Genomic DNA, 115,343 nt, shown 5'->3' with positions numbered 1-115,343 from the left:
CGAATGTAAAGGCGCCGAATTTAATCCCGGTTGGTATGATGTATCATTTAAACTTGAAGATAAATTACCTTCCACAAAATCAGTTAAACGTTGTGCTGGCGCTACCTGACTTCTTCCGCCAGCCGTAAAGGCCAAACGTTCTAAATTCTTCTGATATTCCAAACCTTTTAACGCTCCAAATTGCTCGTATTTAGGTAAATCTTTATTAACATCTATTTCTACTACAATACCAGAATTGGCATATAGATTATTCCGCTTAGACGGCGACATACCATTTACAACAACTTCTCCATTTGCAGTAGCAGCCGGCACAATAAATCCGCCAGGACACATACAAAATGAGTAAACACCACGTTCGTTAACTTGCTGTACTAACCCGTAAGATGCAGCTGGTAAAAGTTCATGACGAGGACCAGAACAGTGGTATTGGATAGAATCTATAATATGTTGCGGATGTTCTACACGAACGCCCATAGCAAAGGATTTGGCCTCTAAAGCGATGTCCTTTTTATCTAATAAATAAAAAATATCTCTAGCCGAATGCCCTGTTGCTAGAATAACCTTATCAACAGGCATTTCTTCTTTATTTAAAAGCTGAATGGCCTTTATGCTATTATCTTTAATAACAAAATCGGTAACTCGGGTTTCAAAATGAACTTCTCCACCATAATTCAATATGGTTTCTCGAATATTTTGAACCACTTTCGGGAGTTTATTTGTTCCTATATGCGGATGTGCATCGACCAAAATTTGATCGGTTGCGCCATGAAAAACTAAATTCTCAAAAATACGGCGTACATCACCACGCTTTAAACTTCGGGTGTAAAGTTTACCATCGCTGTAAGTTCCTGCTCCACCTTCACCAAAGCAATAGTTAGAATCTTCGTTTACAAAATGATCTTGATTTATTGCTTTTAAATCGCGACGACGATCTTTCACATTTTTTCCGCGCTCTAAAACAATAGGCTTAAAGCCAAGTTCAATACAACGCAATGCCGCATACATTCCTGCTGGTCCGAAACCAATAATATGAACTGGTTTCGCCTTAGATACATCTTTATAGTTAAAAGTATAATCGGATGTTTTTGGCAGAGCTTCGCGAATATAAACAGCTACTTTATAGTTCAGCATAATTTTAGCCTTTCGCGCATCGATAGACTTTCTTAAAACTTTTACTCCTGTAATATCTTTTCGATCTATCTCTAACTTTAAAGCAGCCTTTAAAACTAGAATATCACTACGTTCTTCTTCTTTTAATGTAATACGAAGTTGAATTTCTTTCACCATAAATATTGAAGTTCTCTAAAGCAACAAACCTTTTGCTTTTCTATTTTCTTTCGTAAGTTAAAAACGTAAATTCATAATCGTGCTTATCATCTTTATTATGAAATTTATTCGCTGTTTCTTTCCAAATTGAAGTATCTACTTCCGGAAAAAAAGTATCGGCATCAAAGCTTTCATGTACACGTGTTAATTCAATTTTATCAGCAACTGCCATGGCTTGCTTATAGATTTCACCACCACCAATAATGTAGGGTTGCACATCGCTTTTAGAAGCCTCAATAGCTTCTTCTAAACTATTAACTAATATTACACCTTCTGGCGCTTTGTAATCTGTTTGTCTTGTAATTACAACATGTGTACGGTTTGGTAATGGCTTTGGGAAACTCTCAAATGTTTTGCGCCCCATAATGATATGATGGCCATTTGTTAAACTTTTAAATCGTTTTAAATCGTCACTTAAATGCCAAATAAGTTTATTATCTTTTCCTATAGCATCGTTTTCCGCTGCAGCGACAATAACAGTAAGCTCTTGATTACCTGTACTTATAGCTTCTTTTACCTTCTGTTCACTTTTAAAAACCTCACTTTTCACAATAAGTTTCTCTTCTTTATCTAAAGTGCTTTTTAAAGCTTCAATACGTACTTGCTGTTTTGCTACAAGTTTTTCTAATTGTTCTTTTTCCCAAGCTTTACCCATAAATTTATGAGTAACAAACACAGTAATTAAATGATATACAAAGAAAAACGACCACGCTAGAATAGCGTATAAAAACCATTCTTTACCAAAAAAAGTAACCTCTTTACCAATACCTAAAACGGTATTAGCAATTATTAAAAAAACAGCACCAAGAAGAAATATAACAAAATGAATGTACAATCCTTTCTTTTGCCTAATGCGTTTTTGAGCATTTTCTATAAGCTCTAATTGGTCTTTATCTATTTGTGGAGTGGGTCTTTTTTTTCCGAACATGATGTAAAAATAATAGATGTAAAGTTATAACATTTTAATGATATGCCGAAGTTTATTTAATTAGTCATATTTTAGAGAAACACTATAGCTTAATAAGCTCTAAAACTAATTGAAAATCAAGCAAAAAGCCGATTTAACGATTGCTAATAATATAAAATTCAGCCTAATTTTATTATTTACCATGAAATAATTAGAACCCATATTATTAAATTGATAATTTTTTGATGTTAAGGCGTTTAAATGATTATGAGTTAATAAACTTTTATAAATTTGTAGAATAAAACAACATATTTTACTATGGCTATTAAAAAACAATATTTAAAAAGCAAACCAGTTTGTAAAGTAACTTTTACTATTGAAGCTGAGGAGGCAAAAAAAGTTTCTATTGTTGGGAGCTTTAATGAATGGAACGAAAAAGCAACACCGTTAAAAAAATTAAAGAACGGAACATTTAAAGGCACTGTTGATTTAGATGCTGAGAATTCTTATGAATTCAAATATATAGTTGACGGAGATTACGTTAACGACTCTGCTGCAGACTCTTATGTTTGGAGCGATTACGCTTCTGCTGAGAATAGCGTTGTTAGTGTTTAATTACCATATCAATACGGTATAAAAAAAGGGCTTCTAAAAAATTTTAGAAGCCCTTTTTTTATGTTTTATCTCTCACGAATCTTAAATCGCTACTTTTCCTTTTATATGTGGATGTGGATCGTAATCTTCTAAAGTGAAATCATCAAAATCGAAATCAAAAATGTCTTTAATTTCAGGATTCATCTTCATTGTTGGCAACGGACGAATATCTCTAGATAATTGCAGCTCTAATTGCTCGTAATGATTACTATAAATATGCGCATCTCCAAAGGTATGAATAAACTCACCAGCCTCGTAACCGCAAACCTGAGCCATCATCATGGTGAATAAGGCATAAGAAGCAATATTGAATGGTACACCTAAAAAGATATCTGCACTACGCTGATAAAGCTGACAAGACAATTTACCATTAGCCACATAAAATTGAAAAAACGCGTGACATGGAGGCAACGCAGCTTTTCCGTTCGCCACATTTTCACTAAAAGATTTTGAATTATCTGGTAAAACAGAAGGATTCCAAGCAGAAACCAACATTCTACGACTGTTTGGGTTGGTTTTTAAACTATGGATTACTTGTTTAATTTGATCAATTTCATCACTATTCCAGTTACGCCATTGATGCCCGTAAACAGGCCCCAGATCTCCATTTTCATCGGCCCATTCATTCCAAATGCGCACACCGTTTTCGGTTAAATATTTGGTATTGGTATCACCTTTTAAGAACCAAAGCAGCTCATAAATGATAGATTTTAAATGCAGTTTTTTGGTGGTTACCATCGGAAAACCTTCACTTAAATCGAAGCGCATTTGGTATCCAAAAACACTTTTTGTGCCTGTACCCGTGCGGTCTCCCTTTTCGTTTCCGTTTTCTAAAACGTGTTTTACTAAGTCGTGATATTGTTTCATAATTATCGCTCCTGCAGAAACAGGGTTCTATTATTTAGTGATTGTTTATTACCTTGAAATAACTACAAATAGTTAGCAACAAAATTAGTAAAAACAATTGTTTATTTAATCTTCTGTAAAAATTAAGCTGTATACTTTTGTAAAGTTACTGTCTTCGCAGGAATTGTTTACCCAATAATCATTCCAGCAATAGTCGCCGAAATTAAAGAAGCAATAGTACCACCAACAAGTGCTTTCATACCAAATTTAGATAAGGTTTTACGTTGCCCTGGAGCAAGAGAACCAATACCACCAATTTGGATACCTATAGAAGCAAAGTTAGCAAAACCACAAAGCATGTAAGTTGCCATGATTATCGATTTCTCGTAACTTAAATGCGTAGCATTTGCCGCATTTTTTAAATCGCGCAATTGTATGTATCCAATAAATTCGCTGGCTGCCAATTTAATACCTAAAAGCTGCCCCATTAAAGCCATATCTTCTTTAGCTACACCGATAAGCCACATAAGCGGTGCAAAAGCATAACCTAAAATAAGTTCGATAGATAATTTAGCGTATGATGTGTTACTGGCAATCCAACTGTTTACAGATGTTACATCTCCAACCCAGCCAAGAATACCGTTAAACATAGCTATAAAAGCCACAAACACTAATAACATAGCACCAACATTAACCGCTAATTTTAAGCCTTCGGTAGTTCCGTTTGCAATAGCATCTAAAAAGTTAGATCCTATTTTTTCTTGAGAAACAGAAACATCGGTATTTACATCTTCGGTTTGAGGGAATAATATTTTTGAAATTACAATAGCTCCTGGTGCCGCCATCACTGAGGCCGCCAACAAGTGTTTTGCATAGAATAATCTTAAATCAGCATCATCTCCACCTAAAAAGCCAATGTATGCTGCTAATACAGCTCCCGCAACGGTTGCCATACCACCAATCATTACCAATAACATTTCAGATTTATTCATTTTCTCCAAATACGCCTTAATTAAAAGTGGCGCCTCGGTTTGACCTAAAAAGATGTTTCCGGCAACACTTAAACTTTCGGCTCCCGAAATTTTTAATGTTTTAGAAAGCAACCAAGCCATAGCCTTTACGACGCGTTGGATAATGCCTAAATAAAATAAAACAGATGTTAATGCAGAAAAGAATATAATAGTTGGTAGCACTTGGAACGCGAAAATAAATCCGAATGTATCCATATCTACCACTAAACCTTCGAAAAGAAACTTACTTCCAGCTCTTGTAAAATCGAGTACGTTTACAAATAAGCCTCCAATAAATTCAAAAATAGTTTTTATAAATTCTACTTTTAAAACACCAATAGCAATTAAAAGTTGAAAAGCTAAACCGACAACAACAATTTTCCAGTCGATTGCCTTTCTATTACTACTAAAAAGAAACGCTACAAAAATAAGCGTAACCATACCTAAAACACCACGCCATAAACTGTTTAAAGTAAACCCTTGGCTAGGTATGATAGTTGCCGTTGCTACTTGCGGTTCTGGTTGCACAGACTCGGCAACTTGAGCGACATTTAATTCTGCTTTAGTAACCACTAACGAATCTTGCAGAGCATTACTAACAGAATCTGTAGTTTGGGTAATTTTGGCAGTTATTGTTTCGTTTACATCCTGCGCCGTTAGTGTTGTAGTTAGAACTAAAAAAAAAGCAACAGTAATCAAAAACAACTTATTCATATTATAGACTTAGGTATTATTCTCTTTTAGAAATTTCATCACGAATATGTGCTGCCTTTTCATAATCTTCATTCGAAACGGCTTCTTCTAGTAAGTTGTGAAGCTCTTCGATAGATTTTGCTTTGTAGTTTTCACCTGGCTCTTGAGGCTCAAGCTCATTTGCAACCAACTCATCCATCAAAATATTATCTTCCGTATCATCATCCTCTTTTTTAGGATTCACTTTTAAGTAAATACCGGCTTTGTCAAGAATGTTTTTAAACGTAAAAATAGGAGCTTGAAAGCGAAGTGCTAAAGCTATAGCATCACTAGTTCTGGCATCAATTATTTCTTCAATTTTATCGCGTTCGCAAATTAAACTTGAATAAAAAACGCCATCTACAAGCTTGTGGATAATAACTTGTTTTACAACAATATCGAAGCGGTCTGCAAAATTTTTAAATAAATCATGTGTTAAGGGTCTTGGAGGACTAATTTCTTTCTCTAAAGCAATAGCAATAGATTGCGCCTCGAAAGCCCCAATAACTATAGGGAGTTTGCGGTCGCCATCTACTTCATTTAAAATTAATGCATACGCACCATTTTGGGTTTGACTATAGGAAATCCCCTTTATGTTTAATCTTACTAAACTCATAATTAATAAAAACGCAAAGAACTGTTTAAATTAGGACTTTACCAACTGCATGATGGATAAATTCTAATTTAATCAGTTCTGAATATTATTACAATTTAAAAAAAAATATGTTATTGCTGCGCTTTAAAAGCTTTTAATTTCTCGATGAGTTCTGGAATAACCTGAAAAGCATCTCCAACTACTCCGTAATCGGCCGCTTTAAAAAATGGTGCTTCTGGATCTGTATTAACTACAACTTTCACTTTAGAGGCATTAATACCTGCTAAATGTTGAATAGCACCAGAGATTCCGATAGCGATATACAAATTAGACGCTACAGGTTTTCCTGTTTGCCCAACGTGTTCACTATGTGGTCTCCACCCTAAATCTGACACTGGTTTAGAGCAAGCTGTTGCTGCACCTAAAACTTCGGCCAATTCTTCAATCATACCCCAATTTTCAGGACCTTTTAATCCACGACCACCAGAGACTACAATTTCTGCATCTGCAATAGTTACTTTATCTGTAGCTTTATCTACAGACTCAACGTTTACAGCAAATTCTGGAATGGCAGGTGAAAAATCTTCCGCGGAAGCGCTACCACTATTTTCTACTAAACCAAATGCATTATTAGAAACTCCAATAATTTTAACTTCGGTGTTTATTTGCGTGTTTTCGAAAGCTTTATTTGTAAAAGCGGGACGTTTAACAGTAAACGGACTTGTGCTAGATGGTGCTGCTACAACATTAGAAGCGTAACCTGCATTTAACCCTACCGCTAAAAGTGGTGCTAAATATTTACTATCGGCACTAGAGCTGATAATAATAACTTTAGCACTTTCGTTTTCGGCCGCTTGCTTAATAACATTTGCATAAGCATTGGCATTAAAACTATTTAATTTATCATTATTAACATGTAACACTTTATCTACTCCGTAATTCCCTAAAACAGATGTATCTGCGGCATTTACGCTAATAGCTGTAACAGTTGTGCCTAATTGGTCTGCAACGGCTTTTGCATAAGAAGCAACTTCTAACGCTGCTTTTTTAAAGTGACCTTGTTCTGATTCTGTATATACTAAAACTGACATAATATATTCTTTATTTTTTTAATTTCCACGGAAGTGAAAATCTCATTAATGATTTTGTAAACTTGAAAAGACTCTGAAATTAAACTCAGACTAACTCCTTTTCTCTAAATAACCTTAGCTTCATTATGAAGTAAGCTTACCAACTCGTCTAAATTATCTGGAGAAACCAAAGTAACTGCACCTTTTGGAGCTGGTTTTTCAAAAGAAACAGATTGTGTTTCCGGAGAAGCTTCTACAGGTTCTGATACTGTTAATGGTTTTTTACGAGCCATCATAATACCACGCATATTTGGAATACGTAAATCACTTTCTTCTACCAATCCTTTTTGTCCACCAACTACTAATGGTAAACTTGTAGAAACGGTTTCTTTACCACCATCGATTTCTCTAACCGCTTTAGCGCTTGTACCGTCTATTTCTAAACCAATACAGCTATTTACAAAATTTGCATTAGTTAAAGCAGCAAGCATACCAGGCACCATTCCGCCATTGTAATCAATAGATTCACGACCAGCAATAACTAAATCGTAACCACCATTACTAACAACATGGGCTAATTGCTTAGCTACAGAAAAAGCATCGGTAGCTACTGTATTTATGCGTATTGCAGCATCTGCACCAATAGCCAAAGCTTTACGTAATGTAGGCTCGGTTTCTGGACCACCAACATTTACAACATCTACACTGGCACCTTGTTTTTCCTTAAACCACATGGCACGTGTTAATCCAAATTCATCATAAGGGTTTATCACAAATTGTACGCCATTGGCATCAAACTTAGTATTGTCTTCTGTAAAATTAATCTTAGAAGTGGTATCGGGAACGTGGCTAATGCACACTAATATTTTCATAATAATCGCTATTTAGTAAGAATATGTTTGTTTGAGTTTACGAAGTTAATTATTTTATTTCGAAAAATACTATGCACGCATAATAAATTTTTGTTTTTATTTTTTAGAAATCAACAAGTATTTATCTCGAAACAAACCTTAAACTATTTATAAACACCTTTAAACAAAGGTATAAACAATTATTTAGACCGCTGGTTTTAGTTCACACAATATTAACACCCTATCAGGTTTTATTAAAATTTCACATCATGAAAAGTAATAAAAAACCTACTTAAAGAAAAGATTTAAATCGAAAACTGAAGCAATCATGATTTAAAACACCATATTAAAGGGAGGATTACCCCATCCTTCTTAGTGCAATCCGCAATAATCTCCTTTTCTCATTCTTGAGTTTCATCTAAAAACGTTTTTCTTCTGTTAATTTGATAAAAAAACACAGCACTTACTTCCGACTTGAAAATTTCCATAAATCAAAGTGAAAAAAACAATATTTTTCTCGTAGAAAATTTTTAATTTAGCAACTTGATTTAAAATAGATAGAATGAAGACAATTCAATTTAGAGAAGCCATTTGTGAAGCCATGAGTGAAGAAATGCGTCGTGACGAAAGCATTTACTTAATGGGCGAGGAAGTAGCTGAATATAATGGTGCTTACAAAGCATCGAAAGGAATGCTAGATGAGTTTGGAGCAAAACGTGTTATTGATACACCAATTGCAGAGCTTGGTTTTGCAGGTATAGCAATTGGTTCTACCATGACAGGTAACCGCCCGATTGTAGAATACATGACATTTAACTTCTCTTTAGTAGGAATTGATCAAATTATAAACAACGCAGCAAAAATTAGACAAATGTCTGGTGGGCAATTTAACTGCCCTATTGTTTTTCGTGGACCAACAGGTTCTGCAGGACAATTAGGAGCAACACACTCACAAGCTTTTGAGAACTGGTTTGCTAATACACCTGGTTTAAAAGTTGTTGTACCATCTAATCCTTATGATGCAAAAGGACTTTTAAAAGCATCTATTCGCGACGACGATCCGGTTATTTTTATGGAAAGTGAGCAAATGTATGGTGATAAAGGTGAAGTGCCAGAAGGCGAATACATTATTCCATTAGGTGTTGCCGACATCAAGCGTGAAGGTACCGATGTTACTATTGTATCTTTTGGTAAAATTATTAAAGAAGCTTATAAAGCTGCAGACGAATTAGAGAAAGAAGGTATTTCTTGTGAAATTATCGATTTACGTACCGTTCGTCCAATGGATAGAAAAGCAATTGTAGAATCTGTTAAGAAAACAAACAGATTAGTTATTTTAGAAGAAGCATGGCCTTTTGGAAGTGTTGCTACTGAAATTACTTACTTAGTACAAAGTGAAGCTTTCGATTATTTAGATGCACCAATTATCAAAATAAACACCGCAGACACACCTGCACCTTATTCTCCTGTTCTTTTAGAAGAATGGTTACCGAATAAAGACGAGGTTATAAAGGCTGTGAAAAAAGTTTTATACAAATAAAACAACATATTTTACGTTATTAAAACTTCATTAGCACAACTGTTAGTGAAGTTTTTTCGTATAATAAAATAACATATTCGTTTTTTTGAAAGGAACGCTGTTACAGACAGACTATTAGCTTCTTTTAAATGAAACATACTAAATGCCCCTAATGAAAACGAAATTAGTTTTAATATTTTTCTTTTTTGGATTGCTTTCCATAGCAGCGCAAACCAAAGTGAGCGGTTATATTTTTGATGAATATAAAGAGCCCGTATCTTTTGCTAACGTTTTATTTAAAGGATCGACCCAAGGAACCATAACCGATGAAAACGGCAAATTCTATTTAGAATCTGACGAAACTTGGAGTAACCTTATTGTATCCTTTATAGGTTACGAAACTCTAGATGTACCTTTAGCTAAAAGAGTAAATTACGACTTAAATTTCACGTTAAAAGAAGAAGCCTCTGCTCTAGACCAAGTATTGATTGTTACAGGCAAGCAATCTAAAAAAAACAACCCCGCCATAGATTTACTTCGTAAAATTTGGGAAAACAAACGTAGCAATGGCTTAAAACAGTTTAAACAATACCAATACGATAAATACGAAAAAGTAGAATTCGATATTAACACCATAGACAGCGCCTTAATTAAAAGTAAGCTATTTAGAGGTATGGAATTTGTTTTCGACCAAGTCGACACTTCTAATGTTACAGGTAAAACCTATTTACCTATGTTTATAAACGAAGCTGTATCTACCGTTTATGGCGACAATATTATAAACAAAGAAAAAAACGATTTAAAAGGAAACAAAAACTCTGGGTTTAGTGATAACCAAATAATAATCGATTTTGTAGACGACCTTTATAACGACTTTAATGTTTACGATAACTACCTTAAGTTTTTCGATAAAAGTTTTGTAAGTCCTTTATCTAAAACAGGGATTAACACTTACAACTATGTGTTATCCGATAGCTCCTTTATTGATAATAAATGGTGTTACAACATTATTTACTATCCGCGTAGAAAAAACGAACTGACTTTTAAAGGAGATTTTTGGGTTGCCGATACTACCTATGCTATTAAAGAAATTAATTTACAAGCTTCAAAAAGCGCAAATATAAACTGGGTAAAAGACATTTACATTGAACAAGAATTTGAAGTACTAAACGATTCTTTATTTTTAGTAAAACGTGACTACATGATGAGTGATTTTGCTTTTAGTAAAAAAGAGAAATCGCGTGGTGTTTACGGAAAGCGTACTACTTTGTACAACAATTACGTATTTGATAAAGAGAAAGATAAAAAATTCTACGATGTTGAAGTTTACAATTTCGATAAAGATGTTTACGATCGTGATGATACCTTTTGGTCAGAAAATCGTTTAGAAAGTTTAAATAAAGATGAGCAAGGTGTTTACAAAATGCTCGATACTTTAAAAACAGTTAAAAAATTTAAACGCCTATATAACTTAGGAAGTATTTTAACCTCAGGTTATATCGAGTTTAACTCATTACCTTTAGATTACGGACCAATATTTTCAACTTTTGGATTTAATGAAGTTGAAGGTTTACGCTTGCGTGCAGGTGGTAGAACATATTTTGGAAAAAACGATTTATGGCGTTTAGAAGGTTTTATGGCTTATGGTTTTAGAGATGACAAAGTAAAGTATGGCATTTCTGGAAAATGGCTAGTTGATAAAAAGAGTCGTTTAATTATTTCCGGAGGAAACAGACGCGATGTAGAACAAATTGGGGCGAGCTTAACCACAAGTTCTGATGTTTTAGGACGAAGCTTAGCATCATCTTCTGTAGTAGGCACTAGCACTAACGATAAGTTAACCTCTATAAACTTAACCAGTTTAGCTGTTGAAGCAGAACCATGGCGCAATGTTATTTTTAGGTTAGGCGGTAACTACCGTACTTTAGAGTCGGCATCGCCAACTTTTAGTTTAGATTACAATACGCCTGATGGATTGGAATCGGAAATTAAACAGTTCGAATCGTCTCTATCAATGTCTTATTTCCCGAAGCGAAAAATGACAGGTTTTGGTGTAGAGCGTTTAAATGCTAACGATGATTACGCACGTCTTTTTGCGCAAATAACACGTGGAGATAAAGCCATATTCGATGGTGATTTTAACTACACTAAACTTCAGTTTTCATATATTCAACCTTGGCAAATTGGTGGCTTTGGCCGCTTAACCACAACGGTAGAAGCTGGTAAAACCTTTGGTGAAGTACCATTAGGTTTATTAAGCGTTATTCCAGGAAACCAATCGTATTTTTCAATATACAATACCTTTTCTCAATTGGACTTTTACGAGTTTGTTTCAGACACTTATGGATCTGTACATTTAGAACATAATTTTAACGGACGTTTATTTTCTAGAATCCCGTTTTTACGTAAACTAAATTTAAGAGAAATAGTGAGTTTCCGTGGTGTTATAGGCGAGCTATCTGATGAGAACTTTGCATTAAGCAACACAGGCTTACCAAACAGCATTCCGTTAGCAGCGCCATCTAAAAAGCCATACTACGAATATGGTTTTGGTATTGGAAACATTTTTAAAGTATTTAGAATAGACTTTAATTTTAGAGGTAATTATTTAAATGAAGTTGAATATCCAGACGCTAGAAAGTTTGGAGTTACAGGAAGCTTCGGTTTTAACTTCTAGAACCTTATTATATATACAAAAAACGCACAAAGGCAGTAGTTGTCTTTGTGCGTTTTTTTGCTATTAAGTAAGCTTGCGCTTAAATATGCAACCTATAAATTGAAGTAGAATTTCCTGATGTACCTTCCTAATAAAAAACGATAAAAGAAGCCTTTTAATAGATTTTACGTTTCTGAAACCAAATACCTTCTAAACTTAAGTTTATAGAAAATAAATGGTAATTTTCCTTAATTAAACCGCTTGAAATAGTGCCTTTATTTCCATAAGAATAACTAAAATTAATCATAGAACTTGTATCACGTTTTAATGGCACACCAATACCAAAGTTTATCGCAGAATTACTAATTCGGGTATTATCTATTTCAATATTTCCGTTATCGTAATTAAACCCTGCGCGATACTCCAAGCGATTAAAAAACTTTAATTGATTTCCTGTACTCTTAAATTGTAAACCAGCTCCGAAGAAATCCTGATCTACAAAAGTTCCTATTTGATCTGATTGATTAGTATCATCCCAAAAACTTTTCTTATAATCTAAACTCACCGTAAAAGCCTCTTGAAGTGTAGTTTGCAAACCAAAACCAAATTCTAAAGGCAACTTAAAGTCATCTAAATCAGAATCGGTTTCAAAAATCTCGGTAGTAACGTCGGTGGAAATGGTGGTTGTCCCAATTGTATCACCGCTAAGTATTGCTGGTAAATTGACCACCCCACCAACGGAGAGATTTTTGGCTATATCATATTGAAATCCTGCACCTAAACGTAGTCCAGAATAGCGATTATCTTCATCTATTAAAATAGAACTGTAACTGTCTGCAAAAATATAGTTGGTTTCTGTTTCTGTAATTTTTCCAAAAAGTGCAGATGCAGTTATTCCTAATCTAAAATTATCGGTTAACGAGTAACCGTAATTCATCTTTAAATCGTTTATTCCTCCCTCACCTTCAACCGTTGTGTTAAACAAATTTGTACTACCCTCAATATAACTTTCTATTCCAGAAATGGTATATCCCACACTTGTAAACGGAATTAAGGTTATACCGAATCCTGATTTCTCGTTAATAGGAAAAGCAATACCAATGTTGGAAAAATTGGCTGTAATACTAGAATTAGAACTTGCCCCTTCTGCCGAGATATTTGTTTCTCCTTTAAAACCAAAGTCGTAGAAAAACGCATTTTTAGGAATTGCCCCAAATGATGCTGGATTCGAGTTATTTATAAACGTGCTTGATGGTATGGCAATGCCCGATTTTCCTAAACCATTTATTTTACCTGTACCAATATCGTTGGTTAAGCCTAAGCCATAAAGTGAATAAGGCGAACTCGATAAGGCATTAGATTGAGCAAAAACCTGACCAGAAAAAACAAGTAAAACGGTGTAAAGTGCTATATATTTAGTCTTCATAAATGGCATAAGTTAATTCTAGTTTCAGTTTTAAATCGTCGCTGGAAGTTTCTTCTCCATTAAAAATATAGCGATCTACAGATTGATTGAAATCTTGTCCGTAAATAGCTAAATATAAATTATCATTATACGTGGCATCTAACTTTAAGTTTAGAAAATACGTAACAGGAATAGAATAGGTTAAGGTTTTAAATTCTTCATCATAAGCCTCTAAAAGACCATAAGTAGTTTCACCTGCAGCATTGGTAAGCGTGCTGTAAATATCGCCTTTTCTATCAATTAAAAATACACTTAACGAATCGCGAATAGATAAGTTATCGGTAGATGAATTTTGCTTAATAGAAATCTTTAAACTGGCATTTAAAATGCTTCCATTTCCTTCAATATCATTAATTCGTTCCACATAAGGAATATCAATTCGAGTTGCTAAACCTGTCCCCGATTGTGAAAAACTATTATCATCGGTATCTGTACTAAAAAGTTGTGTTTCTTCACTTTCTAGATCTGAAAAATAAGTTCCGGTATAATCGCTAGAAACATTATGAAAGCTGTTGGTAGAGTTTAAGTAAAACTCCATAGTCTGGCTATCCTCAACTTCAACCTCATCATCTTCCGAGTAGTATAAGCGTAAAAAACTACTAGTCGCAAATCCTAAAACACTCGTGTTGTTATCGTCTGGACTTACTAAAAGTCCTTTATATTGATTTAAAAACTCATCGCTCGTAGTGATTTCATTATCTCTTATTTTTTCATATAACTCCTTTCCAAAAACGTCGCTAATAGTAATATGAAGCGAATCTTCTTTTATTGGGTAAGGCTGAAATGTTTTTGTTCCGATAGCCGTTTCACTAGCCTCAAAATTGGTTGTGTTATAAAAATAATCATCATCACTTTTAATATCATCTAAAATATTAAAAACGTTAATGGTTTGCGTTTGTGTAGTGTCGTTATAAAAGTAGTTGTCGTACTTTAAAATTAACGCGATAGAATCGTAAATTGCTTCATTATCAATACTTTCAAAAGGGTATGCCAATTGCAAATAACTTTTTGCTTTAGTTTTCCCGAAAACGTCATCGGTATAAGCACCAACTAAAAGTCTACTCGTATTAGAAACCGCAATAGAATCGAACTTAAAAGTAGAAGCATTTACCGTCATAGAATCGATAAAATAGACTTTAGTATCTACTTTTATCCAATCTTCTCCCACGGGAACTGCGGTATCATCTCCTTCACAAGCCATAAAAAATGCTAGGCCCATAAAAATTAATGACACAGAAAAGAACTGTTTCATTTTCATATAAAATCTTTTTTTATGCGAACCTAAATAAACACTTCATTTAAATAAAACATGTTATACAAAGACCTTGTTTTAGTATGCCAATAGCCTGATTTAACCGACCAACACGGTAGAAGCCCGTTGGTCTAGAAAATAGCCGTGTTGGTATAGACTAATCCCGAGAATATCAATTATGTTTTTATATGGCGCTAGTAACAGATAGTTTTGCTGAAAAGATTAACAAAAAGAAGAGATAACGAATTATGAAAAATAAATTAAAAGTCCTTTTAGGTTTAGGTGTTTTTATAGGTCTATTTGTAAGTTGCAGTAGCGATGATGATGACGAAGAACGAGGGAACTGGATAGAACGCTCAATTTTTGATGGTGTTCCAAGAAGTAATGCAGCTAGTTTTGTGATAGACAATTTAGGCTACATGGGTACTGGATATGATGGAGACGATTACTTAAACGATTTTTGGCAATATAATATTGAAGGAAACTATTGGTCTCAAAAAGCAAGTTTTCCTGGTAGCACACGTAGTTCTGCTTCTGGAATGGAAATTGACGGCGATGGTTACATTGGTGTTGGTTATGATGGTTTAGATGAATTAAGTGATTTTTATAAATATGATGTTGCCTCTAACTCATGGTCGCAAATAGCAGACTTTGGTGGTGGTGTTAGACGTGCTGCTGTAAGTTTTGGCGTTAACGGTAATGGCTATGTTGGTACAGGTTATGATGGCGATAACGATTTAAAAGATTTTTGGAAATACACTCCAGGAACCGATACATGGAGCGAACTTGTAGGTTTTGGCGGAGATAAAAGAAGAGATGCAACAACCTTTACTATAGATGATAAAGTTTACTTAGGTACAGGAGTTAGCAATGGTGCTTACAAAACTGATTTCTGGGTTTTCGATCCTACAACTGAAGTTTGGTCTAGCTTAACCGATTTAGACGATGACGATGATTACAATGTAGTACGCTCTAACGCTGTAGGTTTTAGCATGGGTGGATTAGGATATATTGCTACTGGTTATTACGGTGGCGCCATGACCTCTATTTGGGAGTACGACCCAATTAATGACGATTGGGAAGAAATTACAAACCTAGAAGCTACTGCAAGACAAGACGCTGTTGCCTTTTCTACAGGAAGCCGTGCTTTTGTAAGCTTAGGAAAAACAGGTACTTTGTACTTAGATGATACATTCGAAGTGTTCCCTCAGGATGATTATGATGATGAAGATTAATAGCAAATTTTATATCATCCATTAGTTAAATTCCAAAGTAACTTGCTCATTATTTTATAGCAATTACTTTGGTTTTTCTTGTTTAAAAAAAATATAAATAATGTTTAGAAGAAAAATAATATTAGTTTTAGTGGTAGCTTTGGTGCTAACTAGTGGATTGTATATGGCTAATTCCGATATATTTGAAACATCTAACCCTTATAAGACTGAAGTTTTTAAAGTTGAAAATGGTTTTGGATATCAAATAAATTATAATTCCAAATTACTCATTAAACAAGAATACATTCCGGCCGTTCAATTAAACAAAACGTTTTGCACAGAGCAAGATGCAAATAGTGTGGCTCAATTGGTTAGTAAAAAACTATATAATAAAGAAAATCCACAGATAACGCTAGAAAACTTAAACCAGTTAAACATAGCACTTAACTGTAACAATTAAATGGAAACAACAATACAATCTTCTTTTTTTGGCGTAAAGAGCCGGAAACAAATTATGCTTCATATCTCTATATGGACCATTTTTGTTTTTATGCATTTAATTCAGTCCAGACCGGGAGAAGATTTAATAAACTTCAGCAATAGCTCTCTTTTTGTAATAAATATTATTTTATTCTACCTCAACTATTTAATATTAGTCCCAAGGTTATTACTTCATAAAAAAACAGGTCTATATATTTTTTGTGCTATTGTTTTTATTGCTTTTTTCACCTTCTTGTTTAGAGAACTAAACTATGAGTTTAATAAAAATTATAATGTTTTCAACAGAGGCCCTATGCCTTATAGAGGTGCCAGGTCCAGACATTTTTTCTGGGGACTAAAAGGCGCCATGATTGCTATTAACAGCTTTTTAATATTAGCGATTGGCACTATAATAAGGATGTATACCGAATGGAGCAGCAATGAAATAGCGACAAAACAAATAGAGGCGCAAAAATCGTCATCAGAATTACATTTTCTGAAAAATCAAATTAGCCCTCACTTTCTATTTAACTCTTTAAACAGCATCTATTCGCTCACTACAAAAAAATCTAACGACGCACCAGAAGCCGTTATCACACTTTCTGAATTGTTGAGATATATGTTGTACCAAACCAATCAAGATTTTGTATTACTAAGTAACGAACTCGACTATGTTCAAAATTATTTAAAACTTCAGCGTTTACGTATTGCCAACAACGAACATGTTACCATAAACATTCATGGCGGAATTAACAGCCAAAAAATAAGACCACTTTTACTTATTTCTTTTATCGAAAACGCCTTTAAATATGGCACCGATTTTAAAGGACACACTAAAATTAAAATTGAAATTTATGTTAAAGATGATGAACTTCAATTTACATGTATTAACTTGATAGGCAGTAGAAAGAACGATAAAACTAGTTCTGGAATTGGATTACAAAACACAAAAGACCGCTTGAGTTTACTATACCCAGACAGTCATTGGTTAACTATTAAAGAAATCGATAATGAGTTTGTTGTAAATTTGACGTTAAAACTCTAGTAAAACTATTTAAGATGAAATGTGTAATTATAGACGACGAACCTCTAGCTATTGATGTAGTAGAATCTTATGTGCAGCAAGTTGGCGGTATAGAAATTGTCGCAAAGTGCACAAACCCACTAGAAGCCATTATTCTTTTAAACAAACACCAAGTAGATTTAGTGTTTTTAGATATTGAAATGCCAAACTTAACCGGTATCGATCTTGTAAAAACAATTGACAATATGCCACAATTTATATTTACAACGGCATATCCAGAATACGCACTAGATGGTTTTAACTTAAATGCTACAGATTATTTAGTAAAACCTATTCCGTTTCATAGATTTTTAAAAGCCATTTCTCGTGCAAAAGAAAAGTATGAGCTGGAGAATAAAGTAGTTGTAAGTCCGCAAGTAACAGAAACAGCAGCACCTGTTGCGGTTAATAATTTTATTTTCGTTAAATCGGAATATGAAAACATTAAAATAAACATAGACACGATTATTTATTTACAAGGCTTAAAAGATTATATTAAAATTTACACCTCAGATACTCAAAAACCTATATTAACCTTATCTAGTTTTAAGGACATATTAGACAAACTTCCTCCTTCAAAATTTATAAGAGTTCATAAATCTTACGTTGTGAGTATAGAACACATAAAAGCTATTCAAAAATCTAAAATTTTGGTGGCAGACATGCGTATTCCTGTTGGAGAAACCTATAAGGATACCGTTATGAAACGATTAGGTGTCTAATTAGCGATTCACACTTCTTATTAAACAACTTTTAAAACCTAAACACACATATTTAGAGCCTAACTGCGCTACCTATATTCTGTAGCGCGACAATGGCCTTACTATCGGAAGTAAAACCCGCTTACACAACCTCTTTTACAATACGTTTAAAAAACATGTTATTTTAAATATGGCGCATAAAAAAAGCCTTATCTAATAAAAGATAAGGCTTTTGTACTGAAGACGGGACTTGAACCCGTACGTCCTAATGGACATTGGATTTTAAGTCCAACGTGTCTACCAATTCCACCACTTCAGCATTGGAATATTTTAAGGCAAAAATTCTCAGAGCGAAAGACGGGATTTGAACCCGCGACCCCCACCTTGGCAAGGTGATGCTCTACCCCTGAGCTACTTTCGCAGTCTTTTAATGAACGAGCAATATTACTATTGCGGTTGCAAATTTAAGACTTTTATTGGATTACCAAAGCCTTTTTCAAAAAAAAATTAAAAAACTTTTTAAACCTGCTTTTTCTTCACCAGCATTCGCTTAATTTCATTCAGTTTCATAAGCGCTTCTACCGGTGTAAGTGTATCAATATCAATATCTAATATTTCGTCTTTTATATTTTCCAGTAATGGGTCGTCTAAATTAAAAAAACTGAGCTGCATATCGTCTTGCATCGATTTTACTTTATTTGTGAGTTCTTCACTAGAATGCGACTTCTCTAATTTCTCTAAAATTTTATTCGCACGGTGTAAAACTTGCTGAGGCATACCCGCCATTTTTGCCACATGTATACCAAAACTATGTGCACTTCCGCCTTCAACTAGCTTTCTCAAGAAAAGTACATTGTCTTTTAATTCTTTTACAGAAACATTAAAGTTTTTAATGCGTCCAAAAGTTTCTGTCATTTCATTCAACTCATGGTAATGTGTTGCAAATAACGTTTTAGGTTTTGCCGGATGCTCGTGCAAGTATTCACTAATAGCCCAAGCAATAGAAATACCATCGTATGTACTTGTACCACGTCCAATTTCATCTAAAAGCACCAAACTACGTTCAGATATGTTATTTAGAATAGACGCCGTTTCGTTCATCTCTACCATAAAAGTAGATTCGCCCATCGAAATATTATCACTAGCACCTACTCTAGTAAATATTTTATCTACCAAACCTATTCTAGCTTCTTTTGCAGGCACAAAACTTCCCATTTGAGCCAAGAGCACAATAAGTGCTGTTTGACGTAAAATAGCCGACTTACCAGACATGTTAGGCCCAGTAATCATGATAAGTTGTTGTGTGGTTCTATCTAAAAACACATCGTTGGCAATATAAGCTTCACCAATAGGCAATTGTTTCTCAATTACAGGGTGACGACCTTCCTTAATTTCTAAATCGTGAGACTCATCTATTAAAGGATAGATGTAACTATTATCTTTTGCTAACTGTGCAAAACCGCATAAACAATCTATTTGCCCTATTAAATAAGCGTTTTGTTGAACAGCCTTTATATATTGATTCATCCAACTCACCAATTCAGCAAATAGTTTTTGCTCAATGGCTTGTATTTTATCTTCGGCACCTAAAATTTTGGCTTCGTACTCTTTTAACTCCTCAGTAATATAACGTTCGGCATTTACCAAAGTTTGTTTTCTAATCCATTCTTCTGGCACTTTATCTTTATGCGTATTTCGCACCTCTATATAGTAACCAAACACATTGTTTGATGCTATTTTAAGCGATGTAATACCGGTACGTTCACTTTCGCGGGCCAACATACCGTTTAAGTAATCTTTTCCAGAAGTAGAAAGCGCTCGTAACTCATCTAATTCTTTAGAAAAACCTTCGGCAATACTATTTCCTTTTAAAACATTTACAGGAGCCTCTTCATTTAGAGTTTCTATAATTTTAGCACGAAGCACTTCGCAACTCTGCAACGTATCTCCAATAATTTTCAACGATTCGTTATCGCAATTGGTAGCCAACGTTTTTATTGGCACAATAGCTTCTAATGAATTTTTAAGTTGAATAACCTCTCGCGGATTCACTTTAGTTGTAGCCACTTTAGAAATTAAGCGCTCCAAATCTCCAATACTCTTTATGTGGTTTTGAATGGTTTGCAACGTAATATCTTCTGTTTTTAAAAACTTAACCACCTCATGGCGCTGTTTTATTTTTGCCACGTTTTTTAAAGGCAAAGCCAACCAACGTTTTAAAAGCCTACCACCCATTGGCGAAATAGTTTTATCTATAACATTTAAAAGGGTTACGGCATTATTATTTGTAGAATTATAAAGTTCTAGATTACGAATGGTAAAACGATCCATCCACACATAATCATCTTCCGCAATACGCGAAATAGATGTAATATGCTGTAGTTTATGGTGCTGCGTTTCTCCTAAATAATGCAAAATAGAACCCGAAGCAATAATCCCTTCGTACAAATCTTCTATACCAAAACCTTTTAATGTTTTAGTATCAAAGTGTTTTATTAAGGTTTCGTAGGCGTAATCGGTTTGGTATACCCAATCTTCTAAATAAAAGGTATGAAAATCTTCTCCAAAGGTTTCATTAAACTTAGCGCGCTTTTGTTTAGAAACTAAAACTTCACTTGGGTTAAAATTTTGAAGTAATTTATCGATATACTCCGCATTACCTTGCGATGTTAAAAACTCACCGGTAGAAATATCTAAAAACGAAATTCCTATATATTTTTTATCAAAATAAACCGAACATAAAAAATTGTTCGATTTAGACACTAAAACCTCATCGTTTAAAGCCACACCAGGTGTTACCAACTCGGTTACACCACGCTTTACAATGTTTTTGGTTTGCTTTGGGTCTTCTAGTTGGTCGCAAATAGCAACACGCTCGCCGGCCTTTACCAGTTTAGGTAAATAAGTATTTAATGAATGGTGCGGAAAACCAGCCAATTCAATCTCGCTTTCGCTACCTGCACCACGCTTGGTTAAAATAATACCTAAAATTCCTGCTGTTTTTACAGCATCGGAGCCAAAGGTTTCGTAAAAATCGCCCACTCTAAACAGCAACAAAGCATCTGGATATTTAGCCTTGATGGCGTTGTACTGTTTCATTAACGGTGTTACTTTTTTACTTTTTGTTGCCAATGGTTTTCTGTTTTAGTAAGTTTGCTAAAGTAACTATTATTCTATTTTTTTTGAAGTTGAAACCATAGAAGTTATTGCTATTTGTTCACAAATTCACGATTGTTATTTATTAAACCGAATATTAGAACGGAGTAAGCACACAACAATGGCGCGTTAGGGATTAAACGGCCTGTTTGAGCTCTTTTTGTGTGGTTGCACCTATGCAACACAAAAAAGCGAGTAGTGCAAGCCCGACCCTTGGGGAACGCCAAAAGAAATAAACACGTTAAAATTTAGATAGGTTTTCGCTTTCGCGGAAATAAAAAACATACAATGTACCATGCGTAAATTAAAAAACAACGAACTAGACAGACTGAGTGTTGATGCTTTTAAAGAGGCTAAAAAAACACCTATTATTATTGTTCTAGATAATATTAGAAGCTTAAATAATATTGGTTCGGTGTTTAGAACCAGTGATGCCTTTTTAGTTGAGAAAATTTACCTCTGTGGTATTACCGCAACGCCACCACATAAAGACATACATAAAACGGCACTTGGAAGCACGGACACCGTAGCTTGGGAACACGTTGAAAACACCATGGATTTGGTTGAAAAACTTAAAGCCGATAAAGTAAAAATCTGTTCCATTGAGCAAGCTAAAAATGCAACCATGCTTAACAATTTTACTCCAGAGGAGAATACGAAATACGCACTTGTTTTTGGTAACGAAGTTAAGGGTGTAGCACAAAATGTGGTTAGCGCTAGTGATGTGGTTATTGAGATTCCGCAGTACGGCACAAAACATTCTTTAAACATTTCTGTGAGTTGTGGTGTTGTTGTTTGGGATATATTTAGTAAATTGGTAAACCAATTTAACTAACAATGAAAATTAATTTAAAATTATCCATTTTAGCAGCGCTTCTTTTCGCTGCCGCTGCAGTTTACGCGCAAGAAATCCCTATCAAGCATCTTGATATGGACATGCAAAAAGACCAGCAAGAACAAAGTAAAAACATTTTAACCGATGAGATTGACGGTGTCACTACCGAACACATTACCATTAATAGCGATATTACCCAAAAGGTAGATATTAATGACACGCACAAAACCATTTATTTATTTATAACTGGTAATGCAACATTAACTTCTGGTGGTAAAACTTACGAGATTGTACCGGAAACTATTATGTTACCGAACAATGTTGATGATATTGAATTTAAAGCTAATGAGAACGAAACACTACATTATCTTAAAATATCGGTTTTACAAACGGAATTAGATATTGTAGATATTAAAACGTTCCCGAAAGAAAACGTAGACACTATTTACTTTAAACAGTTTACCGATTGCGAATCGTATACGGAACCTATTAAAAGTCCGCAAACAACAAGTAGAACTATATTACCTAACAAGTACATACCAAGAGTGGCTATGGGGACAGTTAGAACTATTGGCCCGGACAAAGTTGGTGCGCACGTACACGGCATGCTAGAGCAATTATTTTTAGGTCTTACGGATAATAACAGTGTTGTTTATGCCGATGAAGCTCAGGTTGATTTTCCTGAATACTCTTTATTACACATTCCGAGAGGTTCGAGCCACTCGGTGAGTGTAGAAGCGGATAATGAAATGTATTATGTTTGGATGGATTTCTTTGTTGATAAAGACGGAGAAGCTTGGCTAGAAACACATAACAAGGAAGAAAAATAAAAACTTCTTTTTTTAAATTAAACGCATAGTGCAAACTAAGTTTTTGAAAACCTGATTTATTAAGGGTTACAAAAATTTAGTTTGCATTTTTGTTACAATGAAACCTGAAAAACTTTAAAGAGGTGACAAAAAAAGCTAAAAAACCATGGCCAACTAAAGATGCCATGAATCAGATTTACGAATTGAACCTTTGGGGCGGCAGTGAATTCGATTTCTATTCTGGATCTGGCTCTCACAACCCTGATATAGTAAATCCGTATTTAGATGTTTTAACTGCTTTTTTAGAATCGCACAACAAAAATTTAACAGTCTGCGATTTAGGTTGTGGTGATTTCAATATTGGCAAACAACTTACGCAATTCACCAAAAAATATATTGCTATAGATATTGTAGAAAACCTTATTGAAAGAAATAAACAAATACATCAAGCTAACAATTTAGAATTCCATTGTCTAGATATTGCTAAAGATGAACTTCCAATGAGCGACTGTATTATTGTTCGCCAAGTATTACAGCATTTATCTAATGCAGAAATAAAAAATGTAGTAGAAAAATTAACGAATTACAAATACATTATACTCACAGAACACTTACCTCTAGGCGACTTTAAACCCAATAAAGATATTATTTCTGGACAAGGTATCAGGCTGAAACAGAATAGTGGCGTTAACTTATTAGAAGCACCTTTTAATTTAAAGATTAAAACAGAAACTATACTCGGAGAATATAATTTAGAGCAACACAAAGGACGTATTGTAACGAAGTTGCTTGAGATGTTTTAATTTGAAAAAATTCTAAATACTCTACTCACAAATTTCACCTAAAACCCAAAGGTAATCACTTCTATTTGCAACAAAATCTCGATTAGAAATATCGATAATTTTTACATTAAAATTTTTCTGGCTTTTTAAGAACTCTAAATAACCCGAGTTAATTTTTTCAAGATAATCGTCTGCTATATTTTGTTCGTAATCGCGTCCGCGTTTTTTAATATTTTGCTGTAAACGCTCAGTATTTTGATATAAATAAATGTACAGTTCCGGCTTTGGGATATCTTTATACATTAAATAAAACAACTTCCGGTACAAGCCATACTCGTCGTTATTTAAGGTGATTTTAGAAAAAATAAGCGATTTAAAAACATCGTAATCGCTCACTACAAATTGCTTAAATAGATCGAGTTGCGCCAAATCTTCTGAGATTTGTTGATATCTATCAGCTAGAAAAGACATCTCTAAAGTAAAAGCATAACGCTGCGCATCGTTATAAAACTTAGGTAAAAACGGATTATCTGCAAAACGCTCCATAAGCAGTCTCGCGTTAAAATCCTGCGCTATTTTATTAGCCAAACTGGTTTTACCTGCACCGATATTTCCTTCAATAGCGATGTAATTGTATTTAGAAAAATCGAGCGATTTAGTTGGGTTTTTTAACCAAATATTTATGGGCTCCAAAACCGAATCATCTTTACAAGCTGCCAATAACTCAGCTACTGTTTTTCCAAGTTTAGCATGTTTCACTTTTGCAGCAACATCGTTAAGCGGCAATAAAACAAACTTTCGTTTTTGCATTTCTGGGTGTGGTACCTGCAACGTTTCAGTGTTTATTATTTCATCTTCAAATAAAACAATATCTAAATCTATTATTCGAGCTTCGTAAGCATCTTTTAATTTTCGTGTTCTTCCTAAATCTGTTTCAATAGTTAACAACAGATCTAGAACATGTTGTGGCTCTAAATCACTCTCTAAAACCAAACAACAATTTAAAAAATCTTCACTTTCAAAACCAAAAGCTGGCGATTTATACACTTTAGAAATCAACTTAACACTACCTATCTGTTGATAAATAGCATCGACGGCGTTTTGCAAATTTTTAAATTTATCGCCTTTATTACTTCCTAATGCAATATGAAATGTTCTTGGTTTCGTCATAAGTATCGGCAAAATAATGAAAACTAAATGGTTTCATTGTATATTTACACGAGGTATTTATTCACAACTTTATATGACTTTAAAAGACAAACTCGCTGCCCAACGAATTTACATGCTTTTGGGAGCCTTATTTATTACCTCTTTAGTAGTTTCTAATCTTATTTTTCAGAAATTTTTTTACTGGCATCCTTTTGATGTTGAAATTTTTGGATCTAAACTTTTCGAAGTTTCTGTTGGCATACTACCCTACCCTATTACTTTCTTAATCACCGATTTAATAAGTGAAATTTATGGGAAAAAGCGCGCCAACCAAATTGTAACAGCCGGAATTTTCGCTTCGTTTTTCTCACTTTTAATTGTTTATGTTTCTAGCATTGTTCCCGCAACACCATGGTCTCCAGTAAAAAACGACATGTTTAACACCGTATTTGGCAATACCGTTTTAGCTGTATTTGCAAGCATGATGGCTTATTTATTTGCTCAATTTATAGATATTCAAATTTATCATTTCTGGAAACGACTTACAAAAGGCAAACATTTATGGCTTCGGAATAACTTTTCAACCTTCTTATCTCAATTTATTGACACCTTTACCGTAGTTGGATTGCTTTGCATTTTCGAAATTATTGCCTGGGATCGCTTTTTAGGTTTATTACTAAGTGGTTTTCTTTTTAAAGTGATTATTGCATTTTTAGATACTCCTTTTTTATATTTAGGCGTATTTTTGTTTAGAAAACGATTCAATTTAAAAATAAACCAAGAAATAGATTTACTTTAGAATTGCGTTAAAATTAACTTAAATCCGCCCTTAATTTCATCCCCTAACACGTTTTTTACGTAAATATTTTTACAAACAGCTCATTATGAAGAAAGTTTTAAAAATCACCGGTTTTACCATACTTACCGTACTTATATTATTAATCACGATTCCTTTTGTTTTCCAAGGAAAAATTCAAGGCATTGTAAAACAATTTATAAATGATAACGTAAATGCTCAAGTAGAATTTAGCGATGTAAGCCTAAGCTTTATCCGTAGCTTTCCTGAGGCCCACGTTGGTATAAACGATTTTGTTATCACCAATTTCGAACCTTTTAAAGGCGACACCTTGGTAGCAGCAAAATCTATTGCGTTTACCGTGTCTATACCCGAATTATTTAAAACAACAGGTGAAGAGCCTATTGTTGTGAATAGCATTTTTGTAGATGAAGCAATGATTACTTTAAAAACCAATGCAGAAGGACAAACCAATTACGATATTGCCAAAGCTAGCGAAACTGAAACAACAACAGACACAACTGGCAGCAGTTTTGCTTTCAGCATAGACGAATACAGCATAAAAAATAGTGGTTTTAATTATATAGATGAAAGTTCTAAAATGATGATGCAAATCTCAGAGCTAAACCATACCGGAAGCGGAACTTTTTCGGGAGAAACATCGGAACTCGATACTGAAACAGAAGCCAATGTTAGCTTCACCATGGACGGCACAAATTACCTAAACCATAATGCCATAAAACTTGATGCTTTAATAGATTTAGACTTAACAAATAGCAAATACACTTTTAAAGAAAATAAAGGCTACATCAATAAATTACCAATAGAATTTGATGGTTTTGTTCAGTTATTAGATGAAGGTCAGAATATCGATTTAACATTTAAAAACCCAGAATCTGATTTCAAAAATTTCTTAGCCTTAATTCCAGAAACGTATTCAGGCAGTTTAGATGGCGTACAAACTAGTGGAGACTTTACTATTAATGGTATTGTAAAAGGTATTAATTCTGATAAAACCATTCCTAAATTAGATATTAATATCGCCTCGAACAATGCGTCTTTTAAATATCCCGATTTACCAAAAAGCGTAACAAACATTGTAATTAACACTTCTATAAAAAACACAACAGGTTTTTTAGACGACACTTTTGTTGATATAAAAACCTTGAACTTTAAAATAGACGACGATGTTTTTAAATCGTCTGCCAGCATAAAAAACATAACTAAAAACATGCTTGTAAGTGCCAATTTAGACGGTGTTTTAAACTTAGCTAATATCACAAAAGCATACCCTGTTGAATTATCAAGTCCGCTTACAGGTATTTTAAAAGCAAAATTAAGCACGGCTTTTGATATGAATGCGATTGAAACTAATGCCTTTGAACGCATTAAAAGTAACGGAATTGCTAGCCTTAGTAATTTTGTATATACTTCTGAAGATATGGCAAACCCTCTAGAAATTTCAGAAGCAGATTTAACCTTTAATCCTCAAACCGTTTCACTAAATCATTTTAAAGCAAAAACAGGTGAAAGTGATTTAAATGCTAGCGGAACTATAAACAACTTACTAGGTTTTGTACTTAGTGACACGACACTAAAAGGTAATTTCGATTTAAATTCGAACCTTTTTAAAATGAGTGATTTTATGTCGGAAAGCGAAACAGCTTCAACCGAAACAAAAACACAAACTCCAACAGAATCGGAAGCCTTAAAAATCCCTGCTTTTTTAGATTGCACTATAAACGCCAATGCTAAAACCGTAATTTATGATAATTTAACGTTAACCGATGTTAAAGGGAAATTATTAATTAAAGATGAAGCTGCAACGTTAAGCAACGTATCATCAAGTATTTTTGATGGAGCGCTTTCAATCTCAGGAGACGTTTCAACTAAAACAGAAACACCTACATTTAATTTTAACTTAGGCGCTAACGATTTCGATATTTCAAAATCTTTTAAGGGTTTAGAACTACTTCAAAACCTGGCTCCTATTGCCAAAATTTTACAAGGAAAACTAAACACAACTATTAATTTATCAGGAAGTTTAGATAAAGATTTTGCTCCAAATTTAAGCACCGTTTCGGGTAATGCACTAGCAGAATTATTAACAACAAACCTATCTGAAAACGAAAGCGGCCTTTTAAGTAAACTTGAAAACTCGTTAAGCTTTATAGACTTTACCAAACTCGATTTAAAAGATCTAAAAACCAAGTTAGAATTTGCCAATGGGCAAGTAAGCGTAAAACCTTTCGATTTAAAATATAAAGATATTGCCATTACCGTTTCTGGTGCTCATGGTTTTGATCAAACATTAAATTACAACGCTATTTTTAATGTGCCAGCAAAATACCTCGGCTCGGATATTACATCGCTTATTAGTAAAATTGATAGCGAAGAGGCTAACAACATTACCATTCCGGTTACTGCAAATATTGGCGGGTCTTACACGAGTCCGACTGTAAAAACCGATTTAACAAGTGGTGTTACCAACCTAACAAAACAACTTGTTGAAATTGAAAAACAAAAACTTCTTAATAAAGGAAAAGACAAAGTTACAGACCTAATTGGTGGTATTATTAATGGTAATAAAACAAAAACAGACTCTACTAAAACAGAACAAACTAATGCTGTTAAAGATGTTTTAGGAGGTATTATTGGCAATAAAACAACTAAAACAGATTCTACTCAAACCACACCTAGCAATAACACTACAAATGCTGTAAAAAATGTACTTGGTGGTTTCTTAAAGAAAAAGACGAAGGATACGGTTAAATAATTTTGATCAGCAAAAATAAACTTTCAATAATTATTGAAAGTTCAGAAATATTATATATATTTGCGGTATGGAATACCAAGAAGCAAAAGATAAGTTTATTAGCACATGGGGAAGTTTAGGCACACTTTGGGGCATAAACAAAGCTATGGCGCAAATACAATCTTTGCTTTTTATTTCTACTAAACCCTTATCCATGGAAGAAATTATGGCGGAACTCAAAATCTCCCGTGGTAACACAAGCATGAATTTGCGTCAACTTATGGATTGGGGTATTGTTACAAAAGAGCTTATTCCAGGAGAACGTAAGGAGTATTTTTCTACTGAAAAAGATGTACAAGAACTTGCCAGACATATTGCAAAAGAACGTAGCCGTCGTGAAATAAAACCTGTTATTAAAGTTTTAAAAGACGTATCCTCGATAAAAGATGATGGTACTGAAAAAACAAGAGAACTTATTAAACAAACCAAAGCTTTGCATGATTTAGCTGAAACTGCTGATGCGATGATGAATAAAATTGTAAACCAAGAACAAACTTGGATCACTAAATCATTATTGAAACTCATCAAATAAAAAAAATTTAAATAATACTTTCAGTAATTTCTGAAAGTTTAAAATGTTCAGAAAATGAATTATAATCTTCTTACATATAGCATTTACCTCCCCATCATCTTTTTTATCATGATAAAAATTGGTTGGTTGTTCTACACGCACGGAGAAATATACCTCATTCATTTATTTCAACAAAACACCCAACTGGTAAAAAACATAAACAACATTTTACTTATTGGCTACTATCTCACTAACCTTGGTTATGCCATTTTCTCAATTGCATATTGGGAACAATTAAATTCAATAATTCAAATTATTAACTCGCTAAGCTACCGCTTAGGCATCATTATTCTCGGGTTAGCCATTTTACACTACAACAATGTTTTTTGGCTCACCTTTCTTGTAAAATCAAAATCAATACATCATGGAAAATTCTAAAATTATTATCGCTTACTTAATCTATTTACCAATTGTTATCGCCTTAACAATCTACGTTTCCAAAATGCTATTCAAAAATGGAAAACTCTTTATGATTGACATTTTTAAAGGCAAAGAAGACATCGCATTAGCAACAAACAAATTATTCGAAATAGGTTTTTATCTTATCAATATAGGTTGGGCTATGTTAATTCTAAAAATAACTTATCAAGCACAAGAAGGCCCTACTTACCAATCAATCATTGAAATATTAAGTAAAAAAATAGGCGCCTTTTCTATCTATCTAGGCGTGATGCTGTTCTTAAATTTATATTTCTTTTTTAGAGGAAGAAGCAAATCTAGACAGTCTTTAAAAGCAAACACTAAAGTTCAACTTCAATAACAAAACCTATGACTACCGCAACCATTAATTTAGAAAAAAGCCCTGAAACGAACCGTATAGAGATGATTGATTTCTATAACGAAGCTACCGAAGACTACGAATTTTGGAGCAAAGATTTCAACATGCACTTTGGGTATTTTATTCCTTTTAAAACAAATCCCTTCAAGAGAGATTCTATGTTAAACGAAATGAATAATCAAGTAATAAAAAGATTGAACTTAACTAATAAAAAAGCTTCATTAATAGATATGGGCTGCGGTATGGGAGGCACCATGCGTTATGCTTTAAAAAATAAAAAAAACTTATCTGCTTTTGGAGTTACCTTATCAGAATTTCAAATGCAACAAGGAAACATGCTTCTTAAAAATTATAGAGGAAACATTTTAAAAGAAAATTATAACAACACATCATTTCCTTCAAACACATTCAATGCGGCCTTAGCCATAGAAAGCTTTTGCCATTCTGGACATAGTGATAAATCTATTAAAGAAGCTTATCGCGTTTTAAAACCAAATGGAAGATTGGTCATTGCCGATGCTTTCTTAAAAAAACAAGCTTCAACATTACAACATACCAGCAAGCTTGCTTACAAAAGCCTTTGTGATCATTGGAGTTTAGAAAAGTTAGAAACCATCGAAAACATGGTTAACAAGCTAACAGAGCAAGGTTTTAAAGACATTAAAATAGAAAACACATCATTTAAAGTTGCGCCTTCTGTATTACACGTTCCTTTTGCTATCACAGGTTTCATCTTAAAAAAACTATTCGCATCAAAAACATTAAAACGAGAAAGCCTACATAACCTAAAAGGATCTTTTTACGCCTTACTTTCTGGATTACACTTTAAAAGCTTTGGTTATTACATTATTAGTTGCACCAAATAATAAATTCATTTTTTTACCTTATTTTTGGTGAAAATTGTACACTATGCCCAAACACGAAATACATCCCGATAAGTGGATCGATTTATACGCAGATTACTTGTTTAACTACACAGTAACCCGCGTAAGCGATAGAGAAATCGCTCAAGATTTGGTGCAAGACACATTTTTGGCAGGGTTAAAATCAATGAAAAACTTTAAAGGAGAAGCAAGTGAACGCACTTGGCTGATTTCCATTTTAAAACGAAAAATCATTGATCATTACCGAAAAATAAACTCAAATAAAGGAAAAGCAGAAGTTAGAATTCAATATAACGATGCAGAATCTGAAGGCGACTGGCTCGAAGAACGTGTTGCCGACCCGTTCGATAAAACAGCCGAAGACAGTATGCAAAACAGTGAATTAGGCGACGCTATACATAATTGCTTAGGCAAATTACCAAAGAAACAAGCCAATGTTTTTAAAATGAAAACAGTATTAAATTATGAAACTGAGGTGATTTGTAATGAACTTAATATCACTGCGTCTAACCTATGGGTAATTATCCACCGAGCACGAACTGCTATGGCCGATTGCTTAAAAGAAAATTGGTTTTAATTATGAGTAAAAAAATAAACATATTCATGCCCTGCGACGAAGCAAACCACGTTTGCGACAAATCGCAATATAAAGAAGCATCTTTATTAGAAAAGATAAAGCTGAATCTGCATTTAATATACTGCAAAGCATGCAGAGGCTATTCTAAAAACAACGCTAAGTTAACTAAACGTATTGAAGCTGCTGAGCTAGAATGCTTAGACCCAAAATGTAAGGAAGACATGAAAAAAGATTTAGAAAAAGCTTTAAAAGAACAGTTACATTAGTCGAAAAACAACATAAGTACTAGCCAAAAAACAGGTAAAGCTTCTACCCAAAACGAAGCATAATAAATACTTTGTTTTTTGCTAGACCACAATAAAAATACTGCTGTAAGTATCGATAATATTAGTAATACCATTATTTTTATTTGATGCGTTTCATCTTTAAAAAACTCTAATAAAAAAAACACTACTAACAGAACCATACCCATTAACTTAGTTCCTTTAATACCTATTTTTTGAGGTACGGTAGATAGTTTTAAACTATCGTATTGTAAATCTCTAATTTCAAAAGGCAGCATAAGCACCAATACATAAAGGTAGCGCTGTATAGCTGTTATAATCACGTCGGTATCTACTGTATATTTATTTTCTATTATAGGAAGACACACCGTTACACCCATCCAAACTAGGCCAATTAAGTAAATTTTAAGCCCGCCAATACTACGTAAATTATTCTGCTGATCTAAAAAAAAACGTTTTGGCAAAAACGGAATCGCATATAAAAAAGTGACCACCCCAAACCCTGCAATACCCAACAAAGTAAAAAAGCTAAGTTGTAATCCATAATAGCACATTAAAATAAAGGCAAAAAACGAAAAAATCTGAATAGCTTTTAACCAACTTGCGAGGCCTCGATGATGAAATTTGGCCACTCCAAAATACTTAACAAAATTATATCCAGTAATTGACGCATAAAACACAAAGCAAAGCACATTTTTTTCATAAGAAAAACCGAACTCTAAAAGTGTAACATAAGTAAGCGCATACACAGACAAAGCCACGTGAATACTGCTATTCAAATAGAAATTAAAAAATTGCTTTAAGAGCCTCATGCCGTAAAAATAAACAAACTGTTGATAACACATGTAAATGGTTAAAAACTTTCTCCTTTCTTCCATAATAAACATCAATTATTATTTATTTTTGCGAAATCTATAACAAATTGTAACTGTAATGAATACAAACGCTTTCGCTTTGCGTCATATTGGTCCTAGAGCAGATGACCAAAATAAAATGTTAACAACCATTGGTGCCGATTCTTTAGATCAGCTTATTTACGAAACCATTCCAGATGATATTCGTTTAAAAAAAGGTTTGGATTTGGACGAACCAATGACAGAACATGAGTATTTACTTCACATTCATGAGTTATCCAAAAAAAACAAAGCCTATAAAACTTATATTGGTTTAGGTTATCATCCTAATATCTTACCTGCAGTAATCCAGCGTAACATATTAGAAAACCCAGGTTGGTACACGGCTTACACACCTTACCAAGCAGAAATTGCTCAAGGTAGATTAGAAGCGCTTTTAAATTACCAAACCATGGTTATTGATTTAACAGGAATGGAAATTGCAAACGCATCGCTGCTTGATGAAAGTACAGCTGCTGCTGAAGCCATGAGCTTACTATTTGCCGTTAGAGAACGTGATCAGAAAAAAGCAGGAGTAAATAAGTTTTTTGTTTCAGAAAACATATTACCACAAACACTGTCTTTACTACAAACAAGATCGAACCCAATTGGCATTGAACTTGTTGTTGGTGCAGAAGAAGATTTTGATTTTTCCGACGCCTTTTTTGGTGCTATTTTACAATACCCAGGAAAAGATGGTCAAATTACAGATATCAAATCTTTTATTTCAAAAGCGAATGATAACAGAATAAAAGTAGCCGTTGCTGCCGATATTTTAAGCTTAGTAAAACTAGAAGCTCCAGGTAAATTTGGTGCAGATGTTGTTCTTGGAACTACACAACGTTTCGGAATCCCAATGGGTTACGGAGGTCCTCACGCCGCTTACTTTGCGACTAAAGAAGCTTACAAACGTGATCTTCCAGGTCGTATTATTGGTGTTACTAAAGATGCTAATGGCAACCGCGCTTTACGTATGGCTTTGCAAACACGCGAGCAACATATTAAGCGAGATAAAGCAACATCAAACATATGTACAGCACAAGTACTTTTAGCCGTTATGGCAAGTATGTATGCCGTTTATCATGGTTCAAAAGGCTTAACGCATATTGCTAATAAAGTACATAACAAAACCGCTATGTTGGCTGGAGCGTTAGAAAAATTAGGATACAAACAAGTTAACTCTTCTTATTTCGATACACTTCAAATAAAAACGAAAGCAAAAAAAATAAAGAAAGTAGCCACCGAGAAAAAGGTGAACTTATACTACCCAGATAGCAAAACCGTTACTATTTCTATAAACGAAACCACTTCAATTAGAGATATAAACTATTTAATTTCTGTATTTGCTAAGGCTGCAAATAAAAAAACAATTAAAATTTCTTCTATTGAATCTTCAAATAATATTGAAGAAAAAATTCAGCGTCAATCGGAATTTCTAACTAGTGATATTTTCAATACACATCATTCAGAAACCGAATTAATGCGTTATATAAAATTACTAGAACGTAAAGATTTATCATTAAATCACTCTATGATTTCTTTAGGTTCTTGTACCATGAAACTTAACGCTGCCGCGGAAATGCTACCGTTAAGTATTTTTAAATGGGCAAACATTCACCCATTTGTTCCTGCTAAACAAGCCAAAGGTTATTTAACAGTAATTAAAGAACTAGAAGATCAACTTACCGAAATTACTGGCTTTGCAGCAACATCACTACAACCAAATTCTGGTGCCCAAGGTGAATTTGCTGGTTTAATGGTAATTAAAGCATATCACGAATCTCGTAACGATCATCACAGAAATATTTGTTTAATACCATCTTCTGCACACGGAACAAACCCTGCAAGTGCTGTTATGGCTGGCATGAAAGTGGTTGTAACAAAATCTACAGCAGAAGGAAATATTGATGTAGACGATTTACGCGAAAAAGCGGAATTACATAAGGATAATTTATCTTGCTTAATGGTTACTTACCCATCTACACATGGTGTTTACGAGTCGGCTATTAAAGAAATTACACAACTTATTCACGATAACGGCGGACAAGTTTATATGGATGGTGCAAACATGAACGCACAAGTAGGTTTAACAAACCCAGGTAATATTGGTGCCGATGTTTGTCACTTAAACTTACACAAAACATTTGCTATCCCTCATGGAGGTGGTGGCCCAGGTGTTGGTCCAATTTGTGTTGCCAAACAACTTGTACCATTTTTACCAGGAAATCCTGTTGTAAAAACAGGCGGAAAAAATGCCATTACTGCTATTTCTGCAGCGCCTTTTGGTTCTGCTTTAGCTTGCTTAATTTCTTACGGTTATATTAAAATGTTAGGTGCAGAAGGTTTAACAGAATCGACTAGAATAGCCATTTTAAACGCTAACTATATCAAACAACGTTTACAAGGTAATTTCGACACATTATATTCTGGAGAACGTGGACGTGCAGCTCACGAAATGATTGTAGATTGTCGTCCATTTAAAGCAAACGGTATTGAGGTTAGTGACATCGCGAAACGTTTAATGGATTATGGTTTCCATGCTCCAACAGTTTCTTTTCCAGTTGCAGGAACATTAATGATTGAACCTACAGAAAGTGAAAGTAAAGCTGAAATTGATCGTTTTTGTGACGCTATGATCTCAATAAAAAAGGAAATAGACAGTGTATCTAAAGACGATAATAACAACGTTTTAAAAAATGCACCACACACATTAGATATGATTACGGCAGACGAATGGATTTTTCCTTACTCGCGCGAAACAGCAGCATTTCCGCTAGATTACGTAAGAGAAAACAAATTCTGGCCAAGCGTTCGTCGTGTAGATGATGCTTACGGTGACCGTAATTTAATATGTTCTTGTACACCTATAGAGGCTTATATGGAGGCGTAAACACCCTTTGAACATCGTAAAATAATAGAAAATAAATTATATCTTTTTTAATAAGATTTTATATTGCCGATATATAAACCATATCGGCAATTTTATGTCTTTTTCGTTATTGAATTAACTCAAAATTGAATAACATTTTTTGGCTTTATATAACTAAAAAAAATACGCAAGCCTTAAAACTACTGCGTATTTTTCTAAAGAAATGGAGATGTAAAGAGGACTTCTTATTGCAGTCCTTTTCAATTAAGAATTAGTAACATATGAATATTAAAATCACCGGAACAGGAAGCTATATTCCTGATAATGTTGAAAAAAACGAAAATTTTCACAGTAACGAATTTTTAAATAGTGATGGCACCGTTATAAACGCTCCAAACGAAGTTATCGTTAGGAAATTTAAAGCCATTACAGGTATAGACGAACGTCGTTATGCAAAAAGTCACTTAAACACATCAGACCTAGCTTCTTTCGCGGCCGAAAAAGCCATTGAAAGCGCTAAAATTAATCGAGAAGATCTAGACTATATTATCGTCGCTCATAATTACGGCGATGTCCGTCATGATAGTATCCAGAGTGATACCGTACCAAGTATGGCCTCTCGTGTTAAACATTTATTACGCATAAAAAGCCCAAACTGTGTTGCCTACGATTTACTTTTTGGTTGCCCAGGCTGGATACAAGGTGTTATACAAGCTCATGCTTTTATTACAGCTGGTATTGCTAAAAAATGTTTAGTTATTGGCGCAGAAACTTTATCTAGAATTCTAGATCCGCACGATCGTGACTCTATGATTTACGGTGATGGAGCTGGAGCTGTTGTTATTGAAGCTACCACAGAAGAAGGTGGTATTATCAATCATAAATCTGCTACATATTCTTTAGACGAAGCACATTACATTTATTTTGGAGAAACCAATAACCCTGAAATAAAAGAAGATCGTCGCTATATAAAAATGTATGGTCGTAAAATTTACGAATTTGCATTAACAAACGTGCCACTAGCCATGAAATCGTGTTTAAATGAAGCTGGTATAGACATAAAAGATGTAAAAAAAATACTTATACACCAGGCCAACGAGAAAATGGACGAGGCAATTGTAAAACGCTTCTACAAACTCTATAATTTAGAGATGCCAGAAGGTGTTATGCCAATGTCTATAGCTAAATTAGGGAATTCTAGTGTGGCTACTGTACCTACATTATTCGATATTATCTTAAAAGGCCAATTGGAAAATCAAGAAATTAATAAAGGTGATATCATTCTTTTTGCTAGTGTTGGTGCTGGCATGAATATTAATGCTATTGTTTATAAACATTAAAAATGTACGAAAACAGTTTTCCTAATAAACGTTTTAAACATACTATAGAGTTCTTAAAAAAACATGTTTCAAACTCCGAAACTATTTTAGATTTAGGCGTTGTAAACCCGTTTACTAAAATAATGGAAGAGCATGGTTTTTCAGTAGAAAACACCAAAGGAGAAGATTTAGATGAAGACACCTCAACCATTACAAACACAGAAGCTAGCGTTGTAACTGCTTTCGAAATTTTCGAACATTTACTTTCTCCTTACACGGCTTTAAAAGCTATTAAAGGTGATAAACTAGTAGCGAGCGTACCATTAAAATTGTGGTTTTCTTCAGCATACAGAAGTAAAACAGATATGCTCGACCGTCATTACCACGAGTTTGAAGATTGGCAATTCGATTGGCTTTTGGAGAAAGCCGGTTGGAAAATTATAGATCGTAAAAAATGGACAAACCCACCTAAAAAAATAGGAATCCGCCCTATTTTAAGACGATTTACACCGCGTTACTATATTGTTTATGCTGAAAGAATTTAGGCTATTCCATTCTAAATCGAAATAAATAAGTTTAACTTTGAATCTTAAATTTTAAACGGTTGAACATCCATATAATAATCCCTGCGCACAACGAAGAAAGCTCTATCGGGCTCACTTTAGAATCTTTAGTAACTCAAACTCTGTTACCAAAACGCGTAGTGATTGTTAATGATAACTCAACTGATAATACAGGAAATATTGTTAGCGCTTACGCGGAAAAATATCCGTTTATTACTTTAGTAAACAATCAATCTTCCGAAGCACATTTACCAGGCTCTAAAATTATAAATGCTTTTTATAAAGGTTTTGAAGTTTTAGATGAACATTACGATATCATTTGTAAATTTGATGCCGATTTAATTTTTCCTGAGAACTATTTAGAACAAATTTCTACGCATTTTAAAGCGAACACCAAACTTGGTATGGCAGCTGGATTTTGTTACATAGAAAAAAATAACGATTGGGTTTTAGAAAACTTAACCAATAAAGACCATATTCGCGGCGCTTTAAAAGCTTATCGAAAATCTTGTTTCTTACAAATAGGGAAACTAAAACCATCTATGGGTTGGGATACCGTTGATGAGTTACTTGCTAAATATTATGGTTGGGAACTTGTAACTGATGAATCTCTGCATGTAAAACATCTAAAACCTACAGGAATTAGCTATAACAAAGCTTCCAAATATCTCCAAGGCGAAGCCATGTACAAAATGCGTTATGGTTTTACAATTACTTTAATTTCCGCAGTAAAACTTGCTTACAAAAAAGGAAGTTTCGCTTTATTTAAAGATTATATGTCAGGCTATTTTAAAGCTAAAAAAGAAGACATTACACCTTTAGTTTCCGTTGAAGAAGGTGAGTTTATTCGAAATCTACGCTGGAAAGGTATTTTGAGTAAGTTCAAGAAATAAGTTTTCAAAATCTACCAAGCTAACTCAATTTATCCGCCTCATTTCGACCATAGGAGAAATCACATCATCCTTTCCGAAAACTATACACGCTCGCAAAACAATGCGTTATTTCTAACCCAAACCAGTTATCGCCTTAGACACAATAAAACCACTTGTCCAAGCATTCTGAAAATTAAAACCACCAGTTACAGCATCAATATTTAAAACTTCCCCAGCAAAATAAAGGTTTTCGTGTTTCTTACTTTCAAAAGTTTTAAAGTTCACTTCTTTTAAGTTTACACCACCTGCCGTTACAAATTCCTCTTTAAACGTACTTTTTCCATCTACATGAAATATAGCGGCAGTAAGCTGGCCAGCCAAAGCTTCTAATTGTATTTTATTTAAATCTGCCCAACGCGTATCTTCAGTCATTTGAGATGCTAAAACTAATTTATGCCAAAGGCGTTTTGGTAAATCGAACTGTGTAGATTTAAATACGGTTTTCTTGGCTAAATCGAGTTTTAAGGTTTTTAAAGCATCCATGCAAGTATCAAAATCCTGACGAATAAAATTAACTTCAATAGCAAACTTATAATCTCTTTTAGCTAATTCTATAGCTCCAAAGGCCGACAACTTTAAAATTGCAGGCGCACTCATACCCCAATGCGTAATAAGCAACGGACCTTCACTCCACAAATTAGTATCTACAACGGTTACCTCAACGTTTAAAGCGACAACACCAGGAATATCGATAATACGGTCGTCCTTAATATTAAACGTAAACAGCGACGGCACAGGCTGTGCAACCGTATGACCTAGACTTTCTAAAAGTTTCCAAATTTTAGGATTACTTCCTGTTGCAATCACAATTTTTTCAGCTGAAAAATCACCTTGTGTTGTTTCTATTTTATAATGAGCTTCTAAATGCTTTATTGATTTTACAGCGTGATTCTTTAAAACCTCTACACCCTGCTTTTCAGCTTCACCTAAAAAACAATCGATAATGGTTTGCGAAGAATTGCTTTCAGGAAACATACGTCCATCATCTTCAATTTTAAGAGGCACACCTCTGTTTTCAAACCACTCTATGGTGTCTCCTGTCATAAATTGATGAAAAGGACCTCGTAATTCTTTTTCGCCACGCGGATAGTTTTTCACTAATTCCTGGGGCATAAACTCAGCATGCGTCACATTACAGCGTCCACCACCAGAGACCTTAACCTTGGTTAACACTTCGCTACCGCGCTCTAAAACAGCCACTTTTAAATCCGGATTTTGTTCCGCAATATTAATAGCACTAAAAAAACCCGCAGCGCCTCCGCCAATAATTATAACATTGTATTCCTTCATAAGTTTAAAAAACTCAGTAAATTTACCATTTAAATTTTAAAGCTCAGATGAACAAACTTATAATATCATTATTAATCTTTAGTGCAGGTTGCCAAAACAAGAATATTAAATTTCTAGGGGAGTTATCAAAATCTTTAGATGAAGTTTCTGGAGCAGAAACCACAGTAAACTCAGACTATATCTGGATGCTTAACGACGGCGGAAATTCACCAAAACTTTACGGGGTTTCAGCCAAAGGCAATATTAAAGAAGAAATAAAAATAGATGCAAAAAACCATGACTGGGAAGATTTAACCTCTGATGAAGAAGGCAATCTTTACATTGGTGATTTTGGAAATAACGATAGTAAACGTAAAAACTTAGCAATTCTAAAAGTCAAAAAAACAGCGCTGAATGATAAAGGAAAGGTTGATATCGATCGTATTTCATTCTCTTATCCCAACCAAGAAAAATTTCCTCCTAAAAACAAAAATTTATATTTTGATTGCGAAGCTTTTTTCTATCATAACAACAACTTTTACCTCTTTACTAAAAGCCGCGTAAAAAACGATTTTGGAAAAACATCGCTTTATAAAGTTTCTGCAAAAAAAGGCAAACATGTTGCTGAACTTTTAGGCACATTTAATACTTGCAGCGATATGGATTGCTGGATTACATCAGCAGATATTAGTAACGACGGAAAGTCTATCGTGTTGTTAAGCCCAAAATCTGTATGGGTATTTACAGACTTTAAAGGCGACGATTTTTTTAACGGAACTTCCAAAGAAATTCCGCTTGACGGCCGCGTATCTCAAAAAGAGAGTATTTGCTTTAAAGACAATAACACGCTATACATTACCGACGAAAAAGCACATGGAAGCGACGGTAATTTATATGAATTTAGCTTAAACTAATATTTAGAAACCAAAACCAACTTTAAAAGCGAAACGTAAACCATCGTTACTATTAAAGGCCGATAAATTTAACGTCATAATATTGGCAGCATTTGCAAACACACCGCCACCAACAGAAGTGTTCCATCTGTTAGAATTAAAGGCGGTATTGTTGTCTAGAGCTAGATTATCATCAATCCACACACGACCATAATCGAAACCTCCATAAACCCCAATGTGTAGCGGCAATAAACTAGTACGAAGCTTAGTTAAGTTTAAACGTAAATCTGTACTTTGATAGAATGCGTTTTTACCAGAAAACCTTTCATTTCTATAACCTCGTAACCCATTATCTCCACCTAAACTTGCTGCTTGATAAAACTCAAAATCGTCACCAAAAATAAGATGCGCTTTTAATTGTGTAGCTAAAACCAATTGTCCGCTAGGAATTAATTTATAATCGAAACCAAGTCCTGGAATTAAATATCCAAAACCTCTAGAAGCTTCTATATTTGTTTTATAACCTGCTTGTAAACTTGTTTGCATTCCCATGGTTGGAAAGGCCTCATTATCTTTATTCTGAAAAGTATATAAGGCATCTACTCCAGCAAATTGCTTATGGTTATCAGCGCCATTCTCAACATAAAATGTATTGATAAATCGATCTGTAGACTCCTCTACCTCTATAGCCTCGTAACTTAGGCTTACTTTAAAATGACCACCCATTTTACCTCGCCAGTTTAAAGAAGGCGCAAAAGAGAGCGTACTATACTTTACACGGTTATAATCTAAGCCAAAGGCATCCTCATTATCGATGTTTAAATTTGGTGTACTATTACCGTAACCAAAGAAGTTAACAGCATAATTAGGGCTTGTAAATTTAGCATTTACACCTAAATTCCATTTCCCTACTACATTAGAAAACTCGCCTGTATATTCAAAATCAAAACCACTAGTTGCAAAATAATACGACGCTCCAATGCTGTGTTGAGAACTAAAAGGATTACTCTCAAAACCGTAGTGCGTTAAGGTATTTAAAAAACCAATTTTTAAACCATCGTCGGGATTCGCTCCTATAACTGGCACAAATTGATTGGTGCTACTTTTAAGCCTAGCGAAATCGTACACATTCGTGTCATAATCATCGGTTAATTTATCTTTACCGTTGTTTAACTTAATGGTGTTTTTCTTAGATTTATAATCGTAAAAAACAACTTTCTTACCATTTTCAATATTATAAGTATCGTTGTTTTGCCCACCAATTAAACGCACTTTAATTAAGTGATCGCCTTCTCCAAAAGCATGAAATTCATCTTCATCATCTAAACCATAAATCCAAATTTCTTTAGTATCGTCTTTAGAATATGTTTTATCAAAAATTACAATACCCTTTTCACCGTTTTTAATTCTACTAGCAGTTAATCTTGTTTCACCGTTAGGTAATCTTTCAATTTCAAATAAATCATCTTTATCAGTTCCGGTAACAACCGCACACTCATTAAGCAACTTGTAATACTCAATACCAAAAGTTGGTAAATTTTTAATACGCTCTAAAAGCACTCGTTTCATTTCGGTAACCGTTTCACCTTGTACTTCCTTAGGGAAATGCGTAAAAGCATCATCAATAACGGCTTCTGTTAAATTATTTTGGATGAATTTAATTTGCTCCTCCCATTGCGTTTTACTTGTTTGGTTTAAGAAAGTCATATCTAAAGAATATGGACTGAAGTTGAAACCTTTTATATTTCTAATATCATCAGTAAAACCTTCCATTAATTTTAATGAAGGAATAATTCTAGTAGCCACTTGCATTAATCCGCCATCACCCATTATAGAAAAGGCCTGATCTCGATCTCTCGGAATAGGCTTATAAATAACTTCTCCTGTTTCTTTATTTTCAAATTCTGCCCAACGCCATTGGTCTCTATGTCTATCCCAATCGCCAATAACCATATCGAATAAACGTGCTCTTAAATATGATGCTTCATCTACTTTATACTTTTCGTCTTTTCGAAGTTTTTTCATTAAGTCGTCGGTACTTTCAATTTTATTCGCAAAACCAAAACTTGCAACATCTCCATGACCGTCGGATACATGTTCTTCAATCATGTACAACTCATCACCAAAATCATCATTAAAACCAATTAAAGCCTTTTGCTTAGGCACGTAATAAATAGTTGGATTGGTATGAAACAAATCAATAGCATCAGACAATGTTCCTGTTACAAAAGGCGCATAAGGATGCGACCCTGTGTAAAAATCTAATAGAACACTCTCGGTTACCGTATCGTCAAACTCATCAGCGATATATTGATCTTTAAAAGCCATGGCTTGTAGATAAACTGTAGCACTTTTTCTAAGCGCACGCATAACGTAGCGTTTGCCCGTTTTATCTTTTAACTGAAGTGATTTTGATTGGTGCCCGCCACCTTTTCTAGATGGTGTTAATCCACCAAACATAGTGTCTAAATTTACTACAGGTGCTTCTATTTTTGTGCCATAGAACTCACGATAACGATCGCCCCAAATAGCTTTATGGAAACCACTTTTATCAACTTCTTCGTCACTATAAATCGATGCTTTTTTCGTTTTTATAAATGAATCTTCGAAGGCAGACTCATCTATTTTTTTATCTGGACCATGAACTTCGGTTTGAAAAACAACTTTATTTTCTTCAGCTGAATAAAATCTAACAAACGACGAGCCATCTTTAAAGATATCTAACCTCGCATAACCAGGAACACTAGCCGAAAATGCATCTACAACATTATGAGTAGGTGTAGATTTAGAACCTGCACCACTTACTATTTGTGCTAAATTATACTTTTCGAAATATTGCAAATTATGCTCGTGACCAGAAACCAATATAACCTTATCATTCTCTTGCGCTAAGGTTACTACACGTTTCTGTAACTCGTTGTATCTTTTATTTTGAATATCCTCTGGCGATATACCTATAGTTTCTCGTAATACATTTTTTAATGTTCCCAAAATTGGTAATGGCTGCATATGCGATTTAAAATCGTACTCACCACCGTGTAAACCATTAGTAAACATTGGGTGATGCATGGCGATTATAGTCGATTTCCCGCGAGCCTTTTTTATTAAGCTTTCCAACTCTTCAAAAAATCGCGTACGCGTTTTTATTTCGCAATCATCATTAATTGTCGGGTGTTTATCCCAATTAGCCAAATACCATTCGGTATCAATAATAATCATTTCAACCTCATCAGAAATCTCTACCTTTTCAATAGGGCAGCCATCTTCTGGTAAAAACGTGTTTTTCCCTAAGGCATCTTCGATATACTTTTCTTGACGCTTTAACCCTTTTAATCCGTTGCTATACCAATCGTGATTTCCAGGAATAAAAATAGTTTCACCTTTAAAACCTTTAACGGCTTCGGTCTGAATTTTTAATTGATATTCAGCAAACTCGCGGCCTTTATCTCCGCTTTTAGGCAAGCCTCTAGGATACACATTATCACCCAAAAACAATACAGTACTTTGCTCGGAAGCTTTATTAATTTCTTCTCTAAAGGCTTTTAATCCTGTAGACTCCGAACCTATTGGTGAATTTCCAGCATCGCCTACTAAATAAAACGAATAAATAATTTCCTTATTAGGAAACTTGGCATCGCTAAGATCATTAATTTGAGTTTTATAAGTTGCGCAAGCATTAATAAAAAACACTGAGAGGGATAATGTAATGTAGCGTAAAGTTTTAGTCATAATTAATGATATTAATTTCTGCAAAAATAATTGATTATAAAGAGAATCTCGTTGATATAACTTAAGAAAACCCTTTTTACTTTATTGTAATAAATGAAATACACCTATGTTTTATTAAAGGCACTTAGTCTTCGATTAATGTAGTATCAAAAACAACACCACCAGCCAAAGTTTTATGCACAGGGCAACGCGACGAAATTTCTTTTAATCGTGCTTTTTGCTTTTCATCTAAATCACCAATTAACTTTATTTTTTTAGTGATATGGTCTAAATACCCAGGTTTTTCTTGCTCTAAACCTAAATCGTCACTATGTTTTTTAGAATGTGTAACGTAAACAAAAACCTCTTGCAGATCCCATTTTTTACGTTCGGCATACATTTTTAATGTCATGGCCGTACAAGCAATCAAACCAGCATTTAAATATTCGTAAGGTGATGGTCCAAAATCGTCACCACCAACAGAAGCAGGCTCGTCAGCAATTAGGCTATGGTTTTTGGTTTGTATATTGGTTGTGAAATTGTCTTCCGTTAGGTTTAAATGCCCAACAAGTTGCTCGCCGTTGGTCTCTAACATATCATTTTCTTGAGGTTCAAAATAACGTTGCACCCAAGTTCCAATCATGTTGCCAGCATAATTACTATCGCTAGATTTTGAAAGTAAGTGGTCGGCATGATCTAAAGTTACAAAACTTTTAGGATGTTGCGCTTGGAGGTAAAGTTCTTCGGCATTTTTAATACCCACCACATTATCTGTTGGCGAATGCATAATTAGTAAAGGTTTGCGTAAATTTTTAACAACAGAAGGCAAATCTGTTTTTCCAAAATCTTCAACAAAATCATTATCAATTTTAAAAGGTCGTCCTCCAATGTTTACTTCAACTTCACCCTTTTCTTTAACATTATCTAAACCATGCGAGAATAAATGAGTAACATGCCCAACCGTGGATGGCGCCCCAATGGTAGCAACCGCTTTTACATTATCTAATTTAGCCGCTGCAGAAAGCACCGCTGCTCCACCTAAAGAATGCCCAACTAATAAAGATGGTGCTTCATAATTAGCAGCCATATATTCACTTACCGCTATTAAATCTTCTACATTTGCAGAAAAGTGACTATCCGCAAACTCTCCTTCACTTCTTCCTAAACCTGTAAAATCAAAACGAAGGACTCCAAAACCATAATTAGTTAAAGCTCTACTAATATTTTTTACCGCACTTAACGAACTTGTGCAAGTAAAACAGTGAGCAAAAATAGCGTAACGATTCGGTTTTTGGTTTGCAGGCAACTCTAACTGTGCTTGCAATGCTAAGCCTTTTTTATTCTGAATTTTTAGTTTAGTACTTTTCATGAATTTATTTTGAGTATCAGTCGTTTGAAAATCAAACTCCTTAATTTTTATTTAAATGTTTTGAAAATTTATTTACCAATAGCTTTAATTTCGGATTAATAAATTGTTTACAAAACGGTTTTTCAGGATTCTTTTTGTAATAATTTTGAATAGCCTCGCGTGACGCTTTGAATTCCGAAAAGGGTAAAACTTCAGTTATAATTTCTTCTTCAAAAGTATTTTTAAAGCCATTTAAAATATCGGTCGCCTTCTTTTTTTGTACTTCGGAAAAATAATAAATAGCCGATCGGTACTTATCTCGCATCGAGTGATTGCTTGTACTTTTATGTGTATGTAAATGAATTTCTATCAATACACTTAAGCCTATAACAGCTTCATTAAAATGAATAATTACGGCTTCGGAAAACGATGTATTCTCCTCCACAGAAGCGACATAACCTTGTTCGACTTTCGCAACACCTTTTAAAGCCTGAAAAACAGCTTCGGTACACCAATGGCAACCACCTCCTAAAGCTATTTTTGTATAGGTATTCATTTAAATTAGTTCCACTGCAACGCTTTGCGCTCTGCCCAATATTGAGTACCGTCTACCTTAAAACCAGAAAGTTCGTCTAATTCTAATTGAGATAATACAAACCCATTCATTTTTAAATTCTCTTGTATTTGTTCACTACTACTTGCTCCACTTAAAACCTTGCTCCCAGGAATAGTTTGCGCTACGTATTGCAAACAAATAGCATCTATTCCAACATCGTGCACTTGTGCTAAACGCTCTAACGCCATATACATATCATTATAATTCGGGTAATTTTTATTTCTAAAAACGCGCCCGTTAGCCAAAGCTTCTTTAATAACAATAGTTTTGTTTTCTTTCTGTAAAAGACTAGAAACCTCTTTTAAGCTTTGATCCAACAAATTATAAGTTACCTGAAAAATATCAAACAAATTCTCGCCATCTACTTTTACATCCAGTGCTTTTTTAATAACCTCAACTTGGTTTGCACCCGTTGTGCTAATACCCATTTTAATATGATGCGTATTTTTTAAGTAAGATAAATAATTTAAAACAGCTTCATTCTCCAAAACACCAGTTTCCAAAGTTGCTGAATGAATTTGATAGACTTTTAAGTATGGTAATAATTGTTTAGAAACCTGCCATTGTTCCTTTAACTTCTCTAAACTATGCTCCTTTACTTCATGAACTTTAGCATCGGGATTAAAGTTTGCAGTATATGTATAACCCCATTTTGTGGCTACTTTTATAGTATCATCAGTTTTTATTGCCAACCAATCTATAAGTAACTGCTCGGCTAAACCATAACCTGGCGCCGTATCAAAATACCGAACCCCCGATTGATAAGCTTCTTCTAAAACAGAAAAACTTTCTTTTTTAAACATCTCTAAATTAGACGTATTTGTAGCATCTTGACGCACATTAATATATTGTGGCCTTCCTAAAGCTGCTGTTCCTAAACCTAATTGCATTTACTTTTTTTCTTTTAATTACTATTATTATGAACTACAAGACAACATGGAACATCCCACTTTATGGCGTGCCCATTCGGGTCTTTTTACAAACCATTTTTCATTTTCAGGTTGCTCGCTGTATGGTTTCTTTAGAAGATTAAACAATTCATCTATTAATTTATAATCGCCCTTATCAGCATCATCAATGGCTAACTGCGACATATAATTTCGTAAAACATACTTCGGATTTACAGCATTCATTTTGGTTTTTCGGACTTCAGAAGAAGCTGTTTCATCTTTTAAACGTTTGGCATAAGCCTCAAACCAAGCCTGCCATTTGGTTTCAATCTCACCTTCAACTTCATTTAAATGATAAAAAGCATCTTTAATGATTGAAATACCTTCGGAAGGATTTTCTTCTGAAAAGTCACTTAAATTCCTGAAAAAAATCGTCATATCCGTTTCTGTTAAATGAAGGTTTTCTTCTAATTGCTGAATTAAAATTTTATCATTTTCATCTTCTTCTTCAAACCCTAATTTATTACGCATCATGGCAAAAGATTGTTCATCAAACCCAGTTTGATATCCATCAAGAATAGCTTGCAACGGCTCTACATCTTCAATTAAAAGATAAAGTGCATTAGCGAGTTGGTATAAATTCCAAAGTCCCATATTAGGCTGGTTTCCGTAACGATATCTTTTATGTTGGCTATCTGTAGTGTTTGGTGTCCATCCATAATTAAAATCTTCTAACCAACCGTAAGGCCCGTAATCTATGGTTAAACCAAGAATAGACATATTATCGGTATTCATTACACCGTGTACAAAACCAACACGCTGCCAATCTACAATCATTTTTAGAGTGCGCTGTGCAACCTCATTAAAAAAAGCGATATAAGTTTCTTTTGAAGGTTTACCTAACTCAGGAAAAAAGTTAGAGATGGTATAATCTGTAAGTGTCTTTAAAGTTTCAGTATCGCCTCTAGCGGCTAATATTTGAAAACTTCCGAAACGTAAAAAACTAGGTGCAACACGTGAAACAATAGCTCCTTTTTCGTAAGCCGCATTACCATCATAAAGCATATCTCGCATAACCTGATCGCCAGATAATGCTAAAGACAATGCTCGCGTAGTTGGCACGCCTAAATGAAACATGGCCTCGCTGCACAAATACTCCCGAACAGAAGATCGCAGCACTGCCAAACCATCAGCCGTTCTAGAATATGGTGTTTCACCAGACCCTTTTAACTGTATGGCCCAATGTTTATTATTATGTTCTACTTCAAATAAATTAATAGCACGACCATCACCTAATTGACCTGCCCAATTACCAAATTGATGTCCACCATAGCACATAGCAAAAGGCTTTGTTTTTGGGTAAACTTCGTTACCTGTTATTACTTTTAAAAACGTATCGCTTTTAGCATCCGTATCTGTTAACCCTAAACTATCAAACATTTCGGGAGATACATGTAACAATTCTGGCTTTGCTGTTTGTTTTGGTGTTACAAACGAAAAGCATGCGTTTTCCACCTGTCGTCTTGTGTTTTCTAACTTCGGGTCGGCAGGTAATTGTTTAGTAAAAGTATCTTTTATATTCAGTTTCATGGTGTGCTCATTTTAACGCTTAATATAGAATCTATATTTTTCTTCAGTGTGTACTGAAAAGGCATTATTTTTTTAATTTATCGGCGTGTAGACTTCGTAATTTAGCCAATTTAGGAGTAATTACAAAACTGCAATACCCTTGTGTTTCATTATCTCTATAGTAATTCTGATGTTCCTTTTCAGCTTCAAAAAACTTAGGAAGCTCTGTTAATTCGGTAACTATCGAATCTTCAAAATAAGGATCCATTTCTTTTAAAACCACTTCTGCTAACTCCTTTTGCTCGTTATTATGATAATAAATTACCGAACGATACTGTGTCCCTCTATCTGCTCCTTGTCTGTTTAAAGTTGTAGGGTCGTGAGTGGTCATGAAAATAGTTAATAAATCTACATATGAAATTTCGTTAGCATCGAAAGTTAATTGGATTACCTCTGCATGCCCCGTTAAACCCGAACAAATTTCTCGATATGTTGGATGGCCAGGCACATTACCGCCTGCATAACCAGAAACGACTTTCTCTACACCTTTTACCTCCTGAAAAACGGCTTCTGTACACCAAAAGCAACCACCACCAAGTGTGGCTAATTGTATATTTTTGCTTTGCATTTATTTTAAATTTAAACCTGTTTAGTAAAAACTAAACAGGTGTTTTGTTACAACTATGCTTTTTCTAATTGCATAGATTCCGAATTTACACAATAGCGTAAACCACTAGGTTCGGGCCCATCGGGAAATATATGCCCTAAGTGTGCATCGCAAGTATTACACATAACCTCAACGCGAACCATACCATAAGTGGTATCACGCTCGTATTTAATAGCGTTTTCTTTTATAGGCTGTGTAAAACTCGGCCATCCCGTTCCCGAACTAAACTTTATTGTAGAATCAAAAAGAGGTGTATCGCAACACACGCAATTATATTTACCAGCATCATGAGCAGTACAAAGCGCTCCACTATGTGGGCTCTCGGTTCCTTTTAATCGTGTTACTCTAAATTGCTCAGGTGTTAATTGAGCCTTCCATTCAGTTTCCGTTTTTTCAACACGCTTATCTGGTGTTGGATTTCCGTTAACCGAAAAACTAATAATATCTTTCCAAGTTAGCATATTCTATTCCTTTCTTTTATTTAATTTATATACGCTTGATATAAAAATTTAGTCGAAAATTAGGCAAAAACCTTACTATTTCCGCAGATCACCTTAATATGAAAGCATTCACTAAATTTACGACAAATAATAGCGTTACTATAGTAATTATATTTTGATCTTTTAAAGTTTCGTACTTTTACTAAATAATCTTTTTACACGTTTTACATATGCTTATAGCTGAAGCTGAAAAATTTGTTATCAACCTTCTCAATGAAAAGTTAACTCCAGAGTTTACCTACCACAACATTCCGCATACGCAACTTGTTGTAAACAAAGCTACTGAATTAGCAGAATTGATAAAAATTGACGATAAACAAAAAGAATTACTCATCATAGCTGCCTGGTTTCACGATACCGGATATACTAAGGACAAAAACAACCACGAGGAAGCGAGCGTGCTAATAGCTAAAGAATTTCTTAAAGCCAAAGGCGTAAGCGAAGACGATATTGTTGCTGTATCTAATATTATTATGGCAACCAAAATGGGAGTTGTTCCTAGTACATTGCCTGAAAAAATTATAAAAGATGCCGATTGCGCACATATTGGAAGTAAAAATTACACCGATACTTCGGAATTACTTCGAAAAGAATGGGAACTTATTAGTGATTATAAAATATCCGAAAGCGATTGGCTAGAAGAAAACATTGATTTTTTAAGCACAAAACATCGTTTTTTCACAAATGAAGCTGCCGCAAACTGGGAAAAACGTAAAGGAAAAAACCTCGCTGGTTTAATTAATAGAAAGAAAAAAATTAAACTAGATACAGGTAAACTTGCTCAGAAAAAAGCCGAATTAAAGTTTAAAAAAGAAAAAATAGAATTACCAGAACGTGGTATCGAAACCATGTTTAGAGTGACCCTAAAAAATCATATTACCCTTAGTAATATTGCCGATACTAAAGCCAATATTTTACTATCTGTAAATGCTATTATTGTTTCTTTGGTGCTTTCTAATTTAGCTTCAAAACTAGACAAACCTTCTAACGATTATCTTATTACACCAACCATAATCTTTATATTGTTTACAGTGGCTTCCATTATTTTATCTATTATGGCTACGCGACCTAATGTAACTAGAGGAGAGTTTACCAAAGAAGATGTTGCCAATAAAAAAGTAAATTTATTATTCTTCGGAAATTTCCATAAAATGAGCCTTCAGGACTTTGAATGGGCCATGGGAGAAATGATGCAAGATCGAGACTACCTCTACTCATCAATGAAAAAAGATTTATACTTTTTAGGCTTGGTTTTAGATAAAAAATATAAAATACTCAGACTCACCTATACCGTTTTTATGGTAGGCATAATAGTTAGCGTTATAGCCTTTATTATTTCATTTTACTCTGCAGGAATACTCGTATAGTCTATTTCTTTAGTTAATTAAAGTGAAATAAGACCTTTCAACAATCTTATTTAGAATTAATACAAATAGCTTGGTTATATTCAACCTAGCACATATATTTGCACGAAAATATTAATTATTTATATTAAGTCTAAATAAAAACAAATGAAAACATCATTTACTTTAACTACCTTTTTGTTGCTTAGCATATTCACTTTTTCGCAATCTGGAACAATAAAAGGAACAATTAGCAACACAACTTCATCTCCTATTTTAGGAGTTAACACCATTATTAAAAACACCATAAAGGGTGCACAAACTGATGAAAATGGCGCATTCGAAATTTCGAATATTAGCGATGGCGATTATATACTATCCATATCATATTTAGGCTATAAAACTAAAGAGATACCTTTTTCAATAACCAACAATGGAACTTTAGATTTAGGTGACATTGTATTATACGAAGGAAATGAGCTTTTACAAGAAATTGTTTTAGACACAAAACGTAAAAACAAATTCGCAAGAAAACAAAGTGCCTATGTTTCTAAAATGCCTCTTAAAAACATTGAAAACTCTCAAGTTTACAGCACAATAACCAACCAATTACTAGTATCCCAGTCTGTTAATAATTTTGAAGATGCATTAAAGAATGCAGTAGGTGTAAACAAACTATGGTCGTCTACTGGACGAAGTGGTGATGGCGCAGGTTATTATTCAATCCGCGGATTTTCAGTACAACCACAATTGGTTAATGGTGTTGCTGGAATTACAAATGGTTTTATAAACCCATCCAACGTAGAACGTGTAGAGGTTATTAAAGGTCCATCTGCAACTTTATTTGGCAGTTCGATCACCTCATACGGTGGATTAATAAATATTGTAACCAAAAAACCTCATAGTGGTACAGGCGGAAGTATTTCTGTAGCCGGAGGTTCTTATGATTTTAGAAAATTAAACGCAGATGTTAATGTAAGCGCCAGCGACAAAGTCTCATTTCGTTTTAATGCAGGTTACCAAAAAGATAACAGTTTTCAAGACTATGGCTTTAAAAAATCGGTTTTTGTAGCGCCTTCAATTTCATATAAAGTAAATAATAAACTGACTTTGAATTTTGCTTATGAAGCTTCGGATAACGAGCAAACGAACCAAACTTTTTTATTCTTTAACAGAAGCGCACCTTTACTATTTAATACTGTTGAAGAATTAAATTACGACAGAGAAAAATCGTTAACCAATAACGATGTCGTTATTAAAAATATTACACAAAATTATAGAGGTGAGGCTGTTTATAAAATTTCAGACAACTGGTCTTCTCAATCTATTGTAGCCGGCGGTCTTGCCAAATCTAATGGGTTTTATACTTACTTATTCAATTCTGCAAACAGTCTTAACTTTGCTTTGTACGCACAAGATACTGATGCAAAAACAAGAACCATGAACCTACAACAAAATTTCACTGGAGATTTTAAAATAGGTGATTTACAAAACAAACTATTAATTGGAGTAGATTATTTAGAATCGACTATAATAGATCAGAGTTCAGGATGGGGCTATTTGCATAGCGTAAATGCGCAAGGCGATTTAATTTTCTCTGAACCAGAAGTAAATGCAGATAACTTAAAGGCTATTCTATCTAACTTAGATAGAAATAACATTGAAACTAAACAAAATGTGTTTGGTGCCTATATTTCTAACATTTTAAACATAACACCTAGCCTTTCGGCTATGGCAAGTTTACGTTACGACAGGTTTGAATATAAAGGTGATATAAACGATCCGTCGGATGATCATCAGGCTTATGATGAATCTACATTTTCACCTAAATTCGGAATTGTATTTCAGCCTATATTAAATCAACTTTCTGTATTTGCGAACTACCAAAACAGTTTTTCGTATATCAATCCAGAATTAACAGCTATTGATGATAACGATCCAACAGCTGGCACTCAGTTACAATCTTTCGATTTAGAACAAGCCAATCAATTAGAATTTGGTGTAAAGACCAATCTATTCAACAATAGATTAGAAGCTACCGTAAACTACTACAACATTACAGTAGACGATAAAGTTATGGGCTTTGGTGCTAGCAAACAACAAGATGGCACCGTAAAAAGTAACGGTATTGAACTAGAAGTAAACGCAAGCCCGGTAAATGGTTTAAACTTACGTGGTGGTTTTAGTTTTAATGATTCTGAAGTTACAAAATCAGCATCAAGATCAGATTTAATAGGCTTACGCCCTGCAGAAGCTGGGGCAGATATATTATATAACTTTTGGGGTGATTACCAATTTACTCAAGGATTTGCTAAAAACTTCGGTTTTGGAGCAGGTTTTAATGGTTCTAGCGACTACAATACCATGAACGATTACACAACCTCTGGCGGATTTACTTTACCAGCATACACGGTTTTTAACGCTTCAATTTATTATGAAAATGACATCTTTAGAATAAGTGTTAAAGGAAACAACATCACAGATGAAGAATACTACTCTGGCTGGAGCACCTTAACTCCGCAACAAAACAGAACATTCTTAGCCTCTTTCGATTACAAATTTTAACCATACACACACAAAGGCAACCCTAAAAAGTTGCCTTTTATTAAATAACTATGGCATTTAAAAAACACATATTAACGTTACATAAAATATTAGGGTTAGCTACCGGCATAGTCGTTTTTATAGTTTCCGTAACGGGTTGCTGCTGGGCATTTAGAACCGAAATTGAAAACCAGTATAACGATTACAAAAAAGTTACACCGCAAAGCCAGACTTTTTTAACACCAACGGAAGTTAAAAAAATTGCAGAAAAAATGTTTCCAAACAATACCATTCACGGGAGCGTATTTGGAAAAGCAGATGATGCTATTGAAGTTATTTTTTACGATGCAGAACCCGAATTTTATCAAAGTGTATTTCTAAACCCATATTCTGGTGCCATTATTCAAGTAGACGACCACCTTAGTGGTTTTTTTGCATTTATTTTAAAAGGGCATACGCGCGTATGGCTACCAAAGACTATCGGCGAGCAAGTAGTAGGCGCATCCATTTTGATATTTATTTTTATTATTATTTCTGGATTTATACTTTGGATTCCTAAAAAACGTAAAAACTTAAAACAGCGTTTAAAATTCGACTGGAAATCTACAACGCGATGGAAACGTAAAAACTTCGATTTACACACCGTAGTTGGTTTTTATATTTGTTCCCTAGCTCTAGTTTTAGCTTTTACGGGCTCTGTAATGTCTTATAATTGGTTAAAATATGTAGTCTACATATCTACAGGAGGCGACAAAGTTCCGGCATTTATAATACCCGAAAACACAAGTGGTTTAGCCAATAACGATGCTGATGTATTACCTATTGATCAATTAATTGTGAAACTTAGAAAAGAATCGCCAGAAGCAGAAAATTTTGAGTTGCATTACCCAAAAACCGATTCTTCTAGTGTTTATGTTGAAGTATCAAACAGTAACGATTTATTTTACGATTCTGATTTTAGATTTTTCGATCAAAATACTTTAGAAGAAATAGAAACTCCTGCTATTTTCGGAAAATACGTTGATGCCAAAGTCCCTGATAAAATTCTTCGTATGAATTATGACATCCACATAGGAGCAATTGGAGGTATTGTTGGAAAAATAATTGCTTTTATAATAAGTTTACTCACCGCAAGCTTACCCGTTACAGGTGCACTTTTATGGTATGGCAGACATTATAAAAAGAGTAAAACCACCACAGTATAATATTAAAATGAAGGAAGTTAAGCTTTAATTTCCTTCATTAAATCGTTGTAAGTATAGAACGCTTTATCTTTTTCACTTCTATGATAAAGTATGCTTACACGAATGGCTTTTAAACCTGTTACGGACTGTAAATCTTCAAGTTCTACAATTTCCTCATCGGTATCTACATAATGTTTTGCTTGCAAGAATTTAATATATCTTAAATACTCCAATTCATCTTGCTTTTGAGAATACACAATACTGATTTTCCCTTTTTGCGTAACACGCTCAGAGGTTCCTTTTATAAAAGCTTTATCTACACGTTTTTTAACAATTTCGTATCTCGCATTGTATGTACCGTCTACATCAAACTGTTTTTCGTCCATTCGAAAACTAATTGTTAACGGCTGACTAAAAACTAAAACCATAGAAGCAACGTCTAAAGCTACTGGGAATTTATGCTGTTTTTGATAGAAATCATTTTCCATTTCGCACATTACTTGCAATTGCCACAAGCGTAAATTGTATAAATAAATAGGGTTGAAAGAATCCTCTTTGGTTATAGATTCTCCAATATACATATTGTGCTCTACGCCGTCCGTTTTAAAACGCTCGAAATAATGCGGATACATACGTTGTGCATCTTTTTGCTTTTTATCAAGCAAAGATGCCATGTCTTTATTTATTAAAGTTACCGTATTATCATATTGTTTACGGTGGTTATAAAGCATCCCTAACTTATCATCGAGTGTTTCAAAATACAGGTCTAAATGCGGTTTCAATTCATCTATAACATACAAATGCTTTAAAGCAGAATCAATATCATTTTTGAAAAACGTTGATATTTGTTGTTCACTATCTACTTGAAAATGTACATTTAAAGCAAGTAAAAATTCATCAATCTGAAAAATAAACTGATCGTAAATTGGTAAAGGCTCTATTTTTACTGCATACTCAAAAATAGTTTTAGCAGCACTTAATTGTAAAGCTAAATCTTGTTTTGTAGCTTCATTTCTAGCTTCTGAAGAACCTTTAATATCTATTTGACCGTAAAGTGGATAAATATTTTCGAAAGCTATCTTTTTAAAAGCGGCTTGTTCTCCAAGCATCTCCGATTTTATAAAGTTCTTAGCTTCTTTTACAAATCTCCAATGCACACTAGGGTGAATTGAAGTACATTCTTTTTGAATTATAGCTTCAATTAAATTAGCTTCCTCTTCTATATTACGTTCTGCAGCAGACACAATATAAGGCAACACATCTTCTAATTTATTTGCATTAACACTGTTTAAAACTTGTTTTTTTGTAGAAACAATTTCGATAATACCCATAAGACCTTTATCATTTGCAATGGGTGCAAAAATGGCACTTTTAACACCTTGCTCATGTAAACTTGCAATGTGTGGAGCTTTGCCTTGTGATAACTCGAACATTTTATCGACATCGGATACCGAAAAATGTTTGTATTCTTTTAGTAGTTTATCATAAGACCATTTACATAGAGCGTTAGTACATTGTTTCGTGGTTTTCTTACCAAGTAAATAACTGTGCATACCAGAACCGTATATGCGCTCAAAAACATCTTCTTCTTTATTATAGATAGAAAAACCAACTTTTAAATCCTTAATTCCGAAAAGCGAACTAAAAATATCTTGAAAACCTTCAACAAAACTATTTTGTTTCCGTTTGTCTTTACTAATCAAACTCGATTTTATATTCGATATAGATTGATCGTCTGTAACATCAAAAATATTAGAAATAACAAATCCTTTGAACGTATAGCTATTTGGTGGAAATTTCTCTTTCCACAGTGCTATGTTGTCAAAATTATCGAGTAACTCATCGTAATCGGCTTGCGTTATTTTTGGAGCATTTTCACCAGGGGTTATTTCGCAAAAATCGGCATTATAAAGTATTTTGTAATAACGCATAATACCATTAACATCAGGTATTTCGTAATAAAACGGACGCTTAAAATTGATATTAAACCCGTGACAAAAACCTAAAATAATGGTACAAGCTCCAACATAAATATCATCATGCGGCATGTTCTTCATTTGAAGTTGAAACCCATCACCAGCTGTTTTTATTATGTTTTTAAATCGCTCCGAGGCATTAAAAATCACGTCATTGAAAGGAGCCGAAGCTGTTTTAATTTCGTTGTGCGTTAGTAACGGACTAAACGTATCTTGAAGAATAAACGCAATCTCTTTTTCTCTTTCTTTAATAGACGAAACTCTACTAAAACCATCGCGTAACTCAGGATATTGCTTAGCAACATCCAAAACCCCATTGGCCTTACTTGCCAAAAAAGGATCAGTGCTCAATGCCAAAGTTTCATATTGTTTTAACAATTTATTGAAACTTATCTTTACGTTTAAAGGCGATTCTATGTTATCGTTTATATCCATTTACTTTTACTACTTCGAATGCAAAGTTACAAATTAATTGATTTGGTCGTCTATTATACCCTTTACTAACGTTATTTAACGATATACGACGTTCTAAAGAGTTTTTCAACTCTAAAAAAGACACTCTATAGCATAGAAAAACGCTTCATTTTTTTTTCAAAATTCACTTAACATGAACTTTTCAAAAAAACTAAAGCGTTTTTACATATTGACATTAAACTTTTAAACGGAGTGTGTTTAAAAGCCTTGATTTATTTCATTTTTAAGACATTGCAACATATAAAGCAATAACTAGAGCTACAACAATAGCACCAACTGGTTTTAAGTACCTCCAATTTGTAATATCTACCTGCTTAGTATATTCTTGTACGAAATCTGTTTCTCTAGGAATAAAGTAACTAATTACAAACATAACAACCACTGTTAACACAAAAAGAATACCCATTAAGTGCAAGAAACTAATGTCTGGTTCAATACCGTATAGTGTTACTAAATAAGTTACTACACTAATTAATATAGCGATGTTTGCAGCTTTCCCAGAAACACGTTTAGAAAATACACCTACAATTACAATAGCTAAAATTGGCACACTATGTGTTCCGTTTAGTTGTTGTAAATAAGTAAAAATACCTCCTTCTACACCATACAATAAAGGTGCAATACCTATAGAAAATATAGCTAAAATAATACCGAATATTTTTCCGGCTTTTACTACTTGTAATTCCGTAGCTTCTTTATTTATATATTCCTTGTAGAAATCTAAACCAAAAAGTGTTACAGAGCTATTTAAAGCACTATTAAATGAACTTAGAATGGCACCAAAAAGTACTGCTGCAAAGAAACCAATATAGGCTACAGGTAATACTTTTTTCACTAGCATTGGGTAGGCTTCATCGGCATTTGCCAAATCGCCATTAAAAATATAATAAGCAATAATACCAGGAAGCACCACAATAATTGGCCCTAATATTTTTATAAAAGCCGCTATTAAAAGTCCTTTTTGACCTTCTTTTAAATTCTTAGCACCCAAGGCACGTTGAATAATAGCTTGGTTGGTTCCCCAGTAATAGAAATTTAATATAACCATACCTGTGAAAAGTGTCCAAAAAGGAACATCAGAATCTGGCCCTCCAATAATATCAAACTTTTCAGGAAGCGCAGTTGTTAAGGTATCTAACCCCGTAAACATGTTTCCATCACCAATATACATTAATCCAAATATAGGAATTAGCGAACCTCCAATAATTAACCCTACGGCATTAATAGAATCTGATACTGCAACAGCTTTAAGGCCTCCAAAAACAGCATAAATACTACCAATAACCCCAATAGAAATTACAGTAACCCAAAGCGTAGCTTCTGGCCCCATACCAATCATTTCGGGTATGTCGAACATGGTATTTAACGCCAACGCTCCCGAGTATAAAACAGTAGGCAACATAGATATAGCATACCCTAAAAGAAATAAAAGTGAAACAATTGTTTTTGTTGTTTTACCGTAACGATTTTCTAAAAACTGAGGAATAGTTGCAATACCACTTTTAAGGTACTTAGGTAACAATACAAAAGCAGTAAAAACCATAGCAATAGCTGCTAAAACTTCGTATGCCATAATAGGTGCTCCATCTCTAAATGATACACCATTCATTCCAACAATTTGCTCGGTTGATAGGTTAGTAAGTAATAATGAACCAGCGATAACCGGCCCTGTAAGGCTACGGCCACCAAGAAAGTAACCATCGGAAGATGTTTCGTCTGTTTTTCGTGTTGACCACCACGCAATAAGCGCAACTAGCAAAGTAAATCCTGCAAAAGAGATAATAGCCATCATAATATTTTAAAGTTTGGTTTAGTTAATGTTTCATTATTTTACTTAAAGAAAAATAATAGGCGCTACAATGTCATAAAAAAAATTGAAACAACCGTACTGATGTATACTTTTTTTATTCAACTATAAGCTTAAAACAAGTATAACTTATTGATAATTTGTACAAATCATAAAAATTAATGTAACAGAAAAACGTACAGTTTTAACCAAAAAAAAATCTGTAATTAAATTACAGATTAAAGTTTTGTTCATTTTCAAATAAAGTTTCATCAAAGCGATATAAAAAAGCTCCCCTTCGAGACTCCGACATATCTTTCTCATCGAGCCTCACTAAATACTTCATTTGAGCGACTTTTCTACGAAAATTTCTTTTGTCTAATTCTTCATCTAAAATCCCCTCATAAAGCACTTGCAATTGTGGTAAAGTAAATTTTGGAGGTAATAAATTGAAGGCAATTGGAAAGTTTCTAACCCTACGACGCATTCTTTTAATGGCAATATCAACCATATCATTATGGTCGAAAATAAGTTCTGGAACTTCGGTTATTGGAAACCATTGTGCATTGTACTTGCTAATTTTATCCTCGGTATAACGTGATTTTAAAATCATGGCGCTATAGGTTGAAGATATAATACGATCGAACGAACAGCGATCGACCTTTCCGAAGGTTTTAATTTGCTCCATATAAATATCTTGCAAACCAGATAAATCGGATAGTATCCTATTGGCAGCTTCGTCCAAATCTTCATCGAAGCCAACAAAACCGCCAATTAGAGACCATTTTCCCTTTTCGGGATTTTCTTTCTTTTTAATTAACAACAACTCTAGTTTGTTATCATTAAATCCGAAAATAATACAATCTACTGCTACCTTAATTTGCTGAATGTTGCTATTTGTGCTGTTCGATTTAATCATTCAGTTAAAAGTAAAAATTCAACAAATTAGTATACAGTTATTATTGATTTCCTTTATTGTAATCTTCTAAAAATTTAGCTAAACCACTATCAGTTAAAGGGTGTTTTAATAAACCTGTAATTGAAGATAAAGGTCCTGTCATAACATCCGAACCTAATTTAGCACAGTTAATTACGTGCATAGTGTGACGTATAGAAGCTGCTAATATTTGAGTTTGAAAACCGTAGTTATCATAAATCATTCTAATTTCATCGATAAGGTTTAAACCATCTGTAGAAATATCGTCTAAACGACCTAAGAAAGGAGATACGTAAGTTGCTCCAGCTTTTGCTGCTAATAAGGCTTGCCCTGCAGAAAACACTAAAGTTACGTTAGTTCTAATACCTTTATCAGAGAAATACTTACAAGCTTTTACACCATCGGCAATCATAGGTAATTTCACTACAATTTGTGGGTGTAAAGCCGCTAAAGCTTCACCTTCTTTTACCATACCATCAAAATCGGTAGAGATTACCTCAGCAGAAACATCACCATCTACTAAATCACAAATTTTTTGGTAATGTGCTAAAATATTTTCAGAACCAGTGATTCCTTCTTTCGCCATTAATGACGGGTTTGTTGTTACACCATCTAAAACGCCTAAAGCTTGTGCTTCTGCAATTTCACCTAGATTTGCTGTGTCAATAAAAAATTTCATATTGTTAGTTGTTATTGTTTTATTAATTGAATACACTACACCTAAAACATAAATAAGTTTTAGGTGCGGTATACTTTAATTTTTAAACTGTTTTTAAATACTCTAATACTTGGTTACTTACTTTTTCGCCAGTAAAACCAAATTTATCATCTAGTACAGATGCTGGTGCAGAATAACCGAAGTGCTCTAAACCAAACACTTTACCATTAGCGCCAACTAATCCTTCTAAGTTTACAGGTAAACCAGCTGTTAAACCAAATAATGGCGTGTTAGCAGGAATTACAGAGTTTTGGTATGCTTTAGATTGTAATCTAAAAACACCTTCTGAAATTACCGAGGCAATATTCACTTTTAAGTTATTTTGAGATTCTAATATTTCGGCTGCTGCAAATAATGTAGCAACTTCAGACCCGTTTGCAATTAAAACTACATCTGGATTTTCAACTTCTTTTACTAAATAACCACCTTTTTCTGCAGCTAAAGCCTCTTCATATCTTGAAGATCCTTGAGGTTCGATATCTTTAATACCCTGACGAGAAAGTATTAAACCAGTTGGTGTGTTTTTATTTTCTAAAGCCATTTTCCAAGCTACGCTTGTTTCTGCAGAATCTGCAGGACGTAATGCTAAGAAACTTGGGTTTCCGCTATGGTTCTTCAATTTTTCTAATAAACGAATTTGAGCTTCTTGCTCAACAGGTTGGTGTGTTGGTCCATCTTCACCTACCCTAAAAGCATCGTGAGTCCAAACATATTTTACACCTAATTCTTGAATACCACTTAAACGAATAGCTGGTTTCATATAATCTGAAAACACAAAGAATGTTGCTACAACCGGAATAATTCCGCCGTGAAGCGCAATACCATTTGCTATACAAGCCATGGTTAACTCAGCAACACCTGCTTGTAAGAACGACCCTGTGAAATCACCTTTTTTAAGGGCGTGCGTTTTCTTTAAGAATCCGTCAGTTTTATCAGAGTTTGATAAATCGGCAGAAGAAACAATCATGTTTTCTACATTTTCGGCTAAGTACCCTAAAATACCAGAAGATGCAGCTCTTGTTGCTAAACCTGCTTTATGTTCTACTGAAGCAAAATCTAATTCTGGTAACTCACCAGAAAGGAAGAAATCTAATTTTGTAGCTAAAGCTTCGTTTGCTATTCTCCAAGTTGCTATTTCTGCTTTCTTTTCAGCAGCTTTTGCTGTTTTTTCTGCAACTAAGTTTTTATAAAATTCTTGAACGTCATCGAAAATATCAAAAGGACTTTCAGTATTTGCTCCTAAATTAGCTAAGGTTTTTGCGTAATCTGCTCCAGTAGCTCCAATAGGCTGTCCGTGTAATTCACAATGTCCTTCAAACATGCTACCATCTGCAGTAACACAACCTTTACCCATTATTGTTTTACCAATAATTAATGTTGGTTTTTCAGTCTGGTTATTAGCATCTGTTAATGCTTTTCTTATTTCATCGTGGTTATGGCCATCGATAGTTACTACATTCCAACCCCAAGCTTCATACTTCATTGCGGTATCTTCTGTAGTTACCTCATCTGTAGGTGTAGATAGTTGAATATCGTTAGAATCGAAAAACATAATAAAGTTACTCAACCCTAAATGCCCAGCAATACGCCCAGCACCTTGAGAAATTTCTTCTTGAATACCTCCATCAGAAATAAAACCATATATTTTATGATTCATCCAATCTCCAAAACGTGCTTCTAAAAACTTAGCTGCAATTGCTGCTCCCACACCCATAGTGTGCCCTTGACCTAATGGTCCAGATGTATTTTCAATACCACGTTTTACATCAACTTCTGGGTGACCTGGTGTAATAGAACCCCATTGTCTGAAATTAGCAACATCATCCTTTGCATAGTTACCTAATAGGTAATATTGTGCATACATTAAGGTTGATAAGTGACCAGCATCCATGAAAAAACGATCTCTAAACGCCCATTCCATGTCTGTTGGATCATAATTAAAGAACTCTGAATACAGGATGTGCATAAAATCTCCTCCACCCATTGGACCACCTGGATGACCTGATTTCGCTTTTTCTACCATTGCTACAGCTAATGCTCTAATATTATCTGCTGCTCGTTGATCAATTTGTTTGTTCATTTTAAATTTATGGTTAATTTTTAATAACTCTAACTTTAATAGGTTTGCTATTTCAAAAACAATTAAAACCGTTATAAAATAGCATGATGCAAATGTAGTAATTAAAAAATAATTAAGTGTCGACAAAACACTTAATTTTTAAAACGCTAAATTTTGCGCCGTAAAAATACATCTAATTAAACGATAGGCATAATAAACATGTAACGTTTTATACAACAAATGAAGCTTTTTGTTAATAATTTTAGTTTTAAATTGAATATTTAAAAGATAATTAGCCTTATTATTTTTATTTCACAGAAATACCTTCTTATAAACGTGAAATTTTTAATTGAACCAAAAAAGGAAAATTTAAGATGAAGCGCTCTAATATGTAATCTTATTCCGAAGAATTTGCAACACCACAAATTTCAACACATCGAATTTGTAATGCAATATGGTTTTATTTTGAAGCCATAAAAACCGAAACATCAAACTATTAAACACAAAAAAGCCGACTAAAAATTAGTCGGCTTTTTTTGTTACTGTGCGGGCGGGGAGACTCGAACTCCCACACCGTGAGGCACTAGATCCTAAGTCTAGCGTGTCTACCAATTCCACCACGCCCGCTTAAGGACTGCAAATATAAACAAGATTTTCAAATTGCAAACTTCTTTGACTAAAAAAACATTCTTTTTTTTATACTTTTGATAAAATAAAGAAAAACAAGCCCATGAACAGTATTCAAAACTACATATTAGAGCACAAAAATAGATTTTTAGACGAACTCATCGAGCTCCTTAAAATTCCATCTATTAGTGCAGACTCCGCATACAAAACCGATGTATTAAAAACAGCCGATGCTGTAAAACTAAGATTAGAACAAGCAGGATGCGATAACGTAGAAATTTGCGAGACAGATGGCTACCCTATTGTTTACGGACAAAAAATAATAGATAAAAACCTGCCAACTGTACTTGTTTATGGGCATTACGATGTACAACCGCCAGATCCAATAAATCTTTGGGATTCACCTCCATTTGAACCCGTTATTAAAAAAACAGAAAAACATCCCGACGGTGCTATTTTTGCACGTGGTGCTTGCGACGATAAAGGCCAAATGTACATGCATGTAAAAGCTATGGAATTTATGACTTCCACTAACCAACTGCCATGCAACGTAAAATTCATGATAGAAGGCGAAGAAGAAGTTGGCAGCGCTAACCTAGCCACCTTTGTAAAAAACAACCACAATAAACTTAAAAACGACGTTATTCTAATTTCCGACACCGGAATGATTGCTAACGATGTGCCATCAATAACCACAGGTTTACGCGGCTTAAGTTATGTAGAAGTCGAAGTTACGGGTCCGAATCGCGATTTACACTCCGGACTTTACGGTGGCGCTGTAGCCAACCCAATAAACGTGCTAACAAAAATGATTGCTTCATTACACGACGAAGACAATCACATCACCATTCCTGGTTTTTACGATAACGTAGAAGATCTCTCTATAGAAGAGCGCGCCCAAATGGCAAAAGCACCTTTCAGTTTAGAAAATTACAAAAAAGCATTAGACATCAACGCTGTTTATGGCGAAACAGGTTACACCACAAACGAGCGCAACGCTATACGCCCAACACTAGATGTTAACGGTATCTGGGGTGGCTACACTGGTGAAGGCGCAAAAACTGTAATAGCCAGTAAAGCTTACGCCAAAATATCTATGCGCTTAGTACCAAACCAAGATTGGAAAAACATCACACAACTTTTCAAAACTCATTTCGAGAGTATTGCACCCCAAGGCGTAACCGTAAAAGTAACACCACATCACGGTGGCCAAGGCTACGTAACACCAATAGATAGCATAGGTTACAAAGCCGCAAGCCATGCCTACCAAGACACTTTCGGAAAAGCGCCAATACCACAACGTAGCGGCGGTAGCATACCAATTGTTGCACTATTCGAACAAGAATTAAAAAGTAAAACCATACTCATGGGCTTTGGTTTAGACAGCGATGCCATACACTCACCAAACGAACATTTCGGAGTTTGGAACTACTTAAAAGGCATAGAAACCATTCCGTTATTCTATAAATATTTCACCGAGTTTTCAAAATAAATAATTTGGGCGTTACCACAACCTCGCTTTTAAGGGCGAGGTTATGGTCGGGCTTTATTCGTACATTCTTATTTTAAATTAAAGAAGTCATGAATATAAATATTTCGGCAGTCGCTTTTTTGCACACCAAGTTCAGTTCTATTTATTTTTCACAAAGGTCAAACCAAGTTTCATCTTAATTAAGACAATATAAGCTCGTGCAAAAAGAGCTTCAACAAAGCCTCAATCCCTAACGTGCGCCAATCCTGCACAATTAGTAATCCAAACAAAGTAAGTAGCATATTTGCAACACACACAAATGAAAAACCAACACAACAATCATTTATTTCTACTCGCTTTAGCCACATTACTTATTAGCACATCTGGCACATTAGGTAAATTTATAGACTTGCCGACACCCGTAATTATATGGGGACGCAGCGCGATAGCCGCAGTATTTCTATTCGCGTTTTGTTGGTATAAAAAATTCAGCATCAAAATAAAATCAAAAAAAGATGCCCCTACCATAATTTTAGGCGCTTCACTTTTAGCACTGCATTGGGTAACCTACTTTTATGCATTAAAATTATCTAACGTTGCCATAGGCATGCTTGCCATGTTTACATTTCCGGTAATAACCGCATTACTCGAACCTTTTTTTACTAAATCGAAATTAAACCCAATACACATACTATTAGGTTTTATGGTTTTACTAGGCGTCTATATATTAGCGCCAGATTTAAACCTAGAAAATACGCACCTAAAAGGAATTCTTTACGGTATATTTTCAGCCTTATGCTACGCTTTAAGAAACCTTATTTTAAAAGGCCATGTAGATAATTATAACGGGACCGTACTTATGACGCAGCAAGCCATAATAGTTGCCATAATACTTATTCCTGTTATGTTCACCATGGATATTAGTAATTTGCAAACCCAATTCCCCTATCTTATTATTTTAGGTTTAGTAACTACAGCCATTGGGCATTCGTTATTTATTGGTAGCTTAAAACATTTTTCAGTAAGTACCGCAAGTATCATTGGTAGCGCACAACCTATATGTGGTATTATAATCGCATTTTTCTTTTTAAACGAGATACCTACCATAAATACTTTTATAGGTGGCGCCTTAATTTTGGCTACGGTTGTTATCGAAAGTATTCGATCTAGAAAGGCTAATTCTTAATAAAATAGCACACTTTATCAGTCCATAGTGCTTGTTTTCTTAAAAATTGTATTTTTGGTGTTCATCACTTTTAAACAAAGTGTCTCTTTACAGCTCTCAATGCACGATTATAGCAAAACCGAATTACTCAACTTTAAAAACCTAAAATCGGGTAACGAGAAGGCTTTTGAGTATTTCTTTAATAAATATTATAGTCATATTTTAGGGTTTTGCATTCAATTTATTTACGACAAACCCCAATCTTCGGGCATAACTCAAGATGCCTTTTTAAACCTATGGCTCAATAAAGGTAAAATTGAAAAAGTTAGTGGCGTAGAGTCTTTTTTATATACCTATGCCAAATCTAAATGCTTAAACGCTATTAGACACAACCAGGTTAAAGAACGATATAAGAGTAAAACATTAAATGAAAAAGAACGAGAATTAGATTTCGATATTTTAAATTCTATGAGTTTCGACACCTTAGCTTTATCGGAATTAGAAGACTTAATCTCAAAATCTATTGAAAACCTACCTGAAAAAACAAAAGTGATATTCTTAAAAAAACGCTTCGAAAACAAAAAAAACCAAGATATAGCCAACGAATTAAATGTTACCGTAAAAACTGTTGAAGCTCACATGACCAAAGCTTTGAAAATTTTAAGATTAAATTTATCCGATTACCTTCCTCTAGTTCTTATTACGCTTATCCTATCTAAACACTAAACAAAACTAGTATTCCGCTTTAAGCGACATCACATTTACTTCCTTTTAAAGCATCAAATATTTATCTGTCTACCATCCGGTAAAGTCAATAATTATTATACTTTTGCAATTATTTTTAATAAGTCTAAATAAGAATAATTTTATTTTTTAGGGTTTTTAAATATTGGCGTGTACTCATTATTGTAGTACCAACTAAAAAAACCAAATAAAATTAGCACATCATGATTTCGAATTTAATAACTAAATATTTAAATGGCGATGCCACTGAAAAAGAAGTTGAATTAATTTTTGAGTGGATTGATGCGTCCGAAGCTAACAAAAAGGAATTTATAGCCTTAAAAAAAGCATGGGCATTAACCGAAGTTTCCAATACAGACAAAGACTTAGCATGGAAAGCACTTCAAAATAAAATACCCAAAGCAAAACCTACTAAATATAAAGTATGGATTAAGTATGCTGCCGTTTTAGTTCTATTCATAGCTATCGGTAGATTGGTATGGATTAACACTAACCAAACCCCAGAACCAAACAACACTATTGTTTTAGAAATTGAAGGCAGCAGTATTAAACTAGACTCCTTGATCCAACATGTTACAGACCAATCGGGAGAAGTTATTGCTGAACAAAATAATAACGAAATTATATATAAAACATCAAAAACATCAGCTCCTATCGAGTATCACACTTTAAATATTCCGTTAGGCAAAACATTTAAAGTCACATTATCCGATGGCACAAAAGTGTACTTAAACTCCGGAACTACCTTTAAATACCCAAAACAATTTAGCAACAACAGTAACCGCTTAGTGTATTTAACTGGTGAAGCTTTTTTTGAAGTTAAAGAAGACAAGGCAAATCCTTTTATAGTTAACATAAACGATATAGCAGTAAAAGTTTTAGGTACGAAATTTAATGTAAATGCTTATCCAGAAAACTCAACAACCTCATGTGTTTTAGTAGAAGGATCGGTTCAAGTTTACAATCTAAACAACAGCAATAACAACGCGTTAATAACACCTAACCATAAAGCAACATGGAACCCTGCATCTAAGGTTTTTAACTTAAAACAAGTAAACACACATTTGTATACCGCCTGGATACATGGAGAAATTATTCTTGATTCAGCACATTTTAGCTCTTTTTCCAAAAAGTTAGAACGCGCTTTTAATGTAAAAATAATTAATAACAACAGCTTACTAGAAGCTCAAGAATTTAGCGGAACAATAAACTTCAAAACATCGAGCCTAGCCGACATATTGGATTTACTAAAGTTCGATACATATTTTGATTACAGCATAGAAGACAACCAAATAATAATTAGCAACAATTAATAGATGAAGCATTTTTTGAACCAACATGTAAAAGTACTAATTCTCGCCTTTGGAATTATTTTGCTTTGCAACAGTGCTAACGCACAATCTAATACCATTTCAATTAACGCCACAGAGCAACCTTTTGGATCGGTTTTAAAATTAATAGAGCAACAATCTACATACCGCTCTATTTATAATGCAAACAAAATAGACCTCAACAAAAAGGTAAGCCTAAATGTGAGCAACGTAAGTCTAGAAATAGCATTAAACAAATTGCTAGAAAACACAGAACTCACCTACGTTATAAAAAACAACCAAATACTTCTGGTTGAAAAACAAATAACTTACACTCCTACCGTCACTAAAAACACAGAGCAAAGGTTAATATCTGGAGTTGTTTATACTAGCCCCGACAACCTTCCTTTACCTGGTGCTACGGTATTAATAAAAGGCACAAAACGAGGTGCTATAACCAATTTTAATGGTGAGTTCACTTATCGATTACAAGGCAACAACCTCAACAGCATAGAACTTGAGGCACATTATTTAGGCATGCAAACCATTACTCAGGTCGTTGGAGATAAATCTAAATTTGCGTTTTACTTAAAGGAAGCTGCTGATGAACTCGACCAGGTGGTTATTACATCATCTTACGGAACAAAAACACTTAGAGAAGAAATTGTTGGAAGTATAGAAACGCTTAATGCTAAAGATATTGCGGTAGATCAGGCTTCGGAAAGTATTGATAAAATGGTAGACGGGCAAATAGCCGGTGTTTATATTGAAAATACATCTGGAATAGGCGGGCCGGTAAGTATCAACATTCGCGGACAAGGTAGTTTAACACCTTTAAACGGTGCTGTATACGGAACATCAACACAACCGCTTATTATTATTGATGGTGTTATTATGGCCGAAGAAATGGCTATAGACAACAACTTTTTTGATGCTAACGGAAGTTCTTCCGAAGATTTATCGAATCCATTATCCCAAATTTCTCCCGAAAACATTGAAAGTTTCACGGTTCTAAAAGATGCCGCTGCCGTTAGTATTTATGGTGCCGATGCCGCCAATGGTGTTATTTTAATTACCACAAAAAAAGGAAAAAAAGGCTCAGCTAAATTTGGGTTTTCATCACAATTAGGAATTTCATCTGCAATTAATCAAATTGAATATTTAAGTGGCTCTCAATACCACGAACTGAGAAATGAATACTTAAAAAACACAACCATTGGATACACACCAACACCTTACAACGGCGTAGACACCGATTGGTTTAACTTACTGAATGGCACAGGAGTTTACAACAAATATAACTTTAGCGTATCTGGAGCTTCGGAAGCCTTTTCATACCGTACGAGTTTAACCTATAAAGAAATAGACGAACCTCAAAAAGGGAATACCAACAAACAGTTAAACGCAAGTATTAACTTAGGGTATCGTCATAAAAAATTAGACATCAACTTATCTTTAAGTCCGAGCTACGTTGCAAAAGATGCCCCAAACATTTATTACAGCTATGCTTTTGCACCAACCTTATCGCCTTATAACGAAGATGGTTCTTATGCTAATGTTGGTGTTACCGGCTTAGGTAATCCATTAGCAGCTATTGATCAAAACAAAAACACTTCTAATAGTTATGGTATGCTAGGAAGCTTACAAGCTACTTATCATATTACAAAAGACTTAAACATATCGTCTCTTTTTGGTCTTTCTTACAGAGATAAGGAACAAGACCGTTATTTTTCTGGAGAAAATGAAAGCGGTCAACTTAATGGTAGTTTTACGCTAAATGATATATCCTACCCCCTCTATGGTCGTCGCTTAATAAACAACAGACACACCAATAAATGGAACTGGCAAACACGAGCGCTTTATAACAAACAAATAACCGAAAACAGCGCTTTCGATGGTATTTTTGGTGTTGAACTTACAGAAGAAAATGTCGACCTCGATTATGCTTCTGGTCGTGGCTTTGTAAACCCCAATATTATAAACGGCGTTACCGATGCGGTTCAAGATGATGATCCTTCAACGACTGACGATGAATCTACAGGTAACCAAACCTATAGTTCGGATATTAGCAATAACTCTAAAGTATCACTCTTTTCACAACTTAATTACAATTACAAAAAACGCTATTTTATTCTCGCAAATTTTAGGCGAGACCAAAGTTCTGTTTTTGGAGACGATACTAATGTGGCCTACACAGGAGGTGCTGGTGTAAGTTGGATTTTATCTAACGAGAATTTTTTAAACACTAATAATTGGGTTGATTTATTAAAACTTAAATTAAGCTACGGAACTACAGGAAACTCTAGAATAGGCTCTTACCGTTCTAAAGGCTTATACACCATTGATGATAATGGCTATAACAATTTAAACATCGCCTACCCATCTGCAGCTCCTAACGGCGAACTGAGTTGGGAAAAGAACAAAAAATTTAATGCAGGTTTAAATTTTAACTTTTTAAACACGGTTAGCGTTACGCTTGAATATTATTACGACGATATTAAAGACCTTATTACAAGTAGAAACATACCTTCTGAAACAGGCTATAGCTCCATCCAAATTAACGCTGCAAGCATGTACAATAAAGGGCTAGAACTATCAACAAGTTTTAAATGGTTTCAAAAAGAAAATTTTAAATGGACCACTTCATTCAACATTTCTACACTACAAAGTGAAGTTACAGAGCTTAAAGGTTTAGGAAGTGAGTTTTCAACTTCAGAAATTGCATTGGCACAAAAAGTAGGCTATAGTACTTCTACTATTTGGGGTATTAAATGGGCAGGTATCGATCCTGCTACAGGGCGTGATTTACTTAAAAAAGATGGCGAAATTTACGACGCCGTAACTTACAATAGCTTATTTAGCAGTGCCGATTGGGTTCCTATTGGAGATTATCAGCCCGACGCATACGGTGGTTTCAACAACACATTTACCTTCAATAATAACTTAAGTTTATCTATTCGAGGAAGCTTTCAAATAGGAGGTGATTATTTAGCAGAAGATGAACTTATTGCCAAATACAATATTACTTCAAACAGAAACCTATCGGTTAACGCTTATGATTACTGGAGAAACCAAGGCGATGTTGCTCTAAACCCAATTGTAACCAGTAACAACCCAACCATTTCTAATTACGATAAGTACCTATACGACGCTACGTCTTTAAGAATAAGTAACGTGAATTTAAACTATAGCTTTCCGCAAAATAGCGTTAGTTTTTTAGATGCATTATCTATTTATACCGATGTTTCTAATGTGCTTTATTGGTATAAGGAAAAAAGCCTGAATGGCAGAAACGGTATTAGTGAATTTAGATTTAGCTACCCACAAGCCAGAACAATTTCAATAGGATTAAACGCAAAATTTTAAGGTGATGATACAAACAAAACAACTCAAGCAATTTTCGAAACACACCCTAATAGCTTTGCTACTAACTTGCTTTAATTGCAGTAGCTTTTTAGAACAAGAACCAGGGTCTCAAACATCTATCACAGAATTATTAGACACTACAGATGGTGTGGTAACCGCACTAAATGGTGCTTATCATGATTTAGAAGCCAACGTTAGAGGCGAGCGCTATGCCACTTACGCCGATATGCAAGCTGGCAATATCACCTTTACACCAACAGAAACGGGTAATAATACGGGGCAAATTACGGTACCTTTTAATATAGAAAACGTTTACAACTTTACAGATATAGCAGATGACAGTAATTTAGACGGGTTTTATGATGACAGCTACGATATTATAAATCAAACAAATCTTATTCTAGAATATGTGAATGCACTAACAGATTCTAATGATAATATAAAAAATCAAATAAGAGCCGAAGCCTTAACCATTAGAGCTTATGTTCACTTTATATTATCGCAAGTATATGCGCAAAATTATGGTTATACTGCAGATGCTAGTCATTTAGGACTCGTATACAGCAAAACAACCTTAACCAACGGCATTACGTACCCATCTAGAGAAACCTTAGCAACAACCTACGATTTAATTATTGACGATTTAACTTCAGCAATAAACAACTACTCCAACACTTTACTTTTAGATGGACCAACCTATTCTTATTTCAATAAAGTAAGCACTCAAGCTTTACTTGCTCGAGTTTACATTTCTAAATACGATTGGCAAAATGCTTACGATTTGGCAAATGAAGTGATTCTGAATTCTGGAAAAACACTAACACCTTCGGAAGATTATATAGCAGAATGGGAAAAAACAGACTTACCAATTTCTGAAGTATTGCTAGAGTTTTCAATTCCGCGGGATACTGGCGGTACAGTTGGTGGCTCACTATCGAGTTCTTATGGTTTTACCTCAACTATAGATTATGCAGACTATGTAGCCTCGGAAGATTTACTAAACCTTTTTGAAACTAACGATTTGCGAGGACAACTTTTTCTTGAAACCAATTTACCAACCTTAATTGATGGTGAATTAGAAGATCGCCCCTATTATTTCACCAAAAAATTTCAAGATAACCCAGGCTTTGTAGCCATCAGATTAAGTGAAATGTATTTAATAAGAGCCGAAGCATCATTAGGACTTGAAAACCTAGAAGATTGTAAAGACGACATCAATATATTAAGAAACCGAGCAAATGCCACACTATTAACGGAGACTACCAATTTAGAGGATGCACTTTTATTAGAACGCCGAAAAGAAATGTGTTTTGAAGCTCAATATTTATTCGATTTAGCGAGGTTTCAACAAAATATTGTAAGAGGTGCAGACTGCGTATCGCAAACTTGCAACTTAATTTATCCTTCAGGAAAATACATACTTCCTATACCAGATAGCAACATCGAACTTAACTCTAATTTACAGCAAAATGACACATACTAAAACCATATTAGCCATAGCAACCGTTTTTACCATGATGTTTTCATGCTCTAAAAATGATGATAACACAGCCGATAACGTGCCTAGTTATGTTCGGTTTAATTTTTTAACCAACAGCAACAACGAACCATTAGAATACCCACAAGTAAGCAGTGCCATTATACCAAGCGTTAGTTATACAAACACAGGGGTTAACACTTTAAAAGTACCTGTAACTCTAACATCTTACACCTTAGAAAACGAAGTAACTGTAAATTACAGCGCTGTATCTTCCTCTAATGAAGACTTGTTTACTATCAGTCCGGTAAACCAAGTTTCGTTTCAAAACAATCAATTAACCGATACCATTTATATCAACTTTAATAAACGATGGTCTAGCGAAGAAAGCATCATTTTAAACCTAGAATCGGTATCAGACCCTTCGATAAATTTAGGCAACTTAAATTCAAATGAAACTAATACAGAATTCACTATTAATTTAGAGCCTATTACAACCACCTATACATTTCTGGCAAACAGAATTGAAATTACAGGTGCAGCAGGTGAACAAATAGACTTTGCCGTAAATTTTCCTAACGGATATCTTCCTTCGGAAATTGAAACCTCAGATATTTTTAAATTTTTAAACGGCTTCGATTATAGCATTGAGCCAATAGATATAGGAGAAAACACTTCGACTATAAACTACAGAATGACTTTAAATGAATCTATTGAAAATGATGATGTATTATACCAAACCATTATTACGCTAATTGATAGCGAAAACTACACAACCACCGGAAATAGCACCCTGCAAATTGTAAAGCCTATTAAGTCTGATCGTGATGTTACTGTTAATATAGCAGCGAATTTCTACAATTTATCAGATTCATTTTATCGCACCTACATAGAGCATTGGAACGATTTTAATGAAGATGGCGAATGCGTTTGGCAATCTACTTTTGCTTTCACCTACCCTATTGTTGTAGAATCTACAAACCCTAACGCTGTACTTTATAGCGATAATGGCACTGCCGATCCGCTAGACGACATTTACCATCATGCCTTTCAAATTGGTTTCGATAGCCCTATTGCAACCACTACTACAAACGCATTCAACTTAAAAAGATACTTTAGTAACGAGAGCACAAGTAGAGCAAACTCTCCTGGATTTAATACCACACCTGCTATAGAGTTTTTCCCAGAAAACGGAACAAGCACAACTAACGGTTCTATTTTAATAATCCCTCAGTTTTTAACCATTTCTAACAAAAGTGACGAAAGTTTTTCTTTTGCTATTTCAGGTGAAGGTACTTACGAAGAAGTAAGCCCAGGTATTTTCGAACTTAAATTTCAACTAAACCTGACTAACGACGCCATTTTCGGAGGTACAATCACTTCAGAATACCGCTTATACAACACTAGCAGTTATACCGACCCCGAAGATTTAACTACTAACAACTGCATTACAGAATACATACTAGAATAACCATGAGAAACAACCTAATTTTATCCTTATTTATTTGTGTTTTTATATGTTCATGCAAAACAGAACATAAAAACGAATACACCAATATTGCAGACTTAAAAGCAATTTACTCTAGTGGAGATATTACTAAATGGCCTGCGCCAAATTTAGATAGTACAGTAAACAAAGAAACTTTTAAAGATATTGGCGCTTTACCCAAATTACAACATCCAGAATACAACCCGTTTAGTCAAGAAAAATCTAAACTCGGTAAAACACTCTTTTTCGACCCAAGATTATCGGTTAGCGGACAAATAGCATGTGCGTCTTGCCACAACCCAGAATTAGCATGGACGGATAATTCCACGCGTTCTTTTGGTCACGATCGTCAAACTGGAGCGCGAAATTCTATGACTATTTTAAATTCTGGTTTTGCGCACAGCCTCTTTTGGGATGGTCGCGCTTCTAGCTTAGAAGACCAAGCCAGGTTTCCTATTGGAGACCCTTTAGAGATGAATGAAAAACTCAATATTGCCGTTGATAAAATAGCCGAAATAGAAGGTTACAAACCCTTGTTTGAAGCAGCCTTTGGAAATGACACCATTTCATTAGAACGTATTCAATTTGCCATAGCAACCTTTGAACGTACCGTAAACAGTTACAAAACAAGGTTCGATAAGTTTGTTGAAGGCGATTCTACAAAACTTAACAATCAAGAGGTGTTAGGACTGCATGTATTCCGTACAAAAGGAAGATGTATCAATTGCCACAACACACCTTACTTCTCTGACAACCAATTTCATAACGACGGACAAACCTTGTTTGGAACAAAAGATGAAGATTTTGGTCGCTACAACGTTACCAAAAACATGGATGATATTGGAAAAATTAGAACTCCAACATTAAGAGAAGTTGCCAGAACTGGCCCTTGGATGCATAATGGACACTTCCCTAGTTTATTAGATGTTGTTCAATTTTACAACCTTGGCAACCCTGCAGTTGTTCAGAAAAAATACTTAGGTAAAGGGCGCGACTCTTTAATACCTACAAACTCGCCGATCTTAAAAAAATTAGATCTAGAAAAAAATGAAATTGAAGCCTTAATCGCTTTCATGGAAACCTTGTCTTCTAGCCGAGGTAGAACATTAATACCACAACTTCCTCAATAAATTTTTATTAACTCAAAATTTTTAAATTATGAAAAAACAATTACTCTCACTTGTCGTCATTTTAGGCGCCTTAATTTCAAATGCCCAAGTAACATTAGTTAAAGAAATTAACGACGCGGGATCTTCTAATTCTAGCCCTACAAACCTTACTGTGCATAATGGCCAAATATTTTTTGCAGCCGATGATTCCAACGGTTCAAACACACCAGGTGGTGCTGATTTAGGAAAAGAACTTTGGGTTACCGATGGTACCAGCACAGGAACCTCTTTTGTTAAAGACATAAAAACTGGCTCATCTGGATCTAACCCTTTCAACCTATTTTCTTTTAATAACAAATTTTATTTCACAGCTTTCGATACAAGTTCAGAATTATGGACATCTGATGGTACTGAAACAGGAACTACTAAAGTAGATATCATGCCTTCCATTACAGGCGAAGCACCACAACGTTTCGTTGAACTCGATGGTTTAGCATATTTTACAGTAGGTGGCCAACCCGGAAGTACCTCAGCCGAAACCGCTAATAAATTAGTGCAATGGGATGGTATAAATGATGCCGTACAAGTTGCAGATGTTGGTTTGGGCTTCGAATCGATTTTACAAAACATGATTGTATTTAACAATCAAATTTTCATGTACATGAATTACTCTACAGATGATGCTACGGTTGGAAATGAACTATATGCATATAACCCCACAGCAGATACTTTTTCGCTAATTAAAGATATCGACACCGGAACAGGAGACTCAAGTATTAGCAACTTTACTATATTGGGCAGTACACTATATTTTGAAGCAGATAACGCACTATGGAAAACCGATGGAACCACAGCTGGAACTCTTGCTGTAGCATCTGCATCTACTCTTGCTGGTATTGCAAATTTATACGCTTGGAATAATCTATTGTTTTTTGAAGGAGATGATGCCTCAAACGGCGACCAACTTTATGTTTACAATCCAACTTTAGATACAGTAACAAACATTAGCAACATATCAGGGAGTAACAATGACCATAACCCTAGTGATTTTGCAGCATACAACGGTTATTTATATTACAGCGGGTCGAGTTCTACTAGTTCAAACAAATATTTATTTAGAACTGATGGTGTAACCGTATCGCAAATAGACGCTACCATTAAAGATATAGATGAAATAACGTTGCTAGGAGATGTTCTCTATTTTGAAGGTGATAATGGAACTACAGGAAATGAACTTTACAGTTTAGATCCTTCAACACTATCTGTGGCTAATGCTAAAGCAGAAATAATTAGCCTCTACCCAAACCCTACTTCAGATTACGTTATGGTACCATCAAGTTTAGTAAATACAAATTATACTATTCATGATATTACAGGAAAACAGGTCGCTCAAGGACTTATTTCTTCAGAAAAAATTGAATTGAATTTAAAAAGCGGCATGTATTTATTAAATATAAAAACAGACCTAAGTAGCATTACAAAAAAGGTTGTGGTAAAGTAATTAATAGCAAATTATCTATTCCATACTTTGAAAGCCTCGTTAATTCGAGGCTTTTTTTATACAATTTTGTAACAAAACACCTGCTTTAACGTTCTAATAGTCAATCAATCAAAAATCAATCACATTATGCTAAAGCAATTCTTCATCATTTGCTCTGGCGCCGACACCGATATTCTAGAGCAATGCTCTAAGGGTGAACAAAATAAATATGCGGGCATTGGCGCAACCGTTTTTTTTACTGCACTCATGGCTTTTATAGCTGCCAGTTATGCACTCTACACTGTTTTCGACAATTACTACGCTGCCATTGGCTTCGGTTTTATTTGGGGATTACTTATTTTTAATTTAGACCGTTACATAGTTTCTACAATCAAGAAAACCGGTCGCTTTTTAGACGAGTTACTTCAAGCTACACCAAGAATTATGCTTGCTGTAATTATAGCCATTGTCATTTCTAAGCCTTTAGAATTAAAGATTTTTGAAAAAGAAATTAATCAGGTTTTATTAGAACAGAAAAACGATTTAACCTTAGCCAATCAAAATCAAATATTAGCACAATTTAATCCAGAAATAACTGCTCTAGAAACAGACATAACAACTCTAGAAAGCGAGGTTATCAATAAAGAAGTTGAGGTTAATGCGCTTTACAATACTTACATCTCAGAGGCCGAAGGCACAGCAGGAACTAATCGCTTAGGCAAAGGCCCTGTTTATAAAGAAAAAAGAGAAAAGCACGATGCTTTACTTGCCGAACTTCAGCAATTAAAATTAGAAAATAAAGAGAAAAAAGCAGATTTAGAGCAACAGATTGCTACTCTAAAAACAAATTACCAATTACAGGTTGACACTACGCAACCTGTAATTAATAATTTTGATGGATTAATGGCGCGTGTAAACGCTCTAGGCACCCTATCATGGATGCCATCCTTTTTTATATTCTTGTTATTTTTAGCAATAGAAACTTCACCCATTTTCGCGAAACTATTATCGCCAAAAGGGCCTTACGATTTTAAATTAGAAGATCTAGAAATGGCTATTAAAACCCATGTTCTTCAAAATAAAAATCAACGAGAAGCTCTACTAAAAACAGATAACGCCATTAACGACCGTGTTTATGCCGATTTAAAAACCGAAGATGAACTTTACACCTATAAACGCAAAAAAACTAGAGAGCTTATGCAATTACAAGCCGATGCTTTTTTCAAACATCAAAAGAACATTTTATAGTTTGTGGCCTAACACAAGACATTATGCAGCCGCATTGGATTTAAAATGATTATATAAATCTTTACTACCAAAACCAATAATAGCCATACTTTTATTTTTGGCTACGGCTTCGTTATGTAATTCTGTTAAAGCTTTTACACCGTGACGATCCATACTTTTAACATCTTCTATACTGATGGTAAGTGTACTTAAACGGTTAAAAATATCTTGAAATTCATTTTTAAATACAGATAAACTCTTTTTATTTAGTTCACCTTTAATTTTGAAAAAATTGTTGCAGTTTGTAATACGTAATTCCATAATAAGTTAATTTTTTAGTTAGACAATAAATCTGAGGGAAACATAATCAATTGATTATGAGTTAAAAGTATATTATTAAAGAGTTACTGGAAGAATTTTTTCGATTAAAAGAATTCATCCTTGGACGAAAAATAATTACGTGTCAATTTAACCGATGAACAACCTACTTAAAACATCATTCTAAAACAAAAACATCAAAATACAGCAAGAACTCGAACCTCTTGTTAGTACTTTAACTAAATTTCATTATCATAACCCCATTTTCCATTCCCGTTTTAATTTCGGCATAGATTTGGTATCAAAATTTTTATATAAATTGCAACATGAAAAAACTCGTTCTACTCATCTGTCTTATTTTAGCTTTTAATAGCTATTCACAAAACGAAGAAAAAGATATAAAAGCCATTAATAAAGTTTTAAAAGCACAGCGTATTGCTTGGTCTAAGCATGACTTAGATGGCTATATGGAAGGCTACTGGAAAAGCGATTCTCTAAAATTTTACGGTAAAAACGGCATCACTTACGGTTGGGAAGACACTTTTGATCGTTACGAAAAAAGCTATCCAACCAAAGATCATACGGGGACTTTAAGCTTTAAAATAAACGACATTACTAAAATAAGTGCAGATGCTTATTATGTACTTGGTGAGTTTCACTTAAAGCGAGAAGTTGGCAATGCAGACGGTATTTTCATGCTTATTTTCAAGCGCATCAATGGCGAGTGGAAAATTGTTGCAGACACCTCGTGCTAAACTTGCCAAAACAGCAAAATATCACCTCACTTATTACAAATATTCTTCTATAATACTAATAAGTGCATTTGCATCTTGCGTTCCGGTATGGCGCCATTTCATTTCACCATCTTTATAAACTATTAAAGTTGGCAGGCCTTTTACGCGTAGCGCTTCTGTTAATTCTTGGTTTTTTTCGACATCAATTTTTATCACCTTAGCTTTATCGCCCAAGGCAGCTGCTACATCGTGTAAAACGTCGTGCATCGCTTTAGATGGCTCACTCTCCTCTGCAAAAAAATCTAGCAGTACAGGTATATTAACATCGATAAGTTCCCCAAATTTTGACATATTATAAAGTTTTTTTGTCTATTTAATAGTTTTCTAATTGGATAGAAAATCGTGATTAAAAATTCTATTTGATTATTATAAATATAAACAATTTAAGATAAACAGCAACAACAAAGGCTGTTTAAACCGGTTCGGCACCTTTCTTAAGTTCTATTACCGTTATTTCTGGCCAAATACCAATACGTCCCGGGAAAGCTAAATAACCAAAACCACGGTTTACGTTTATGTACTGTCCCATTTCTTTGTAAATACCGGCCCAATATTTATAGCGCCATTTTACCGGACTCCATTTAAACCAACCCGGAATTTCAATTCCAAATTGCATACCGTGTGTGTGTCCGCTTAGCGTTAAATGATAATGATAATCATCGTCAATCACCTTTTTCTCCCAGTGTGATGGATCGTGACTCATTAAAATTTTAAAATCGTTTTTATCAATAGTAGCGGCTGCTTTGTGCAAATCGCCTGCAGTTTTAAAACCACCAGCACCCCAGTTTTCAACACCCACTAAAGCAATACGTTCACCATTTTTTTCAAGATATTTACTTTCGTTCAGTAAAAGGTTAAACCCTATTTCTTTTTGTAAAGCCTTTAAATCTTCAAGGTTTTGGTGTTTCGCTTCATCCGATTCCCAATTAACATAATCGCCATAATCGTGATTTCCTAATACAGAGTACAAGCCATCTTTAGCTTTCAATTTATTAAAAACCGTTTTGTAAGGCACCAATTCTTCAGCTTTATTATTTACAATATCACCAGTAAATAAAATCACATCACTGTCCTGTTCGTTAATCAAATCTACAGCATATTTCACCTTTTCCATATTATCGAAACTTCCAGAATGGATATCACTAATCTGCGTTAGTTTATAACCATCAAAAGCAGCTGGTAAATCTTCAAAATGTAATGTATATTTTAAAACTTTATAATTATACCGTCCTTTATAAATACCATAAATTATAGAAGCCAACGGAATGGCAGCTACGCCTAAAGCAACTTTACTTATAAACTGGCGACGCGATGCAAAGTAGTTTCCTTTTGCAGCTTCGCCTACCGTAAAATAACGATAAATAGCTTGTGGCACCCGAAAAACATCTTCAAAAAACACACCTAAAACCAGCACCATTTTTGGCACTAAAAGCGCTATAAAAAGTCCAACCGCATACGAGTGCGCATGTGTAAGGCCATTACGACGACTAAAGCCATAAAATTGAAACACAAAATTGCCAATAATTAATACCGTAATAACCCAATATAGTAGATGTATCCAGTTGTTTTTAACCACCGTTTTAAAGGCCTGAAAGGCGTAATAATCGGCAATAAGGAAAACAGCTAAAAATATAATCCAACGTAGCATATGCTCTTTTTTCATCAAAGATAATGGTATTACCAATTAATGCTTGCCATAGCAAATGGTTTTAACGAATTGTTAAGAGTCTTCATTTAAAACAAACCACCAATATTTTATTGACAAAATGCGACGTTATTATCTAGAGTTTCAAAATAATTCTTGAAGTTTTAATTAAAATGAAAACGAGAATTTTCGACTAAAACATTTTAATGCGTTTAGAGTATTCAAACTTTAAATTATAACCATAACTTTTTGTAGTTTTGAAATTCTATCAAAATTTATAAAATGTCCGATAACAAACGCGTATTTCTAGTTGATGCTTTTGCATTAATTTTCCGTGGCTACTATGCCTTTATAAAGAACCCAAGAATAAACTCTAAAGGCACTGATACCTCAGCAATTTTAGGTTTTATGAACTCACTTTTAGACGTTATTAAACGTGAGCGACCAGACCATTTAGCCGTTTGTTTCGATAAAGGTGGTAGTGCAGACCGCGTAGAAATGTTCGAGGCTTACAAAGCCAATAGAGATGAAACTCCGGAAGCTATAAAAATTGCCGTACCTATTATCCAAGAGATTTTAAAAGCCATGCACATCCCTATTATGGTGAAAGCAGGTTTCGAGGCCGATGATGTTATTGGTACCCTAGCTAAACAAGCCGAAAAAGAAGGTTACCAAACTTTTATGGTAACTCCAGATAAAGATTTTGCGCAATTGGTTAGCGAAAATATATTTATGTATCGTCCTGTTTTTGGTGGCGGATACGAAACTTGGGGCATACCCGAAGTACAGAAAAAGTTTGAAGTTACCGACCCCTTACAAGTTATCGATTTTCTTGGCATGATGGGTGATGCCAGTGATAATATTCCAGGATTACCAGGCGTTGGCGAAAAAACAGCTAAAAAATTCTTGGCCGCTTATGGGTCTATGGAAAACCTTTTTGAACACACCCACGAGCTAAAAGGTAAAATGAAGGAGAAAATTGAAGCCAATAAAGAACTCGGTTTACTTTCTAAAAAATTAGCAACCATTATGCTGGATGTTCCGGTGGAATTTAATGCGAAAGATTTCGAATTAGATCAACCCGATATCCCGAAAGTTACAGAAATTTTCGAAGAGTTGGAGTTTAGACGCCTTATCGATAATTTCACCAAAACCTTTGCCGTTAAAACGGAAGATGCTTCTACCGAAACGGCAACTAAATCAACCGAAAACAAAGCCACGCCAAAAGAAGAAGCTTCGGCTGGTGCAGGTCAATTTTCGCTATTTGGTGGCGATCCGGCAAACGTAACCGAAGTGGTTACCGAGCATACCCGAAAAACAGCCGAAAACACCTCGCACTTTTACCAAAGTGTGGCCGAAGGTATGGGCACAAAATTGTTTCTTAAAAATTTAATGAGTCAAACCTCGGTGTGTTTTGATACCGAAACCACAGGCTTAAACCCACTAACCGCAGAATTGGTTGGTATTTCATTTTCATGGGAAACAGGAAAAGGATTCTATTTACCGGTTCCGGAAGATAAAACCGAAGCCCAAGCTCTTATCGAGCAGGTGCGTCCGTTTTTTGAAAGCGAAAGCATCGAGAAAATCGGTCAGAATTTAAAATACGACATTAAAGTTCTTGCAAAATATAATATTGAAGTCCGCGGTAAACTTTTTGATACCATGCTGGCCCATTATCTTATTAATCCAGATATGCGCCACAATATGGATATCTTGGCCGAAACCTATTTAAACTACACGCCAATTTCCATTACCGAGCTTATTGGTAAAAAAGGAAAAAACCAATTATCTATGCGCGATGTGCCTCTGGAAAAACAAACGGAATACGCTGTTGAAGATGCCGATATTACCCTGCAACTCAAAGAACATTTTACAAACGAACTCGGCGAAGCCAATACTCAAAAATTATTCGATGAGATTGAAATCCCGTTACTTCGTGTGCTTGCCGCAATGGAATTAGAAGGGATTAATCTTGATAAAGATTTCCTTAATTCTTTAGCCGAAGCTTTAAATAACGATATTGAAACTTTAGAAAAAAGCATTTACGAAGCCGCTGGCGAAGAGTTTAATATTGCCTCGCCAAAGCAATTAGGTATCGTGCTTTTCGAAAAACTAAAACTGGTAGATAAACCTAAAAAAACCAAAACAGGACAATACGCTACAGGCGAAGATATTTTATCTTACCTCGCTAAAGATCATGCTATAATTCAAAATATTTTGGATTACCGTGGTTTAGCAAAACTGAAAAGCACTTACGTCGATGCCTTACCGCTACAAGTAGAACCATCTACAGGCCGTGTACATACCGATTACATGCAAACCGTTGCCGCTACAGGCCGTTTAAGCAGTAACAATCCCAACTTACAGAATATACCAATCCGTACCGAGCGTGGTCGCCAAGTGCGTAAAGCCTTTGTGCCAAGAAGTGAAGAGTACACGTTATTAGCTGCCGATTATAGCCAAATAGAATTACGTATTATTGCCGCTTTAAGTGAAGAAGAAACCATGATTTCTGCCTTTAAAAACGGTGAAGATATTCACGCTTCTACCGCATCGAAAGTATTTAATGTGCCTTTAGATGAAGTAACACGCGAGCAACGTAGCAACGCAAAAACCGTAAACTTCGGGATTATCTATGGAGTGTCTGCCTTTGGGTTAAGCAACCAAACCGATTTATCGCGAGGGGAAGCTAAAGAACTTATTGACACCTATTATGAAACTTACCCAAAACTACGTGCATACATGAGCGAGCAAGTCGATTTTGCACGCGATAATGGTTATGTGCAAACCGTTTTAGGCCGTCGTCGCTATTTAAAAGATATTAATTCTAGAAATGGCGTAGTACGTGGTGCCGCAGAACGTAATGCCGTAAACGCGCCTATACAAGGCTCTGCTGCCGATATTATTAAAATTGCCATGATTAATATTTTTAACAAACTTAATGCTGGTAATTTTAAAACCAAAATGCTTTTACAGGTGCATGATGAATTGGTTTTCGATGTGTACAAACCTGAACTCGAAAGCATAAAAACCTTAGTAAAAACCGAAATGGAAAATGCTTATACATTAGAAGTACCACTAGATGTTGAAATTGATACTGGGTTGAATTGGTTGGAGGCGCATTAGTGATATACTGTTAGTGCTTTTTAATATTTTAAGAAACTAGTTAAAAATGAATAAATTCGAAGCATTACATACTGAATACTTAAGACCATCAAGAACCATTGAAACAGTACTTGTTACAAATGAATGCCTAAGTGAAATTTTCTTTATTTATAATTATGAAGGTATTTCTTTTAGAGTATTCAAATCTCATTTAGATTTAATAAACTTTTTTCTAAATAAATCGGAAAGTAGTTTTCATTTTAATACTGAAGATGAACTTGATATCTTTTTATCCGAAGAAAAATTAGTAGCATAAAATAGTTATTTAATGAAAACCATCCTTGTAACTTGTGCTATCATTAAATTCAATGATAAAATTTTAGCAGTTCAAAGAAGTAAAACAATGAAACTTCCTTTAAAATGGGAATTCGCAGGAGGTAAAATTGAAGCAGGAGAATCTGAAATTGATTGTGTTAAAAGAGAAATATTTGAAGAATTAAATATTCAAATTGAAGTCAAAGAAAGGTTAACTCCTGTAATTCATCAATATTCGGATTTTAAAATAAAGCTGATTCCTTTTGTTGCTGAATATCTTTCATGTGAATTGAAATTAAAAGAACATTGTAGCTTTTTACTTGCTAATAAAAATGAATTGATTAATTTAGATTGGGCAGAGGCTGATTTGCCTGTTTTAAAGGAATACCTACTAAAGAAATCCTTATAACTCTTCAATTCCAATTTCTTTAAAATAACTATAAGTTTCATCATAAAAACTACTTGGTCTCGTATGGTCTATCTCTGAACCTTCAGGTATAAAAATAACCATTCCTTGTCTAGCTCTAGTTAACAAAACACGATAAGTGTTTTTAAGATAATCTCTATTAATCTCTTGATTAATATTCATCCATTTGCTTCCTCTAAAGTTTTGATGTTTCCATTTACCTTTATTAAGGTGAAAATTTGCTCCCCAAATTAAACAAGACCAATCTATTTCTAAACCTTGAATATCAAATTCTGTTGCTACATCTTCTAAAAAATTAGAAGACCTAACATCTGTATTCTCATTTAGGAACCAATTTGTAGCAGAAATTTCATTTTTCACATCAACACCAAGAAACCTTAACCTTCTCGCACCTGACGATGCTATCAAACCTGTTCTTTCTGAACCTTTAGCTTTATTTCTTAACCAGTTTTTAGCTTTAAGAAAATCTCTAGTAACATATATAGGAAAATCCTTTTGAGTTTCTAAATATAATTTTTGAGCATTTTCTGAATTAAGTTCTAAAAGCTCATAAACGAAAGAGGATAATTTTTCTGATCTAAATGAACGAACTGAAACTGATAAATGCAATTCTGACTGACTATTAGCATTTTCCTGTAGCCATTTTTTTTGAGTATCAGTTTTAATATAATTTGAACTATCTGTTATTAAATTAGAGTAATGTATATCCCAATTACTGTAATTATTCATAAAAGCATTTATCCATTCTTCTAAACCAGCTTCGCCTGTATTTATTTCTTGTCCACCACCAATTAAACAGACGATAGAACACCAATCAGTATGGCGATTCATAACATCAATAAGGAATTCTGGTTCAGACATAGAAAAATCCTCTTTGCCTTTTTTTCTTTTCATGAATGAAGACGTTTGCACTTTATTCCAAGCTCTTTGAGCTTCATCAAAAACAACGACTTTCTCAATTGGTTCTCCATCATCTTTCAAATACTCATCACGAAATTGATGAATATTCTGTATTAACTTTTTTGTTTCTCGTCTAGCGTTTTCTTTTGTTATAGGCTTATTAATATCCTTAGAAGACATAAACTTATCAATAGCTAATGCTTCACGTAAAACTTCTACTAAAGGACCATTTCCAGAAAGAAAAACAGCATGTTCATCTTTATCTACACTAGTTCTTTGATTTGAAATATTTAAGCCTGCTAAAGTCTTTCCAGCTCCTGGAACTCCTGTTACAAAACATATTGATTTTCTTCTGTTTTCTTTAGAGTTATCAATAACTTTATTTAAACAATCTGTAGTTTTTGTTAAATTTATTGCTCCTGAATCTGAACGAGATATTTCTTCTACTTTATGTCCTTTGTATAAAGCTTGAGCTGCTTCAACTATTGTTGGAGTTGGTTTATAAATTGAGCTTTCCCATGTATCAACTTCAATTTTCGGGTTTGAATCTTTGATGAATTTTTTAATAGTTTCTGATAAACCAAACTTATTACATTTAGCAACTTGATTCAAACTTACTACCTCCTCTAAATTAACATAATTAGTTTTAGCTTTTGTTGAAATTAAAACTGGTATTAATTTAGCGTAATGACTCCCTTCATGAAAATTTCTTAAATCTAGTGTATAATCTATTACTTGTGTTTCAGCATGTTTACCGTAAGATTCATCACCAACTTTAAACTCGACAACAAAAATACAATCATCAACTATAATTATATTATCTACTCTCTTTCCCATTCTCGGAATTGCGAATTCAAAATAAATTGAACCATTAATTCCTTTTAATTCCTCTTTAAGAATTTCAATCTGACTAACCCAAGCATTTTTTTGCAAATCCTCAAGAGAACGATTTGTATGGTTTAAGCTTAGCTGTCCTAAAATCGCGTTTGAATTCTCAGTTAAAAAACCTTGAATTGTATTACTATAGTATGCTCTTTTCATTTAATTATCAATTTTAAATTGATAATCATTAAAGCTTAGTTTTGGACTCTGATTTTCAAAATTCATCAATTCAGAAATATCCATTTCAAAAGCTTTCGAAAAGACAGCGATATTAGTAAGCGATATATTTCTCTCGCCCCTTTCAATCATGCCAATATAAGTTCTATGAAATCCTGTTTTGAAAGAAAGCTTTTCTTGGCTTAGTTTATTTTTAAGTCTTAAATCTCGAATTCTTTGCCCAAATTCTTTCAGAATAAATTTATTTACCATTAATCGAAACTATACTTATTGTATGTTAAAATCAACATACAATAAGTATCATTTAATTATCTTTGGTATTACTAAAAATAATCGAATGAAAAATTTAAATAAAAACCTTTATGCTATTTTTAAGAATGAAAAACATATGGAAAACGAACGAGGAGTTTCTAAAAAAGAAGCTATAAAATTATACTTGATTACTGCGGGGTATAGTAGTTTAATAAAAGAAATAGAATTAACTAAAAACTATTCTGCAGAAATAGCAATAAATGAAATTCATTACTACTAAAGACTTTTTATAAATAAAAAGCATAACATTTAGCTCATTATCCTTCAAACCAAAAACTATCAATTAAAATAGAAACCTAAAATCGACACCAAATAATCTATGGAAAGATGCCGCAAAACGTTCTATTGACTAAACAAAACTCCCAATCCAGTCAAAATAAATATTTATCAAGTCATTCAACAATGAACTTTATCCATAATTTGTTCTTAAAAAGATATAAATTATGATCATTACAAAAGTATTAGGACTTACAAGTACATTAACAAAGAGTAAAAAAGCTAAAATTGCAATTCTACTTATAGAAGTGGCTGTGTTAGCACATGCTGTAGCCACAAGAAAAGGGAAAACTCAGAAAAAATTAAAAAAGTAGAACGTTAGGCTTTAGTTTTTCCTAGCATCTAAATACTCCTTACACTTAATCGCAGGGTTTGTTTCTCGGTTAATAAAGGCATGCGTAGAGCTGCTTATAATTAAAATTGCAGCAGCAACTCCTGCAGTATAAGCTACAATGGTATTGGCGTCGCTATTAGCTACATAAATAGCAATTAGAGCCCAAGCACCAACAAGTGCAAACTCGCGCATGTTTCGTTTCCAGGTTACCATTAAGTTTATTATGGTCGCAATACCTATTAATGCGATAGTCCAAAATGTTGGCGATAAACCGAAACCATCCCAATTGTATTTTACTAAAACGGCCGATACATTTGCAATACTAGCCACGGTAATCCAGCCACTATAAATTACAAAGGGCCACCATAAAAATAGAATAACAGAAATTGGTTCGTCTACCAATTCCATCCTGTTTTTAAGCACAATTTGTAATAACGCAAATAGAATGATAAAGATAAATATGGAAGATATTAAGGTGTAACCGTAAATCCAGGTTACAATCCAGGCACAATTAGCAATGCAAGAGATTAGAAACCACCAACCTGTTTTTAAAATAAAATCGTCGTTTCTAACGTTTACAAATAGACTGCGACCTTGGTAAACAATAAACCCTAACAAGAGTAAATAGATTATTCCCCAAATGGAAAACGCATAACCTGCGGGAGTAAATAAGGTGTTATAATCTTTAGAAACTTCTCCTATGGTGGTGTTATTTAATAAACCTGTGTTAGACAAATAGTTCATTACAATAACACACACAAAAGCGACACCATTAATGATTTGTAATTGTTTTTTCATTGTAATAATATAACAAAAATAAAACGATTAGGAAATACTGTGTGCATAAATTCTACGGTTGCTAAACGTATAAATTAACGACGCTTCTTCTTACTTTTAAACTTCGCTTTGTTTTTACGCTTATTAAACGGCACAGCATCATCAAAGGTATGTTTAGCATCTCCAGTAGGTGTGTTTTTACGCCACTTCTCTGTTTTTTCGGGTAGTAACACTTTTAGTAAATCTTGACGCCCTAATTTGTTTAAAGTCTTTTTAATCCAGTCTTTATTTTCATCTTTATACCAGAAGAAAAAACGGTGTTGTTCGTCTTTCTCTTTTCTAGTAATAGGCGTATTTACTTTTTTAAGCGTGTATGGATGGTAACCACTGTAATAAATTACCGTAGCCACCGTCATTGGTGTTGGAGTAAACCCTTGTACTTGCTCTAACTGGAAACCCATATCTTTAGTTTCGGCAGCTAGGTTAGCCATATCTTCTACTTCACAAGCCGGATGATTCGATATAAAATAAGGAATTAACTGAAGTTTTAAACCTTTAGCAATATTAATTTTATCGAAACGCTCTTTAAACTTATGGAAATAAGAAAACGATGGTTTACGCATTAGTTTCAATACCGGATCACTAGTATGTTCTGGCGCTACTTTAAGTCGTCCGGAAACATGCTTCGTCATCACCTCTTCAGTATAATCATCTAACTCTTTCGGGTCGGCATTTTTATTAAATTCTGGCACCAACATATCGTGGCGAATTCCCGAACCAATAAATGATTTTTTTACTTTCGGATGACTATCAACAGCCTGATACAATTCGGTTAAAGGCTTGTGAGACGTATCTAAATTGCTACAAATTACTGGCGAAATACAACTAGGCGCCACACACTTGTCGCAAATAGATTGCACTTTCCCCTTCATTTGATACATGTTGGCACTTGGCCCACCAATATCAGACAAATACCCTTTAAAATCTGGCATATTAGCCACCGTATCTACTTCTTTTAAAATAGACTCTTTACTACGCGATGCAATAAATTTTCCTTGGTGTGCCGATATGGTACAGAAACTACAGCCTCCAAAACATCCACGGTGAATGTTAATGGAAAACTTTATCATTTCGAAAGCCGGAATAGGCCCACGTTTATTATATTTTGGATGTGGTAATCGTGTATATGGATAATCGAAAGAGGCATCAATCTCACTTTCCGTCATGGTTGGATATGGCGGATTAATCATCAAAGTTTTATCTCCAATTTTCTGAAAAATACGTCGCGCTGCCAATTTGTTGGACTCCTGCTCTATCACTTTAAAGTTAGATGCGTATTTTTTCTTATCCTTTAAACAAACTTCGTGCGAGGCTATTTCAACATCTTCCCAATTACTATTTTTTGGTATTTTTTCACCTTCATCTAAAAGTACAGCCGTTTGTAATACCGTATTTATACTTTTAAAAGGCACACCTTTTTCTAACAAACGCACCACTTCGCGCAAAGGTTGTTCGCCCATACCGTAAACCAACATATCGGCTTTTGAAGTTTCTAAAATAGAAGGTAATAACTTATCGCTCCAATAATCGTAATGTGTAACACGACGTAAAGATGCTTCAATACCACCAATTAAAACTGGAGTATCTGGCCATTTTTCCTTTAAAATTTTAGAATAAACGGTTGTTGCGTAATCCGGACGAAACCCAATATCACCATTTGGTGTATAAGCATCCTTATCACGACGTTTTTTATTCGCGTTATAATTGCTAATCATGGGGTCCATACAACCACCTGTAACACCAAAAAACATTTTTGGTTGTCCCATTTTTACAAAATCCTGAAGATTATCGTTTACATTGGGTTGCGGTACAATAGCGACACGCAAACCAAAACTCTCTAGCATACGCCCAATAACTGCAGGCCCAAAAGTTGGATGATCTACATAAGCATCGCCACTAAATAAGATAACGTCTAGCGCTTCCCATCCGCGTATTTTCACCTCTTTGTTTGTGGTAGGTAACCAATCCGAAAGTTTTAAATCTTGCATAACGCTGCAAAAATAAGCAAAAATAGCCGCCTAAACATGATAACTCAATTAATTTGGGCGTTCCCCAAGGGTTGGGTGCTATTCGTTGGTTTGTATTGTGGATGTTGAACTTGTAGTTCTAGACATGAATTATAGCTTAAGCCTAAGTTGGCCTGCTTAAAACACATCAATTTAATCTATAAAGAAGACAACTCGTTACCAGCAGGTAGTGTTTTATTAAAATCTTTTACTGCTCCTGTATCATAAATCATCTCCTCGCTACGATCTAAGTATACGGCGTAAACAACTAACGTGTTTTTCTTTCCGATACGTGTTGTTAAATCTAGCTCGTTTTTTCTAATTAAAGCATCTTTACGTTTTTCTGTAAACACATTGTATTTACTAGAACTATACTTAAATGCTACGGTAGATTCTACACGATAAAACTTAATTTTTTTCTCTTTAACTTCTACTGGAGCTTCAGGAACTTCAACAACTTCTTCTACCGTTGGCTTTTTTTCTTGAAGCACAGCAACTTCTGCCGCTTCGGTAGTTTCGTAATTTTCGCTTGAACTTAAACCTACAATATCTAAATTGAACACTTTAACATCGCCATTTACATAAACCATTGCCGTATATACACCTGTTTTAACTTGGTCTAAATCGATGGCAATACTTTTTGCTTGGTTTCGATATACGCGTTGTTCTGAAGTTTCTTTATTATACAAAAGCACCTTATTGATAACGTATTTAGAATCTCTTAAACCTAATGTATTATCTGTAATAGTTTGCCCTAAATTTAAAGAGGCGTGTATGTTGGGTTGCAGTTTACTTTGTGCATTTAAACCGAATGTAAATAGCGCAAAAGCGATTAATATTTTGTTCATAACGTTAAGTTTCTGGTTGAACTTCCTTTTAAATTCTTAGATCTTGAGGGGGATTATCTTAATCTTTAAACCATAACATGCTGTCAAATTATTGAATTAAGAGTATTACCACCTAATCGTTGCAGATATGCTATAATTATACTGCAAAGATAATTTGAAAAGGAAACTTGAAAAAATGGTTTAGAAGTAAAAACCTTTTTTTTAGATGAAGCAATAAAAAATTAGGTTAATCGACTTAAAAGACAAGAAAACTAAATTTTGCCTTTAGACGAAATAACTATAAAATAAGATAAACAGAACTACAAATCGATAGCTTTTAGGCTTTCTATCCTGTTTCTAACCAAGAAATCGTCAATTGTTTCAAAATGTTCAATAACACGTTTTTCTTTAAATTCGAATACTTTGTTTGATAACCCTTGTAGAAAATCTCTATCATGCGACACCAGAATAAGCGTGCCATCAAAATCTTGTAATGCTTCTTTTAAAACATCTTTCGATTTTAAATCTAAGTGATTTGTAGGTTCATCGAGAATAAGCAAGTTAACCGGTTCTAGCAAAAGTTTCACCATGGCTAATCTTGTTTTTTCGCCACCAGAAAGCACACTTACTTTTTTATCGATATCATCGCCTTTAAACATAAAACGACCTAAAATATTTTTAATTTGTGTACGCACATCGCCTTTAGCGACCTCGTCTACGGTTTGAAAAATGGTTAATTCTTCGTCTAACAAAGCGGCTTGGTTTTGGGCAAAGTACCCAACCTTTACATTATGCCCTAAGCTACATTCGCCTTCTACATCAATTTCGCCTAAAATAGCTTTAATCATGGTAGATTTACCTTCACCATTTCGACCTACAAAACATACTTTTTCACCACGTGCAATAGACATATTAGCATTATTAAATACCACATGCTCGCCGTAAAATTTCGAAACATCTTTAACCGTAACCGGATAATCGCCAGAACGCTGCGTTTTTGGAAAACGTAATTTTAAAGCCGATGTATCAATATCATCCACTTCAATAATTTCTAATTTTTCCAACATACGCTCACGCGATGTTACTTGGTTGGTTTTAGAAAACGTACCCTTAAAACGATCTATAAACGCTTGGTTATCGGCAATAAAACGCTGTTGCTCTTGGTAAGCCTTTATTTGATGTGCACGCCTATCTTCTCGCAATTGCAAGTAATGTGTGTAGTTGGCTTTATAATCATAAATGCGCCCCATAGTGACTTCTATGGTGCGGTTTGTAATATTATCAATAAAGGCTTTATCGTGAGATATAACGACTACGGCTTTAGCTTTGTTCAGTAAAAAATCTTCTAACCAAATTACAGATTCGATATCGATGTGGTTGGTAGGCTCATCTAACAATATAAGGTCCGGTTTCTGTAGTAAAATTTTAGCTAATTCTATACGCATACGCCATCCACCACTAAATTCGTTGGTGTTTCTGGTAAAATCTTCCTGCTTAAAACCTAAACCTTTTAATGCTTTTTCAACTTCAGCATCATAATTTACATCTTCTAGAGCATAATATTTTTCACCTAAATCGGATACACGCTCAATAATTTTCATGTACTCGTCCGATTCGTAATCTGTACGTGTTTCCAATTGTTTATTTAAACCTTCCATTTCGTCACGCATGGTGTACACGTGGCTAAACGCTTTAGAAGCTTCATCGAAAACGGTAGTATCATCTTCAGTTAATAAATGCTGTGGTAAATAAGCAATAATAGCTTCTTTTGGGCAACGTACATGTCCGCGAGTAGATTTCTGCACACCAGCAATAATTTTCATCATGGTTGATTTTCCAGCACCATTTTTCCCCATTAAGGCAATTTTATCATTTTCATTAATAGTAAACGATACATCACTAAACAGTGTGGTTCCACTAAATTCTACGGCTAAATTATCAACTGAAATCATATTATATGTATAAGAATGCGCAAAACTAACAAAAGAGATTCATTAGAAAACATAATAATTTCAAAATTTATTGAATTAAAGCCCTTCACCTAACAACATAAAAACAAATGATTTACACAAAAAAACATTCTAAAAACTTACAAACGCAAAATAAAACTTAACATATACTTTGTAATGAATAGTTATTCAAATCGTCCTATAATCCCAATAATCAAAAAAAAAGAATGCTATGAAAACTAAATTATTTTTAACTTTAATTACCGTGTTCAGTATTGCGATACAAAACACACAAGCTCAAATTAACCCTGACGGATTTTTTAACAAAAAAGGAGAAGCAAACATTGCTGTTTCTTACACCTTTGCTACTTATGAGAAATTCTATTTAGGCCTTGATGAAGTAGATGCTGTACCTGCACACAACCAAATTGACCAGAACATATACAATGTATATGCTAATTATGGTATTACAGATAACCTTACTGTAATTGCAAACCTACCTTATATTGACTCTGAAGGACAAGGCGTTGCAGACCCTGTAAACGGGACTACAGAACAATCTAACCTACAAGATGTAAGCTTATTGGTAAAATGGGCACCATTTGTAACACAACATAAAAATGGTACAACTACATTTGTTGTAGCAGTAGGAGGATCTTATGCTTTTGATTACGAACCTACAGGAATACTTTCTCTCGGTAACGGTGCGTCGTCTATTGACACAAAATTAGGCTTACAATATAATAACAACTCTGGTTTCTTCGGAAATGCATTTGTTGGTCACTCTATAAGAGGAGAAGCTGATAATAATTTAGGCTTAGGTGATGGTGCTAAATTTGATGTACCAAATAGTGTTAACGCACAAATTAAATTAGGATACGCAGGAAAAGCATTTTATGCAGATGCTTGGTTTGATGCTCAAAAAAGTAATGGCAGCTTAGACATTAACTCGCCAAACTTTGCTGGTAACTTCCCTGAAACTAAAGTAAGTTTTTCTAGAGTTGGTTTAAACCTTTATGCTCCAATTACTAAAACTATTGGTGTTAGTCTTGGTTCTGGTACTGTAGTTAGCGGTAGAAACATTGGTAAAGGCACTTACTATTCTGGTGGACTTATAATAGGTTTAGGTAAATAAACATAAAGTACGCTTCAATTAAAAAAGCCAGATAAAACATACTTATCTGGCTTTTTTAGTTAACAAATATTACCATAGGTTAAACCCCTAAATATCAATACTTTTAATTTTATTAAAAGAATATAACCACACTATTTGGTAATCAAATATATAATCGTAAATTTGCAAACTCTTTTTAAGAGAGGAATGTTTAATAAAAATAAATTAAAAACGTGGACACATTAAGCTACAAAACGATTTCAGCTAACAAAGCAACTGCAGATAAGCAGTGGGTTTTAGTTGACGCTGAAGGACAAGCACTTGGTCGTTTAGCTTCTAAAGTTGCAAAACTTTTAAGAGGTAAACACAAGCCAAACTTCACACCTCACGTTGATTGTGGTGATAACGTAATTGTTATCAACGCAGAAAAAATCAGTTTATCTGGTAACAAATGGAACGATAAAACGTACATTCGTCACACTGGGTATCCAGGAGGTCAAAGAAGTTTAACTGCTACAGAATTGTTTGGAAAAGATCCTGCAAGAGTAGTAGAAAAATCAGTTAAAGGAATGCTACCTAAAAACAAATTAGGTGCTGAGTTATTCCGTAATCTTACCGTTGTTGTTGGAACAGCTCATAAACATGAAGCTCAAAAACCAGCTGTAATTAATCTAGAAGAATTTAAATAACATGGAAGTAATTCACAAAATTGGCCGTAGAAAGACGGCTGTTGCTCGTGCTTATGTTTCTACAGGAACAGGAAACATTACGATTAATAAAAAAGACTTAACTAACTATTTCCCTACAGCGACTTTACAGTACAAGGTAAATCAGCCTTTAGTTTTGACTAACAATGACAGCAACTTTGATATTACAGTAAATGTATATGGAGGTGGTATTACTGGACAAGCTGAGGCTGTTCGTTTAGCAATTTCTCGCGCAATGTGTGAGTTAGATGCTGAGAACAGATTAATCTTAAAGCCAGAAGGTTTATTAACTAGAGACCCTAGAATGGTTGAACGTAAGAAATTCGGTCAGAAAAAAGCGCGTAAGAAATTCCAATTCTCGAAACGTTAATATCCTGGACATGGTTCAGGATCTGTTTTTCAGATGCCTGGTATCATTTCAAACAAAATAAAAAAACAAGTTATTGTTGTCCTATTTTATTTAAAACAAATAGGATTTAGTTTAGCATCTAAATGAAGCCAAAAGCGTAAAGCGAAATGGAACATTGCTAATTCAACAGAACGTAAACTATTATTACAAAATGGCAGTAGAAGTAAAAGAATTACTTGAAGCAGGTGTGCATTTCGGACACCTTACACGTAAGTGGGACCCAAACATGGCGCCTTACGTATATATGGAACGTAACGGTATCCATATTATCAACTTATACAAAACAGCAGCTAAAATTGATGAAGCTGGAGAAGCATTAGCAAAAATCGCTAACTCTGGTCGTAAAATTTTATTTGTTGCAACAAAAAAACAAGCTAAAGATATCGTTGCTGAAAAAGCGGGATCTATTAACATGCCTTACATCACTGAAAGATGGCCTGGTGGAATGTTAACTAACTTTGTTACTATTAGAAAAGCTGTTAAAAAAATGGCTACTATTGATAGAATGAAGAAAGATGGTACGTTTTTAACGTTATCTAAAAAAGAGCGTTTACAAGTAGATCGTTTAAGAGCTAAGTTAGAAAAAAACTTAGGTTCTATTACTGATATGACTCGTTTACCTGGAGCTTTATTTGTTGTAGATATTAAGCGTGAGCATATCGCGATTAAAGAAGCACAAAAATTAAACATTCCAATTTTTGCAATGGTTGATACAAACTCTGATCCACGCCAAGTGGATTACGTTATCCCTGCAAATGACGATGCTTCTAAATCGATTGATAAAATTTTATCTCACGTAACTTCTGCAATATCTGAAGGATTAGCTGAGCGTAAAGCTGATAAAGATGCTGCTGCATCTGCAAAAGAGGAAACTCCAAAAGCAAAAGCTGCACCAGCACCAAAAGCATCTGCTGAAGAAGAAGAATAAAATAACATTAACAAAACACAAATAAGTCGTTTAGTACTTTTCTTTGTTGAAAATATATTGAACGACTTTTTTAAATTCTAATAACTATGAGTACTACAGTAAAAATTACAGCCGCTGAAGTAAACAAATTAAGACAAGCTACTGGCGCAGGAATGATGGACTGCAAAAAAGCTTTAGTTGAAGCGGAAGGCGATTTCGATAAAGCAATCGAAGTTTTACGTAAAAAAGGACAAAAAGTAGCTGAAAAAAGAGCCGATAGAGACTCTTCTGAAGGTGCTGCTGTTTCTAAAATTAATGCAGACCAAACTGAAGGTGTTGCTATTGTTTTAGGTTGTGAAACTGATTTTGTTGGTAAAAACGAAAACTTTTTAGCTTTAGCTAACCAATTAGCTGATATTGCTTTAACAGTAGATTCTAAAGAAGCTTTTTTAGCTGCTGATTTTGGAGGAATGACTGTTGCTGACAAATTAATTGAGCAAACTGGTGTAATTGGTGAAAAACTAGATATTACTAGTTTTGAAAAATTACAAGCACCATTTGTTGGAACTTACGTTCACATCAACAAAATTGCTGCATTAGTTGGTCTATCTGCAAAAGTTGATAACGCTGATACTTTAGTTAAAGATGTAGCTATGCAAGTAGCTTCAATGGGAGCAAGCACATTATCTTACAAAGATTTTGATCCTGCTTTTGTAGCATCAGAAACTGAAGCAAGAATTGCTGTTATTGAAAAAGATAATATCGAGTTAGGTCGTTTAGGTAAAACACTTAAAAACGTACCTCAATTTATTTCTATGGCTCAATTAACTCCAGAAGTTTTAGCTAAAGCTGAAGAAGCTGCTAAAGAGGAATTAAAAGCTGAAGGAAAACCAGAACAAATCTGGGATAGAATTTTACCTGGTAAAATGGAGCGTTTCGTTTCTGACAACACAACATTAGACCAAGAAAAATGTTTATTAGATCAAAATTTCATTAAAGACGAAAAATCTAACGTTGCAAAATACGTTGCATCTTACGGCGAAGTTGAAATTACAGATTTCAAACGTGTATCTGTTGGATAATTAATTATTCAATTTTCGTTTACACGGAAATAAAACATAAAAACCACTACTCTTTTTTTTAGATGTAGTGGTTTTTTTATGCTTTAAATTGAACTCTGATCTATATCTCAACCGAAAAATTTAAAAAAATATACAATCTCATACCCGCCATTCCGAAGACAACGAGAATTCTCATAATAGAAACCAGTGATATTAATTTCCGTTTACACAAAAACTACTACAACATTATGCATGCATGACGATTACCTTTTAAATATTATTATTACTAATTAACCTTAACACATTAGCCATATAACTGTACTCGGCAAATACACGCGGGAGAGATAGAAATGGCATCCTTTTTAAAACAATTAAGTAGAAAACTACAACAAAAACAAAATTGCGGAGATAAAACCCATATATCTATCACGATCCTTATATTTTAAAAAGATATAGTGGATAGCTCGGTTTTTATTTTTCATAAAAACCCGCCCAAAACATTTTAAAGATATTTAAATTACCGTTTGGTATTCTGCGTAATAAATTCAAAAAAATAAAAAATTTATGTAGCTTTGCTAAACTTTTGTTTCCGCTTAAGCGAACATCTCATAATTCATAAAATGAAATATAAAAGAATACTTTTAAAACTTTCAGGCGAAGCCTTAATGGGTGAACGTCAATACGGTATAGACCCAGAACGTCTAGCCGAATACGCACAAGACATTAAAACCATTACAGACCAAGGCGTACAAGTAGCCGTAGTTATTGGAGGTGGAAACATTTTTAGAGGTGTTGCTGGAGCTAGTAAAGGTATGGATCGTGTTCAAGGTGATTACATGGGTATGCTAGCCACAGTAATTAACGGTTTAGCTTTACAAGGTGCTTTGGAAGATGCCGATATACCGACAAGATTGCAAACTGCTATTAAAATAAACGAAGTAGCCGAACCTTTTATTAGAAGAAAAGCTATGCGCCACCTAGAAAAAGGGCGTGTTGTTATTTTTGGAGGTGGAACAGGAAATCCGTATTTTACAACAGATTCTGCAGCCGTTTTAAGAGCTATTGAAATAGAAGCCGATGTCATTTTAAAAGGAACACGTGTAGATGGTATTTACAATGTAGATCCTGAAAAAGACTCTAAAGCTGTAAAATTCGATAATATTACTTTTGATGATGTATTACGCAAAGGCCTAAAGGTAATGGATACAACTGCATTTACTTTAAGCCAAGAAAACAAATTACCAATTATTGTTTTCGATATGAATAAACCAGGTAATTTACTTAAAGTTGTTGCTGGTGAAAAAATAGGTACTGAAGTAAACCTTTAAAATTTGGCGCAATTGTTGAAATAGCAAAACCATATTAAAGTAAAAAACAATGGAAGACATTCAATTTATATTAGACAGCACACAAGAAGCAATGGATAACGCCCTTAAGCATCTTGAAAAACAATTTGTAAATATTAGAGCTGGTAAAGCTAGCCCTGCAATGCTAGGGAGCGTAATGGTTAACTATTACGGCTCACAAACACCAATTGGTCAAGTAGCCAATATAAACACACCAGATGGTAGAACTATAACGGTACAACCATGGGAGAAAAACATGCTACAAGAAATTGAGCGTGGTATTGCTTATGCAAACCTAGGTTTTAACCCAATGAATAATGGAGACGTTATTATTATAAACGTACCACCTTTAACAGAAGAGCGTCGTAGAGATTTAGCAAAACAAGCTAAAGCTGAGGCTGAAGATGCTAAAGTAAGTATCCGTACGGCTCGTAAAGATGCCAACAACGATATTAAGAAAAATGACGATGTATCGGAAGATTTAAAAAAGAATGCTGAAATAGACGTACAACAAATAACGGATAAGCACGTTAAAAAAGTGGATGAACTTTTCGAAGCAAAAGAAAAGGAAATCATGACTGTGTAATTATAGTTTTATTTCAGTTTAAAAAATATAAAGCGGCAAATTTGTCGCTTTTTTTATCACTTTACTCCTTTCTCTCTAGATGAAACATTGTATTCTGTTTTTATTTATTTTATTCTCGGTCGCACTAAATGCGCAAATAGAAAATGAAGGTACTACAGAACCCGCACAAGATTCTATTAAAAAGAAAGCCTTTGTAAAATCATTGGGTAACGGTTTTTTTCCAACAAAATATTTTAATTTTGATTTAAGATATTTAGTAAAATACAACCAATACGAAGGAGTAAGAACTGGTTTAGGTGCAGAAACTAACAAAGCTTTTTCAGAAAAATACCGGGCAAACACCTATCTTGTTTATGGTTTTAGAGATCGTAGATTTAAATACAGTTTAGGTGGTGGTTTTAGAGTATCGCAAGCCACAAATACTTGGATTAATTTATCTTACACCGATGATTTACAAGAAACAGGAAGCACTAAGTTTTTAACAGACAACCGTTTCTTTCAGTTTTTCGAACCGCGATTGCTTAACATCGATTTGTTTCATAAACACATTACCAAACTCATTTCGCTAGAGCATGAGTTTACACCAAAAATTGTAAGTGAAACGGAGTTTTCTATCAGTAAAATAGACCCAACCTATGCTTACGGCTTCAACCTTAACGGCGATGTTTACAATAACTTCGATATTAGTTCGGCAAAAACAGCATTACAATGGAGTCCGTTTAGTAAGTTCGAATCTACCAAAGACGGTGTAAAACAAACAAAAGACGGCTTCCCTAAATTTACGCTGCAATACACAAAAAGTTTTAAAAATATTATAAAAGGTGATTTCAACTTTTCGAAATTAGATTTTAGAAGCATTTACCAAATAGGAGACCCCAAGGCTGCACATTCTAGAATTACTGTAGTTTCTGGTATTTCTGGTGGCGATACACCATTAACTCATTTGTACCACGCCTACCCCAACAATATTACAAAAGAAACTATTTTACAACGTTTTTCGGTTGCCGGTTTAAACAGTTTTGAAACCATGTTTTTTAACGAATTCTTTTCCGATAGGTTCACTACTTTTCAATTTAAACATTACTTAACACCTTTTAATATTTCCGAACGTTACAAACCACAAATGGTATTAATAACACGTTATGCTATTGGAGACATGAATAACCCTGAACGCCACGAAGGTGTTCCTTTTGGCTCCTTAGAAAAAGGATATACGGAATCGGGTTTCGAACTTAATAAATTATTATTTGGTTTTGGTTTAAGCTTCACCTATCGCTATGGCGCCTACCACTTGCCCGAAATTGGTGACAATGTAGCTTTTAAGTTTACATTTAACGTCTCTTTATGAGGTAATCTGCTGCTTTTTTCTACCTTTGCGCATCTTTTAAATAGAGCATGCTTAAACTTTTTACAAAGGACTTTTGGGACGTTATTGCTAGAGTTATTTTACGCAATAAAATTATTATACTTGTAGCTATTCTGGCTACAACAATTTTCTTCAGCCAGCAATGGGATAATATGAGGTTTACCTATACCGAGGCAAACTTACTTCCTGACGATCATGAAGTTAATATTATTTACAACGATTTTCTAGATGTTTTTGGAGAAGAGGGTAATTTAATTGTGCTAGGTGTAAAAGATTCTACTCTTTTTACTGTTGAAAAACTCAATGCTTGGAACAACTTAACGGAAAGTTTCAAGAATTCATCAGACGCCGTAGAATCGGTAATTTCCATAAAAGAACTTCAAAAATTAGTAAAAGATACCGAAAATGAAAAGTTCATCTTAGAACCTTTTATAAAAGATTCTATAACTTCAATGGCTCAAATTGAGGTTTTGGAGAACGATCTTTTCAAAAAATATCCATTTTACGATAATTTCTTATTCAACAAAGACACGAAAACAATTCGATCGGCCATTTACATGAACAAGGCTATTGTAAATACTTCGGCTCGAAAAGATTTTGTAATGGATGTTTTAATTCCTAGAGTGGAAGCCTTCGAAGCCAAATACGATTTAGATGTGCGTATCTCCGGTATGCCATACATTAGAACCTTAAACTCAACTAATATTGTTGACGAAATAGGCTTGTTTATTGGAGCAGCTCTACTAGTTACTTCTATAATATTCTTTTTCTTCTTTAGATCTTTCCGTGCCACTTTTATATCCCTTATTGTGGTGTGTATTGGTGTTATGTGGACCTTAGGAATTATTGGTTTATTAAATTATGAAATTACAGTTTTAACAGCTCTAATTCCGCCGTTAATTATTGTTATTGGGATTCCCAATTGTATTTTCCTTATAAACAAATACCAACACGAAGTTAAGCTACATGGTAATAAAGCCAAATCTTTACAACGTGTAATTACCAAAATTGGTAACGCTACTTTAATGACAAACGTTACTACAGCTTGTGGTTTCGCAACATTCATTCTTACGGAAAGTAAGCTACTTAAAGAGTTTGGCTTAGTAGCTTCGCTAAGTATTTTGTCAATTTTTATATTGTGTATTCTTATTATTCCAATTATATATTCATTTCTACCTTATCCAAAAGACCGTCATTTAGAACACCTAAATAAAAGGTGGATTGGTGGTTTTGTAAACTGGATGGAGCGTATGGTAAGACAAAAACGTATTGCCATTTACATTACCTCGGTAATACTACTTGTACTAAGTATTATTGGTGTTTATCAAATAAAAATTTCGGGTAGTTTAATTGAAGATATGCCTCAAGAATCGGAATTTGTTAACGATATCCGTTTCTTTGAAAGTGAGTTCAATGGTATTATGCCATTAGAAATTATGATAGATACTAAGCGCAAAAAAGGCGTTATGAAACTATCGACTCTAAAACGCATGAACGAGCTGGAAGATTTGATTTTAGAAACTCCAGAATTATCAAAACCGATATCTGTAGTAGGGTTAGTTAAATACTCCAAACAAGCTTATTATAATGGTAATACCAAGTTTTATCAGCTACCAACTTCACAAGAAAATAGTTTTATTTTAAGCTATGCTAAAAATTCAACTTCAAGTAATGACTTGCTAAGTAATTTTGTTGATAGCACAGGCCAATACGCACGTATCACCACCTTTATTAAAGATGTTGGTACCGATAGAATGGAACGTATCCAAGAAGATCTTCAAACTAAAATAAATAAAGTTTTTCCTAAAGAACGTTACACAGTAACCATGACTGGGAAGGCTCTAGTTTTCCAAAAAGGAACAAAATATTTGGTTAAAAACTTAGCCATTTCTTTATCATTAGCCATTTTACTTATCGCCTTATTTATGGCATATATGTTCCGTTCGGGAAAAATGATTCTTATTTCATTAATTCCAAACTTACTACCATTAGTAATAACAGCTGGTTTAATGGGGTATTTAGGCGTACCAATAAAACCATCTACCATATTAGTGTTTAGTATTGCTTTTGGTATTTCTGTAGACGATACAATTCACTTCTTAGCAAAATACCGTCAAGAATTGCAAGCCAATAATTGGAAAATTAAAACTTCGGTTTATGGGGCTTTACGCGAAACAGGAGTAAGTATGTTCTACACATCTATTGTGTTATTCTTTGGATTTTCGGTATTTACAATTTCGAGCTTTGGTGGTACAGTAGCGCTTGGTGCTCTAGTTTCTGCAACTCTACTTTTTGCAATGCTTTCTAATTTATTATTACTGCCGTCTTTATTACTTTCTTTAGAGCGTAGTATTGCTAATAAAGAAGTGTTACGCGAACCGTCGATTAACATTATCCCTGAAGAAGACGACAAAGAGGAGTTTTAATTACACTTTAAAACAACAATTAGCTATAAATTCAAAATTTTCATAATTTTTAGAATTTATTATTTGAATTTTAAGTACTGAAACCATTATATTTACAGTTCAAAATTAGTTTCTATGCAATCACCTACAGTTTCAGAATTACTATCGCAAAACACTTCTTTACTTGAAGTTGAAATAAAAGGCTGGGTTAGAACCTTTAGAGCAAATCGCTTTATTGCCTTAAATGATGGTTCAACAATAAATAATATACAATGTGTTGTAGATTTTGAAAACTTTGATGAAGCCCTTTTAAAACGCGTAACCACAGGTGCCGCAATACATGTAAAAGGAGAATTAGTAGAAAGCCAAGGTAAAGGTCAAAAAGTTGAAATTCAGGTAAAACATTTAGAAGTTCTAGGAGATTCCGATCCGGAAACCTACCCTATTCAACCTAAAAAACACTCTTTTGAGTTTTTAAGAGAAAATGCTCATTTACGCACCAGAACTAATACGTTTAGTGCTGTAATGCGTTTACGCTCATCATTATCTTTCGCTATCCATAAATATTTTAACGAAAACGGATTTTACTACATGCATGCGCCTATCATTACAGGTAGTGATGCAGAAGGTGCTGGAGAAATGTTTAAAGTCTCTAGTTTAGACAATAAAAATTTACCTTTAACTGAAGATGGCAAAGTAGATTATACTAAAGATTTCTTTGGAAAGGAAACTAACTTAACCGTATCTGGCCAATTAGAAGCTGAAACTTACGCCATGTCGTTAGGTAAAGTATATACTTTTGGACCTACTTTTAGAGCTGAAAACTCTAATACATCAAGACATTTAGCCGAATTCTGGATGATAGAGCCAGAAGTGGCTTTTATGGATTTAGCAGGCAATATGGATCTTGCTGAAGACTTTATGAAATCTGTAATCACTCATGTTTTAGAACATAATCGTGAAGATTTAGAGTTTTTAGAAAAACGTCTATTAGACGAAGAAAAAGTAAAACCTCAAGCTGAACGTAGTGATATGAGTTTAATTGAAAAATTAAACTTTGTAACAGAAAACAACTTCAAACGTGTTAGTTACACGGAAGCTATTGATATTTTAAGAAATTCTAAACCAAATAAAAAGAAGAAATTCAAATATTTAGTTGAAGAATGGGGAATGGATTTACAAAGTGAACATGAACGTTTTTTAGTTGAAAAACACTTTAAATGCCCTGTTATTTTATTCGATTACCCAGCAGATATTAAAGCCTTTTACATGCGTTTAAATGACGATGGTAAAACCGTACGTGCTATGGATATTCTTTTCCCTGGTATTGGCGAAATTGTTGGTGGAGCACAACGTGAAGAGCGTTTAGATATCTTAAAACAAAGAATGGCAGCCATAGACATTCCAGAAGAAGACCTTTGGTGGTACATGGATTTACGTAAATACGGAACAGCTGTACACTCTGGTTTTGGTTTAGGTTTCGAGCGTTTAGTGATGTTTGCAACCGGTATGGGTAATATTAGAGACGTAATTCCTTTTCCAAGAACACCTCAAAACGCAGAGTTTTAGTAAAATTTAACTTGATAATTCCGCTTATACTTGGCGATTATTCATGCTTTTATTTATCTTTGATTAGGACTAACTAATCTAAACCTTTGATTTGTTTATTACTTATCATTATATTTAGTTGCCCATTCAATCTTAATAAAAATCATGCTTAAGCAATATTTACAATTTAAACTCTCGCAAAAACTGTCGCCGCAGCAAATTCAGTTAATGAAACTGATACAATTGCCTACGCAAGCTTTTGAGCAACGTTTAAAACAAGAATTAGAAGAAAACCCAGCACTAGAAGGCGGTAAAGAAGAAAACGATAGTGACTACGATTCTGATTTAGATAATTCTGATGATATTAATGATAATGATTCTATAAGTGCAGAAGACATTAATGTTGATGAATATTTAAGTGATGATGAAATTCCAGATTACCGCACCCAAGCCAATAATTACAGTGCCGACGATGAAGAAAAAACGATGCCTTATGCAGCGGGAACTTCATTTACGCAACACTTAATTAATCAATTAAACACCTACAGATTATCGGAAGAAGAACGAGATATTGCCGAATTCTTAGTTGGTAGCGTTGATGAAAGCGGCTATATACGTAGAGAGTTAAGCGATATTATGGACGATTTAGCTTTTACACAAAACGTATACACCGAAGAGGAAAATATTGAAAAGGTTTTAAAAATTGTACATCAATTAGACCCAGCAGGTGTTGGAGCTAGAAACCTTCAAGAGTGTTTAAGTATTCAATTACACCGCAAAGATAAAACACCCGATACAGAATTAGCTATAGACATTATAGATTCTGCTTTCAACCAATTTACCAAAAAGCATTATAAAAAATTACTTCAGAAATTCAATATTACTGAAGAACAATTAAAAGATGCCATAAAAGAAATTGAACATTTAAATCCTAAACCTGGTGGATCTTATGCCGGGAATAACCGTATTGTTGAACACGTAGTACCTGATTTTGCTATTAAAATTGTTGATGGAGAACTTGAGCTTACCTTAAACGGACGTAACGCTCCGGAGCTTCATGTTTCTAGAGAGTACAACAATATGCTTACAGGATACAAGGAATCTAAAGACAAATCGAAATCTCAAAAAGATGCTGTTGTTTTTATAAAACAAAAATTAGATGCAGCAAAATGGTTTATTGAAGCTATAAAACAGCGCCAACAGACCCTATTTGTTACCATGAGTTCAATTATGCATTACCAAAGCGAGTACTTTTTAACTGGTGATGAGCGTAATTTGAAACCCATGATTTTAAAAGATATTGCCGACGAAATTTCAATGGACGTTTCCACAGTTTCACGTGTTGCCAATAGCAAATATGTTGACACACCTTATGGAACAAAACTGATTAAGGAATTCTTTTCGGAATCCATGAAGAATGATCAAGGTGAAGATGTTTCAACTCGCGAAATTAAAAAAATTCTAGAAACGGTAATTGAAGAAGAAAATAAGAAGAAGCCTTTAACAGATGAAACTTTAGCGTCAATTTTAAAAGAAAAAGGATATCCAATTGCTAGAAGAACAGTAGCTAAATATAGAGAACAACTAGATATTCCTGTCGCTCGATTACGTAAAAAAATATAATGGATAAGTTACTTAAGAGCATTTCATATATTTTTCATCCTTTATTGATGCCTATTATTGGCGTGGCATATTATTATTATATCTCGCCGCGTTTTATAGCGGAGCAAATTTTACATGCTAAGCTTATTTCATTATTAATACTTACCATTATACTACCTATTTTAATGTTCTTTTTACTCAGAACTTTAGGAAAGGCGCAAACTATTCATCTTAAAACTACAAGGGAACGTATTTACCCGTTGGCTTTAAATTGCTTTATTACTATTTTAGTAATTAAACGCGTAATAACAGCAACGCAGTCGCTAGAACTGTATTACTTCTTTATTGGTATACTAATTTCGAATATGGCTTGTTTAACGCTCGCTATTTTTAAATTTAAAGCAAGTATACACATGATTGGTATTTCGGGGTTATTCATGTTCTTTATAGCTATAGGCGTGCAGTTTGGTATAAATATTACTGGCACTCTTGCTTTTGTCGCCTTAGCCATGGGTGCTGTAGCTACATCTAGATTACACTTAAATGCGCACACCTCTAAAGAATTGATTTTTGGTTTTTTTGTTGGATTAATTCCGCAGCTATTGCTGATTAATTTCTGGATGTAGATTAATATATACTTGAACCTTCTTTGGTTTTCGAAACAACAATTAATTTACTTTAACGATTTAAGTAACCGACTAGACCTTGATTCTAACCATTCCCCTTCAGATCACCACATTTAACAATTTATATCTCTTATTTGAAACCCAAGAGAGTTCAAATTACAACACATAAAACATTAAGCCTACTTTAATAGCGTGCATATCCATACTGTCTCCATCAAGCTTAGCCTCCTTAGAAAAGACAGGACTTAAGGCATAGTACAAATGTAAATTCCAAGTATTATACCCGGTGCTTAACGTTAAGCCATATTCAAGCTTATTAAAGTCTGAGATATCAGTGTATTTTAAGCTTCCTAGATCCCCATTATACTTTGCGGCATGCGATAACATATAACTGAACTTAAAACCGGCATAAATACGCCAAAAATCATAGCTGGTAGCTGAAGATGTTCGCCATCTAAACTCTAAAGGCACCTCTATAAAGTTACTAGAAAACCTATTTTTAGTAAATGTATCGGCATCGTCAATTACGCTGTAACTAACTACACCTCCATCATCTTTTTGAATAAGAAGGTTTTGGTTATATGAATTTGCAGAAAGACCAATACCTAAACCAATAGCTTTGTTTCTTGCAGCATTTATTGGCATATCCTTTATAAAACCTAAATGAAACCCTGTAGAAAAGCCACTTTGCTTTACATCGGTTGGTCTTGAACCTAATAAATTATAAGTAACACCAAAATAAAATTGATCTTCTTTATACTTACTATCAACTTCGGTCTCAACAACCTCTTCATTTTGTGAAAAACACAAACAAGAAGTCGCACAAAACAGTATGATGATTACATATTTAATTCTTCTCATTTTGAAAATTATATTATGGTAAGTTACCAATTGCTACTATTATATAAAAGTAAAAGGCGTTTTGAGTATATCAAAACGCCTTTTACTATAAAATTAAGAGTGTAAAATTTACCTTCCAACAACACTACCCTTTTTAGTGGTATAGTTTATTTTTAGAGCATTAACTTTACGAAGTTCTTGTTTAATGTCACCAATTAATCCCATATTAGCATCACTATCAACTTTTAAGGCTGTAGTTAAATATGGTACTAATTCCTCTCTTTTAGAGGCGCGTTCTGCATTAATAAACGCAGCGATTTCTTTAACATCAGCAAACTTGTCATTCAATTGAATTCTTGACTCGTTTCCATATTGTCTATAGTTCTCACTTGGTTTACCAGCATAAATGTACATTACCAAATCTTTTTTATCTAGTTTTTCAACTTGATCAGCAAATGGTAAATTATTTTCAATCATTAAAGTATTTTGCCTCATTACTGTGGCTACCATGAAAAAGAATAATAACATAAATACAATATCTGGTAAAGACGCCGTATTAACCGCAGGCATATCGCCACTTTTTTTCTTTTTAAATTTAGACATGTTTTTATAAATGTTAAATTATTTCTGTACTTCCGATAGCTTTTGAGGATACTCAGCTTTAATCTGATCTATCTTCTTCTTTAAAGCTTCTTTATTCCCCGGCCAGTTTACATCCTTTTGATTTGCTTCCATCTCAACGAATGACATACCGAATTGTGCCTGGGCTCTCGCGTTTCTTAAATCGTTATATGCTGCTACTAATTCATTCTGTACAGCAATATAAGTTTTATAAGTAGTTTCTCTATCATTAGCTAAAGAGATGATCGCTTTGTCTGGATTATCCGAAGACTCAGGATCTCTTGGACCTTTACAATAATCACAAGATTTATCACCGCCATTATCTAAAAAAGCAATGGCTGCTTTACGTAAATCTTTAAGTTGCATCGGTTCATCTTCAACTAATAAATCATCATTCTTATTTACAATAACTGTAAAAATATTTTTTTGCTTAATAACAGGTGGATCTGTTTGTTCTTCCATTGGAGGCAGCTTTCTGTTAATACCAGAATCTGTTTCAATAGTTGTTGTTACTAAGAAAAATATTAATAATAAGAAAGCAATGTCGGCCATTGAGCCTGCATTAACTTCTGGTGCTGCTCTTTTTGCCATAATTTATTTATTTAATATTTTTTTCACACCACCGAATAGCATTGATCCAATTGCTATAACTGCTAAAACATAAAATGCATATAAACCAGCACCTACGTTTTTAGAAATACCTTCGGTAATACCAAGACCTTTGTCATTGAATGGTTGTAGATCTAAATCTGTACCAGATGACAAGCCGTAGCTTATAAAAATGATTGCTAAAAAGGCTCCTACAGACATCAAAGTTTTTTTGATATCTCCAGTAACTAAACCTTTCAAAACAAATATTACAACTAACGCTATTACTAATCCTAGTACAGCATAGGTAATATAAAGTATGTTATCAATCATAGCCTCAGAGCCAGTCATGATCATCAGCGCAAATATAGAGCCAAGAATCGCGAGAGCAAAAGCTACGATTTTTATTATTTTGTGAGTATTCATAATTTTTTCAGTTTTAAATTATTACTTTTTGTGTCTAATCAATAGATCCATTAACGTGATAGAAGCATCTTCCATATCGTTAACAATACTATCAATTTTAGCAATAATGTAATTGTAAAAAATTTGAAGAATAATTGCCACTACTAAACCAAATACTGTTGTTAAAAGTGCTACTTTAATACCACCTGCAACAAGAGAAGGTTGCATATCACCAGCAGCTTCAATTTTATCAAAGGCTTGAATCATACCAATTACCGTACCCATGAAACCAAGCATTGGTGCAAGAGCGATAAATAATGAAATCCAAGATACGTTTTTCTCTAATTGTCCCATTTGAACACCACCGTAAGCTACAACAGCTTTCTCAGCAGCTTCGATACCTTCATCAGTTCTATCTAAACCTTGGTAGTAAATAGATGCGATAGGTCCTTTTGTATTTCTACAAACTTCTTTAGCAGCTTCAACACCACCAGATGCAAGAGCATCTTCTACAGATTGCGTTAATTTTTTAGTGTTTGTAGATGATAAGTTTAAAAAGATAATTCTCTCAATAGCAATTGCTAATCCAAGAATTAAACATAATAATACAATACCCATAAATCCTGGACCACCTTCAATAAAACGTTTTTTCAAATCTTGATGAAAACCAACGTCTGCCGCAGGAGCTTCATCTTCTTGAGTTAAAGTGGTAGTTACAGTCGTTACAGCTGTACTTGTGTTTGCAATTGTTGTTGCATTTGCAGTTCCGAATGCCACCATTACAGTAATGGCAAGGATAGAAAATAATCTTTTCATGATCTAGATCTTAATTTTATTAGTTAAAGTGTTAAAGATATAAAAAAAAAGCAATTAAAAATAAAAAAATTTAAGCAGAGAGGAAGGGATTCGAACCCTCGATACCCTTTTGAGGTATACACACTTTCCAGGCGTGCGCCTTCGACCACTCGGCCACCTCTCTTTTTTTTTTAACAGCTTTTATTCTGGGGATGAAATAACAAAAAAAACTTTGAACGCTAAAATTTTAACAGTTAATTTTAAGTCAATTCTCCAACTAAAGATGTTTCATAGGTGGTTTTGAAGCTTTTAGCCTCTACATTTTTTCCTAATAGATACATTAACTTAGCTAGTGCAGCCTCGGTTGTTATGTCTTTTCCGGAGATTACACCTGCTTTTTTTAACATATCACTGGTCTCATAATGCCCCATCATGACACTTCCGCCCGAACATTGGGTAATATTTATAATATGTATGCCTTTTTCAATGGTCTTTTTTAACATATTAATGAACCACATTTCGGTAGTACAGTTTCCAGAACCGTAGGTTTCTAAGATAACTGCTTTTAAATTGGGCGTTTTAAAAATATTTTTTAAAACGACTTTAGAAATACCAGGATAGAGTTTAATTAATGCAATATTTTCATCTAAATTCTTATGAACCTCCAAAGCTTTGCTTCCGTTAGGTTGATATAAATGTTTATGGTTTATTTTTAAATGCACACCCGACTCGGCCAAGTCTGGATAATTAAAGGATGCAAATGCCTGAAAATGCTCGGCATTAATTTTAGTTGTTCTATTGGCGCGATATAATTTATATTCAAAATACAAACACACCTCCTTTATTAAAGGTTTACCATCCTCTTGTAAAGATGCCACTTGTATAGATGTAATTAAATTCTCTTTAGCATCGGTACGTAAATCGCCAATAGGCAATTGAGAACCGGTAAATATAACTGGTTTTGCTAGGTTTTCTAGCATAAAACTTAATGCAGATGCTGTATAACTCATAGTATCACTACCATGAAGTACAACAAAACCATCAAATTCATTATACTTTTCTTCGATAACCTCTGCCATTTGAACCCAATACTTCGGATTCATATTACTAGAGTCAATAGGTTCATCAAAAGAAAACGTTTCGATATTACAATCTAACAACTGCAACTCTGGTATGTTTTTTATAATATTTTTAAAATTGAATACTTTTAGCGCACCGGTTTTAAAGTCTTTTACCATGCCAATGGTGCCACCTGTATATATAAGGAGTATGTTTGGTTTCATAACATTAAACTTTAAAAATGGATTTTGAATTTTCTGTAGTGATTTCAGCCAACGTTTCTTCTGAGATTTGATAAATAGTTGCTAGTTTTTCTAATACCTTTATTATATAGGCACTTTCGTTGCGCTTTCCTCTAAATGGTGTTGGTGCTAAATATGGTGCATCGGTTTCTAAAACAATATGTTTTAAATCTATTTCATTTAAAAACTGATCTATTTTTCCGTTTTTAAAAGTTGAAACACCACCAACACCTAATTTCATATTATAAGAAATAGCCTGATGCGCTTGCTCTAAGCTCCCGGTGAAACAATGGAACACTCCAAATAAATCGTCTCCTTTTTCACTTTCCAAAACTTCAAAAACTTCATCAAAGGCCTCTCTGCAATGTATAACAATAGGTAAACCATATTGTTTTGCTAATTGTATTTGATGCTTAAATGCCACTTTTTGAATATCTAAAGTTGTTTTATCCCAATATAAATCGATGCCAATTTCGCCAACAGCATAAAATTTATGTGTAGCAAGCATGTGCTCTATATGGTCTAACTCCTCTTTGTAGTTTTCCTTTACATGTGTTGGATGCAAACCAGACATTAAAAACATGTTTTCTGGATAATCTTTCTCTAACTGAAGCATCGCTTTAGTATACGTAGAGTCTATAGCTGGTATAAAAAACCTAGTAACACCTTGCTCTATTGCTCGGTTTATCATCTCGCTTCTATCGTCATCAAAAGCTTCACTGTATAAATGGGTATGCGTATCTGTAATAATCATTCTGTAAAAATAATGAAGTATTTAAATTTGCCGAGGTATTTATCAATTAGATTAACAAAAAAGACCTGCAAAGCATAAACTTCACAGGTCTATTGTATTCTAACTTATTTTTAAGCGTTGTTGTTAATCTAATTTATTTAGCAATTTCTGCGCACGCTCATAATCTTCAGCATCTTCAGGTATTGTTTTTAAAATATCTATACATGCCAAAACATCTTCTTGTTTTAATTTACTTAAGGCTAAATACCAAATGGCTTTATTTTTATATGCTGAATTTTCATTAGCGATTTCAGTTAACAATTCATCTGCCTTATCATAATCACTCAACTCAATATTACTAATAGCACTGTATAAGTTTAACTCGGCATTGCTTGGATCTATTTGAATTAACTGGGCAAAAGCTTTTTCCGCGGAAGCGAAATCTTTAGAATTAAAGGCGTTTTCGGCCGTTTTTAATAAATCGTCATTTTCGCCTCTAACTGTTAAACTTATAGTATCGTAATTATTAAAGTCGCCATAAGATGGGTTTGAGAACTCACCAAAAGTAAAAACCCCAAACATTACAATCACACAAGCAGCAATGGCATATTTATAGAATTTGAACGAGTTTTTACTCGTTTTTTCTCTGGAAACAGCTTCGTCTTTTTGAATAAAATATTTACTTGATATACTTTTTAAATTCTCTTTAAAAGCTTCCGATTCGGTTTCATTCCCAAATTTATCACTTAAATAATGAGACAAATTTTTATAGGTTTGAAACGCTTCCGCGAAAGCGCTATCCGTTTTTAATTTATTCTCGAACACCTCGAGCTCTACTTGATTTAGGCTGCCCGCAAGATATTCTTCAAATTGTATATAATTTTCTTTTTCCATGATGGTTAATTGTTAAACTGGTTAAATTTGGGAGACTCACGAACCAACTCGGTTAGTTTACCAATGCACAACGATTTCTTTTTACGTGCATAGGCGTAGGTTACATTTAAACTTGCTGCAACTTCTTCCATCGATTTTATTTTGAAAGTAGCTTTTAACAAATCTTGACATGCATTACCTAGTTTTTCGAACATTTCGGCAAATAAAGCTTGTTTTTCTCCAAATACCGAGGTTTCAAATGCTAGTTCTTGAGCCTCGTCTCCTTTAGATAAAACCTCCTCGTTAATTGTTACCTCTTTATTCGATGTTTTTTTCAAAACATTGAGCCACTTTCGTTTACATAACAAGAAGAAATAAGCATCAAAAGGGCAGGTTAATTTCAAACCTTTTTCGCTTGCTTGATTATAAATAGTAACCAGTGTGTCCTGCACAACGTCCTGAGCCTGATCGCGACTACCACTATTCTGCTTAATATAATTAACCACTTTTGGCACAAATTTATCGTAGATGGCTTGTATAATAAAACTGTTGTTTTTTAATAAGCCATCAATATATTTTTGGTCTTCGTGTGTTTTTTTTTCACTCATTACCCCTTGTATTTGCTACTAATGTAAAAAAACTTTCAAAAAAAAGGGTAACAATTTTAAAATGGTTTTGATATAAGGGTGTAACAGTCAAATTGACTAACAATTTTAAAACTAATAATTACAACAATAAACATTTAGAACTTATGAAAAATTCAATTTTAATTATCGGAACCGTAGTATTATCAATTTTAAATATGAATGCTACTAATGAAAAAACAAACCTTAACACAGCAACAGAAATTTATGCTAACACAGCAAACAATATTGCACAAATTTTTGATTGGGAAGTTAAAACGAACAAAGGGACTTACTCTGGAACAGCTTTAAGTTTTGAAAACGCAAAGCGAATGATTTCTTATTCGAGTAGCGGAGAGGTGGTGAAAAACAAAAAAATTACAAGCTATTTTATGCTAGAAGCCGACTTAAACAACGCTACAAACAGAAATTACTTTTGGGAAGTTAAAACTACAAGCGGAACAGCAAAAGGATACTCATCTAGTGAAGCTTATGCACAAAAAATGATTGCTCTTGTAGCCTCAGGAGATGTTATTGTAGAAAAATTAATAATGAGCCAACCACAACAATAAATTAAAATTAGAATCAAAAACAGGGTAACAAAACAAGTGCACTGTTTATATAAAAGTAAAGAACATATTAAAACCCAATAATCATGAAAAATTTAAAACACATTTTAGGCACTTTATTTGTTTCAGCTTTAGTTTTTACAAGCTGTTCAACAAAAGAAGAAAACGATACTGAAATTATTATTCCAGCAACCGCTGCCGAGTTTAGAAATATACAAGACGATGCCTTGAAAGGCTTAACACAAACATTTCAATTTGACGCCGCCGATGGATCGATAACTTTAACTTCAGAAAACGGGGTAGATATTAGACTCAACACAGCTAATTTAACCTTAAACGGAAACCCTATTACTGGCACCATAGATTTAGAATTTGTTGAATTATTTGACAGAGCCAACATGCTAGTTACCAACAAACCTACTATGGGACTTATGGCAGACGGTAACAAAGCGTTACTAATTTCTGGTGGTGAGTTTTTTATAAATGCCGCACAAAACGGTGCAGATTTACAACTAAATGGCACCATCCAATTAGGGATTCCTGCTAATTTAACGGGAGATATTGATCCAGACATGATTTTATGGGACGGAAATATTGACGACAATGGTGATTTAGTTTGGGAAGAAGCCCAAAATGAAAATGGTGATGAACGTGGTGTATTTGCAGAACACACCAATTACTATGCTTTTATTGGCGACTTTGGTTGGACTAATGTAGATCGTTTTTACAACGACCCAAGAGAAAAAACAACCATTTTAGTTGCTGTTCCAGAAGGTTACGACAACACCAATAGCAGTGTATATTTATCTTACGATGGCGAACCTGCTGCATTAGCAAACTTAGATACTTACGATGCTAGTACAGGGTTATTTAGCGAACATTACGGACAAATTCCTGTTGGATTAGAATGTCATG

At 34.1% G+C, this 115,343-nt stretch carries 99 protein-coding genes and 4 tRNA genes (2 of these 103 only partly in view); 56 read left to right on the top strand and 47 right to left on the bottom strand.

All coding sequences use genetic code 11. The features are described from left to right. Window positions 1-1,287 carry the 5' portion of an NAD(P)/FAD-dependent oxidoreductase gene (locus BM246_RS08260; RefSeq protein WP_074937062.1) on the bottom strand. 270 nt of this gene lie to the left of the window's left edge, so the window shows 1,287 of its 1,557 coding nt (coding positions 1-1,287); it begins with the start codon at window positions 1,285-1,287; the stop codon falls past the left edge of the window. Window positions 1,288-1,327: 40 nt separating this feature from the next. Further along, entirely contained in the window at window positions 1,328-2,254 is a 927-nt protein-coding gene (locus tag BM246_RS08255) for a dihydrofolate reductase (RefSeq protein WP_074937059.1), read from the bottom strand. 297 nt (window positions 2,255-2,551) lie between these two features. Between BM246_RS08255 and BM246_RS08250 the strand changes: the two genes are divergently transcribed. Then, entirely contained in the window at window positions 2,552-2,848 is a 297-nt protein-coding gene (locus BM246_RS08250) for an isoamylase early set domain-containing protein (RefSeq protein WP_042496690.1), read from the top strand. Between the two features lie 81 nt (window positions 2,849-2,929). Here the strand turns inward: BM246_RS08250 and BM246_RS08245 are convergent, their stop codons facing one another. From BM246_RS08245 to BM246_RS08225, 5 genes are all read right to left on the bottom strand, one after another. After that, window positions 2,930-3,754: a thymidylate synthase gene (locus tag BM246_RS08245; RefSeq protein WP_074937057.1), complete on the bottom strand. Its 825-nt coding sequence runs from the start codon at window positions 3,752-3,754 to the stop codon at window positions 2,930-2,932. A gap of 167 nt (window positions 3,755-3,921) precedes the next feature. Further along, complete coding sequence (locus BM246_RS08240) at window positions 3,922-5,457, bottom strand: NupC/NupG family nucleoside CNT transporter (protein WP_083415735.1); 1,536 nt, start codon at window positions 5,455-5,457, stop codon at window positions 3,922-3,924. A gap of 16 nt (window positions 5,458-5,473) precedes the next feature. Then, complete coding sequence (locus tag BM246_RS08235) at window positions 5,474-6,091, bottom strand: bifunctional nuclease family protein (protein WP_042502640.1); 618 nt, start codon at window positions 6,089-6,091, stop codon at window positions 5,474-5,476. A 110-nt stretch (window positions 6,092-6,201) separates the two neighbouring features. Further along, window positions 6,202-7,161, bottom strand: a complete 960-nt coding sequence (locus BM246_RS08230) for an electron transfer flavoprotein subunit alpha/FixB family protein (protein WP_074937055.1) — start codon at window positions 7,159-7,161, stop codon at window positions 6,202-6,204. 104 nt (window positions 7,162-7,265) lie between these two features. Continuing rightward, window positions 7,266-8,012 (bottom strand): electron transfer flavoprotein subunit beta/FixA family protein, encoded by a 747-nt coding sequence (locus tag BM246_RS08225; protein WP_042496682.1) that lies wholly within the window; start codon window positions 8,010-8,012, stop codon window positions 7,266-7,268. 541 nt (window positions 8,013-8,553) lie between these two features. On the opposite strand from BM246_RS08225, the gene BM246_RS08220 reads away from it, so the two are divergent. Together BM246_RS08220 and BM246_RS08215 are read left to right on the top strand one after the other, a co-directional pair. Further along, window positions 8,554-9,531, top strand: coding sequence for a pyruvate dehydrogenase complex E1 component subunit beta (locus BM246_RS08220; protein ID WP_042496679.1), 978 nt, complete (start codon window positions 8,554-8,556; stop codon window positions 9,529-9,531). 151 nt (window positions 9,532-9,682) lie between these two features. Continuing rightward, window positions 9,683-12,187, top strand: coding sequence for a DUF5686 and carboxypeptidase-like regulatory domain-containing protein (locus BM246_RS08215; protein ID WP_074937053.1), 2,505 nt, complete (start codon window positions 9,683-9,685; stop codon window positions 12,185-12,187). A 154-nt stretch (window positions 12,188-12,341) separates the two neighbouring features. On the opposite strand, the gene BM246_RS08210 is transcribed toward BM246_RS08215, so the two are convergent. Further along, the gene (locus tag BM246_RS08210; protein ID WP_074937186.1) at window positions 12,342-13,592 is read right to left on the bottom strand and encodes a BamG family beta-barrel-assembly machinery protein; all 1,251 of its coding nucleotides are present in this window, start codon (window positions 13,590-13,592) and stop codon (window positions 12,342-12,344) included. Continuing rightward, window positions 13,582-14,883 carry a DUF4270 family protein gene (locus BM246_RS08205; protein ID WP_159140051.1) on the bottom strand — a complete coding sequence of 434 codons (1,302 nt, stop codon included), beginning with the start codon at window positions 14,881-14,883 and terminating at the stop codon, window positions 13,582-13,584. Before BM246_RS08205 ends, BM246_RS08210 begins: the two co-directional genes overlap by 11 nt. Before the next feature lie 248 nt (window positions 14,884-15,131). On the opposite strand from BM246_RS08205, the gene BM246_RS08200 reads away from it, so the two are divergent. The 4 genes from BM246_RS08200 (at window position 15,132) to BM246_RS08185 (ending at window position 18,362) form a co-directional block, all read left to right on the top strand. Continuing rightward, the gene (locus tag BM246_RS08200) at window positions 15,132-16,118 is read left to right on the top strand and encodes a Kelch repeat-containing protein (RefSeq protein WP_074937051.1); all 987 of its coding nucleotides are present in this window, start codon (window positions 15,132-15,134) and stop codon (window positions 16,116-16,118) included. 100 nt (window positions 16,119-16,218) lie between these two features. Then, the gene (locus BM246_RS08195) at window positions 16,219-16,557 is read left to right on the top strand and encodes a DUF4907 domain-containing protein (protein WP_052415201.1); all 339 of its coding nucleotides are present in this window, start codon (window positions 16,219-16,221) and stop codon (window positions 16,555-16,557) included. After that, window positions 16,558-17,622, top strand: coding sequence for a sensor histidine kinase (locus BM246_RS08190; protein ID WP_074937049.1), 1,065 nt, complete (start codon window positions 16,558-16,560; stop codon window positions 17,620-17,622). A gap of 14 nt (window positions 17,623-17,636) precedes the next feature. Next, on the top strand, window positions 17,637-18,362 hold the full coding sequence (locus tag BM246_RS08185) for a LytR/AlgR family response regulator transcription factor (RefSeq protein ID WP_074937047.1): 726 nt from the start codon (window positions 17,637-17,639) through the stop codon (window positions 18,360-18,362). Between the two features lie 214 nt (window positions 18,363-18,576). On the opposite strand, the gene BM246_RS08180 is transcribed toward BM246_RS08185, so the two are convergent. From BM246_RS08180 to mutS, 3 genes are all read right to left on the bottom strand, one after another. Further along, window positions 18,577-18,660 (bottom strand) — tRNA-Leu (locus BM246_RS08180). Between the two features lie 30 nt (window positions 18,661-18,690). Further along, window positions 18,691-18,762: transfer RNA gene (locus BM246_RS08175), tRNA-Gly, on the bottom strand. 98 nt (window positions 18,763-18,860) lie between these two features. Further along, the gene (gene mutS / locus BM246_RS08170) at window positions 18,861-21,473 is read right to left on the bottom strand and encodes a DNA mismatch repair protein MutS (RefSeq protein ID WP_074937045.1); all 2,613 of its coding nucleotides are present in this window, start codon (window positions 21,471-21,473) and stop codon (window positions 18,861-18,863) included. 319 nt (window positions 21,474-21,792) lie between these two features. On the opposite strand from mutS, the gene BM246_RS08165 reads away from it, so the two are divergent. The 3 genes from BM246_RS08165 (at window position 21,793) to BM246_RS08155 (ending at window position 23,944) form a co-directional block, all read left to right on the top strand. Beyond that, entirely contained in the window at window positions 21,793-22,332 is a 540-nt protein-coding gene (locus BM246_RS08165) for an RNA methyltransferase (protein ID WP_074937043.1), read from the top strand. A gap of 2 nt (window positions 22,333-22,334) precedes the next feature. After that, the gene (locus BM246_RS08160) at window positions 22,335-23,162 is read left to right on the top strand and encodes a cupin domain-containing protein (protein ID WP_042502629.1); all 828 of its coding nucleotides are present in this window, start codon (window positions 22,335-22,337) and stop codon (window positions 23,160-23,162) included. A gap of 122 nt (window positions 23,163-23,284) precedes the next feature. Continuing rightward, a complete protein-coding gene (locus BM246_RS08155) occupies window positions 23,285-23,944 on the top strand; it encodes a class I SAM-dependent methyltransferase (RefSeq protein WP_231961833.1) in 660 nt (219 codons plus the stop codon). 21 nt (window positions 23,945-23,965) lie between these two features. On the opposite strand, the gene folK is transcribed toward BM246_RS08155, so the two are convergent. Beyond that, on the bottom strand, window positions 23,966-25,093 hold the full coding sequence (gene folK, locus BM246_RS08150; RefSeq protein WP_042496655.1) for a 2-amino-4-hydroxy-6-hydroxymethyldihydropteridine diphosphokinase: 1,128 nt from the start codon (window positions 25,091-25,093) through the stop codon (window positions 23,966-23,968). A gap of 73 nt (window positions 25,094-25,166) precedes the next feature. Here folK and BM246_RS08145 point away from each other — a divergent pair, with 73 nt between their 5' ends. The 8 genes from BM246_RS08145 (at window position 25,167) to BM246_RS08110 (ending at window position 31,759) form a co-directional block, all read left to right on the top strand. After that, window positions 25,167-25,871, top strand: a complete 705-nt coding sequence (locus BM246_RS08145) for a queuosine precursor transporter (protein ID WP_042496653.1) — start codon at window positions 25,167-25,169, stop codon at window positions 25,869-25,871. A gap of 85 nt (window positions 25,872-25,956) precedes the next feature. Further along, window positions 25,957-28,644: an AsmA-like C-terminal region-containing protein gene (locus BM246_RS08140; RefSeq protein ID WP_074937042.1), complete on the top strand. Its 2,688-nt coding sequence runs from the start codon at window positions 25,957-25,959 to the stop codon at window positions 28,642-28,644. Window positions 28,645-28,711: 67 nt separating this feature from the next. Continuing rightward, entirely contained in the window at window positions 28,712-29,215 is a 504-nt protein-coding gene (locus BM246_RS08135) for a GbsR/MarR family transcriptional regulator (RefSeq protein WP_042502621.1), read from the top strand. A gap of 54 nt (window positions 29,216-29,269) precedes the next feature. Continuing rightward, window positions 29,270-29,632 (top strand): hypothetical protein, encoded by a 363-nt coding sequence (locus BM246_RS19955; RefSeq protein ID WP_160491506.1) that lies wholly within the window; start codon window positions 29,270-29,272, stop codon window positions 29,630-29,632. Beyond that, the gene (locus BM246_RS08125) at window positions 29,619-30,014 is read left to right on the top strand and encodes a hypothetical protein (RefSeq protein WP_042496642.1); all 396 of its coding nucleotides are present in this window, start codon (window positions 29,619-29,621) and stop codon (window positions 30,012-30,014) included. The genes BM246_RS19955 and BM246_RS08125 overlap by 14 nt, the downstream gene beginning before the upstream one ends. A gap of 8 nt (window positions 30,015-30,022) precedes the next feature. Beyond that, window positions 30,023-30,898, top strand: a complete 876-nt coding sequence (locus BM246_RS08120) for a methyltransferase domain-containing protein (protein WP_074937037.1) — start codon at window positions 30,023-30,025, stop codon at window positions 30,896-30,898. 43 nt (window positions 30,899-30,941) lie between these two features. Beyond that, window positions 30,942-31,493 (top strand): sigma-70 family RNA polymerase sigma factor, encoded by a 552-nt coding sequence (locus BM246_RS08115; RefSeq protein ID WP_042496633.1) that lies wholly within the window; start codon window positions 30,942-30,944, stop codon window positions 31,491-31,493. A 2-nt stretch (window positions 31,494-31,495) separates the two neighbouring features. Then, window positions 31,496-31,759 (top strand): hypothetical protein, encoded by a 264-nt coding sequence (locus BM246_RS08110; RefSeq protein ID WP_042496631.1) that lies wholly within the window; start codon window positions 31,496-31,498, stop codon window positions 31,757-31,759. Here BM246_RS08110 and BM246_RS08105 read toward each other — a convergent pair. Then, window positions 31,756-32,655, bottom strand: a complete 900-nt coding sequence (locus tag BM246_RS08105; RefSeq protein ID WP_231961832.1) for a UbiA prenyltransferase family protein — start codon at window positions 32,653-32,655, stop codon at window positions 31,756-31,758. The genes BM246_RS08110 and BM246_RS08105 overlap by 4 nt on opposite strands. 55 nt (window positions 32,656-32,710) lie before the next feature. Here BM246_RS08105 and gcvP point away from each other — a divergent pair, with 55 nt between their 5' ends. From gcvP to BM246_RS08085, 4 genes are all read left to right on the top strand, one after another. Continuing rightward, on the top strand, window positions 32,711-35,560 hold the full coding sequence (gene gcvP, locus BM246_RS08100; RefSeq protein ID WP_074937035.1) for an aminomethyl-transferring glycine dehydrogenase: 2,850 nt from the start codon (window positions 32,711-32,713) through the stop codon (window positions 35,558-35,560). A 260-nt stretch (window positions 35,561-35,820) separates the two neighbouring features. Next, the gene (locus tag BM246_RS08095) at window positions 35,821-36,879 is read left to right on the top strand and encodes a 3-oxoacyl-ACP synthase III family protein (RefSeq protein WP_074937032.1); all 1,059 of its coding nucleotides are present in this window, start codon (window positions 35,821-35,823) and stop codon (window positions 36,877-36,879) included. Between the two features lie 2 nt (window positions 36,880-36,881). Then, entirely contained in the window at window positions 36,882-37,403 is a 522-nt protein-coding gene (locus BM246_RS08090) for a methyltransferase (RefSeq protein ID WP_074937030.1), read from the top strand. A 59-nt stretch (window positions 37,404-37,462) separates the two neighbouring features. Further along, on the top strand, window positions 37,463-38,314 hold the full coding sequence (locus tag BM246_RS08085; RefSeq protein WP_074937028.1) for a glycosyltransferase family 2 protein: 852 nt from the start codon (window positions 37,463-37,465) through the stop codon (window positions 38,312-38,314). A 111-nt stretch (window positions 38,315-38,425) separates the two neighbouring features. On the opposite strand, the gene BM246_RS08080 is transcribed toward BM246_RS08085, so the two are convergent. Next, the gene (locus tag BM246_RS08080) at window positions 38,426-39,643 is read right to left on the bottom strand and encodes a BaiN/RdsA family NAD(P)/FAD-dependent oxidoreductase (RefSeq protein ID WP_074937026.1); all 1,218 of its coding nucleotides are present in this window, start codon (window positions 39,641-39,643) and stop codon (window positions 38,426-38,428) included. A gap of 47 nt (window positions 39,644-39,690) precedes the next feature. Here BM246_RS08080 and BM246_RS08075 point away from each other — a divergent pair, with 47 nt between their 5' ends. Further along, on the top strand, window positions 39,691-40,536 hold the full coding sequence (locus tag BM246_RS08075; RefSeq protein ID WP_074937022.1) for a hypothetical protein: 846 nt from the start codon (window positions 39,691-39,693) through the stop codon (window positions 40,534-40,536). 3 nt (window positions 40,537-40,539) lie between these two features. On the opposite strand, the gene BM246_RS08070 is transcribed toward BM246_RS08075, so the two are convergent. From BM246_RS08070 to msrB, 7 genes are all read right to left on the bottom strand, one after another. Further along, on the bottom strand, window positions 40,540-44,244 hold the full coding sequence (locus BM246_RS08070) for a metallophosphoesterase (protein ID WP_074937020.1): 3,705 nt from the start codon (window positions 44,242-44,244) through the stop codon (window positions 40,540-40,542). Window positions 44,245-44,368: 124 nt separating this feature from the next. Further along, window positions 44,369-45,592 carry a bifunctional alpha/beta hydrolase/OsmC family protein gene (locus BM246_RS08065; RefSeq protein ID WP_042496620.1) on the bottom strand — a complete coding sequence of 408 codons (1,224 nt, stop codon included), beginning with the start codon at window positions 45,590-45,592 and terminating at the stop codon, window positions 44,369-44,371. A 40-nt stretch (window positions 45,593-45,632) separates the two neighbouring features. Next, entirely contained in the window at window positions 45,633-46,127 is a 495-nt protein-coding gene (locus tag BM246_RS08060) for a peptide-methionine (S)-S-oxide reductase (protein ID WP_042496619.1), read from the bottom strand. 5 nt (window positions 46,128-46,132) lie between these two features. Continuing rightward, complete coding sequence (locus tag BM246_RS08055) at window positions 46,133-47,077, bottom strand: aldo/keto reductase (protein ID WP_074937017.1); 945 nt, start codon at window positions 47,075-47,077, stop codon at window positions 46,133-46,135. Between the two features lie 27 nt (window positions 47,078-47,104). Next, window positions 47,105-48,667: a protein adenylyltransferase SelO gene (locus tag BM246_RS08050; protein WP_074937015.1), complete on the bottom strand. Its 1,563-nt coding sequence runs from the start codon at window positions 48,665-48,667 to the stop codon at window positions 47,105-47,107. Between the two features lie 64 nt (window positions 48,668-48,731). Further along, the gene (gene msrA, locus BM246_RS08045; protein ID WP_042496614.1) at window positions 48,732-49,274 is read right to left on the bottom strand and encodes a peptide-methionine (S)-S-oxide reductase MsrA; all 543 of its coding nucleotides are present in this window, start codon (window positions 49,272-49,274) and stop codon (window positions 48,732-48,734) included. A 53-nt stretch (window positions 49,275-49,327) separates the two neighbouring features. Further along, window positions 49,328-49,774 carry a peptide-methionine (R)-S-oxide reductase MsrB gene (msrB, locus tag BM246_RS08040; protein ID WP_074937013.1) on the bottom strand — a complete coding sequence of 149 codons (447 nt, stop codon included), beginning with the start codon at window positions 49,772-49,774 and terminating at the stop codon, window positions 49,328-49,330. 209 nt (window positions 49,775-49,983) lie between these two features. On the opposite strand from msrB, the gene BM246_RS08035 reads away from it, so the two are divergent. From BM246_RS08035 to BM246_RS08025, 3 genes are all read left to right on the top strand, one after another. After that, the gene (locus BM246_RS08035; protein ID WP_042502606.1) at window positions 49,984-51,180 is read left to right on the top strand and encodes a Pycsar system effector family protein; all 1,197 of its coding nucleotides are present in this window, start codon (window positions 49,984-49,986) and stop codon (window positions 51,178-51,180) included. Window positions 51,181-51,324: 144 nt separating this feature from the next. Further along, window positions 51,325-53,721, top strand: a complete 2,397-nt coding sequence (locus BM246_RS08030; RefSeq protein ID WP_074937011.1) for a TonB-dependent receptor — start codon at window positions 51,325-51,327, stop codon at window positions 53,719-53,721. A 50-nt stretch (window positions 53,722-53,771) separates the two neighbouring features. After that, complete coding sequence (locus BM246_RS08025) at window positions 53,772-54,905, top strand: PepSY-associated TM helix domain-containing protein (protein WP_074937009.1); 1,134 nt, start codon at window positions 53,772-53,774, stop codon at window positions 54,903-54,905. Between the two features lie 17 nt (window positions 54,906-54,922). Here BM246_RS08025 and BM246_RS08020 read toward each other — a convergent pair whose 3' ends face one another. The 6 genes from BM246_RS08020 to BM246_RS07995 all read right to left on the bottom strand — a co-directional run bounded on the left by BM246_RS08020 (window position 54,923) and on the right by BM246_RS07995 (window position 63,461). Further along, window positions 54,923-57,295, bottom strand: a complete 2,373-nt coding sequence (locus BM246_RS08020; RefSeq protein WP_042502604.1) for a hypothetical protein — start codon at window positions 57,293-57,295, stop codon at window positions 54,923-54,925. Window positions 57,296-57,557: 262 nt separating this feature from the next. Continuing rightward, entirely contained in the window at window positions 57,558-59,123 is a 1,566-nt protein-coding gene (locus tag BM246_RS08015; RefSeq protein ID WP_074937181.1) for a solute:sodium symporter family transporter, read from the bottom strand. 229 nt (window positions 59,124-59,352) lie between these two features. Continuing rightward, complete coding sequence (locus tag BM246_RS08010) at window positions 59,353-60,039, bottom strand: NUDIX hydrolase (protein ID WP_074937007.1); 687 nt, start codon at window positions 60,037-60,039, stop codon at window positions 59,353-59,355. 40 nt (window positions 60,040-60,079) lie between these two features. Further along, window positions 60,080-60,736, bottom strand: coding sequence for a fructose-6-phosphate aldolase (gene fsa / locus BM246_RS08005; RefSeq protein ID WP_042502600.1), 657 nt, complete (start codon window positions 60,734-60,736; stop codon window positions 60,080-60,082). A gap of 82 nt (window positions 60,737-60,818) precedes the next feature. After that, window positions 60,819-62,855: a transketolase family protein gene (locus tag BM246_RS08000; RefSeq protein WP_042496799.1), complete on the bottom strand. Its 2,037-nt coding sequence runs from the start codon at window positions 62,853-62,855 to the stop codon at window positions 60,819-60,821. Between the two features lie 524 nt (window positions 62,856-63,379). Then, window positions 63,380-63,461, bottom strand: a tRNA-Leu gene (locus BM246_RS07995). 103 nt (window positions 63,462-63,564) lie between these two features. Here BM246_RS07995 and BM246_RS07990 point away from each other — a divergent pair. The 10 genes from BM246_RS07990 (at window position 63,565) to BM246_RS07945 (ending at window position 78,320) form a co-directional block, all read left to right on the top strand. Beyond that, entirely contained in the window at window positions 63,565-64,953 is a 1,389-nt protein-coding gene (locus BM246_RS07990; RefSeq protein WP_042502598.1) for a dipeptidase, read from the top strand. 298 nt (window positions 64,954-65,251) lie between these two features. Continuing rightward, window positions 65,252-66,118, top strand: a complete 867-nt coding sequence (locus BM246_RS07985) for a DMT family transporter (protein ID WP_042502597.1) — start codon at window positions 65,252-65,254, stop codon at window positions 66,116-66,118. Between the two features lie 99 nt (window positions 66,119-66,217). Next, window positions 66,218-66,823 (top strand): RNA polymerase sigma-70 factor, encoded by a 606-nt coding sequence (locus BM246_RS07980; protein WP_074937005.1) that lies wholly within the window; start codon window positions 66,218-66,220, stop codon window positions 66,821-66,823. A 221-nt stretch (window positions 66,824-67,044) separates the two neighbouring features. After that, on the top strand, window positions 67,045-68,154 hold the full coding sequence (locus BM246_RS07975; RefSeq protein WP_074937002.1) for a FecR domain-containing protein: 1,110 nt from the start codon (window positions 67,045-67,047) through the stop codon (window positions 68,152-68,154). A 3-nt stretch (window positions 68,155-68,157) separates the two neighbouring features. Further along, window positions 68,158-71,517, top strand: a complete 3,360-nt coding sequence (locus BM246_RS07970; protein WP_074937000.1) for a SusC/RagA family TonB-linked outer membrane protein — start codon at window positions 68,158-68,160, stop codon at window positions 71,515-71,517. Window positions 71,518-71,521: 4 nt separating this feature from the next. After that, the gene (locus BM246_RS07965) at window positions 71,522-73,000 is read left to right on the top strand and encodes a RagB/SusD family nutrient uptake outer membrane protein (RefSeq protein WP_074936998.1); all 1,479 of its coding nucleotides are present in this window, start codon (window positions 71,522-71,524) and stop codon (window positions 72,998-73,000) included. Continuing rightward, the gene (locus tag BM246_RS07960; RefSeq protein WP_074936996.1) at window positions 72,987-74,465 is read left to right on the top strand and encodes a hypothetical protein; all 1,479 of its coding nucleotides are present in this window, start codon (window positions 72,987-72,989) and stop codon (window positions 74,463-74,465) included. The genes BM246_RS07965 and BM246_RS07960 overlap by 14 nt, the downstream gene beginning before the upstream one ends. Window positions 74,466-74,467: 2 nt before the next feature. Further along, on the top strand, window positions 74,468-75,613 hold the full coding sequence (locus tag BM246_RS07955; protein ID WP_074936994.1) for a cytochrome-c peroxidase: 1,146 nt from the start codon (window positions 74,468-74,470) through the stop codon (window positions 75,611-75,613). A 28-nt stretch (window positions 75,614-75,641) separates the two neighbouring features. Beyond that, window positions 75,642-77,093: a T9SS type A sorting domain-containing protein gene (locus BM246_RS07950; protein ID WP_074936991.1), complete on the top strand. Its 1,452-nt coding sequence runs from the start codon at window positions 75,642-75,644 to the stop codon at window positions 77,091-77,093. A 126-nt stretch (window positions 77,094-77,219) separates the two neighbouring features. After that, on the top strand, window positions 77,220-78,320 hold the full coding sequence (locus BM246_RS07945; protein WP_074936988.1) for a DUF4407 domain-containing protein: 1,101 nt from the start codon (window positions 77,220-77,222) through the stop codon (window positions 78,318-78,320). A 21-nt stretch (window positions 78,321-78,341) separates the two neighbouring features. Here BM246_RS07945 and BM246_RS07940 read toward each other — a convergent pair whose 3' ends face one another. After that, window positions 78,342-78,620 (bottom strand): hypothetical protein, encoded by a 279-nt coding sequence (locus BM246_RS07940; protein ID WP_042502581.1) that lies wholly within the window; start codon window positions 78,618-78,620, stop codon window positions 78,342-78,344. 323 nt (window positions 78,621-78,943) lie between these two features. Here BM246_RS07940 and BM246_RS07935 point away from each other — a divergent pair, with 323 nt between their 5' ends. Then, window positions 78,944-79,372: a YybH family protein gene (locus tag BM246_RS07935; RefSeq protein WP_074936985.1), complete on the top strand. Its 429-nt coding sequence runs from the start codon at window positions 78,944-78,946 to the stop codon at window positions 79,370-79,372. A gap of 33 nt (window positions 79,373-79,405) precedes the next feature. Here BM246_RS07935 and BM246_RS07930 read toward each other — a convergent pair whose 3' ends face one another. Both BM246_RS07930 and BM246_RS07925 read right to left on the bottom strand, forming a co-directional pair. Further along, window positions 79,406-79,702: a thioredoxin family protein gene (locus tag BM246_RS07930; RefSeq protein ID WP_042496585.1), complete on the bottom strand. Its 297-nt coding sequence runs from the start codon at window positions 79,700-79,702 to the stop codon at window positions 79,406-79,408. Between the two features lie 121 nt (window positions 79,703-79,823). Next, window positions 79,824-81,059, bottom strand: a complete 1,236-nt coding sequence (locus BM246_RS07925; protein WP_074937177.1) for a metallophosphoesterase — start codon at window positions 81,057-81,059, stop codon at window positions 79,824-79,826. A gap of 279 nt (window positions 81,060-81,338) precedes the next feature. Between BM246_RS07925 and polA the strand changes: the two genes are divergently transcribed. Genes polA through BM246_RS07910 form a run of 3 tightly spaced genes read left to right on the top strand, consistent with a single transcriptional unit; the run spans window position 81,339 to window position 84,885 of the window. Continuing rightward, window positions 81,339-84,182, top strand: a complete 2,844-nt coding sequence (gene polA, locus BM246_RS07920) for a DNA polymerase I (protein WP_074936983.1) — start codon at window positions 81,339-81,341, stop codon at window positions 84,180-84,182. Between the two features lie 46 nt (window positions 84,183-84,228). Beyond that, window positions 84,229-84,477, top strand: a complete 249-nt coding sequence (locus tag BM246_RS07915; RefSeq protein ID WP_074936980.1) for a hypothetical protein — start codon at window positions 84,229-84,231, stop codon at window positions 84,475-84,477. 12 nt (window positions 84,478-84,489) lie between these two features. After that, window positions 84,490-84,885 (top strand): (deoxy)nucleoside triphosphate pyrophosphohydrolase, encoded by a 396-nt coding sequence (locus tag BM246_RS07910; protein ID WP_074936978.1) that lies wholly within the window; start codon window positions 84,490-84,492, stop codon window positions 84,883-84,885. Here BM246_RS07910 and BM246_RS07905 read toward each other — a convergent pair. Beyond that, a complete protein-coding gene (locus BM246_RS07905) occupies window positions 84,880-86,844 on the bottom strand; it encodes a DUF2075 domain-containing protein (protein WP_074936976.1) in 1,965 nt (654 codons plus the stop codon). The two genes, BM246_RS07910 and BM246_RS07905, sit on opposite strands and share 6 nt — an antisense overlap. Next, entirely contained in the window at window positions 86,845-87,114 is a 270-nt protein-coding gene (locus BM246_RS07900; protein WP_074936973.1) for a helix-turn-helix domain-containing protein, read from the bottom strand. 85 nt (window positions 87,115-87,199) lie between these two features. Here BM246_RS07900 and BM246_RS07895 point away from each other — a divergent pair, with 85 nt between their 5' ends. Beyond that, window positions 87,200-87,394, top strand: coding sequence for a hypothetical protein (locus BM246_RS07895; protein WP_139221868.1), 195 nt, complete (start codon window positions 87,200-87,202; stop codon window positions 87,392-87,394). Between the two features lie 223 nt (window positions 87,395-87,617). Next, window positions 87,618-87,764 carry a hypothetical protein gene (locus BM246_RS19950; protein WP_159018502.1) on the top strand — a complete coding sequence of 49 codons (147 nt, stop codon included), beginning with the start codon at window positions 87,618-87,620 and terminating at the stop codon, window positions 87,762-87,764. An 11-nt stretch (window positions 87,765-87,775) separates the two neighbouring features. On the opposite strand, the gene BM246_RS07890 is transcribed toward BM246_RS19950, so the two are convergent. The 4 genes from BM246_RS07890 to BM246_RS07875 form a co-directional block, all read right to left on the bottom strand. Next, window positions 87,776-88,582, bottom strand: a complete 807-nt coding sequence (locus BM246_RS07890; protein WP_074936969.1) for a hypothetical protein — start codon at window positions 88,580-88,582, stop codon at window positions 87,776-87,778. Window positions 88,583-88,656: 74 nt separating this feature from the next. Next, window positions 88,657-90,609 carry a YgiQ family radical SAM protein gene (locus BM246_RS07885; RefSeq protein ID WP_074936967.1) on the bottom strand — a complete coding sequence of 651 codons (1,953 nt, stop codon included), beginning with the start codon at window positions 90,607-90,609 and terminating at the stop codon, window positions 88,657-88,659. Between the two features lie 176 nt (window positions 90,610-90,785). Further along, entirely contained in the window at window positions 90,786-91,475 is a 690-nt protein-coding gene (locus BM246_RS07880) for a hypothetical protein (protein ID WP_074936964.1), read from the bottom strand. 299 nt (window positions 91,476-91,774) lie between these two features. Continuing rightward, complete coding sequence (locus BM246_RS07875) at window positions 91,775-93,406, bottom strand: ABC-F family ATP-binding cassette domain-containing protein (protein WP_074936961.1); 1,632 nt, start codon at window positions 93,404-93,406, stop codon at window positions 91,775-91,777. 229 nt (window positions 93,407-93,635) lie between these two features. On the opposite strand from BM246_RS07875, the gene BM246_RS07870 reads away from it, so the two are divergent. The 12 genes from BM246_RS07870 to BM246_RS07815 all read left to right on the top strand — a co-directional run bounded on the left by BM246_RS07870 (window position 93,636) and on the right by BM246_RS07815 (window position 107,080). Further along, entirely contained in the window at window positions 93,636-94,538 is a 903-nt protein-coding gene (locus BM246_RS07870; protein WP_074936959.1) for a hypothetical protein, read from the top strand. Window positions 94,539-94,750: 212 nt separating this feature from the next. Further along, on the top strand, window positions 94,751-95,206 hold the full coding sequence (rplM, locus tag BM246_RS07865; protein ID WP_042496570.1) for a 50S ribosomal protein L13: 456 nt from the start codon (window positions 94,751-94,753) through the stop codon (window positions 95,204-95,206). A 1-nt stretch (window position 95,207) separates the two neighbouring features. Next, the gene (rpsI, locus tag BM246_RS07860; protein ID WP_042496568.1) at window positions 95,208-95,594 is read left to right on the top strand and encodes a 30S ribosomal protein S9; all 387 of its coding nucleotides are present in this window, start codon (window positions 95,208-95,210) and stop codon (window positions 95,592-95,594) included. A 190-nt stretch (window positions 95,595-95,784) separates the two neighbouring features. Then, window positions 95,785-96,561 carry a 30S ribosomal protein S2 gene (gene rpsB / locus BM246_RS07855; protein WP_042496565.1) on the top strand — a complete coding sequence of 259 codons (777 nt, stop codon included), beginning with the start codon at window positions 95,785-95,787 and terminating at the stop codon, window positions 96,559-96,561. 86 nt (window positions 96,562-96,647) lie between these two features. Next, the gene (gene tsf, locus BM246_RS07850; RefSeq protein WP_042496562.1) at window positions 96,648-97,622 is read left to right on the top strand and encodes a translation elongation factor Ts; all 975 of its coding nucleotides are present in this window, start codon (window positions 96,648-96,650) and stop codon (window positions 97,620-97,622) included. Window positions 97,623-98,221: 599 nt separating this feature from the next. Next, on the top strand, window positions 98,222-98,929 hold the full coding sequence (gene pyrH / locus BM246_RS07845; protein ID WP_042502563.1) for a UMP kinase: 708 nt from the start codon (window positions 98,222-98,224) through the stop codon (window positions 98,927-98,929). Window positions 98,930-98,978: 49 nt separating this feature from the next. After that, window positions 98,979-99,533, top strand: a complete 555-nt coding sequence (gene frr, locus BM246_RS07840) for a ribosome recycling factor (RefSeq protein ID WP_042496558.1) — start codon at window positions 98,979-98,981, stop codon at window positions 99,531-99,533. Window positions 99,534-99,612: 79 nt separating this feature from the next. Then, window positions 99,613-100,881, top strand: a complete 1,269-nt coding sequence (locus BM246_RS07835; RefSeq protein ID WP_074936956.1) for a hypothetical protein — start codon at window positions 99,613-99,615, stop codon at window positions 100,879-100,881. A 47-nt stretch (window positions 100,882-100,928) separates the two neighbouring features. Further along, on the top strand, window positions 100,929-103,325 hold the full coding sequence (locus tag BM246_RS07830) for an efflux RND transporter permease subunit (protein ID WP_042502559.1): 2,397 nt from the start codon (window positions 100,929-100,931) through the stop codon (window positions 103,323-103,325). A gap of 114 nt (window positions 103,326-103,439) precedes the next feature. Continuing rightward, window positions 103,440-104,873, top strand: coding sequence for an asparagine--tRNA ligase (gene asnS, locus BM246_RS07825; RefSeq protein WP_074936953.1), 1,434 nt, complete (start codon window positions 103,440-103,442; stop codon window positions 104,871-104,873). A 144-nt stretch (window positions 104,874-105,017) separates the two neighbouring features. After that, window positions 105,018-106,475 (top strand): RNA polymerase factor sigma-54, encoded by a 1,458-nt coding sequence (rpoN, locus tag BM246_RS07820; RefSeq protein ID WP_074936951.1) that lies wholly within the window; start codon window positions 105,018-105,020, stop codon window positions 106,473-106,475. Further along, window positions 106,475-107,080 carry a hypothetical protein gene (locus BM246_RS07815; protein ID WP_042502555.1) on the top strand — a complete coding sequence of 202 codons (606 nt, stop codon included), beginning with the start codon at window positions 106,475-106,477 and terminating at the stop codon, window positions 107,078-107,080. Before rpoN ends, BM246_RS07815 begins: the two co-directional genes overlap by 1 nt. A 156-nt stretch (window positions 107,081-107,236) precedes the next feature. On the opposite strand, the gene BM246_RS07810 is transcribed toward BM246_RS07815, so the two are convergent. From BM246_RS07810 to BM246_RS07765, 10 genes are all read right to left on the bottom strand, one after another. Then, complete coding sequence (locus tag BM246_RS07810) at window positions 107,237-107,941, bottom strand: porin family protein (protein ID WP_074936944.1); 705 nt, start codon at window positions 107,939-107,941, stop codon at window positions 107,237-107,239. Between the two features lie 108 nt (window positions 107,942-108,049). Next, entirely contained in the window at window positions 108,050-108,523 is a 474-nt protein-coding gene (locus tag BM246_RS07805) for an ExbD/TolR family protein (protein WP_042502551.1), read from the bottom strand. A gap of 18 nt (window positions 108,524-108,541) precedes the next feature. Beyond that, a complete protein-coding gene (locus BM246_RS07800) occupies window positions 108,542-109,132 on the bottom strand; it encodes an ExbD/TolR family protein (protein ID WP_042502548.1) in 591 nt (196 codons plus the stop codon). Window positions 109,133-109,135: 3 nt separating this feature from the next. Beyond that, entirely contained in the window at window positions 109,136-109,555 is a 420-nt protein-coding gene (locus BM246_RS07795; RefSeq protein WP_042496547.1) for a hypothetical protein, read from the bottom strand. Between the two features lie 21 nt (window positions 109,556-109,576). After that, on the bottom strand, window positions 109,577-110,350 hold the full coding sequence (locus BM246_RS07790; protein WP_042496544.1) for a MotA/TolQ/ExbB proton channel family protein: 774 nt from the start codon (window positions 110,348-110,350) through the stop codon (window positions 109,577-109,579). Between the two features lie 75 nt (window positions 110,351-110,425). Further along, window positions 110,426-110,513, bottom strand: a tRNA-Ser gene (locus tag BM246_RS07785). A gap of 76 nt (window positions 110,514-110,589) precedes the next feature. After that, window positions 110,590-111,612, bottom strand: coding sequence for an asparaginase (locus BM246_RS07780; protein ID WP_042496541.1), 1,023 nt, complete (start codon window positions 111,610-111,612; stop codon window positions 110,590-110,592). 4 nt (window positions 111,613-111,616) lie between these two features. Further along, a complete protein-coding gene (locus BM246_RS07775) occupies window positions 111,617-112,384 on the bottom strand; it encodes a TatD family hydrolase (protein WP_042496538.1) in 768 nt (255 codons plus the stop codon). 123 nt (window positions 112,385-112,507) lie between these two features. Next, window positions 112,508-113,257 (bottom strand): tetratricopeptide repeat protein, encoded by a 750-nt coding sequence (locus BM246_RS07770; protein WP_074936942.1) that lies wholly within the window; start codon window positions 113,255-113,257, stop codon window positions 112,508-112,510. 5 nt (window positions 113,258-113,262) lie between these two features. Then, window positions 113,263-113,844, bottom strand: a complete 582-nt coding sequence (locus BM246_RS07765) for an RNA polymerase sigma factor (protein WP_042502544.1) — start codon at window positions 113,842-113,844, stop codon at window positions 113,263-113,265. Between the two features lie 143 nt (window positions 113,845-113,987). Here BM246_RS07765 and BM246_RS07760 point away from each other — a divergent pair, with 143 nt between their 5' ends. Together BM246_RS07760 and BM246_RS07755 are read left to right on the top strand one after the other, a co-directional pair. Then, the gene (locus BM246_RS07760; RefSeq protein ID WP_139221867.1) at window positions 113,988-114,431 is read left to right on the top strand and encodes a hypothetical protein; all 444 of its coding nucleotides are present in this window, start codon (window positions 113,988-113,990) and stop codon (window positions 114,429-114,431) included. Window positions 114,432-114,514: 83 nt separating this feature from the next. Further along, window positions 114,515-115,343 carry the 5' portion of a hypothetical protein gene (locus BM246_RS07755; RefSeq protein ID WP_074936937.1) on the top strand. 149 nt of this gene lie beyond the right edge of the window, so the window shows 829 of its 978 coding nt (coding positions 1-829); its start codon is at window positions 114,515-114,517; the stop codon falls past the right edge of the window.

Origin of the sequence: Algibacter lectus, assembly GCF_900112395.1 — a bacterium.
Lineage (GTDB): Bacteria > Bacteroidota > Bacteroidia > Flavobacteriales > Flavobacteriaceae > Algibacter > Algibacter lectus.
The sequence above is the reverse complement of the archived record's forward strand: the minus strand, read 5'-3'. Positions and strand labels throughout refer to the sequence as shown.

Excerpts from the sequence above, each read along its gene's own strand:
- BM246_RS08225 (WP_042496682.1), bottom strand. The coding sequence starts at position 8,012 with ATGAAAATATTAGTGTGCATTAGCCACGTTCCCGATACCACTTCTAAG.
- BM246_RS08050 (WP_074937015.1), bottom strand. The coding sequence starts at position 48,667 with ATGAAACTGAATATAAAAGATACTTTTACTAAACAATTACCTGCCGAC.
- BM246_RS08000 (WP_042496799.1), bottom strand. The coding sequence starts at position 62,855 with ATGAACAAACAAATTGATCAACGAGCAGCAGATAATATTAGAGCATTA.
- BM246_RS07770 (WP_074936942.1), bottom strand. The coding sequence starts at position 113,257 with ATGGAAAAAGAAAATTATATACAATTTGAAGAATATCTTGCGGGCAGC.
- BM246_RS07870 (WP_074936959.1), top strand. The coding sequence starts at position 93,636 with ATGAAAACTAAATTATTTTTAACTTTAATTACCGTGTTCAGTATTGCG.
- BM246_RS08215 (WP_074937053.1), top strand. The coding sequence starts at position 9,683 with ATGAAAACGAAATTAGTTTTAATATTTTTCTTTTTTGGATTGCTTTCC.
- BM246_RS08140 (WP_074937042.1), top strand. The coding sequence starts at position 25,957 with ATGAAGAAAGTTTTAAAAATCACCGGTTTTACCATACTTACCGTACTT.
- BM246_RS08120 (WP_074937037.1), top strand. The coding sequence starts at position 30,023 with ATGACTACCGCAACCATTAATTTAGAAAAAAGCCCTGAAACGAACCGT.
- BM246_RS08065 (WP_042496620.1), bottom strand. The coding sequence starts at position 45,592 with ATGAAAAGTACTAAACTAAAAATTCAGAATAAAAAAGGCTTAGCATTG.
- BM246_RS07935 (WP_074936985.1), top strand. The coding sequence starts at position 78,944 with ATGAAAAAACTCGTTCTACTCATCTGTCTTATTTTAGCTTTTAATAGC.
- BM246_RS08060 (WP_042496619.1), bottom strand. The coding sequence starts at position 46,127 with ATGAATACCTATACAAAAATAGCTTTAGGAGGTGGTTGCCATTGGTGT.
- msrB (WP_074937013.1), bottom strand. The coding sequence starts at position 49,774 with ATGCTAACTTGGAAAGATATTATTAGTTTTTCGGTTAACGGAAATCCA.
- BM246_RS07925 (WP_074937177.1), bottom strand. The coding sequence starts at position 81,059 with ATGCTACGTTGGATTATATTTTTAGCTGTTTTCCTTATTGCCGATTAT.
- BM246_RS07980 (WP_074937005.1), top strand. The coding sequence starts at position 66,218 with ATGCACGATTATAGCAAAACCGAATTACTCAACTTTAAAAACCTAAAA.
- tsf (WP_042496562.1), top strand. The coding sequence starts at position 96,648 with ATGAGTACTACAGTAAAAATTACAGCCGCTGAAGTAAACAAATTAAGA.
- polA (WP_074936983.1), top strand. The coding sequence starts at position 81,339 with ATGTCCGATAACAAACGCGTATTTCTAGTTGATGCTTTTGCATTAATT.
- rpsB (WP_042496565.1), top strand. The coding sequence starts at position 95,785 with ATGGCAGTAGAAGTAAAAGAATTACTTGAAGCAGGTGTGCATTTCGGA.
- BM246_RS07940 (WP_042502581.1), bottom strand. The coding sequence starts at position 78,620 with ATGGAATTACGTATTACAAACTGCAACAATTTTTTCAAAATTAAAGGT.
- BM246_RS08250 (WP_042496690.1), top strand. The coding sequence starts at position 2,552 with ATGGCTATTAAAAAACAATATTTAAAAAGCAAACCAGTTTGTAAAGTA.
- BM246_RS07905 (WP_074936976.1), bottom strand. The coding sequence starts at position 86,844 with ATGAAAAGAGCATACTATAGTAATACAATTCAAGGTTTTTTAACTGAG.
- BM246_RS08205 (WP_159140051.1), bottom strand. The coding sequence starts at position 14,883 with ATGAAACAGTTCTTTTCTGTGTCATTAATTTTTATGGGCCTAGCATTT.
- gcvP (WP_074937035.1), top strand. The coding sequence starts at position 32,711 with ATGAATACAAACGCTTTCGCTTTGCGTCATATTGGTCCTAGAGCAGAT.
- BM246_RS07890 (WP_074936969.1), bottom strand. The coding sequence starts at position 88,582 with ATGAAAAAACAATTACAAATCATTAATGGTGTCGCTTTTGTGTGTGTT.
- BM246_RS08110 (WP_042496631.1), top strand. The coding sequence starts at position 31,496 with ATGAGTAAAAAAATAAACATATTCATGCCCTGCGACGAAGCAAACCAC.
- BM246_RS08190 (WP_074937049.1), top strand. The coding sequence starts at position 16,558 with ATGGAAACAACAATACAATCTTCTTTTTTTGGCGTAAAGAGCCGGAAA.
- BM246_RS07945 (WP_074936988.1), top strand. The coding sequence starts at position 77,220 with ATGCTAAAGCAATTCTTCATCATTTGCTCTGGCGCCGACACCGATATT.
- BM246_RS07790 (WP_042496544.1), bottom strand. The coding sequence starts at position 110,350 with ATGAAAAGATTATTTTCTATCCTTGCCATTACTGTAATGGTGGCATTC.
- BM246_RS07965 (WP_074936998.1), top strand. The coding sequence starts at position 71,522 with ATGATACAAACAAAACAACTCAAGCAATTTTCGAAACACACCCTAATA.
- BM246_RS08135 (WP_042502621.1), top strand. The coding sequence starts at position 28,712 with ATGGAATACCAAGAAGCAAAAGATAAGTTTATTAGCACATGGGGAAGT.
- BM246_RS07810 (WP_074936944.1), bottom strand. The coding sequence starts at position 107,941 with ATGAGAAGAATTAAATATGTAATCATCATACTGTTTTGTGCGACTTCT.
- BM246_RS07805 (WP_042502551.1), bottom strand. The coding sequence starts at position 108,523 with ATGTCTAAATTTAAAAAGAAAAAAAGTGGCGATATGCCTGCGGTTAAT.
- BM246_RS07960 (WP_074936996.1), top strand. The coding sequence starts at position 72,987 with ATGACACATACTAAAACCATATTAGCCATAGCAACCGTTTTTACCATG.
- BM246_RS08015 (WP_074937181.1), bottom strand. The coding sequence starts at position 59,123 with ATGGCTATTATCTCTTTTGCAGGATTTACTTTGCTAGTTGCGCTTATT.
- BM246_RS07985 (WP_042502597.1), top strand. The coding sequence starts at position 65,252 with ATGAAAAACCAACACAACAATCATTTATTTCTACTCGCTTTAGCCACA.
- BM246_RS08165 (WP_074937043.1), top strand. The coding sequence starts at position 21,793 with ATGCGTAAATTAAAAAACAACGAACTAGACAGACTGAGTGTTGATGCT.
- frr (WP_042496558.1), top strand. The coding sequence starts at position 98,979 with ATGGAAGACATTCAATTTATATTAGACAGCACACAAGAAGCAATGGAT.
- BM246_RS07930 (WP_042496585.1), bottom strand. The coding sequence starts at position 79,702 with ATGTCAAAATTTGGGGAACTTATCGATGTTAATATACCTGTACTGCTA.
- rpsI (WP_042496568.1), top strand. The coding sequence starts at position 95,208 with ATGGAAGTAATTCACAAAATTGGCCGTAGAAAGACGGCTGTTGCTCGT.
- BM246_RS07885 (WP_074936967.1), bottom strand. The coding sequence starts at position 90,609 with ATGCAAGATTTAAAACTTTCGGATTGGTTACCTACCACAAACAAAGAG.
- BM246_RS08090 (WP_074937030.1), top strand. The coding sequence starts at position 36,882 with ATGTACGAAAACAGTTTTCCTAATAAACGTTTTAAACATACTATAGAG.
- BM246_RS07765 (WP_042502544.1), bottom strand. The coding sequence starts at position 113,844 with ATGAGTGAAAAAAAAACACACGAAGACCAAAAATATATTGATGGCTTA.
- BM246_RS07760 (WP_139221867.1), top strand. The coding sequence starts at position 113,988 with ATGAAAAATTCAATTTTAATTATCGGAACCGTAGTATTATCAATTTTA.
- folK (WP_042496655.1), bottom strand. The coding sequence starts at position 25,093 with ATGACGAAACCAAGAACATTTCATATTGCATTAGGAAGTAATAAAGGC.
- BM246_RS08145 (WP_042496653.1), top strand. The coding sequence starts at position 25,167 with ATGACTTTAAAAGACAAACTCGCTGCCCAACGAATTTACATGCTTTTG.
- BM246_RS07975 (WP_074937002.1), top strand. The coding sequence starts at position 67,045 with ATGATTTCGAATTTAATAACTAAATATTTAAATGGCGATGCCACTGAA.
- BM246_RS08035 (WP_042502606.1), top strand. The coding sequence starts at position 49,984 with ATGCTTATAGCTGAAGCTGAAAAATTTGTTATCAACCTTCTCAATGAA.
- msrA (WP_042496614.1), bottom strand. The coding sequence starts at position 49,274 with ATGCAAAGCAAAAATATACAATTAGCCACACTTGGTGGTGGTTGCTTT.
- BM246_RS08185 (WP_074937047.1), top strand. The coding sequence starts at position 17,637 with ATGAAATGTGTAATTATAGACGACGAACCTCTAGCTATTGATGTAGTA.
- BM246_RS08080 (WP_074937026.1), bottom strand. The coding sequence starts at position 39,643 with ATGAAGGAATACAATGTTATAATTATTGGCGGAGGCGCTGCGGGTTTT.
- BM246_RS08255 (WP_074937059.1), bottom strand. The coding sequence starts at position 2,254 with ATGTTCGGAAAAAAAAGACCCACTCCACAAATAGATAAAGACCAATTA.
- BM246_RS07875 (WP_074936961.1), bottom strand. The coding sequence starts at position 93,406 with ATGATTTCAGTTGATAATTTAGCCGTAGAATTTAGTGGAACCACACTG.
- BM246_RS08230 (WP_074937055.1), bottom strand. The coding sequence starts at position 7,161 with ATGTCAGTTTTAGTATATACAGAATCAGAACAAGGTCACTTTAAAAAA.
- BM246_RS07795 (WP_042496547.1), bottom strand. The coding sequence starts at position 109,555 with ATGAATACTCACAAAATAATAAAAATCGTAGCTTTTGCTCTCGCGATT.
- fsa (WP_042502600.1), bottom strand. The coding sequence starts at position 60,736 with ATGAAATTTTTTATTGACACAGCAAATCTAGGTGAAATTGCAGAAGCA.
- BM246_RS19955 (WP_160491506.1), top strand. The coding sequence starts at position 29,270 with ATGAATTATAATCTTCTTACATATAGCATTTACCTCCCCATCATCTTT.
- BM246_RS07970 (WP_074937000.1), top strand. The coding sequence starts at position 68,158 with ATGAAGCATTTTTTGAACCAACATGTAAAAGTACTAATTCTCGCCTTT.
- BM246_RS07895 (WP_139221868.1), top strand. The coding sequence starts at position 87,200 with ATGAAAAATTTAAATAAAAACCTTTATGCTATTTTTAAGAATGAAAAA.
- BM246_RS07835 (WP_074936956.1), top strand. The coding sequence starts at position 99,613 with ATGAAACATTGTATTCTGTTTTTATTTATTTTATTCTCGGTCGCACTA.
- BM246_RS08200 (WP_074937051.1), top strand. The coding sequence starts at position 15,132 with ATGAAAAATAAATTAAAAGTCCTTTTAGGTTTAGGTGTTTTTATAGGT.
- BM246_RS07880 (WP_074936964.1), bottom strand. The coding sequence starts at position 91,475 with ATGAACAAAATATTAATCGCTTTTGCGCTATTTACATTCGGTTTAAAT.
- BM246_RS19950 (WP_159018502.1), top strand. The coding sequence starts at position 87,618 with ATGATCATTACAAAAGTATTAGGACTTACAAGTACATTAACAAAGAGT.
- BM246_RS08095 (WP_074937032.1), top strand. The coding sequence starts at position 35,821 with ATGAATATTAAAATCACCGGAACAGGAAGCTATATTCCTGATAATGTT.
- pyrH (WP_042502563.1), top strand. The coding sequence starts at position 98,222 with ATGAAATATAAAAGAATACTTTTAAAACTTTCAGGCGAAGCCTTAATG.
- BM246_RS08240 (WP_083415735.1), bottom strand. The coding sequence starts at position 5,457 with ATGAATAAGTTGTTTTTGATTACTGTTGCTTTTTTTTTAGTTCTAACT.
- BM246_RS08030 (WP_074937011.1), top strand. The coding sequence starts at position 51,325 with ATGAAAACATCATTTACTTTAACTACCTTTTTGTTGCTTAGCATATTC.
- BM246_RS08115 (WP_042496633.1), top strand. The coding sequence starts at position 30,942 with ATGCCCAAACACGAAATACATCCCGATAAGTGGATCGATTTATACGCA.
- BM246_RS08055 (WP_074937017.1), bottom strand. The coding sequence starts at position 47,077 with ATGCAATTAGGTTTAGGAACAGCAGCTTTAGGAAGGCCACAATATATT.
- BM246_RS07915 (WP_074936980.1), top strand. The coding sequence starts at position 84,229 with ATGAATAAATTCGAAGCATTACATACTGAATACTTAAGACCATCAAGA.
- BM246_RS08160 (WP_042502629.1), top strand. The coding sequence starts at position 22,335 with ATGAAAATTAATTTAAAATTATCCATTTTAGCAGCGCTTCTTTTCGCT.
- BM246_RS08220 (WP_042496679.1), top strand. The coding sequence starts at position 8,554 with ATGAAGACAATTCAATTTAGAGAAGCCATTTGTGAAGCCATGAGTGAA.
- BM246_RS07780 (WP_042496541.1), bottom strand. The coding sequence starts at position 111,612 with ATGAAACCAAACATACTCCTTATATATACAGGTGGCACCATTGGCATG.
- BM246_RS08210 (WP_074937186.1), bottom strand. The coding sequence starts at position 13,592 with ATGAAGACTAAATATATAGCACTTTACACCGTTTTACTTGTTTTTTCT.
- BM246_RS08105 (WP_231961832.1), bottom strand. The coding sequence starts at position 32,655 with ATGGAAGAAAGGAGAAAGTTTTTAACCATTTACATGTGTTATCAACAG.
- BM246_RS08195 (WP_052415201.1), top strand. The coding sequence starts at position 16,219 with ATGTTTAGAAGAAAAATAATATTAGTTTTAGTGGTAGCTTTGGTGCTA.
- BM246_RS08075 (WP_074937022.1), top strand. The coding sequence starts at position 39,691 with ATGAACAAACTTATAATATCATTATTAATCTTTAGTGCAGGTTGCCAA.
- rpoN (WP_074936951.1), top strand. The coding sequence starts at position 105,018 with ATGCTTAAGCAATATTTACAATTTAAACTCTCGCAAAAACTGTCGCCG.
- BM246_RS07815 (WP_042502555.1), top strand. The coding sequence starts at position 106,475 with ATGGATAAGTTACTTAAGAGCATTTCATATATTTTTCATCCTTTATTG.
- asnS (WP_074936953.1), top strand. The coding sequence starts at position 103,440 with ATGCAATCACCTACAGTTTCAGAATTACTATCGCAAAACACTTCTTTA.
- BM246_RS07955 (WP_074936994.1), top strand. The coding sequence starts at position 74,468 with ATGAGAAACAACCTAATTTTATCCTTATTTATTTGTGTTTTTATATGT.
- BM246_RS08020 (WP_042502604.1), bottom strand. The coding sequence starts at position 57,295 with ATGGATATAAACGATAACATAGAATCGCCTTTAAACGTAAAGATAAGT.
- BM246_RS07910 (WP_074936978.1), top strand. The coding sequence starts at position 84,490 with ATGAAAACCATCCTTGTAACTTGTGCTATCATTAAATTCAATGATAAA.
- BM246_RS07990 (WP_042502598.1), top strand. The coding sequence starts at position 63,565 with ATGAACAGTATTCAAAACTACATATTAGAGCACAAAAATAGATTTTTA.
- BM246_RS07950 (WP_074936991.1), top strand. The coding sequence starts at position 75,642 with ATGAAAAAACAATTACTCTCACTTGTCGTCATTTTAGGCGCCTTAATT.
- BM246_RS08245 (WP_074937057.1), bottom strand. The coding sequence starts at position 3,754 with ATGAAACAATATCACGACTTAGTAAAACACGTTTTAGAAAACGGAAAC.
- BM246_RS08070 (WP_074937020.1), bottom strand. The coding sequence starts at position 44,244 with ATGACTAAAACTTTACGCTACATTACATTATCCCTCTCAGTGTTTTTT.
- BM246_RS08010 (WP_074937007.1), bottom strand. The coding sequence starts at position 60,039 with ATGATTAAATCGAACAGCACAAATAGCAACATTCAGCAAATTAAGGTA.
- BM246_RS08235 (WP_042502640.1), bottom strand. The coding sequence starts at position 6,091 with ATGAGTTTAGTAAGATTAAACATAAAGGGGATTTCCTATAGTCAAACC.
- BM246_RS07830 (WP_042502559.1), top strand. The coding sequence starts at position 100,929 with ATGCTTAAACTTTTTACAAAGGACTTTTGGGACGTTATTGCTAGAGTT.
- BM246_RS08025 (WP_074937009.1), top strand. The coding sequence starts at position 53,772 with ATGGCATTTAAAAAACACATATTAACGTTACATAAAATATTAGGGTTA.
- BM246_RS07800 (WP_042502548.1), bottom strand. The coding sequence starts at position 109,132 with ATGGCAAAAAGAGCAGCACCAGAAGTTAATGCAGGCTCAATGGCCGAC.
- BM246_RS07775 (WP_042496538.1), bottom strand. The coding sequence starts at position 112,384 with ATGATTATTACAGATACGCATACCCATTTATACAGTGAAGCTTTTGAT.
- BM246_RS08125 (WP_042496642.1), top strand. The coding sequence starts at position 29,619 with ATGGAAAATTCTAAAATTATTATCGCTTACTTAATCTATTTACCAATT.
- BM246_RS07900 (WP_074936973.1), bottom strand. The coding sequence starts at position 87,114 with ATGGTAAATAAATTTATTCTGAAAGAATTTGGGCAAAGAATTCGAGAT.